Genomic DNA, 110,841 nt, shown 5'->3' with positions numbered 1-110,841 from the left:
CGGCGACGTCCGGCCCTTTTTCATGGTTTTCGCCTCTGCAATTGGTCGAAACCCGGCCCCATATGGGGTCCAGCGGTTGACCCGTGCGGGGTCGGCGCTAGTGTCCGCGCGCCTTTCCCCGCGCGCCAGAAGACCAGAGGATACCATGGCCGAAGCCACCGCCGCCTACGACGTCGTCATCATCGGCGGAGGCCCTGGCGGCTATAACGCCGCGATCCGGGCGGGCCAGCTGGGCCTGAAGGTCGCCTGTGTTGAGATGCGTTCGACGCTGGGCGGCACCTGCCTGAACGTCGGCTGCATGCCATCCAAGGCCCTGCTGCATGCGTCGGAGCTTTGGAACGCCGCAAACACCGAGTTCGCCAAGATCGGCATCGAGGTCCAGCCCAAGCTGCACCTGGACCAGATGCACAAGGCCAAGGACGACAGCGTCACCGCCCTGACCAAGGGGATCGAGTTCCTGTTCAAGAAGAACAAGGCTGACTGGATCAAGGGCAAGGGCAAGATCGTCGGTAAAGGCAAGGTCGAGGTGACCGCCGCCGACGGCTCGGTCCAGACGCTGGACGCCAAGAACATCGTCATCGCCACCGGCTCGGAGCCGACCCCTCTGCCCGGCGTCGCCTTCGAAGACGGCAAGGTCATCGATTCCACCGGCGCCCTGTCGCTGCCGGCCGTGCCCAAGAAGCTGATCGTGGTTGGCGCCGGGATCATCGGCCTGGAGCTGGGTTCGGTCTGGCGCCGTCTGGGCGCCGAGGTCACGGTGGTCGAGTTCCTGGACCGGATAACGCCCGGCATGGACACCGAGGTCGCCACCGCCTTCCAGCGCACCCTGACCAAACAGGGCATGAGCTTCAAACTGGGCGCCAAGGTCACCGGCGCCAAGTCGGGCAAGGACGGGGTGGAGCTCACCGTCGAGCCGTCGGCCGGCGGCGCCGCCGAGACAATCAAGGGCGACGTGGTGCTGGTCGCCATTGGTCGTCGTCCGTACACGGACGGCCTGGGCCTGGAGAGCGTCGGTGTGACGCCTGACAAGCGCGGCTTCGTCGATCATGATCACTTCAAGGTGGCGGATGGCGTCTGGGTGATCGGCGACGTGACCCACGGTCCGATGCTGGCGCACAAGGCGGAAGAAGACGCGGTCGCCGTGATCGACACCATCGCCGGCAAGTATGGCCACGTCGACTATGCCCTGGTGCCCAGCGTCGTCTACACCTTCCCCGAAGTGGCCTGGGTCGGTCAGACTGAGGACCAGCTGAAGGCGGCCGGCGTTCAGTACAAGAAGGGCAAATTCCCCTTCACCGCCAACAGCCGCGCCAAGATCAATCACGAGACCGACGGTTTCGTGAAGGTGCTGGCCGACGCCGCGACCGACAAGGTGCTGGGCGTCCACATCATGGGCCCGCAGGCCGGCGAGATGATCCACGAGGCCGCCATCACCATGAGCTTCGGCGGCGCGTCGGAAGACATCGCCCGCACCTGCCACGCCCACCCGACCCGTTCGGAAGCCGTCCGTCAGGCGGCCATGGATGTCGAAGGCTGGATGATGCAGGCCTGATCCGAAACGGATCGAGACTCAACCAGGGCCCGGACGGCGACGTCCGGGCCTTCGTTACATCAGGCCAGACCCTTCAGCCGATAGAGCGCCTCCAGCGCCTCGCGCGGGGTCAGGTCGTCGGGGTCGACGTCACGCAGGGCCAGTTCCACGGGCGAGGGGCCGCGCATCGGTTCCGGCTCGGCGACGGCGAACAGGGGCAGGTCGTCCAGTCGGGCGGCGGCGGCCTTTTCGCCTTCCAGCCGGTCCAGCACCGAGCGGGCGCGGGCGACGACGGAGGCGGGGACGCCGGCTAGTTTGGCGACCTGGACGCCATAGGAGCGGTCGGCCGCGCCGGGCGCCGCCTCGTGCAGGAAGACCAGTTCGCCGTTCCACTCGCGCGCGACCATGGACAGGTTGCAGACGTGGTCCAGCCGCGTCTCCAACTGAGCCAGCTCGTGATAGTGGGTGGCGAACAGGGTGCGGGCGCGATTGGTCTCGTGCAGGGCCTCGGCCGTGGCCCAGGCGATGGCCAGACCATCATAGGTGGCGGTGCCGCGCCCGATCTCATCCAGAACGACGAAGCTGTGCGGCGTGGCCTGGGTCAGGATGGCGGCGGTCTCGACCATCTCCATCATGAAGGTGGAGCGGCCGCGCGCCAGGTCATCGCCGGCGCCGACGCGGCTGAACAGCCGGTCCACCACGCCCAGCCGCATCGAGCGGGCAGGCACGAAGGCGCCGGCCTGGGCCAGGATCACCAGAAGCGCATTCTGGCGCAGGAAGGTCGATTTACCCGCCATGTTCGGGCCGGTGACGATGGCCAGGCGCGATCCGTCCTGGCCCGACCCGTCAAGCCGGGCGTTGTTGGGTGTGTAGGGATCGCCGCCCGCCTTGACCGCAGCCTCCACGACGGGGTGGCGACCGGCCTCGACGCAGAAGGTCAGGGTGTCGTCCACGATCGGGCGGGTCGCGCCGACTTCCTGGGCCCATTCGGACAGGGCGGCGTGGGCGTCCAGTTCGGCGAGCGCCTCGGCGACGGCCTGCAGCGGCTGGGCCAGGCGGGCGGCCTCACGTCGCCAGCCCTCGAAGGTTTCGCCCTCGATGGCGAGCGCCCGGTGGCCGGCCTGACTGATCTTGGCGTCCAGCTCCGACAGTTCGACGGTGGTGAAACGGACTTGGGCAGCCAGGGTCTGGCGATGGATGAAGGGGCTGTCGGGCCCGGCGCGGAGTAAGGCTTCGGCGGCCTTGGCGCTGGTTTCGAGGAAATAGCCCAGCACGGCGTTGTGCTTGATCTTGAACGGCACGCCGGACTCGGCGACGGCGCGGGTCTCCAGATCGGCAACGACGCGGCGGCTGTCGTCGCGCAGGGTGCGGGCGGCGTCCAGTTCGGGGCGATAGTCGGGGCGCACATAGCCGCCGTCGCGCGCCAGATGGGACGGCTCGTCCACCAGGCCGTCGATCAGATCGGCCTTCAGCCGCGAGACGTCGGGCGACAGGGTCAAGCGGTCCAGCGCCGAGGCGATGCGGCGCGGCTGACCGGTCAGGGGATCGACCTGACCCACGAACAGACCGGCGACGCCCTCCGCGATCGACAGGCCGGTGCGCACGGCGGCCAGGTCGCGCGGGCCGCCCCGACCCAGCGCCAATCGCCCGACGGCGCGGGCGATGTCGGAGGAAGCCTTCAGCGCGTCGCGCAGGTCACGACGCAGATCACGGCGCTCCAAGAGCCATTCGACGGCGTCGAGCTGCTCGTTGATGGCCAGGGGATCGCGCAGGGGCCGGGCGATGCGTTCGGCCAGGGCCCGGGCGCCGCCCGAGGTGACGGTGCGGTCGATGCAGGCGAGCAGGCTGCCCTCACGCTCGCCGCGCTGGGTGCGATCGATCTCAAGACTGGCGCGGGTCGCAGGGTCGATGGCCAGAAAGCCGCTTTCGCCCAGACGGCGCGGCGGGGCCAGGGCAGGGACCTTGCCGGCTTGGGTCGTCTCCAGATAGGCGGCGATCAGACCCAGCGCCGAGACCTCGGCCTCCTCGAAAGCGCCGAAGCCGTCGAGCGCCGAGACGCCGTACAGGCGTTCGACGCGGGCGCGCGCGGCCTGGGGTTCGGCGATGGCGCCGGCCAGCGCCTGGACCACGCCGCCCGAGCCGTCCAAGGCGTCGCGGGTGGTCTCGTCAGAATACATACGGTCGGTGACCAGGACTTCAGACGGGCGGAAGGCGGCCAGGGCCGCGCCCAGGTCTTCGATAGAACAGGCGACGCTGTCGACCGCGCCGGACGACAGTTCGACCACGGCGACGGCCGCCCGACCTTTACGCACCGCGACCGCCGCCAGACGATTGGCGCCGCGCGCGTCCAGCAGGCTGTCTTCGGTCAGGGTGCCGGGCGTCACGACCCGGACCACGCCGCGATGCACCACCGCCTTGCCGCCCCGCTTCTTGGCCTCGGCGGGGTCTTCCAGCTGTTCGCAGATGGCGACCTTGTGGCCGATGCGGATCAGCCGGGCGAGGTAGCCCTCCATCGCATGGACCGGCACGCCGGCCATCGGAATGTCCTCGCCCTGATGCTTGCCCCGCTTGGTCAGGGTGATGCCGAGCGCCGCCGCCGCGACCTCGGCGTCCTTGAAGAACAGCTCGTAGAAATCGCCCATGCGGAAGAACAGGATGGCGTCCGGCTGGCCCGCCTTGGCCGTCAGATATTGCGCCATGAACGGCGTCGCGCCTTCCAGCGAGGCGGCGATTTCCGGGGGATGGGAGACGGGGGCGTTCATGTGGCCACAGGGTGACGGATCGCGCCCGGCGGCTCAAGGCCGTTGACCGGCTCTTGCACAGGCTTGTCGGCCCTGCGATAGGCCACGTCAGGCGGTTAAGGGAACACGGTGTGACGCCGTGGCTGTGCCCGCAACTGTAGGCGGCGAGAGCGTCGTCCGTCCGGGGTTTCGATCCCGGCGCCACTGGGAAACTGGGAAGGCGAGGACGGCGGTTTACGACCCGCAAGCCAGGAGACCTGGCCGCCGACGTCGCTCGCTCCTGTCCGGGACCAGACAGCAGCGCGGTTTCTCCGTGGAAGCGACCCGACCTTGCGCCGTCCAGACCCATAAGCGGCCTGGCGGGTCGGTTCGCTCATGACGGTCTCTCGCGCGCATTTGCGGGACCGAACACGGGGGTATCGCTCAATGAAGCGTTCCATTCTTCTTTCGACGGCGGCGATTGCGGCCGCCTTCGCCGCGCCTGCCTTTGCCGAGGACGCCACCCAGCTGGACGAGGTGATCGTCACCGCCACCCGCATCCCGGCCATCGTCGCCGACACGCCCGGCGCCCGCGTCATCGACGGCAAGACCATCGAGCAGCGCGGCGCCATCTTCGCCGCCGACATCCTGGCCGATGTGCCGGGTCTGTCGGTGACGCGCTCGGGCGCTTTCGGCGGCGTAGCCCAGGTCCGCATGCGCGGCGCGACGCCCGGCAAGACCCTGGTCCTGGTCGACGGCGCGCCGGTCAACGATGCGGCCGAGCCGAACGGCGCCTATGACTTCTCCAGCTTCGAACTGGCCGATATTGCGCGGATCGAAGTGCTGAGCGGCCCGCAGTCGTCGCTGTGGGGATCCGACGCCATCGGCGGGGTGATTTCCTTCACGACGCAAGAGATCGACGGCCTGCGCGCCGAGGCCGAGGCCGGCAGCTTCGACACCGTGCGCGGCCGCGTGTCGGCCGGGGTCGCCAACGAGACCTACGCCTTCAGCGCCTATGCTTCACGGTTCGACACCGACGGGATTTCGGCGGCCGACGAGGCGGACGGCAACACCGAGGCCGACGGCTTCCGCAGCACGACGCTCGGCGCCAAGGGTCGCTACGTCCTGTCCGATGCAGTCAAGGTCGATGGATCGGTGCGCTGGAACAAATCAAAGGCCGATATCGACGGCTTCCCGGCGCCGAACTATGCGCTGGCCGACACCGCCGACACCCAGGAGAGCGAGCAATGGTCGGGCTTTGGCCGGGTGACGGCCAAGGCGTTCGGCCTGACCCATCAGTTCAGCGTCTCGGCGTCGGATCTGGATCGCAGCTCGGTCAGCGGCGGCTTCGGCTCGACCTTCACCGGCGACCGTCAGGCTTATCGCTGGCAGGCGAACGGCCAGGCGCAGGACATCGACTATGCGTTCGGCGTGGAGCGGAACGAGGCCTCGGCGGCCCTGTCGTCGGGACTGTCGCGCGACCTGTCGATCACCTCGGTGTTCGGCGTGGCCCAATACGATGTCGGCGCGCTGAACCTGACCGGCGGACTGCGGTATGACGACACCGACGATTTCGGTTCCAAGACGACGGGGCGGGTGTCGGCAGCGTACGACTTAGCCGGCGGCTTCATCCTGTCGGGCGCCTACGGCACGGGCTTCAAGTCGCCGACGGTCAGCCAGGCGGTCTGCGACTTCTGCTTTGCGCCGCGGCCCTATCCCGAGCTGAAGCCGGAAACGGCCGACAGCGTCGAGATCGCCTTGGGCTGGGCCTCGGCCGACGGTCGGTTCGACGGGCGGGCGACCCTTTATCGCCTGAACGTCGAGGACCAGATCACCTATTCGGCCGGTCGCTATATCAACGTCGCCAAGACGCGGTCGGACGGGTTCGAACTGGAAGGCCGCGCCCTGCTGGGCGGCGGTTTCGACCTGACGCTGGCCTATGCCTGGACCGACGCGACGGACCGCACAACGGGCGCGCGCCTGCTTCGCGTGCCGGAACACGCCGGTTCAGCGACCCTGGGCTGGACGGGCGATCGTCTGTCCGGCGCGCTGACAGTGCGGGCGGAAGGCGATCAGGACGACTCGGGCGGCTTCTCGACCGTGGCGCGCGACGGCTTCGTCACCGCCAATCTGAACGCGGTCTATGAACTGACCGACCAGGTCACCCTGACGGCGCGGATCGAGAACCTGGGCGACGAACACTATCAACAGGTGTTCGGATACGGCGAGCCGGGACGATCCGGCTACGTCGGGATCAGGCTGCGCTACTGATCCGGGCGCGGGCGTCGGCGGTGAAGGCCGCCGGCGCCTCTAGCGCCAGAGCCGCCCACTCCAGATTGGGACAGGGAGCGTGGGCGGCGGCCAGGATGGCGCGCAGTTCGGCGGCGGAGGCGACGCTGGCCACGACCTTGTCGACGCCGGGCAGGGCCAGGGCGTAACCCAAAGCCGCCTGCATCGGATCGCAACGCTGCTCGGCCAGACGCCGGCGGGTGCGAGACAGCGCCTGGGCATGACTGGCCAGTTCGGCCGGAAGATCGTCGCCGCCCGCGAACAGCAGGCCGCCGGCGAAGACCGAAGACAGATGGACCGAGGCGCCCGTGTCGGCGATGGCCTCGAGCACGCCGTCCTGGGCCGCGCGCTGGTCCAATAGGCTGCAGGGCACCTGGACCACATCGGCTTCCAGACGGCGCGCGAGAAGCGCGGGGCCGTCCTCGATCGTGGCGCAGAAGCCGATGCGGCGGAACAGGCCGCGATCCTTCAGGCTGCGGGCGCGATCCCACAGGGCGCGGCCCTCGGCGCCGGCCAGATCGGCGGCGTTGGAAATCAGCAGAACATCGCCGCGCGGCAGGCCCATCCGCTCCAGCGAACGACGAGCGCGGGCCTCGACCCGGTCCAGACCTTCGCTGAGCGCAACGGTGCGGACCGTAACCTGGAAAGGCGAGGGGAAGGGCCAGGCCTGACCCAGCAGGCGTTCGCCGTCGCCCTCGGGCCGGGTGGCGATCAGCTTGACCCCGGCGTCGGCTCCGGTTTGCAGCAGAAAACGCATGGCTTCTTCGCGGGCGCCGGAAGGCGCGCTCATGAAGGCGCCGGGCGCGCGCTCGGGCTCGGTCACCACGGCGAGGGCCAGGCGATGGATGGGCGACGACGCCGAAGGTGTGGCGGGGGAATACGACACGCCCGACACTATGATCGCCAATGCTTAAGGGACGCTGAGCGAGACCTTAAGCGAACCCTACTTATCCACCGCTGATATACGCACTGAGGCGAAAATCAGGCGTCGGCATCAGGCTGCAAGTCCGGGTGGGCCGAGGCGAAGGCGGGGTGAGCCAAGGCGGTCTGTTCGACCGCCAGCAGACGCGGCCAGGGCGATAGGTCCATGTTGAAGCGCCGCGCCGAATACATCTGCGGAATCAAATAACAATCGACCAGGGTCGGGGCGTCGCCGAAGCTCCAGCCGGCGCCGTGGCGGGCGATCAGAGCCTCCAGCGCGTCGAAGCCCGGCGCGATCCACCGGGCCGCCCAAGCGTCCACGGCGGCCTGATCGGCGTTGAACTCAGACCGGATGGCCTTCAACACGCGCAGATTGTTCAGCGGGTGAATGTCGCAGCCGATCAGCGCGGCCATGGCGCGCACGGTCGCCCGGTCGTTCGCCCCCTTCGGCAGCAGGGCCGGGTCGGGGTGGGTTTCCTCCAGCCATTCCAGAATGGCCGGGCTCTGGGTCAGGACCATATCGCCGTCCTGGAGGGCGGGGACCATGCCCTGCGGGTTCAGCGCCACATAGTCGGGCCTCTTCTGTTCGCCCTTGCGCAGGTCGTGAGCGGCGTTGTCGTAGCCGATCCCCTTGAGATTCAGAGCGATGCGAACGCGGTAGCTGGCGCCCGAGCGCCAGTAGCCGTGCAGGATCACGACTGCACCTCGAAGCTAAGCGTCTCCAGACCGTCGATGGTCACGACCACGCGGTCGCCCGGCTTGACCGGACCGACGCCGGACGGGGTGCCGGTGAAGATCAGGTCGCCGGGTTGCAGCGACCACAGGGCGGCGGCGGCCGCGATGATCCGGTCGGGGTTCAGAATCATGTCGTTCAGGACGCTGTCCTGTTTGGTTTCGCCATTGACGCTCAGACGGATGGCGCCGTCGGGCGAGGGCAGGTCGCCCAAGGTGATGGGGCCGCAGGGCGCGGACTGATCGAACCCCTTGGCGGCGTCCCAGGGGCGACCGGCCTTCTTGGCCTCGGCCTGAAGATCGCGGCGGGTCAGGTCGCAGCCGACGGCCCAGCCGACGATGGCGACGACGCCGTTCTCACCCGGCCCGATCGCGGCGACCAGTTCGGCTTCGTAGTGCAGGTTCGCGGTGGCCGACGGATAGGATGGGTTTGCGCCGTCCGAGACGATGGCGTCGCCCGGCTTGGTGAAGAAGAAGGGCGTCTGCTTATCAGGGTCCGACCCCATTTCGCGCGCATGGGCGGCATAGTTCTGGCCCACGCACAGGATGCGGCGAACGGGGAAGCGCTGGTCCGATCCGACGATCGGCAAGGACGGGGCGGGGCGGGGCGCAAACAGCCATTGGGTCATAACGACCGTTCTAGTGCGGCGAAAAGCCCGTGGCGAGAGGCGCACGCCCGACCCACCTAAAGGAACCTCGTTGCGCATGTGGCGTTGCAACACGGGGTTCTCTATTCTACCGCCAAGCTTTCAACGGAGCGCGCACCATGGCCACCACCAAGGCTCGAGAAGATATCAAGGCCGACCTGAAGACCCTCAAGGAGGATCTGAAGACCGGCGCCCGCGAAGAGACCCAACGCCTGCGCGACAAGGCCGCCGAGGCCGAAGCCAAGCTGCGCGCCAAGAGCGACGAAGTCCGCGAGCAGGCCCGCAGCTATTACGACGAGGCCCGCGTGAAGGGTCGCGAATATTATGACGACGCGGCCGAACGCTTCGATGAGGCGCAACGCTATGTCGTCGAGCGCGTGCAGGAGCGTCCGCTGCAATCGACCGCCGTGGCGCTCGGCGTCGGCGTCATCCTCGGCATGCTGCTGGCCGGCCGCCGTCGCTGATGTTCAAGGGCATCGTCAAAAAACTGGTGGCGACGGCTGTCGTCGCCGCCAGTGCGTTCCTGGCCGTCGTCTTCCTGGGCGTGGCCATCTTCTATGCGCTCAGCCTGACGCTGACGCCGCTCGGCGCGGCGGCCGTGACGTTTGGTCTGTTCGCCTTGGTCGCCCTGATCGTGGCGCTGGTCTTCCTGAAGGGCGACAAGCACGACGACGCCGAAGAGGAAGATGAGCCTGAGGGCCTTTTGGGCAAGGTGATTCACATCGTTCGCGAGCGTCCGATCGTCGGCGCCGTGGGCGGTCTGGGCGCGGCCTTCCTGCTGTTGCGCAACCCGGCCTTGGCGGCGATCGTCGCCAGCATGGTCGCGGATCGCAAGATGGATCAGGGTGGCTATTCGCGTCGTCGCCGTCGATAGGCGATGGAACGGCCAGGCGACCCTGGCGTTGATGATACAGACCGACGAACGGCTCCCGGGTCGCCGACGGCAACATCAACTCAGGAGAGCTAAACCCATGATGCGCTGGGCAATTATCTTCCTCGTCGTGGCCCTTGTCGCGGCCGTTCTCGGCTTCGGCGGCATTGCGAACTTCTCGTTCGAGATCGCCAAGTTCGTCGCCGTCGTGGCCATTATCCTGTTCGTCATCGCTCTGGTGGCCGGCGGACTGCGTGGACGCGGCGCACCGCGACTTTAGGCCGAAGACACCAAGTCGAACGAGGGGCGGAGCCGAAGGCTTCGCCCCTTTTTCATGCACAGCGCGGATCTATAAGAAAGAACTTTACAACACAAAGCAAATGAACGATGCTGTCTCAACGGTTCGAGGAGGAGAGCATCATGACCCGCGAGACCCAAGCCATTCAGGACGACATCGCCTATATGCGCAGCCTGGCGCACGAGGGGCGGCATGCGCCGCTTCTGGCCGGGCCGATCCTTATCGCCGCGGCCGTGGTTTTCGGTGGCGCTAGTCTCGGGCAGTGGGCGATTCAATCGGGCGCCGTTCAAGTGAATCCGTGGGCTCAGTTGTGGTTGTGGATCGGCGCAGGCGTCGTCTTCGCAGTCGCCCTGAGTCTCTTGATCGGGCGTATGAAGGGAAAGCCCGGCATCAACTCAGCGGGAAACAAGGCAGTGGGAGCAGCTTGGTCCGGCGTAGGCTACGGAATCTTCGTAACCTGGCTGGCGCTGGTTGCCCTGTCCGTAAAGACCGGAAACTGGTCGTGGATGGCCGTGATGCCGACGACGGTGCTGGTTGCCTATGGCTCGGCCTGGATGATTGGCGCAGCGATGACCAAAACGCGCTGGATGTCATTCACGGCCCTTGCGGCCTATGCCGGCGCGGTTGCCGTGGCTTGGTTCATCGACAGCCCCATGCTCTATCTGGTCTTCACGATTGTCCTCGTCGCCATCGCGCTGATCCCGGGGATCATCCTGATGCGTCAGGAACCGTCGGAGGTGGTCTGAGCATGGCCGACGACTTCGACATCAGCCGGATCGACGACGTCATTCACGGGCGCATCCGGCTGGGGATCATGGCTTTTCTGTCCGGGGCCGGATCGGCCGACTTCACCACACTGAAGACCCGGTTGCAGACGACGGACGGCAATCTTTCGGTCCATCTGCGAAAGCTGGAAGAGGCGGGGTTCGTCGCCGTCTCCAAGAGTTTCAACGGTCGCAAGCCGCTGACGGAGGCCAGTCTGACCGATCAGGGACGCGACGCCTTCGTCGCCTATCTGGATGCGATGGCGGGCCTGCTGCCAGAGCGGTGAACATAGGCTAGAAGCGCGGTCATGACCGACCGCCTTCACGCCTTCGAGGCCATCGACAACTTTCGCGACTACGGTGACTACGCCACAGCGACCGGGCGGCGCGTAAAGCCCGGCCGTCTGCTGCGCTCCGCCCACCACGCCCGCGCCAGCGAGGCGGATCTTGAGCGGCTTAAGGCGCTGGCCATCGGGGCCGTGGTCGATCTGCGCCGACCCAGCGAGCGCCGCGACCAGCCGTCGCGTCGGCCTGAAGGCTTCAGCGGGCAGATCATCGAAGGCGGCGTGGACGACGGGGCGGAGGCGCCGCACATAACCTTTCTGAAGACCGCCGACCTGACGCCGGACTCCGGGCGGCGCTTCATGACCCAGACCTATCGCAGCCTGCCGTTCGACGCCTCGCATCAGGACGTGTTCGGCCGCTATTTCCAGGCCTTGGCGGATCAGGCCGAAACTTCTCGAAATCGGGCGGTGGTGATCCATTGCGCGGCCGGCAAGGACCGGACGGGTTTTCTCGCCGCCCTGACTCACCACCTGCTGGGCGTGTCGCGCGACGACATGGTCGAGGACTATCTGCTGACCAACACCGCCGTCGACCTGGCGGGTCGGGCGCCCGGTATCGCCAGACAGCTGCACAAGATGACGGGTCGGGTCGCGTCGGACGACGCGATCGTCGCCTTCTTGGGGGTCGAGGCCGCTTATCTGGAAGCCGCCTTCGCCGAGGTCGAGGCGCGGCACGGATCGGTGGACGCCTATCTGAAGGAGGCGCTGGGCGTCGATGCGGCGCGGCGTGATCGGATCGTGCAGCGACTGACCGCGTGAGCGAGGTTTTCAGCCACACCGTCACGCGCGACGCGCCCTGGGTCGATCCGGTCGCGGTGGCGGCGGGTCTGGGCGGCGGCGACGGCGCGTTAGCCCTGCTCTCGGACGGCGGGCCGGGCGGTCGCTGGTCCCACGTCGCCCAGGCGCCGGACGTTGTGCAGGTCGGCCCGGTGGATGACGCCGCGCCCTTCGAGGCGCTGCGTGATCCGGTGTTCGCCGCCGGGGTCGTCGGTCTGGCCGCCTATGACGCAGGCGCCCGGCCGGCCACCGGACCGCGCGAGACGGTCTGGCCCGACCTGATGCTGGCCCGTTATCCCGCCATGCTGAGTTTCGATCATCTTGAGCGCTCAGTGTGCGCCACGGGAAGAGGCGCGACGGCGGAGCAGGCGACAGCGGCGGCCGAGCGGGCTCTGACCTGGCTGGCGACGGCCGCGCCGGTCGTGACGCCCTCCGCGCCGGCCGACCGGTTCGAGGCCGAGGCGCCGGCGAGCGCCTACCGCGACGCGGTCGCGGATGTGGTGCAGCGCATCGGGGCGGGGGAGCTGTTCCAGGCCAATATCGCCCGGGCCTGGTCCGGCGCGCTGAAGCCTGGCCGCGATCCATTCGAGGTCTTCCTGCGGCTGCAAAAGGAGCGGGCGTCACCGTTCGGGGCCTATTGGCGGGTCGGGGATCGGGCGCTGGTGTCGAACTCCCCCGAACTGTTCCTCGCCTTCGATCCCGCCAGCCGCCGCATCGAGGCGCGTCCGATCAAGGGCACCCGACCGCGCGCTGACGAGCCTCGAGAGGATGCGGCCATGGCGGACGAGCTGAGCTTCAGCGCCAAGGATCGCGCCGAGAACCTGATGATCGTGGACCTCATGCGGAACGACCTAGCCCGCGTGTCGCAGCCCGGGTCGGTCAAGGTTGAGGCTCTTTTCGAGGTTGAACACCATCCGACGGTGCATCATCTGGTCTCGACCGTGACGGGGGCGGCCAAGACAGGGGTGGGTCCGGCCGAGTTGCTGGAGGCGACCTTTCCGCCCGGCTCGATCACCGGCGCGCCCAAGCATCAGGCGATGAAAGTGATCGCCGCGCACGAGCCGCCGCGCGGACCCTGGTGCGGATCGTTGTTCCTGATCGGCGACGACGGCGCCCTGACCGCGTCGGTCTTGATCCGAACCGCCGGTTTCGAACGGAAAGACGGCGTCTGGAACTATCGCACCCTCGCCGGCGCCGGCATCGTCGCGGACAGCGATCCGGCCGCCGAAGAGGCGGAAACGGACGTCAAGATTTCAGCGATGCGACAGGCGTTGGTCGGGATGTAAGGATCAGCAACCGCTGCAAGGGATCATTTCAACGGTGCGCGGTCGCAGATAGGCCATGCGGCTGAACTTGGTCACATAGGGCGCGACCCGGTCGAATGGTGATTTGTAATCATAAAAGGCTTCGGCAACGATAACTGACTCGCCGTTGGCGAGCATGTCTGAAGGGACCTTGGCCTGCGCGACCGTCAGTTTCGACGAGATGCCTTTTCCAACGCTCCAGTCCACCTTGTAGGTCGTCGCGTTCACGCGCGTGACGCTGCTGACGCGTTGGGTCAATGAAGACGAAGCAAACGGCGCCATGATCAGGTCGCCGATTGCGAACACATCTGTCAGGTCAGTTTTGCTTGTGCTGTCGCTCTGGGACACCAGGTCCGCCACCATCGCGGCGACGTGGCCAGTTCGTTTCAGCGCCATATAGCCCTGACAGAACTCCACCATGCTGAAATAGAACAAGATCAGGATTGGCGCGAGAAATGCGAATTCAACTGCGGCGATGCCGCGAGTGTCGCGTCCGTATGATCGAACGAATGAGGGGATGCTGAAGCGCGTCATTGCCACGGTTCATTGCGAAAAGCGGTCGTCGCCGTAAGCAAGACTTTGCCTGTTCCGATCCGAGATACCGCCTGGCTTAAAAGAGGCGTAGCGAGAGGATGTGCATACCAGATACGGACCAAAATCAGATCACCAGCCTTGCCGCCGTTGTAGATGGTCTTTTTGTCATCCATGGCGTTATTGGTAATTGGATCCTGGACAGCCGGCGCGCTGAACTTGGGAATAACTCTCACATCCACGGTCATTCGACTGTCGCAGTCGGATTTGAATACGACCATCTTCGAGCAGACTTGGGCTTTGAACTTGGTCTTGTCGAAACCCTGCGCGTGAGCCTGGCCGGTGCGAATGAGACGGCCGCTATCCATGGCCGCCGTTTCAAGTACTGAATCCAGAACAAATACGACGCCTAACTCCAGGATCGAAAAGATCATCAGGAAGAAGGGGATGGCGACCATGGCGAACTCGACCGCAGCCGACCCGTCTCGCTTCCGCCTGAAGGGGCTGAAACGCGGCTTCAATGATCTCCGAGCGCGCATGGTTGAAGTCAGGGGGCTGTGGGCGCAGCAGATGCCGAGGGGGACCGGACGCTGGGCGTGCACGAGGCGCCGCAGGCCATCTCCGTCGCCTGAGCGCCCCGCCAGACCCGAACCGAACCGGTAGAGCCGCCTGTCACGACGATCTCACGCTGGAACAGGGTGCGGCCTACGCCGTCGACAGCGACGACTTCAGTGACGCCATAGCCCTTGCCGACGATGAACATGGTGTTGGCGTCGACCAGCGAGACATCTGCGATCTGGGGGTTGCCGACGATGATGGAAGCGGCGGCGCCGCGAAGCTGAACGCGCGCCGAGCGATCGATCTCAACATTCAGCGCGCCGTCCTGGGCGCTGGCGACGACGGGGACGGCGAACAGGGCGGCGGCGAGCAGTAGGGACGAGATGCGAGACATCGGCGGCTCTTGATAGTGGCGCGTGTGAACGCGGACGCGCGCATGATGCAGCCGTGATCCTCAACAAAGGCTGAAGCAGGGATATGAGAATTTTCTTTGGTAAATCTGCGCGTAACCAAACCTCGTGACTCAGATTTAACGGGCCTCGTGCATTTTGATCCTGCGTTTGGGGGTCAAGCGGGCTACCGGCTCCCCCCGCCAAGTTGCTCGCTAGACCATTTGAAAAAGGAACTACCCATGACCAAGTTCATCTCGCGCTTCGCCAAAGACGAATCGGGCGCCACCGCCATCGAATACGGCCTGATCGCTGCTCTGATCGCCGTCGCCCTGATCACCGTGCTTGGCACCATGAGCGGCAGCCTGAAAGACACCTTCACGAAGGTCAGCACTGAGCTCGACACCGCGAACGCCGGCTAATCGCCAAACGTTCAAAGTCCTGAGAATGGGGCCGGGGCTGAAAAGCTCCGGCCCTTTTCTGTGGTCGAAACCCAACATTAAGTCCTGTCGCACAACATGCCGGTCATGGATATTCTGCTGCTCACCCTGCTCGGCGTCTTTCCGGCCCTGGTCATCGTCGGCGGTCTGCACGACCTGATCACCATGAAGATCCCGAACTGGATCTCGTTGGCCCTGATCGGCGCCTTTTTCCCCATCGCCTTTCTTATCGGTGCCGCGCCGATGGATGTCGCCATCCATGTCGGCATCGGGTTCGCGGCCTTGCTGGTCGGCATGGGCATGTTCGCCGCCGGCTGGATCGGTGGCGGCGACGCCAAGCTGCTGGCCGCCAGCTGTTTATGGATGGGGATGAGCGGCGTCGCGCCCTTTTTGATCTACACCGGCATCGCGGGCGGGGCCTTCTGCCTGCTGCTGATGACCGCGCGTCAATATTTTCCGATGGTCGCCCCGTCGGTGTCGCAAGGCTGGGTCATCAATCTGATGCAGCCCAAGGGCGATATTCCTTACGGCGTCGCCATCGCCATCGGCGCCCTGCTGGCCCTGCCCGAGAGCGGGCTGCTGCTGACCTTCGCCTCGGGTCGCTGACACCCGTTGACCGGCGTTCGCGGCGCTTAGGAAGCGTTAACCCGCAAGGCCCATGATCGTTAACGGTAGGCGTCGGGGGATGAATCCGAAACATTGCGCCTGCTGGAGACATCCTGGATGAAGCCCGCCCGCATCGTCGTCATCTGCATCGCCGCCGTCTCGGCCATTGGCCTGGCCCTCGTGGTCCGGGCCATGGGGTCGTCGTCGAACGAACCCACGACACCGGCCGCCGCCGCTCCCGTTGAAGTCCGCCCGATGGCCAAGGTGTTGGTCGCCGCCAAGGATCTGGAACCGGGCAAGCGTCTGGTGGAGGCCGACCTCGAATGGAAAGATTGGCCCGTCGATGAGGTCAATCCCGTCTTCATCACTGACGGCTCCACCCCGGTTCCCGCCAAGCCCGCTGCGGAAAGCGCAACGGCGAAGGCGACGGACGCCGTGAACCGCGTCGCCAAGGCGGCGACGGAACTGGCCACGACCGGCGCCAAATCCGACTATATCGGCTCGGTGGTCCGCGAACCCATTCTGGCCGGAGAGCCGATCGTGTCGCGCAAGATCGTGCGCGCCGGCGACAGTGGCTATCTGGCCGCCTATCTGGAGCCGGGCATGCGGGCCATGGCCATCGCCGTGACGGTGGAATCCGCCGCCGGCGGGTTCATCCTGCCGGGCGACCGCGTCGATGTGGTGCTGACCGCCGAAACCAATCGCGACGGCGCCGTCGAGGGCGCGACCAAGTCCAAGTTCGCCTCGGGCGTCGTGCTCCAGAACATCAAGGTCCTGGCCATCGACCAGGCGACCCGCGTCGGCGACGACGCCCAGGCCGTGGTGGGCGCCACCGCGACCCTGGAAGTCCGACCGCAAGACTCGGTTCTGCTGGCCCAGGCCAAGTCGGAGGGCGAACTGTCGCTGTCGCTGCGATCCTATGCCGACACCGCCGGACCATCCGGCGCCACGCGCCGCCCATCGGCAGCCGTGTCCCAACCCCAGGCCGTGCGCATCTATCGCGGCGGCGCGCCCGAAGTGGTGGCCGTGCCATGAGGACTCAACCGATGCGCCGACCCACGATGCGCAAGGCCGCCGCCGCCGCAGCCTGCGCCCTGCTCACCACCCTGGCCGCCGCGCCTGCCGGCGTCGCCCAAACCCGCGCCGCCGTATCGACGGGTGCGGCGCAGCGCCTGATCAACCTGCCGCGCGGCACCTCGTTCGCGGTGGATCTGCCGGCCGACGCCCGCGACGTTATCGTCTCCAATCCGCAGGTGGCCGAGGCCATGCTGCACTCGCCGCGGCGCATCACCGTCATCGGCATCGCGCCGGGAGAAACTGACGCCGTGTTTCTGGATGCGGCGGGTCGCACCATACTGAGCTTGCGGGTTCGGGTGGACGCCGGCACCAGCGCGCTTCAGGACACGTTGAGCCGCATCGCTCCCGGTGGGCAAATCCACGCGGAAGCCGTCAATGACAGCGTCATCCTGACGGGCGTTGCAGATAATCCCGCTCAGGCGGCCCAGGCCGCGCGCGTCGCCGCCGCCTTCGTCTCAGCGCCTGAAAAGGTGATCAACATGATCAGCGTGGCCGGTTCCGACCAGGTGACGCTGCGGGTGCGCGTGGTGGAGGTGCAACGCAACGCGCTGAAACAGCTTGGCTTCAGCTCCGACATCTTAAAGGGCGCGGGCATCCATTCGTATGGCTTCAGCCGACCCAATACCTACGGCGTCAACGGATCAGCGGCCGGCGGAACGGGTCTGTGCTACGGTCAAAATGGCGGCCGGACGACTAACGTGTCGAACTCGAACACCACTTCCAGCCAGACCAGTTCCGGCGGGGCGTCGGCCAGTGGTCAACAGGCGACAAGCGGTTCCTTCCCCTCGACCGTCACCGTGACAGATGTCAACGGCAACGTGGTCCAGATTCCTGCGACGGCTATCGGTCAGTCCACTGTGTCATCTGGCTCTAGCAACACGATCACCAGCGCCATCTCCAACATTGCGTCGACCGCCTTCCAAACGTTGACCGGCACGAATGCCAGCGGCTGTCTTGAGGCCTTCGAACGCGTCGGATTGGCTCGGACGCTGGCCGAACCCAACCTGACGTCCGTGAATGGCGAGGCGGCGAACTTCCTGGCCGGCGGCGAGTTTCCGCTGCCCACAGGACGTGACCGGGATGGCAACATCACCGTGATCTACAAGCCCTATGGCGTGGGCCTGGCCTTCCGACCGGTGGTGATGTCCGGCGGTCGCATTTCCTTGCAGGTCAAGGTCGAGGTTTCAGAACTAACGGCTCAAGGCGGTTTCACCATCGGCGCCGGCACGCCCTCGTCCATCACTCTGCCGGGTCTGACGGTCCGGCGCAGTGAAAACACCGTGGAACTGCCATCGGGGGGATCGATGATGATCGCGGGCCTGCTTCAGGAAACTACGCGCCAGACGGTGGACTCTCTGCCGGGGGTGACCAACCTGCCGGTCCTGGGATCGCTGTTCCGATCGCGCGATTATCTGATGGGCGAGACCGAGCTGGTCGTCATCGTCGAGCCCTACATCGTCAGCCCGACGTCGCCTGATCGGATGCAGACGCCGGCGGACGGCCTGCGCATGGCCAGCGACAGTCAGACCATTTTCTTCGGCCAGTTGAACCAGGTGTATGGGCTGCCGAATGCGCCCCCGGCCGGTTCGGTCGGCTATGTGATCGAGTGAGCACATCCATGACTCGCACCCTGATTGCCACACTTCTGACGACCACGGCCCTGGCGCTGGGCGCCTGTGTCGGCGGCCCCGCCAGCCTGGGCGGCGAGCCGCCGCTGACGCCGACCTCGCGCTATCAGCTTCAGGTCGAGCCGGATTTGGACCGGATCGCCCTCGCGGTTCACGACACCGGCTTGTCGCCAGCGCAGAACGGCGCGCTGCAAGAGCTGGTCGGGCGCTATCGCTACGTCGACGCCGTGCCGATGGTCATCGAGGCCCCGGCCGGAAACGACCCGGTGGCCCTGAAGACCGCCTATGACATCCAATCGGCCTTGGCGGCCTACGGCGTCGCGCCGGAGCGCATCACCTTGGTCAGCTACGCCGCGCCGGATCCGCGTGCGCCCGTGGTCGTCGGCTATCAGACGATCCGCGCCGCCGTGCCGCAGTGCGGAACCGCCTGGGGCAATCTGAGCCGGACCGGCGACAATCGGTCGTCATCCAACTTCGGATGCGCCGTGACGGCCAATTTGGCGGCCCAGATCGAGGATCCACGCGACATCCAGCGCCCACGCGCCATGACGCCGGCGGACGCCGGGCGCCGAACTGTCGTGTTCGATGCCTATCGCGGCGGCAAGCCGACATCGGCCGAGCGCGAAGAACTGATCCGGGATACCGCCGTGTCCCGTGCGGTGAACTGATCATGAGCACAGCCCCAGCCCCTCGCGAGTTCGATACCTTCGACGACGCGTTCGATGTCGATATGGAGTTCGCGCCTCCGGTTGACGACGTCGCCGCGCCGCGCAGCCCGCTTCAGTTCACGCCTGCGGCGTCGGCGATGCCGGCCGGGGCGGCGCCTCAGCCCCAATCGCCGCTTCAGGCCGCGTCTATAGCGCCGGTCCCGGCCGCCCCGGCCTATGCGCCCGACGCCGCCGGCTTCAATCCGGTCGGTGACGTGGTCGCCCAGGCCCAGGCCAGCCTGATGGATACGGGGCTGGCTTTCACCGGTCTGGCCCCCGCCAGCAACATCGGCGAAGTGTCGGTGCCGCGCATCGCCATCCATGTCTTCGCCGAGCGCCAGGACACACTCGCCTCGGCCGAGCGTGCGGCCCAGGACCGTCGCCTGTCGCGCGCCACGACCCAGATCCGTGTCGGCGGCGTCGCTGCGGCCGTCGAGACCTATCAGCATGAGCCGACACCGCCGCTGATCATCGTCGAGTGCCTGAAAGACCCCCAGACCCTGCTGTGGGAAGTCGATCAGCTGGCCGAGGTCTGCGACGCCGGCACCAAGGTCGTGGTGATCGGTGCGACGAACGACATCATCCTGTTCCGCGAGCTGATGCGGCGCGGGGTCAGTGAATATCTGGTCGCGCCCTTGCAGCCGCTGCAGCTGATCGCGGCCATCGGCGGCCTGTTCAACGACCCGGCCCAGCCCTTCGTCGGCCGCACCATCGCCTTCGTCGGCGCGCGGGGCGGAGCGGGGGCCTCGGCCGTGGCGCACAACACCGCCTATGCGATTTCCGAGCGGATCGGCGCCAATACGGTGATCGTCGACTATGACCTGCCGTTCGGCACCGCCGGCCTGGACTTCAACCAGGACCCGCTGAACGGCGTCGCCGACGCCCTGGGCCAGCCCGACCGGCTGGATTCGACGCTGCTGGACCGGATGATGGTCCGCTGCACCGACAAGCTGAGCCTGTTTGCGGCGCCCGCCAGTCTGGACACGGACTGGGACATCTCGACCGAGGCGTTCGAGGAGGTCACCAACCAGATCCGCGCCACGGCGCCCTTCGTCGTGCTGGACCTTCCGCATCTGTGGTCGCCGTGGATGCGCCGCACCCTGATCAGCGCCGACGAGGTGGTGGTCGTGGCGACGCCGGACCTGGCGTCCCTGCGCAATGCCAAGAACATGATCGATCTGATCCGCCAGGGCCGCCCCAATGACGCGCCGCCGCGCCTGGTGCTGAACCAGGTCGGGGTGCCGGGACGCCCCGAGATTCCGGCCAAGGACTTCGGCGCGGCGCTCGGCGTTCACCCCAGCCTGATCATTCCGTTCGACGCCAAGACCTTTGGCGCGGCCGCCAACAACGGCCAAATGATTCTGGACGCCGGCGCCAAGACCAAGTCGGCCGAAGCCTTCCAGACCCTGGCCCAGATCGTGTCGCGGCGTGAACTGCCGATGGTGGCGGGACCCAAGGCCAAGCCGGCGAAGGCCGGCAAGGCGGAAAAGACCAAGCCGGCGGACGGGGCGTCGAAATCCCTGTTCGCCAATATGTTCAAGAAGCGCTGACGCATGTTCGGCAAACGCACAGGTCAGCCCGGCGCCGCCCCTGCGCCCCTGCGGCCGGCTCCGGCCCCCGCTGCGGCATCCGCGCCCGGCGGCGAACCTGTGTCCGTGTTCAGCATGCAGGCGGCCGCCGCGCCGATGGCGGCGACTGCCAAGACGCCGGCCTACGCCTTTGCTGACGAGGAACTGGAGCCGGCGGCCGACGCCTTCGACCGCGCGTCTGCCCCGACCCAGCCGGCACCGGCTGATCGTCTGGACGCCCTGGCCTCGCGTCCCAAGCCCAAGCCGGCGCCTGAGGCACCGCGTCCCACCGGCAATGTCGCAGGCACGGGCCCGAAGGCCACGGCGGGTCTTGAACAGCTGAAGAAGGCCCAGGCGGTCGCCGAGATCGTCCGGGAACAGAGCGACTACTATCACGCCACGAAGACGACGATCTCCAACGCGTTGATGAACACCATCGACCTGGCCCAACTGGCGCACCTGGACCAGAAGGCGGCGTCGGAAGAGATCCGCGACATCGTCGCCGAACTGGTGGCGATCAAGAACGTCTCTATGTCGGTCGCCGAGCAGGAGCATCTGGTTCAGGACATCGTCAACGACGTGCTGGGCTATGGTCCGCTGGAGCCGCTGCTGAGCCGCGACGACATCGCCGACATCATGGTCAACGGCGCGGGCCGGGTCTTCATCGAGGTCGCGGGCAAGGTCCAGCTGACCAATGTCCGTTTCCGCGACAACACCCAGCTGATGAACATCTGCCAGCGGATCGTGAGCCAGGTCGGCCGCCGCGTGGACGAAAGCAGCCCCATCTGCGACGCCCGTCTGCCGGACGGCTCGCGCGTCAACGTCATCGCTCCGCCGCTGGCCATCGACGGCCCGACGCTGACGATCCGGAAGTTCAAGAAAGACAAGCTGACGATGAAGAATCTGGTGGAGTACGCCTCCATCAGTCCCGAGGGCGCGCGGGTGCTGGGCGTCATCGGCGCGTCGCGATGCAATCTGGTCATCTCGGGCGGCACCGGCTCGGGCAAGACGACGCTGCTGAACACCCTGACGGCCTTCATCGACCCGACCGAGCGCGTCATCACCTGCGAGGACGCCGCCGAACTGCAACTGCAGCAGCCGCACGTCGTGCGTCTGGAAACTCGCCCGCCGAACCTGGAAGGCCAGGGCACGATCACGATGCGGGATCTGGTCAAGAACTGCCTGCGGATGCGTCCCGAGCGGATCATCGTCGGCGAGGTGCGCGGACCCGAGGCGTTCGACCTGTTGCAGGCCATGAACACGGGCCACGACGGGTCCATGGGCACGCTGCACGCCAACAGCCCGCGCGAAGCCATCAGCCGGATGGAGTCCATGATCACCATGGGCGGCTACGGCCTGCCGTCCAAGACGATCCGTGAGATGATCGTCGGCTCGGTCGATGTCATCATCCAGGCCGCCCGCCTGCGCGACGGTTCGCGCCGCATCACCCACATCACCGAGGTCGTAGGCCTGGAAGGCGATGTGATCGTGACGCAGGACCTGTTCGTCTACGATATCACCGGCGAGGACGAGAACGGCAAGATCATCGGCCGGCACCGCTCGACCGGCATCGCCCGTCCCCGCTTCTGGGATCGCGCCCGATACTACGGGCTGGAGCGCGAACTGGCCGACGCCCTGGACGCGGCGGAGTAGGACGATGCTTCCAATTCTCGCCGCCGTTCTGGCCTTCATCACCATCGGCGGCCTCGGCTGGGTCTTTGTCGGTGGAGACGATTCCTCGGCTCAGGCCGTCAAGCGCGCGCAAAGCCTGGGCGAACCCAAGAAGAGCGCTGCGATCGCCCGCAAGGCGGCCGCCGCCAATACGCCCGAGGCGCGTCGCAAGCAGATCCTGGTTCAGTTGCAGGACGCCGACCGGCGCGAGCGCAAGGCGCGCACGACCCTGGCGTCGCGCCTGAAACAGGCAGGCCTGAGCCTGAGCGTGACAACCTTCTACATCATCTCGGCCGTGGTCGGGCTGGTGACCGGCCTGGGCGCGCTGATCTTCGGATTGCCGATCCTGGTGGTCATCGGCATCGCCCTGATCTTCGGTCTGGGACTGCCGCGCTGGATCGTGGGCTTCCTCGGCAAGTCGCGGATGAAGAAGTTCTCGCTGGAGTTTCCCAACGCCGTCGATGTGATCGTGCGCGGCATCAAATCGGGCCTGCCGGTCCACGAATGTTTCAAGATCATCGCCCGCGAGAGCCCGGCGCCGCTGGGGCCTGAGTTTCAGACGCTGGTCGAGGGCCTGGGCGTCGGCCTGACCCTGGAGCAGGCGTTGGAGAAGATGTACGGCCGGATGCCGACCTCCGAACTGCGCTTCTTCACCATCGTCATCGCCATCCAGCAGAAGACCGGCGGCAACCTGGCCGAGGCGCTGGGTAATCTGTCGGCCGTGCTCCGCGCTCGTCGGATGATGGGCGAAAAGATCAAGGCGTTGTCGTCCGAAGCCCTGGCTTCGGCCGGGATCATCGCCTCTCTGCCGCCTGCGGTCATGACGATGGTCATGTTCACCACCCCCTCTTACATGATGCCGCTGTTCACCGATTTCCGCGGCAACTTCATGCTGCTGATGGCGGCGCTGCTGATGGCGACCGGCATCTTCGTGATGAAACGCATGATCTCGTTCAAGTTCTGAGGCCGGGATCATGGAAAGCTTCATCCGCTTCATCACTGACCCGCAGAACCTGCTCAGCATCGGCGTGGGTGTGCTGGTCTTCGCCACGGTCGTCACCCTTTTGTCGTCGATGACGGGCGGCGTTGCGCTGGACAAGCGAATGAAGGCCGTCGCCGAACGCCGCGACGACCTGAAACGACGGTCTCGCGCGAACATGGCCGGCGGTCAGGGGGCGCTGCGTCACACCGACGACGGGTTCAAGAAGCGGATCGTGGATCGGCTGAACCTCAGCAAGTTGCTGGAAGATCCCAAGGTCGCGGGTCAGATGGTGCAGGCGGGCTATCGCGGGCCGCGTCCGCTGACGACCTTCTACTTCTTCCGCTTCACCTCGCCCTTCATCTTCATGATCGTGGCGGCGTTTTATCTGTTCGTGATCAAGGTCGTGGACTGGCCCACGATGAACAAGGTTACCGCGACGATGGCGGCGGCTGTCGCCGGCTTCTATGCGCCGAATATCTATTTGAAAAATCGGATCGACAAGCGCCGCGCCTCGATCATGCAGGCGTTCCCTGACGCGCTGGACCTTCTGCTGATCTGTGTCGAGGCGGGCATGTCAATCGAGGCGGCGATTGCCAAGGTCAGCCAGGAGATGGGGCCGTCATCGATCGATCTGGCCGAGGAACTGTCGCTGCTGTCGGCGGAGTTGAGCTATCTGCCCGACCGTCGCATAGCCTACGAAAATCTGGGCAAGCGCACCAACCACCCGGGTGTGAAGTCGGTCGCGACCGCCATGACGCAGGCTGAGACCTATGGCACGCCGCTGGCCACCGCTCTGCGCGTCATGGCGAAGGAAAATCGCGATTTGCGGATGTCCGCCGCAGAGAAAAAGGCCTCGGCCCTGCCGGCCAAACTGACCGTGCCGATGATCCTGTTCTTCCTGCCGGTCCTGTTCATCGTCATCCTGGGTCCGGCGATCCTGAACGTCATCGACATGATGAAGGACGGGCGTTAGGCGCGCTCCGCCGCCGCCTTCAGTCCATGGGCGGCGCTTTCCAATGCCGCCTTGATCGCCGGGCGATGCTTGTCATGGAACAGCTCGCCGCGAATGCCCGAGAAGCGGATGCCGATGGCGACGATGCAGTTGCCGGGCGCCAGCTCCTCGATCTGGATGTAGCGCAGGCTCTGGAACAGGAAGCCGCGCCGTTCGGCCCAGACCAGCCGCGCGCGCGGTTGCCATTCCACCACCTGGGCCGCCGCCTGGCGTTCGGCCATGTCGGGCCACGCCTCGGTCATGGTCAGGCGGCCGCCATAGGCGATGGCGCCCTCGACGTCCTTGTCGATCGGGTTCCAGGCGCCCCAGTCGGACAGGTCCGCGACCAGATCCCAGATGCGGTCCGAGGTCGCCTGAACGCCGACGCGTTTTTCGATGCGAGTGTCATCCATGGTTTCGCTCTGACACGGCTGGTCGCCGGAAGAAAGGCGCCGAGCCTCAGTCGGCCCCGTCGATCCGCTTCAACCGCCGTCCGTCGTCCAGCCCCAGCCGCGTCTTGACCTCGAACAGGTCGGCGCCGGCGGGAATGATCAGCAGCTTCTTGGGCTGGGCCGTGTTGACGGCGACGACGGCGCCCTTTGGACAGATGTCGAAACAGTCGGCGCCGACGACCGTCAGCTCGCCCTTGCGACCCTGTTTGCCCTTCTTGAGGTGCAGATATTTTCGCAGCGCCTTTTTTAGCGTCAGATCGCCGCCGGGGCCGAAGCCGCCGTCCAGCTTTTTCGAACATTTGCGGCAGACCAGAACGACGTCGCGCCATTCGGTCTTTGCGCTCTTGAAGGCCTTCTCACCCATGCGGACAGAAATCGGCGTTCGCGACGGCTTGCACAAGCGGGTGCGGCGCCGTCACCTGTCGTCGGGCTGAAAATTTCACGGGACCTTCACATGCGCCGATTGTTCGCCGCCTCCACAATGGCGCTGCTGCTTGCCGCCGGCTCCGCTCAGGCTCAGGTCGATACGGCCGGCGTGGACGCCGCCGTGCAGCGCGTCATGCCAGAGGTTGTGGCCTGGCGGCGCGATTTCCACCAGCACCCCGAACTGGGCTTCGCCGAGACGCGGTCGGCCGGGGTGATCGCCGAGCATCTGCGATCGCTGGGGCTGGAGGTGCGCACCGGGGTCGGCAAGACCGGGGTGATCGGCGTGCTGCGCGGCGCACGGCCGGGTCGGACGGTGGCCCTGCGCGCCGACATGGACGCCCTGCCGGTGCAGGAGGCGACAGGCCTGGCCTTCGCCTCGAGCGCGACCGGGACCTATATGGGCAATACGGTGCCGGTGGCCCACGCCTGCGGCCACGACATGCATATGGCCATGCTGATGGGGGCGGCCGAGGTGCTGGCGGGGATGAAGGACCGGATCGCCGGCACGGTGGTCTTCGTCTTCCAGCCGGCCGAGGAGGGCGCGCCTCCGGGAGAGCCCAAGGGCGGGGCGGCCCTGATGATCGCCGAAGGGGCGCTGAACGATCCCAAGCCCGAGGCCATCTTTGGCCTGGACGTCGTGCCGGGCCGTCCGGGCAGCGTCTTCTATCGGCCGAAAGGGTTCATGGCCGCCTCGGACCGCGTGGATATCCGCCTGAAGGGCAAGCAGACGCACGGCGCCTGGCCCTGGCGCGGGGTCGATGTGATCGCTGTGGCGGGCCAGGTGGTCGAGACGGTCAACACCCTGACGGCGCGCACGGTCGATCCGACCACGACCCCGACCGTCTTCACCATCGCCACGATCAACGCCGGCGTCCGCTACAACATCATCCCCGACAGTGCGACGCTGTCGGGTACGCTGCGCACCTTCGATGTGGCCCAGCGCGACGCCCTGGTCGCCCGCGCCGAGACTGCCATCGACCATGTCGCAGAAGCCTACGGCGCCACCGCCGAGTTCGGCGTCAAACAGAACGCCGCCCTGGTGTTCAACGACCCTGGCCTGTCCGCCTGGCTGGCCCCGGTCCTGACCGAGGCGGCGGGCGAGGGGAGCGTCAACCCCGCCACACCCCCGACCACGGTGGCCGAGGACTTCAGCTATTTCCAGCAGGTCATCCCCGGCGTCTTCTACCATCTGGGCGCCAGTCCCGACGGCGTCGATCCCGCGACCTCCGCGCCCAACCATTCGCCGGAGTTCTCACCGAACGAGAAGATCCTGCCGCTGGGCGTGACGACGCACGTGCTGACGGCATTGCGGTTCTTGGAGCGGAGTTAAGTGCTCTGATGATTGCGCGTAGGTTGTCGATGACGTTCGCTGTCGCGCTGGCGGTATTGAGCTACTCGTTCTTGATATCAGCTTCGGGCGTCGTAGACCCCGAGATCGCCAGCACCATTTATGCGTCTTTCGCACTGGCCCTGACCATCATCTTCGGGCCGATATTTCTGGCGCTGCGTTTTGCTACGGCGGGTTCACGCACCTATTGGAGCTCAGGTTCAGCGACGCAACAGGTTGGCCGGATCGCGCTTCTGATCGCAACGGTGCTCGTGATCCAGCTGTGCGTGGGTTGGTTTTTTGATCTACAGGGGCGCCTTGACGAGACGGCGAGCGTCGTCGGTCTTGCAGCGTGGATTGCAATCCCGACAGCCTTTCTTGCTTCAGGCTTCGTGACCTGGCCTGTGCGTCTACAATCCGGGCCTCCACTCAGGCTGATGACCGTGGGGCTAGCAGCCTTCGGTTTGGCGTCGTTTGTAAGCTACTTGAAGTTTGCCAATGCCCCTCAAGACTACCAGCTTCCGGTTATTGGTCAGCTATGCGTTCAGCTTGCGGCGTTGATCGCTGGCGCTGCGGCAGAAGAAGTCGTGTTTCGGATTTTGCTGCTGACAGCATTGCTAAGTCTGACGCGCTCTCGGTTCAACGCGGTATTTCTGTCGGGCGTGTTCTTCGGACTTACTCATGCGCCGCTTGCTCTCATGCAGCCCGTTGTACGGACCGATTGGTCGATGCTGGAGTACGCAGCCCAAAGCTATTTGCCCCACTTCCTGATGCAGACGCTGTTTGGATTGGTCTTAGGGGTAATCTGGCTGCGAACAGGCTCAATTGGTCTGATTGTCGGAACTCACATCATAATAAATGTGGGTCCGAGTCTGCTGAGCGGCTTTTGATCAACTGTCGATGACGGTGAGTGCCTTACCAGCGGCGCCGTCAGGCCTTTTGCATTCGCTCGAACACCGTCTCGATCACCCGGCGATAGACGGCGGTCAGTGTCTCCAGCTCCGCCGTCGGCACGCGTTCGTCGATCTGGTGCATGGTCTGGCCGACCAGGCCCAGTTCCAGCACCGGGCACAGGGCGCGGATGAAGCGGGCGTCGGAGGTGCCGCCGGTGGTGGAGGCCTCGGGGCGGCGGCCCGCCACGGCCTCGACCGCGTCCTGAACCGCCTCCACGAAGGCGCCCGGCTCGGTCAGGAAGGCCTCGCCCGAGCACAGGTGCTCCAGAGTGATCTGAAATCCGGTCTTGGCCTGCATGGCCCCGGCCTCGCGGTTCAGCCAGTCGATCAGGGCGTCGCCGGTGTGGCTGGGGTTGAAGCGGATGTTCAGCCGCGCCGTCGCCTGCGCCGGGATGATGTTGGTCGCCGGATTGCCGATGTCGATGGTGGTGATTTCGAGGTTCGACGGGGGAAAGTTCTCGTAGCCTTCATCCAGCACATGATCGTTCAGACGAGCCATCAGCTTCGCGATCACCGGGGCCGGGTTGGCGGCGCGCTCGGGATAGGCGACGTGGCCCTGTTTGCCGTGGACGGTGATCCAGGTGTTCAACGAGCCGCGCCGCCCGACCTTGATCATGTCGCCCAGCTGTTGCGACGACGAGGGTTCGCCGACCACGCAGGCGTCGATGACCTCGCCCTCGGCGGCCAGGGCCTCGACCACGCGTTTGGTGCCATGCAGCGCCGGGCCTTCCTCGTCGCCGGTGATCAGGAAGGAGAGGGAGCCGGCGGGTTCACCGTCTGCGATGACCTGGGACACGGCGGCGACCCAGGCGGCGATCCCGCCCTTCATGTCCACCGCGCCGCGACCGTACAGGACGCCGTCCTTGACCTCGGCGTTGAAGGGTCGCGACGACCACTGGTCCGACGGGCCAGTCGGAACCACATCCGTATGGCCGGCGAAACAGAGGTTGGGCGAGGCGGTCCCGCGCCGGGCGTACAGGTTCTCGATCCGCGCATGGACGCCTTCGCCGCCCGGTCCCTCGAAAGCCAGGCGGCGGCAGGTGAAGCCCAGCGCCGTCAGATGCCGTTCAAGCACATCCATCGCCCCTTCGTCGGCGGGCGTGACCGACGGAATGCGGATCAGGTCGCGGGTCAGTTCGACGGGATCGATAACGGGAGTTGATGCGCGGCTCATGCGGCTATGCTTTAGGGATAATCCGCGTCTGCGAGAAGACGGTGCGCCCCTGCTGAAGCCGAGACCTTGACCACAGAATCCATCGCTGCCGGCCCCGCCGCCCCGCCCGTTCCGCCCTCACCGCCAGAAGGCCCGTCCAGCCCGTGGGGCATTCGCGACTTCCGCCTGTTGTGGTTCGGCCGCGTGGTGGCGGTGCTGGCGATCCAGATTCAGTCGTCGGCCCTGTTGTGGCAGGTCTATGAGATCGCCCGGCGCGATCACCCGATCGAGGAGGCCAGCCTGTATCTGGGGCTGGTGGGGCTGTGTCAGTTCCTGCCGCTTCTGGCCTTCACCCTCCCGGCCGGGGCGATGGCGGATCGGCGCGACCGCAAGCGCACGGTGTGGATCTCGATCCTGGTCGAGGCGGCGTGTGCGGGGTCGTTTCTGGCCATGGCCCTGCATGGAAACCCGCCGCTGTGGGGTCTGTTGGCGGTCGCGGCCCTGTTCGGCGCGGCGCGGGCGTTTCTGGCGCCGGCCAGCCAGGCCTTCCTGCCGATGGTCGTGGGGCGCAAGGCCCTGCCGCCCGCCATCGCGGCCCAGTCCATCGCGTTTCAGACCGGCGCCATCGCCGGCCCTGCCCTGGGCGGGGTGATCGTGGGGGTGAACGTGCCCTTGGCCTATGCGGTGTCGCTGGGCATGTTCCTGCTGGCCGTCGCGGCCTTCATCCTGATCCGCACCAGCGGCAAGCCCGCGCCACAGGCCAATCCGCTGTCGCCGATCGACTCGGTCAAAGAGGGGCTGGCCTATGTGTGGAAGACCAAGATCGTGCTGGGCGCCATTTCACTGGACCTGGTCGTGGTACTGCTGGCGGGTGTGGCCCTGCTGACGCCCATCTTCGCGCGCGACATCCTGCATGTCGGGCCGCAAGGGTTCGGCCTGCTGCGGGCGTCATTCGGCGTCGGGGCCATGGTCATGGCCATCTATCTGAGCCGCTATCCGATCCGCCAGAACGGCGGGCGCTGGATGTTTGCGGCGGTGGCGGTGTTCGGCCTGTGCACCATCACCTTCGGCCTGTCGCGCATCGTCTGGCTGTCGGGCCTGGTCCTGTTCATCGGCGGGGCAGCGGACATGATCAGCGTCAATGTGCGCCAGACCCTGATTCAGCTGGCCACGCCCGATCACATGCGCGGGCGGGTGTCGTCGGTGTCCATGCTGTTCATCGGCGCCTCGAACGAACTGGGCGAGGCCTATTCCGGCGTCATGGTCCGGCTGCTGGGCGCGGTCGGGGCGGCCGTGTTCGGCGGCTTCGGCGCCCTGGCCGCGACCGGGGCCTGGGCGACGATGTTCCCGGGGCTGAGGAAGGCGGATCGGCTGACGTGAGTCGTGAGCGGTGAATCGTGACGACTACGCGCCAATCACGATTCACCAGTCACCCATCACGCTTCACCACGCCTTGAAGTGCTTCGACAGCTTCAGGCCCTGGTTCTGATAGTGGCTGCCGCTTTCGCCATACAGGCGGCTGGGGCGTTCGGTCAGGGGTTCATAGACCAGGCGGGCGACGATCTGGCCGTGTTCCAGCAGGAACGGCGTGTCGTGGGTGCGGACTTCCAGCACGCCTTTCGAGCCGGCGCCATGCGCCTCGTCGGTGCCGAAGCCGGGGTCGAAGAAGCCGGCATAGTGGACGCGGAACTCGCCGACCGACGGATCGATGGGCGTCATTTCGGCGGCCTGATCGACCGGGATTTCGACGTCGTCGGACGAGGCCAGGATGTAGAACTCGCCCGGATCCAGCAGCAGTTCGCCACGGCGAAGGCTCAACGGCTCCCAGAAGTCGCGCGGGTCGTGGCCGTCGATGTGGTCCAGATCGACCACGCCCGCATGGCGACGCCCGCGGAAGCCGACGATGTCGCCGCCCTGCAGATCGACGCCGACCGAGCGGGTCTCGAGCTTGGGCGGATCGCCGGCCTTGAGCCGCAACTGGTTCAGGCGCGTGCCGGGACGGACCAGGATGGAGAAGGTCTGGGGCGCGACCTCCATATAGAGCGGGCCGTCATAACCTTCGGCGACGTCGTCGAAACTGGCGCCCTGATCCGTCAGCAGACGCACGAAAACATCGACGCGGCCGGTCGAGCTTTTTGGATTGGCGCGGGCGATCAGGCCCTGGGGCAGTTTCAGCCGCTCCTGAAGGCGCACGATATAGACGCAGCCCTTTTCCAGCACGACGCCCGCCTCGGTGATCTCGATGGCGTGCATGGCCACGTCGGCGATGCGGTCCTCGACCTTGCGCCGGCCGGGCAGGAAGGAGGCGCGCACGCGCCAGGCCTGATCCGACAGCCTCAGGTCCAGGCTGGCCGGCTGGACCTGGTCGTGGTCGAAGGGCGTGTCGGACGTGACGGCGCCTGTGGCGATCAACGTCTCGATGGACTGGGCGGGCAGGATGCCGGGACGGGGCGCTTGGAAGGAGCTCATGGCGTCTGTCTCACACGGTTTTCACGACTTGTCTCCAAGTCGCGCTTGCAGCCCGCGCGCGGCGGGGCGAGCATATAGCCCATGCACGATGGCCCTGCCTATACCGCCGAGACGAACGGCATCCTGATCCGGGTGCGGCCCAGCTATCTGGCGGGCCAGTCCGATCCCGACGAAGGCCGCTGGGTCTGGGCCTACCAGATCGAGATCGTGAACCTGACGGGCTCGACGGTGCAGTTGATGGCGCGTCGCTGGACCATCACCGACGGCCACGGCCATGTCGAAGAGGTGCGCGGCCCCGGCGTGGTCGGCGAACAGCCGGTGATCGAGCCGGGCGGCAGCTACGCCTACGCCTCGGGCTGTCCGCTGGGCACCGACAGCGGTTCGATGGTGGGCGCCTATTATATGACGGATGCGGACGGGCGCAGTTTCGAGGCGCAGATTCCGGCGTTTTCGCTGGATACGCCCGATGCGCGGCGGGTGCTGAACTGAACGCGTCAGTCAATGGGAATGCGACATGAAGCGGACGATGGTCTTGGCGTTTTTAGCAGCCATGTCGTCTGGCGGCTGTTTCTCTACGCGTGAAGGGGTGAGTGAAACGCAAGCATGTGAACTAGCGAAGAGGCGCACGACGGATAGTCATCGTTTTCCGGCGGCTTCAGCGGCGTTCTGCGACCATGTGGCGGCCGAGTTCAATCCCGCTGGCTACTATGTCTTGTCCCTGCACAGCGACCGAGATTGCGATGGAATTTGCAGCACCAATTTAGGGTGGTTCGCCGTGCAACGATCGACTGGCGAAGTGTTCGATTGGGATATGGCGGAGTCCAAGCTGGGATCGCCCGTTACTAGCCGTCAGTGATGCCAGCTTCGTCTTTTGATTAGAGCCGCCCAAGGCGGATGGGGCTGCGTCAACCCGGATGAACCGCAGCCCCGCCCCTGAAGTCTCGCTGGCCGCTTGCGCGAACCGGCGAGGGGGAAGTCGGCTCCCTAGGGAGCATCTTTTTGGCGCTACGTTCGCGACGCGGTCGCTCACGACTTGAGCGCAGTCGTGCGCCCTGCGCGAAGCGCCGCGCTCAAGTCGCGCGAAGCGCGGTAGCGCCCTTAGATATAACGACGCAGGCTGCGGGCCAGGTCGGAGCCGCTTTCCTTGGAGCCGCGACGGACTTGCGGCTGGTAGGCGACGCGGGCGTGTTCGACGCAATAGACGCCTTCCGACGAGCGGCGGCCGCAGAAGCTGAACTCGCGCGACGACGGGTCGCCGATCGGCCATTTGCACATGTGGGCGCCCAGGGTCATCACGGTCGCCGTGCCCGGCAGGTCCGGGATCGGGGCGGGGACAGGCCCGGCGGGTTCGACCGGCTTGGGCTGGACGGCTTCCAGACGGCGCGGAGCCGAAGGTTGCTGCGCCGGAGCGGCCGGCGCCGGGCGCGGACGCGCGGTGCGGAAGGTCGCGGCCACGGTGCGCGCCGGTTGCGACGGGGCGGCCCGGCCCGACAGGCCCAGACGGTGCACCTTACCGATCACGGCGTTGCGGGTGACCCCGCCGCCCAGTTGTTTGGCGATCTGGCTCGCGGACTGGCCCTCAAGCCAGAGCTTCTTTAGCGCGCCTACGCGGTCGTCGGTCCAGCCTGCGGTCATGCCACCCTCCAGCGAGTTTGGATTCAATATCTAGGTCCAGGCTCCCCCTCCGGGGTCTTGACCTACAACTAATCGTAAACCAGCTGTTAAGAGACGCAAGATGTGCGAATCATCCTGTCCACAGAAACCAGATATTGAATCATCGTTAAGGTTAAGGCGGATTGGTGAGCGGTGAATGGTGAGTGGTGAGTGGCGTGGCGTGGCGAGTTGGGTCGTGGAACACGGCTGCGCCCTTCGGAAGTCACGATTCACCATTCACCAGTCACCCGGCCTTGCGCAGCAAGGCTTCAAAGCGCATCTGGCGGGCCATGACCGATACGCCCGATCTGATCTCCACCCGGCCTGCCGGCCTGCCGCAGCCGCGTCGCTATCCGGGGATCAACTGGATCGGGGTGCAGACCCTGTATCTGCGAGAGGTGCGGCGCTTCTGGAAGGTGGGCGCCCAGACGGTGGCGGCGCCGGTAGTCACGACGCTGCTCTATATGCTGGTGTTCGTGGTGGCGCTTCAGAATGCGCGGCCGCCGCTGCACGGCACGCCATTCGCCCTGTTCGTCGCGCCCGGCCTGATCATGATGGCCATGTTGAACAATGCCTTCGCCAACGCCTCGTCCAGCCTGATCCAGGCCAAGATCATGGGTACCGCGACCGACTTCCTGACCCCGCCGCTCAGCCCGCTGGAGCTGACGCTGGGCTTTACGCTGGGCGCCGCGACGCGTGGGCTGGCGGTCGGTCTGGTGACGGCGATCTGCGTGCTGCCGTTTGCGCCGCTGGGCATCGCCAACATCTTCGCCATCGTCTGGTTCGCCCTGGCCGCCTGTTTCATCATGGGCATGACCGGGGTGCTGGCGGGGCTGTGGAGCGAGAAGTTTGACCACCTGTCGGCGGTCCAGAATTTCATCGTCATGCCGATGACCTTCCTGTCGGGGACCTTCTATCTGGTCGAGAACCTGCCCGAGCCGTTCCGGGCGCTGAGCCGCTACAACCCCTTCTTCTATCTGATCGACGGCTTCCGCTACGGCTTCATCGCCCATGCCGAGAGCAATCTGACGGTCGGCGTCATAGGGTCGGCCGTGCTGATGGCCGTCATGGGCGTGGTCTGCTGGCTGGTGTTCCGCTCGGGCTGGCGTCTTAAGAGCTAGATCGCTACCTGTTGCGGATCGCTCCCCCGAGAGGTCCGCTTCATGCTGTTTCGTTCGCTCGTCGCCGCCACGGCCCTGTTCGCCGCCACATCCGCTTTTGGGCCCGCCTCCGCTCAGGAAGCGACGCCCCAGGCCGGCGATCGCCCGGATATCGCCGCCGGCGCCGCCCAGTTCATCAAGCCCACCAACGCCGAGCGGACCCAGGTTCTGGTCGGTTTCCTGACGACGCTGGGCTTCACGCCCGAAATCCAGACCTTCGAAGGCGGCAACCAGGCCACCGGCCCGATGGAAGGCGCCAATGTCGTCGTCACGGTGGGGCAGGGCGACAAGGATATCGTCCTGACCGCCCACTATGACGCGGTGAAGCTGCGCGATGGGACGCTGTCGCAGGGCATCGTCGACAACGTCGGCTCGGTCATGGCGATGATGGAGGCGGCCAAGACGCTGGACATGGCGCTGGAAGGCCAGCCGGTCGCCCACCGCTTCGTCTTCGTTTTCACCGACCAGGAAGAGCTGGGCCTTCTGGGCGCCAAGGCCTTCCTTGAGAAACACGGCAAGGACCGCATCGCCGCCGTCATCAACGCCGATGTCGCCGCCTATGGTCAGACGGTCATGTATGGCGAGAACAATGGGCCGCAGTCGGCCTTCGTGCTGGAGACGCTGCGCGGCCTGTGCGCCGAACGCGGCTTCGACTGCATGCCCTATCCGACCTATCCGCCCAGCGACGACCGCGCCTTCTCGGCCGCGGGCGTGCCGGTGGTTTCGATGGGCACCCAAGATGCGGTCGGCGCCCACCAGATGTGGCTGGCCTTCAATGGCGGCAAGGACAACGGCCTGAAGGAGGGCTTTGTCCCGCCCGTCTTCCAGCGCATCCACTCTACCGAAGATAAGCTGTCGTATCTGAAGGGCGTCGACGTCGCCCGTTTCGGCCTGTTCATCGCCGACCTGGGCCTGGCCCTGGACAAAAAGCTGGTCGAAATCCAGGCCAAGGACGCAGCGGTCGCCGCCGAAACCGCACCGGCGGCCCCGGCGACGACGCCCGGCGGCGAGTGACGGCGGTCATCGAGGTTCGCGGCGTCCAGCCGACGCCGAAGGAAGGTCGGGCGGCCGTCAAGGCGTGGCCCGTCGTCCGGCGCTGGGCGAACCTGCCCGTGTTGTTTCTGGGCGGCGCCATGCTGGCGACCATCGCTGTCTGCCTCGGCCTGCCCCTGGAGCGGACCAGCTGGATCGTCGGCCTGCAGTTGGTTGGGCTGTACGGCTTTATCGGGCTGTCGGTCCTGGCGCATTACAGGGTCATGGCGGCGGCGCGCCGGTCGCCGATCGCGCAGAGGCCAACCGACTGGCGCATCGATGACAGCGGTCTGGCGCTGTCGGGAGCGGATTTCGACACCCGCATCGGCTGGCGCAATCTGGTCGCGGTGGTGGAGGAGAGGGATCGCCTGATCTTCGCAGCCTCGCCCAACACCAACTTCATCCTGCCCTTGCGCGTGCTGGAGACGGATCAACGGCAGGCGTTGCGCGTCTTGATCGCCGATGTGCGAGCGCGGGGCGTCCTTGGCGCCGGTGTTGACTAAGACCCTCGCGCGTCCGACAACGCCTGACCGTATTGATCCGGCTCCGTCGCGCTCGCGCCGGGGCCGTCTCGCTTTTGGAGGTCTTGGTCCCGTGTCCACTGAACATCTGATGGGTGTCTACAATCGCGCGCCGCTGGAAGTGGAACGCGGCCGAGGCGCGCGTCTGTGGGCGACCGACGGGACCGAATATCTCGACTGCGTCGCCGGCATCTCGACCAACGGCCTGGGCCACGCCCACCCCGAACTGGTCCAGGCGGTCAAGGATCAAGCCGAGAAGCTGTGGCACGTCTCCAACATCTTTCGCATCCCGGGTCAGGAAGCGCTGGCTGACGCCCTGTGCGAATCCAGCTTCGCCGACGTGGTGTTCTTCACCAACTCGGGCACCGAAGCCGTCGAATGCGCGCTGAAGACGGCGCGCAAGTACCATTCGGCCAATGGCGCGCCTGAGCGGATCGACATCTACGGCTTCGACGGCTCGTTCCACGGTCGGACCTATGGCGCGATCAACGCCGCCGCCAACCCCAGCTATACCGAGGGCTTCGGCCCGCCGATGCAGGGCTTCCACCAGCTGAAGTGGGGCGACCACGAGGCGATCAAGGCCGCCATCGCCAACCCCACGACCGCCGCCATCATCGTCGAGCCCGTGCAGGGCGAGGGCGGCTGCCGCGCCATGCCCGAACAATGCCTGCGGGGGCTGCGCGACCTGTGCGACGAACACGGCGTCCTGATCATCTTCGATGAGGTCCAGTGCGGCATGGGCCGGACCGGCAAGCTGTGGGCCCATGAATGGGCGGGCATGGCGCCGGATATCATGGCTGTGGCCAAGGCCCTGGGCGGGGGCTTCCCCATCGGCGCCTGCCTGGCCTCGGCCAAGGCGGCCAAGGGGATGACGGTCGGCGTTCACGGCTCGACCTTCGGCGGCAATCCTCTGGCCATGGCCGTGGGTCAGAAGGCGCTGAGCCTGATCAACAGCCCCGAGACGCTGAACAACGTCAACGAGGTCGCCGGCTATCTGAAGCAGCAGTTCGCCGGCCTTCAGGAACGCTTCCCCGATGTGATCGCCGACGTCCGCGGCAAGGGCCTTCTGATCGGCATCAAGATGGTGCCGAACAATCGCGAGTTCATGGCCCTGGCGCGCGACACGCAGCAGTTGCTGATCGCCGGCGGCGGCGACAACTGCGTGCGACTGCTGCCGCCGTTGAACCTGACGCTGGACGAGGCCCGCGAAGCCGTGGCCCGTTTCGAAGCGGCCTGCGAGGTCGCCCGCGAAAAGCTGGCGGCCTGAGCCCGACATCCGCTCATCCCCGCGAAAGCGGGGACCCACTTCTTTCGAGAACGCGGGATCGACGGATGAAACACCCGACGGGCGGCTGTCGCCCACAGCACTAGGTCCCCGCTTCGCGGGGATGAGCGGAGCTAGACATATGGTCCGGCACTTCCTCGACATCCACCGGCTAGACGCGGCGGATCTGCGCGCCATCCTGGACGACGCCCATGCCCGCAAGGCCGCCCGCAAGGGCTGGCCCCAGGGGCGCGCCGACGCCGATGCGCCGGGCCAGGATCGCGTTCTGGCGATGATCTTCGAGAAGAACTCGACCCGCACCCGGTTCAGCTTCGACGCGGCCATCCGCCAGCTGGGCGGCTCGGCGATCATCGCCACGGCCGCAGACATGCAGTTGGGCCGCGGCGAGCCGGTGGAGGACACCGCCCGCGTGCTGTCGCGCATGGTCGATGCCGTGATGATCCGCGCCAACGATCACGAGGATGTCGAGCGGTTCGCCCGCGTCTCGACCGTGCCCGTGGTCAACGGCCTGACCGACCGTTCGCACCCGTGCCAGATCCTGGCCGATCTGCAGACGATCGAAGAGCATCGCGGGCCGATCGCCGGCAAGACGATCGCCTGGATCGGCGACGGCAACAACGTCTGCCACAGCTTCATGCACGCGGCGCCCAAGTTCGGCTTTCATCTGAACGTCGCCTGCCCGGCGGAATACCACCCGGACCTGCGCGATCTGGCCAAGGGCGGCGACGCCGTCACCCTGACCAGCGATCCGCGCGAGGCGGTCAAGGGCGCCGACGTCGTCGTCACCGACACCTGGGTCTCCATGGGGGATCAGGACTATGAGGCGCGGCTCGCGGCGTTCGAACATTACGGCGTCGATGAAGCCCTGATGGATCTCGCCGATCCCGAAGCGGTCTTCCTGCATTGCCTTCCCGCCCACCGTGGCGAGGAAGTCACCGACGCCGTCATCGACGGGCCGCGCTCTCTGGTCTGGGACGAGGCCGAAAACCGCATCCATGCCCAGAAGGCCGTTCTGGCTTGGTGCTTTGGCGGCTGAACGAAAAAAAGGGCGGACCCGCTCGGGTCCGCCCCTTCTAGTTTTTGAAGAGTCGAAGCCTAGAGTTTGACGTCCGACACGCCGCCGACATCCGGGACGCTCTTGGTCAGGTTGGCCTTCAGGACTTCGTAGCCGAAGCCCAGCGCGCCCTTGTCGGACACCCACACGCGGCCGTCGTCGGCGTCGAAACGGACCAGGGTCAGGTGGGCGTCGTCCTTGCCGTCCGGATACCAGGCGGCGACGACGGGGTTCCAGTATTTCTCGATGCGGCTGCGGTCCTGATCGATGGCCAGGCGGCCGTGGATGCAAGCCTGAACCTTGCCGTCCTTGGCCTGGTAGCAGAACATGCCGTTCTGGCCACCGCCGGCGACGTCACGGGCGAAATCGGTGTCGTCGCGGGTGAAGAACCAGATGGTCCCCGTCTCGTCCTCGCCGAAACCGGTCATGGGTTGGTGGTGATAGCCGGGGCGATCGATGCCCAGCATGCCGGTGTTGGACTCCTTCAGGCTCTTCCAGAATTCCTTCTCGGCCTCGGCGGGGGTCAGTTTGTCGGACACGCGGTCTCTCCTTGAGTGGTTCGCAAGGTTCAACCGACCGGCCGTGATCGGGTTCCCGCCTCTAGGCGCCGGGTATCCAGGGCGCACGCTCGGCGCCGAACAGCGTCGCCAGGTGGATCAGCAGCAGCAAGGCGATCGCCGCCGCGCCGACCATCAGGAACCGCCACGGCATCAGGCGCGGTCCCTTGAACGGATCCGGCGGCCGGGCGCCGCGCCATCCGCAAAAGACCATAACGGCGAGGGCGACGCCAAGCAGGACGAGGGTGGTGGTCAGGCTCATGCGCCGCAGGTGGCGAAAGCCGCGCCGCTTGGCAAGCGAACCCTTGCCGGGAGGTTAATCTTCATGCCGCGTTAACCGAGATGATTCACAAATCCGGCTGTCTGGTGCGATGTCCACAGGATCGGGATATCGCTGCTAGATATTGCGGTTAACCATCAGTTTACACCCTCGATATTGACGGTATAGCCTTCGTCGCATGGGCTGGGAGACGAATCAGTGAGCGCTGCAGCGCCGTGGAGCGTTAAGGGAATCGATCCCAAAGCACGCGAGGTCGCCAAGGATCTGGCGCGCCGGTCCGGCATGACGCTGGGCGAATGGCTCAACTCCATGATCATGGAAGACGAGGAGGAGGGCTACGCCACCCTGCCGCGTCGCTCCCAGGCCGCCGAATATGAACGCCGCAACCGCAGCCGTCGTCTGGACGACGCCTATGAGGTCGAAGACAGCCAGCAGCGGATCAGCGCCTCCATCGATGTGATCGCCGCACGGCTGGAAGCCGCCGAACGTCGCTCGACCGTCGCCATTCAGGGCGTGGACCAGGCCGTCGCAGGGCTGATGCGCCGGCTGGACGGCCAGGAGGCCGAGGCTCAGGGCGCCGCCCGCCGCATCGACGACATCGCCGAGGAGCTGCGCGAAGGGCATCGCCGCCTGCGCGCCTTCGAACGCGACACCGGCCCGTCGACCCAGGAAGCCTTCGGCAAGATCGAGACCTCCCTGGGCGCGCTGACCGGGCGCCTGTACGACATCGAGGAACGCCAGCGTCTGGGCGTCAGCGATCTGCGCGAGCGGATGGAGGCGGTCGAGAAGGCCGCCGGCCCCGGCGTCGGCACGGAAATGCTGGCTCAGGTCAGCGCGCGTCTGGACGAGGCCCAGAACCGCACGACCGAAGCCCTGAAGACGCTGGAACGCTCGTTCGCCGCGCTGGACCAGCGGATGCGGACGGCCGAAAGCCGCGTCGAGCCGGAAGGCGCGCGCGACCTGGCCCGTTTCGAGAAGCTGGCCGAAAGCTTGTCGCGTCAGATCGACAACAATCGCGCCGAAATGATGCAGCGTCTGGACGCCGCCGAAACCGGCGCGCGCATCGACCGTATCGAACGCGCCGTCCAGGCCGTCGGCGATCAGTTGAAGGCGTCCGAAGAGAAGGGCGCCATCGGTCTTGAAGCCATGGGCCGCGAGGTCCTGCGCATCGCCCGCAACCTGAACGCGCGGGTCAAGAAGGTCGAGACGGACAACGACGGTCGCACCGACGCTGTCGCCCGCGCCGCCGCCGACGTCGTCAGCCAGACTATCGAAACCGAGGTCGCCCGCCGCGCCGCGCGTCTGGATCAGGAGTTCGCCCGCCACGTCGACCGCGTCGACCAACGCCTGACCGCCAGCGACGATCGCCACGCCATCGCCCTGGAGAAGCTGGGCGGCGAAATCACCCGCATCTCGGACCAACTGAGCGATCGCATCGCCCAGTCCGAGCGCCGCTCGCAGCAGGCGCTGGAAGACATCGGCCGACGCCTGTCGGAAAGCTCGGACAAGATCGAGCAGCGCTACGACCGCGCGTCCGGCGAACTGGCCGAGCGGATGCGTCTCAGCGAGGAGCGCACCGCCCGTCTGCTGGCCGAGGCCCGCGAAAGCATCGACGCCCGCGCGCCGACGCCGATCCGCGACAAGCCGCTGGACAATGAGCCCGCATGGACCCCGGCGCGACAGGTGCTGGAACGCGCCGCCTCGGCGACCATACAGGCCCCGATCCAGTCCGCATCCATCGAAGGCGACTGGCGCGCCGCCGCCTTCCCCGATGAGACCTTCACCGACCAGGACGCCTGGTCCAGCGATCCGGTGACGCCCGAAGTCGCGACCGCTGCGCCCTTCCCGTCGGCGCCCGTCGTCCAGACCGAGGCCGAGCCCGTCGAGGCGCTGGCCGACGACATGCCGATGCGCCAGGTCGATCCCGACGGCGTCGAACCCATCATCCAGCCCTTCAGCGGTTTCGGCGGCGCCGATGTCGAGGACGCGCTGGAGGCGACGTCGCCGGGCTTCTCGACCGCACCGGCCGAAAAGCGTGACGCCGCGGTCCTGGACGCCGACGACGACGATTTCGGCGGCGAGACCGAGTTCGTGGATCCGCGCCGGCTGCGCTCCAGCATGGAAGCCGCCGCCGCCGCCGGCCGCGCCGCCTCGACCCGCAGCACCATCGACGCCGCTCGTGCTGCAATCACCGCGCCGGCCGAGCCGGAACCTGCGCCCCGGTCAGGCTTCGGCCTGAAGCGCGGCGGCAAGTCCAAGCTGCAGGAACGGCTGGACCGGCAGGCGTCCAAGGACGGATCGACGGTCAAGAAGGCCTTTCTGGCTTCGGTTACGGCGGTCGCCCTGACCGGCGGCGTATATGGCTATCTGTCCCTGACCGACGGCGGCGCCCCGGACTTCGAGATGCCCAGCTTCGGCGGCGGCTCGACGACAAACGGCGCCATGCCGCTGGCCGCGTCGGCGGTGACGCCGACCGGTCCGAAAGCGACCTTCGACATCGGCGGCCCCGGCGCGGCGGACTATGAGGCGGCGATCGGCAAGCTGGAGGCCGGCGACAACTCTGGCTTGGACGGCATGAAGCGCGCCGCCAACCTGGGTTACGCCCCCGCCCAGACCTATCTGGGTCAGCTGTATCTGGACGGCGCCAACGGCGTGCCCGCCGACCCCGCTCAAAGCCGTCAGTGGGGCCGTCGCGCGGCCGAGGGCGGCGATCCGCGCGGGATGCATCTTTACGGGATGCAGCTCTATGAAGGCGACGGCGGCGCGACCAATCAGGCCGAGGCCCTGACCTGGCTGCTGAACGCGGCTGAGCGCGGCCTGCCGGACAGCCAGTACAATGTCGCGCGCATCTATGAGACCGGCGCCGACGGGGTGGCCAAGAATCCGACCGAAGCGCTGAAGTGGTACATGATCGCCGCGCGCGGCGGGGATGTGGAGGCTCAGGCCGCCGTGACGCGCCTGCGCCCGACGGCCAGCGCCACGGCCCAGCGCGCTGCCCGCACCGCCGCCGACGCCTTCGTGGCCCAGTCGCAGGGTCAGTCGCAGGCCCAAGCCCAGGCGACAGGCTAGATTCCTAGGCGCCGGGCGGCTATCGGTCGCCCGGTCGTCCCCGACCTCGCCCGCCTGACGGCGATTCTTGTGTCCGCTCCAGCCGAAGGCGCGTCCTTTGGACATCTATCTGCCGATCGCCGAGGTTTCGGTGAACTGGCCGACCTTGGTGATCCTGGGGGCGGTGGTCGGATTCGTGTCCGGCCTGTTCGGCATCGGCGGCGGCTTCCTGATGGCGCCGATCCTGGTTTTCCTGGGCATTCCACCGACCGTCGCCGTCGCCAGCCAGGCCAGCCATGTCGTGGCCTCCTCGACGTCGGGCGTCATCCGCTATGCCGGGGCGGGTTCGGTCGATTTCAAGATGGGATCGGTGATGGCGGCCGGCGGCGCGGCCGGCGCCCTGGCGGGCGTCGAGCTGTTTCGCTACCTGCGCCTGTTGGGCCAGGCCGATCTGGTCGTGGCCCTGTCCTATCTCGTCTTCCTGGGCGCGATCGGCATTCTGATGCTCAACGAGAGCCTGACCGAGATCCTGCGCCGCCGCCGAGGGCTGCCCGCGCCGCACAAGCAGCGTCGGCGGCCGATGTGGCTCTATGGTCTGCCGCTGAAAATGAAGTTCCCCAAGTCGGGCCTCTATATCAGCGCCTTGCCGCCGTTCGGCCTGGGCGTCTTCGCGGGCGTCCTGTCGGCCATCATGGGGGTGGGCGGCGGCTTCATCCTGGTGCCGGCCATGCTCTATATCCTGCGCATGAGGGCGGGCGCGGTGGTGGGCACCAGCCTGTTCCAGATCATCATCACCACCGCCATCACCACCATCCTTCAGGCTGGGCGTAACCAGACGGTCGACATCGTGCTGTCCACCATTCTCCTGCTCGGCGGCGTCGTCGGCGCCCAGATCGGCGCACGCTTCGCCGGGCGGTTCCGCGCCGAGGAACTGCGGGCGGCGCTAGGACTGATCGTGCTGCTGGTCGGGATCCAGATGGGCCTGGATCTGTTCGTGAGGCCCAACGACATCTTCATGATCGCGCCGGGGATCGCCGACTGATGCAGGCGCTTCCTCCTCCTCCGCCCCCCGTCGCAGCCCCGCCGCTCGATCGGTCCGAAGCAACGACCGGCGACCTGCGCGTCGCCGCCGCCCTGACCGACGCCCAGGTCCGGGTCGACAGCAGTTTTCGGGGGGCGTCCATCGTCCTTTACGGCGCCGTATTCAATCCGACGCCTGAACCAGCGGACGTCGTGGTGGTGGTGCGGGGGCCGGACGCGCCGATCCGCCTGGTCAAGAAGACGCGCACGTCCGGTGTCTGGCTGAACAGCCGGCCCGTGCTGTTCGAGGGTGCGCCCGGCTTCTACATGACCGCCTCGACGCGCCCGCTCAGTGATATCGCGGACTTCGGTCAGCTGCGCCGCCTCGGCGTCGGCGTCGATCACCTGCGCATCGACGCGCCCGAGGAAAGCCGCACCGTCACCCGCTATGGCGTGCGCGACGTGGTCGTCAGCCGTCTGGGCGACGACTATCTGGATTGGCGCCGCGCGGTGATCCGGCTGAAGGAGGCCGCCGCCCTCTACGACACCGATTCCGAAGGGGTGGAGTTCGTGGACCGGGGCCTGTTCCGCGCCGAGGTCAAACTGCCGACCGTGGCGCCCACCGGCAAATACTACGCCGAGGTCTGGCTGTTTCAGGACGGCGAGCCGCAGTCGGTGTCGAACCTGACCCTGACGGTCGAGAAGGTCGGGCTGGAGCGCGACATCTATGAGTTCGCCCACCGTCGGCCGTGGCTGTACGGCGTGCTGTGCGTCGTGCTGGCCGCCCTGACTGGCTACGGCGCCTCGCGCATCTTCAGCCGGCGGAGCTGAAGCCCAGCTCGGCGCGCAGGCCCTCGGCCGTCAATCCGCCGGCCCTCAGCTCGGCCAGGGTGATCGAGCGATCGCGCTTGGCGTAGCGCCGCCCGTCCGGCCCTGTCAGCAAGGCATGATGACGATAGGTCGGCGCCGGCCAGCCCATCAGGGTCTGGATCAGCCGCTGCACGTGCGTGGCCTCGAACAGGTCCTGGCCCCGGATGACATGGGTGATGCCCTGCAAGGCGTCGTCATGCGTCACGGCCAGATGATAGGCGACGCCCGTATCCTTGCGCGCCAGGACGACATCGCCCGCCGCCTCGGGATCGACGGTGACGACGCCGGTTTCGCCGTTCGGACCCTCGCCCTCCTCGACGAAGTTCAGGTCGTTCCAGGTCGCCTCGCCCAAGGCCTTCCGCGCCCGATCCAGCGACAGCCGCCAGGCGAATGGCGCGCCCGAGGCCAGCAGATGCGCCTCCTCGTCCGCTGAATGCGGACCGGGCCTCGCTGCCTCCATCGTCCCGTGAGGCGCCTCACCGATGGCGTTCAGGATCTCTTTGCGCGTTCGGAAACACCGATAGAGCAGGCCTCGCGCCCGCAGAATCTCGATCGCGGCGGCATACTCGGCCAGATGATCGGACTGGCGCCGGACCGGCGTCTCCCAATCCAGACCCAGCCAAGCCAGGTCCTCCAGAATGCCCGCCTCATATTCCGGCCGGCATCGCGTCGGATCGATATCCTCAATGCGCAGCACGAACCGCCCGCCCGCCGCCTTCGCCGCCGTCCAGGCGGTCAGAGCCGAAAAGGCGTGGCCTTTGTGCAGGCGGCCGGTAGGCGAGGGTGCGAAGCGGGTGGCGAACATCACGACGCTCCTTAGCGGTTTGCGGCCCTCAACGGCGCCCCCGCTCTTTCCGACAAGCGCGACGGGCCGTAAGCATGGCGTATGCCGCTCGCACCCACGCCCGATGACATCGCCGCCGCGCGCCAGGCGCTGGTCGCCGCCGATCCGGCGCTCGTGCGCGTGGACGCCCAGACGCCGCCGCTGGAGTGGCGGTTGAGAGTTGGCGGGTTCGAAGGCTTGTTCCGCATGATCGTGGAGCAGCAGGTCTCGGTGGCCTCGGCCGCTTCGGTCTGGGCGCGGCTGCGCGAAGGCATGGGCGGCATCACGCCCGAGCTGTTGCTGGCGCACGATCTGGATCAGCTGCGCGGCATGAGTCTGTCGCGGCAGAAGGCGACCTATGGTCAGGGGATCGCGCGGGCGCAGATCGCGGGCGAGATCGATCTGGAGCATCTGGCCAACCTGGATGACGAGGCCGCGATCGCCTCTCTGACGGCGCTGAAGGGCGTGGGCCTGTGGACGGCCGAGGCCTATCTGATGATGTGCGAGGGGCGGCTGGATGTCTTTCCCGGCGGCGACGTGGCCTTGCAGGAGGCGATCCGCTGGGCGGACGGCGCAGAGGTGCGGCCCGATCAAAAGGGCGCCTATGCCCGCGCCGAGATCTGGCGGCCCTATCGTGCGGTCGCCACCCACCTGCTGTGGGCCTGGTACACGGGCGTGAAGCGCGGCGAGATCGCTCTGGATGCGCCGGCATGACCCCGCTCGATCCGGCTCTGACCGAACCGTTGCGCAATCCGCAGACCGTGCTGACCGCGCTGGATTTCGCCGGCGTGGCGGTTTTCGCCGCCACCGGCGCCCTGGCCGCCGCGCGCGAGAAGCACGACGTCGTCACCTTCGCCTTCTTCGGCGCCATCACCGGCGTGGGCGGCGGGACGCTGCGTGACCTGTTGCTGGGCCTTCCGGTCTTCTGGGTGCAGGACTGGCGCTATCTGGCGGTCTGCCTGTTCGCCTCGACGGCCCTGTGGCTGGTGGGGCAGCGCGACTGGCGGTTTCGCGCCCTGCTGTGGCTGGATGCGGTGGGTCTTGCGGCCTATGGCGTGATGGGGGCGGCCAAGGCCGAGGCAGCCGGGGCGCCGGCCCTGATCTGCATCGTCATGGGCACGCTGACGGCCTGTTTCGGCGGGGTGGTGCGCGACACCCTGGCGGGTCAGCCGTCGATCCTGCTGCGGCGAGAGATCAACGTCACGGCCGCGATCCTGGCGGCGACGGTCTATATGGTGCTGAGGGCGCCGGGCGTCGGCGTCTGGCCCGCCGCCATCGTCGCGGCGCTGTCGGGCTTCCTACTGCGCGCGGCCGCCTTGCGCTGGGGCTGGACCCTGCCGGGGTTTCCGACCCACGCGCGCGGGGTCTGAGGCAGGACGTCACGAAAACGCTGCACACTGGTCATGGCGATGAGCGGGAATCAGGGGTAGGCTGATCTCACAAGACTAGGGAAGGAGACGTGTCCTCACCTCTGTCGCCTCAAAATCCCCCCGTCCGCGCGGGAGGGCCTGATGCAGGTTCTCCATCGACCGCCCTCCGGTTTTCCCGCGTTGGTGCTGAACGCCGACTTCCGGCCGCTGTCGTACTATCCGCTGTCGCTGTGGCCGTGGGAGGAGGCGGTCAAGGCGGTCTATCAGGACCGCGTGGACGTGGTGTCCCTGTATGACAAGGTCGTCCGCTCCCCGTCGATGGAGATGCAGCTTCCCAGCGTGATCGCGCTGCGCAGCTATGTGGATCAGGACCGCAGCCCCGCCTTCACCCGCTTCAACGTCTTTCTGCGCGACGGCTTCGCCTGTCAGTACTGCGGTCAGTCGGCTGAATTGACCTTCGACCACGTCATCCCGCGCTCACAGGGCGGACGCACGACCTGGGACAATATCGTTGCGGCCTGCAGCCCCTGCAATCTGGCCAAGGGCGGACGAACGCCGCGCCAGGCCATGATGCCGATCCGCCGCGAACCCTATCGCCCCAACGCCTGGCAGCTTCAGGACGCCGGCCGGCGCTTCCCTCCGCACTATCTGCACCAGAGCTGGCTGGACTATCTCTACTGGGACATAGAGCTCGAACCCTAGGGGCGCAGGACGGCGACGCCCGGCCGGGCGGTTTCCGCGCGGCGACGGCGCAGGCGGCGATCCAGACGGTCGATCTCGGCCAAGGTCATATCCGGGTGGCGGCGGAAGGCTTGGCGCAACTGTTCGATCCGGCCGGGCGCCCAGGCGGCGGCGACGCCGGCCGCGCCCGCCAGGAAATCGATGACGGAGACGCTGCGGCCGGTCAGGGCCTGAAGTAATTCAGCCCCGAAGGCAGCGGCGATGACATACAGCGCCAGGTCGTCGCGGCGCTGGTTCGGCGCGATCAGGAACAGGCCGCTGGCCACGCCATAGAAGGCGATGACGTGGGCGGCCTTGTCGTTCAGGCCGAAGACCTGTTCCAGACCTTGGAACGGTCCCAACATCAGGATGGCCATGCCCAGCGCCGCCAGGGCGAAGCCGAGGCGGGCGGCCATGACGATGCGGCGAGGCGTGAGCATGAGGCGGGTGTCCGTGACCTGATCCGCCGTTATCCTGCATCGACGTCCGCCAAGATGCGGTGAAGCGACGTGCTGAACGCTTTACAAACAGACTATCGCAGGATCGCCCAATCCAGGGCGTGGACACGGTCGCGTCCCAGGGCGGCGGCCATGGGCGGGGCGGCGAACAGGTTGGCGATGGCGGGATCGAGCACGTTCAGCCCGCCGGTGAAGGCGCCGAAGGCGGGCAGGACTATGCGTGATCCGTCGGTGACGAAGCAAGGACGGCGCACGCCGCGTCCATAGGCGGCGACCTTGGCGGCGGGGTGCAGGTGGCCCGCGACCTCGCCACGACGGTCGTCGTCGGCGCTCAGCGCCTCCGGTTCGTGGGTCAAGCGCAGCGCGCCCAAGGCCATATCGCCGACGATCCGGCCGGGCAGGCGGGATGCCGTGTCCGCATCGCGAGCGAGCGCCTCGCGGTCGTGATTGCCTTCCAGCCACAGCCAGTCGCGCCCCGCCGCCAGCCGGTCCAGCCGCGCCCGGTCGTCGGCCGCCATGCGGGGAATGGCCTTGGTGTCATGGAAGCTGTCGCCCAGCAGCACGACCATGGCCGGGTCCAGTTCGACGATCTCGGCTTCCAGTCTGTCCAGCGTGGCGCGGCTGTCATAGGGCGGCAGAAGTTGGCCGCGCACGGCGAAGGCCGAGCCCTTTTCCAGATGCAGATCCGCGACGATCAGGGCGCCGTAGGCCGGAACCCACATCGCTCCGGAACAGCGCAGCACGCAGGCCTCTCCCGCGATCCGCACGCTCAGCGAACCGCAAATCTTGCGGGCCGGGGACAGGGTCTGGCGCAGGGCGGCGTTCATGCGGCGGCTTCTGGCTCGGCGTCGTCCATGACCTCGGCGATCAGCAGGTCGGCGCTTTCGTCCAGAATCATTTCGGCGGCGTCTCCACTAACTCGCTCGCGTCCGATCTGGACCAGCACGGGCACGCAGAAGGGCGAGGCGCGGCTCAGGTGTTGGTGACGAATACGTCCCTCGATCCGCGCCAGCATCTGGCCCAGTCGCGCCACGTCCAGCAGGCCGGAGGCGGCGTCGGCGCGGGCGGTCTTGAGCAGCAGATGGTCAGGTTGGTGGCGGCGCAGCACGTCGTAGATCAGGTCGGTGGAGAAGGTCACCTGCCGGCCGGTCTTTTCGGCGCCGGGCTGGCGGCGTTCGATCAAGCCCGAGATCAGGGCGCAATTGCGGAAGGACCGCTTCATCATGAAGCTTTCCTCCAGCCAGGCTTCCAGGTCGTCGCCCAGCATGTCCGGCTGGAACAGGGCGTCCAGATCGATCGTGTCCATCGGCTTGATCGACCAGATCGCCAGCGAATAGTCGGTGACGACAAAGCCCAGCGGCCCGACGCCCATTCGGTCCAGCCGCCGGGTCAGCAGCATGCACAGGGTGGTGTGGGCCAGATTGCCCTCGAACGGATAGGCCACCAGGAAATGCCGGCTGCCGCGCGGAAAGGTTTCGACAAGCATGGATTCGGCGTCGGGAATGACGGACCGGGCTTCCTGCAACTCCAGCCATTCCTGCACGTCGGGCGGCAGGACGCGCCAGTGGTCGCGGTCGTGGATCATCGTCCGCACCCGGTCCGCCAGCGACGTGGACAGCGGGAACTTCGAGCCGCCCCATGACGGAATCTTGGGGTCGCTGTCATTGGCGTGGGTGACCAGAGCGTCGGTCCCGGTGATGCCCTGAAACGCCCAGGTCTGGCCGGCGAACTGGAAGGTGTCGCCGGGCGTCAGCTGTTCGAAATACCACTCCTCGGCCTCGCCCACCTTGCGGCCGCCGATCAGCTGGCGCGAGGCGCCGCCGCGACGGCTGGCGACGCGAACGTTCAGCGTTCCGGCCGAGACGATGGCGCCGACGTTCATGCGGTGCCGCTGGGCGATATGCTGGTTGCGGACCTTCCAGCGGCCATCCGGCGTGCGCACGATCCGGGCGAACCGGTCGTAGGTCCGCAGCGCATAGCCGCCGGTGGCGACGAAATCGACCACCTCCTCGAACTGCTCCCACGTCAGGGCGCGAAAGGGGCCGCAGCCGGTGATCTCGTCATACAAGACCTGCATGTCGAACGGCTCGGAACAGGCGACGCCCATGACGTGCTGGGCCAGGGTGTCCAGCGTGCCGATATGGACCGGCTCCCAGTCGAAGGCGTTGTCGGCGACGGCCTCGCGCGCCGCCTGACACTCCAGCATCTCGAACCGGCTGGCGGGCACCAGAAGCGCGCGCGACGGCTCGTCCAGCCGGTGGTTGGCGCGGCCGATGCGCTGCACCAGCCGGCTGGAGCCCTTGGGCGCCGCCATCTGGATGACCAGATCCACGTCGCCCCAGTCGATGCCCAGATCCAGCGTCGAGGTACAGACCACGGCCCTGAGGTCGCCGCGCGCCATGGCCGCCTCGATCTTGCGCCGCTGCTCGGCGGCGAGCGAGCCGTGATGCAGACCGATGGGCAGGTTCTCGTCGTTGATGGCCCACAGCTGCTGGAACACAAACTCCGACTGCCAGCGGGTGTTGACGAAGATCAGCGCCAGGGTCGAACGCTGGATGGCGGCGTAGACCTCCGGGATCGCGTGCTGGCCGGTGTGGCCGGCCCAAGGCACCTTGCCCTCGGAGATCAGCACGTCGATGACCGCCGGCGCGCCGGGGTCGCCGCGGACCAAGGCCACGTCCGCGACGCCGGGCGAGGGACTGAGCCATCCCCGGATCAGATCGGGGTCCTCGATAGTCGCGCTCAGTCCCACCCGGCGCATATCGGGGGCGAAGCTCTGCAACCGACCCAGCCCGAGCGACAACAGGTCCCCGCGCTTGCCGCTCCAGATCGCATGCACCTCGTCCAGAACCACGCATTTCAGATCGGCGAAATAAGAACGGGCGCCTTCCCAGGCGCAGAACAGGGCCAACTGCTCGGGCGTGGTCAGCAGGATATCAGGCGGAAAGTCGCGTTGTCGCTGGCGTTTGGACTGTTTGGTGTCGCCGGTGCGCGTCTCGACATGGATGTTCAGCCCGATCTCGCGGATCGGGGTCATCAGATTGCGCTCGACGTCCGTCGTCAGGGCCTTCAGCGGCGACAAATAAAGCGTATGCACCCCCGACCCCGCCCCGGTCGCCGGCTTCGGTCCGCGCTCGGCCAGGTCGATCAGGCTGGGCAGAAACCCCGCCAGCGTCTTGCCCCCGCCGGTCGGCGCGACCAGCAGGGCGTGGCGGCCGGCCTCCCCCGCCGCGACCATCTCCAGCTGATGTCGCCGGGGCGACCAGCCGCGCGACGCGAACCAGTCGGCGAACAGGGGCGGAAGCGTTGCGGGAGCGGCGGCGGTCGTCACGGACGGGATATAGCATGTTCCCGTTCCGTTTCAGCCCCAGGCTCGCTATCTATCGGACGTGTCCGACGAATCCGTCATTTCCGAAACCCGCCTGACCGGCGCCCAGCCGTGGGCGGACTTGCCGCCAGCGCTTGCCACGCCGCCGGGCGCAGGGGCGGTTTGCGACGAGGCGGGGGCCAGGAAGATCGGGCGAGGGGCGGCCGAGGGGTTCTTCAGCACCGGCCCGGTGATGGCGGCGCATGCGTCGCTGACGGCGCGCCGGCTGGGGCTGACCCCGCCGCCGCGATCAGCTGATCTGATGGATGTGCTGGAACTTTACGCCTTCGTGCGGCCGGCGCGGTTCTGTGCGCCGTCGCCGACGGGGCTGGCGCTGTCGCTGGGGCTGGCCGAGCCGAAGTCGGCGGAGGAACAGGCGGCGGCCCTGCGTGAGGCGGCGGGGCTGCTGCTGCGCGAACTGGCTGATCCGGCCTACCCGGAGCGCGAGGCGGCCTATGTCCTGGCGCTGACGATGCAGCGGGCGGGCTGGGCCTGGGGCGAGCGGGTGGTTCAGGCGCTGGAGGCCGGCGGCGTACGGGCGCGCCAGCATCGCGGGTCCGGGATGGATGTCTGGTCGCGGCTGACCGAATGGGAGGACGAGGCGCCGCGCGGCGAGGCGGGATCGGCGCCGGTCGACAGCGAGAGCGCCCGCATCCGGCTGGAGAAGCTGCTTCAGGCCTCAGGCCTGGACGAAACGCGGCCGACCCAATCGGACTACGCCGCCGAAGCCGCCTTCGCTTTTTCGCCGAGGAACGAGGAGGGTCGGCCCCGCATGCTGCTGGCCGAGGCGGGAACCGGCACGGGCAAGACCCTGGGCTATCTGGCGCCCGCCTCCCTGTGGGCCGAGCGGAACCAGGGAGCGGCGTGGATCTCGACCTATACCCGCGCGCTGCAACGCCAGATCGACCGCGAGAGCCATTCGCTGTGGCCCGATCCGGCCGAGCGCAAGAAGAAGGCGGTGATCCGCAAGGGGCGCGAGAACTATCTCTGCGTCCTCAATCTGCAGGACATGGTCCAGGCGGCCCAACTGGGGAATGGCGACCTGATCGGCCTGGCGCTGGCTGGGCGCTGGGCGCTGCATACGCGCGACGGCGACATGACGGGCGGGGACTTTCCCGGCTGGCTGCCCGGCCTGTTCGCCATGCCGGCGGCCCATGCGGCGGGAGCGGCCAATCTGGTGGATCGGCGCGGCGAATGCGTCCACGCCGCCTGTCCCCACTACCGCACCTGTTTCGTCGAAAAGACGATCCGCGCCAGCCGCCGCGCGGACTTGGTCATCGCCAACCACGCCCTGGTCCTGACCCAGGCGGCGTTCGACGGCGCGCGCTCGGCGCGGGGCCAGAAGCAGGACGGTGAGACGGCGGCGCTGAAGCGGATCGTCTTCGACGAGGGGCACCACCTGTTCGACGCCGCCGACAGCGCCTTTTCCGCCTGTCTGTCGGGCCAGGAGGCGGCCGAGCTGCGCCGCTGGATCCGCGGGCCGGAGGGGCGGGGGCGTCGCGGTCGGGGGCTGGAACAGCGGCTGGGCGACATGGTCAACGACAATGAGGCGGCGATGAAGGCGCTGCAGGACGCCATCCGCGCCTCCGCCGCGCTGCCGGGGGAAGGCGTGTCGGGCCGCGTCGCGCCGGCCTCGGGCGAGGTCAATCCGATCGGCCCGATCGAGGCGTTCCTGGCCGCCGCGCTGGATCAGCTTCGGGCGCGCACCGCCGAGACCAACACCTATGGCGGTCCCGAGTTCGGCATGGAGTGCGCGCTGAAGCCGGTGACTGATCCCGTCGCCGAAACGGCGCGCGCGGCCGCCCAGGCCCTGGCCGCCATCGAGGCGCCGCTGCTGGCCCTGTCGCGACATCTGGAAGACATACTGGACGACGAGGCGGCCGAGCTGGACGGGTCGCAGCGGTCGCGCATCGAAGGGGCTCTGCGCGGGCTGGATCGGCGCGCGCGCATGACCTTGCCGGGGTGGCGGTCGATGCTGGCGGCGCTTGAGGACGGGGGCGATCAGCCCGATCCTGATTTCGTCGATTGGCTGTCGGCCGAGACGGCGTTCGGCCGCATCCACGACGTGGCCCTGCGTCGCCACTGGATCGACCCGACCGTCCCGCTGGAGGCCGCCGTGATCGTGCCGTCGCACGGGGTGCTGGTGACATCGGCCACCCTGTCCGATCCCTTGCAGGAAGACCCGTTCGACCTGGCGCGGATGCGGACCGGCTCGGCACGTCTGATCGAGCCCCCCCGCACTTTGAAGGTTGAAAGCCCGTTCGATTATGCGGCCAACAGCCGGGTCATCGTCGTCAACGACCTGGTCAAGGACGATCCGCGCCAGACGGCGGCGGCGATGCGCGAACTGTTCCTGGCGGCGGGCGGCGGGGGGCTGGGCCTGTTCACCGCCATTCGCCGATTGAAGGCGGTCTATGAGCGGCTGGGGCCGGATCTGGCGAAGTCGGGCGTGCCGCTCTATGCTCAGCACGTCGATCCGCTGGAGGTCGGGGCGCTGGTGGACATGTTCCGGGTCGAGGAGAATTCCTGCCTGTTGGGCACCGACGCGGTGCGCGACGGGGTGGACGTGCCGGGACGGTCGCTTCGGGTGCTCGCCTTCGACCGTGTGCCGTGGCCGCGCCCGGATTTGCTGCACAAGGCGCGGCGCGAACGGCTGGGAGGGAAGGGTTATGACGATGCCCTCGCCCGCGCCCGCATCGCCCAGGCCTTCGGCCGGCTGATCCGGCGCGGCGACGACAAGGGGGTGTTCCTGATGCTGGACGCCGCCACCCCCACCCGCCTGTTCGCCAGCCTGCCGCCCGGTACCGAGGTTCAGCGCATGGGCCTGGCCGATGCGGTCGAACTGACCCGCAGTTTCCTGAACCCCGAGACGACTTAGGATGTCGAAAACCACGCCCGCGACCGTCGCCCTGACCAAGGCCGGCGTCGCCTTCGCTCTGTTTCCCTACGACTATGATCCCGACGCGCCGCGCGTGGGATTGCAGGCCGCCGAGGCGTTGGGCATGGCTCCGGAACAGGTGTTCAAGACGCTGATGGTTCTGGTCGACGGCGCTCCGGCTTGCGTCATCGTGCCGTCCGACTGCGAGGTCAGCATGAAGAAGCTGGCGGCGGTGCTTGGGGCTAAGTCGGCTCAGATGATGAAGCCCGCCGACGCCGAACGGCTGACCGGCTACAAGGTCGGCGGGGTCAGCCCGTTCGGCCAGCGAAAGGCCGTGCCGACCGCGATAGACGAAACCGCCATCCTGTTCGATCAGATCCTGATCAACGGCGGTCAGCGGGGGCTTCTGCTGGGCTTGGCGCCGGAGGATGCGCGGCGGGCGGCGAAGGCGGTGCTGGCCGACCTGACCGCCTAGAAGCGCCAAGTGCGGCGCGCTATAGGTCCGGCATGACCGAAGCCTCGACGACCAAGCGACACAGCCGCAAGGGCCTGTATGCGCCCTTCATCCTGGTGCTGATCGCGCTGGCGGCCTGGACGGGATGGTGGGTCTTCCTGACGCGCCAGATCGACACGCGGCTGGAGGCCCAGGTCCAGACCCTGCGTCAGGACGGTTGGGACATCCGCTTCGCCGACAAATCCATCAAGGGCTGGCCGTTTCGCACCCATGTGGCCTTGACGAACCTGGTCGTTCAGGCGCCGTCGGGCCATGCGATCAAGGCGACCGAACTGACCGCGGAGGCCAACGCCTATCAGCCGACCAAATGGGTGGTGGTGGCTCCGCAAGGCCTGATGCTGACCCGCGCCGGCAAGGGCGAGGTCGCGGTCAAGGGCGACGCCATCCGCATGAGCGCCAGCGGCATCGATCAGCGTTGGCCCAATCTGGCGCTGGAGATGGTCAATCCGGTCTTCACGGCTCAGACCGGCGCCGAACCCTTCCCCATCGCCCGCGCCGCGCGGATCGAATTCTATGCTCGGCCGCATCTGGAGGGCTCGACCGCGCCGACCGACGACGTCGATGTCATGTTTCGTCTGGTGGACGGGCAGGGGAGGGCGGACGGCCCAGTCGAAGGCTTCGCCCAGGACGGCCGCCTGACGACCCAGCTGGAGGCCGAGATCGGCCAGGCGAGCCTGCTGAAGACCGGCGGCGATGCGGCGGGTGTCTTCTCCGCCTGGACAAAGGCGGGCGGGACGTTCCGCAATGTGCGCGGCGATCTGCAGGCGGGCGACAGCCGTGCGACCCTCTCCAGCGACGTGTTGAGAGCCGATGCGAACGGCCGGCTGACCGGTCAGGTCCAGCTTCAGGCGCAAAAGCCTCTGCCCGCCCTGGCCGGCCTGATGGCGACGCGTCAGGGGCCGGTCAACCGGATCGGCGCGGCCGGGGCCGCCGCAGCAGCGGGCGCGGCCGAGGCCACGGGCCAGGAGCAGTTGCCTCTGACGCTGGTTTTCCGCGACGGCCGCACCTGGCTTGGCCCCTTCCCGCTGGCCCCGGCGCCCAAGCTGTTCTGATGGCCCTGCTGGACGAACCCGAAGCCGACGACGCCCTGCTGGCGCTGGATCGCGCCCTGGTCGAGGCGGTGCGGGCGCGGGTCGCCGCCGGTCCGCGCGACCGGGCCGACGCTTCGGCCATCGCCCTGCGTCAACTGCTGGACGGCGCCTCGGCCGATGAGGCTGCGGCGGTCAAGGCGGTGTGGGGCCGGATTGAGGTGGCGACCGGACCTGCGCTGGTCGTCTGTGGCGGCGTGGCCCAGGCCCTGGCGACAGACCGCTACGGCCTGCGGTCGCGGCCCCTGTCCGCCGACGAGGCGTTGAAGGCGGCCGAGGCGGGCTCGCGCGCCGTGATCGACCTGTCGCCCGACCGGCCGTGGTGGGGCCGCCTGCTGGCGCGACCCGAACTGAAGATCGTCGCCGCCCTGCCGGACGACCGGCGCGGCCGGCCCCAGGCCTTCGTCGTGTCCAAGGAGATGTCCGGCCCCACGGGCGACGACCGCAGCTTCTGGGTCACCGACAGCGGCTGGTCCGAGACCAAGATCGTGGATGCCCTGGGCGACGCGGGGCTGGTCGCCGATCCGCTGGCGGCGGCGGGCGGGTTGAAGCTGTTCATGCTGACGGGCTATGTGCAGGTCGACGACGGGCGGCTGAAGAGCGCGCCCGGGCGAATGAGCGGCGTGATCGGCGCCGCCCCCATCTTCTGATATCAAGGCTTTCCATGACCGACGCGACCGCGCCACACGGCCCTGCCCCCAAGCCCGGCATCCTCGACATCGCACCCTATGTCGGCGGCAAGTCGTCCATTGCCGGCGTCGCCGAGCCGATGAAGCTGTCCTCCAACGAGAACATGCTGGGCGCGGGCGAAAAGGCGCTTGCGGCCTATGAGGCGGCGATCAAAAATATCCACATCTATCCCGACGGCCGAGCGACCAAGCTGCGGAACGCGGTGTCGGAACAGCACGGGTTGGAGCCCGAGCGGCTGATCTTCGGCAACGGCTCGGACGAGGTCTTCGCCCTGTTGAACCAGACCTATCTGACGGCGGGCGACAACATCGTCTGCGGCCAGTACGGCTTTCTCGCCTACCGCATCAGCGCCCTGGGTTGCGAAGCCCAGGTCAAGCTGGCGCCCGAGCCGAACTTCAAGGCCGAGGTCGATGCGCTACTGGCCCAGGTCGATGACCGCACCAAGATCGTCTATGTCTCCAATCCGTCGAACCCGACCGGCAGCTACAATACGGGCGAGGAAATCCGCCGCCTACACGCCGCCCTGCCGGCCCACATCATCCTGGTCGTGGACGAGGCCTATGCTGAATATGTGACCGAGGCCGACTGGGAAACCGCCTTCCCGCTGGCCAAGGACGCCGAGAACATCGTCGTCACCCGCACCTTCTCCAAGATCCACGGCCTGGGCGGTTTGCGCATCGGTTTCGGCTATGCGCCGCTGAAGGTCGCCGAGGCCATCGACCGTATCCGCCTGCCGTTCAATGTCTCGGTGCCGGGGCTTGAGGCCGCGACTGCCGCCCTGTCGGACGAGGCGCACCAGACGGCGTCGCGCGATCTGATCTCGAACTGGAAGCCGCGCCTGACCCAGGCCCTGCGCGGCTTTGGGCTGAACGTCCTGCCCAGCGCCGGCAACTTCGTGCTGGTTCTGTTCGACGGCGCCGAGCGCGCCGCCGCCGCCAACGACTATCTGAACACCAAGGGCATCATCGTCCGCCCTGTCGGCGGCTATGGCCTGCCTCAGGCCCTGCGCATCACCATCGGCACTGAAGACCAGAACCGCGCCGTCATCGACGCGCTCAGCGAGTTCGCGGCTACCTGATCAAAGGGGAAAAAGCGGCGGCCGCATTCGCAGCCGCCGCCCTGCTATCAGCCGCCGAAGCGACGGGCGATGAAGACGCCGGTGCGGACGGCGTCGTCGCTTTGCGACAGGGGGCTGTCGGCCACGTCGCCCAGGCGGCGTTCGTAGTTGAGCAAGGCTCCGGCGCCCCATTTGTCGCCGATCGGGACCAGCAGGACCAGGCTGGCGCCCGCGCCCTGCAGACCGCCGCCGGGGGAATAGGCGCTGATGCCGTTGGCGGCCGCCTCGGCGGTGCTGACCCCATAGTAGGCGTCCGCCAGTTTGGAATCGCCGCCGCGCACATAGGCCGAGGCGTTCAGAAGGCCGACCGACGTCACGCGCTGATGACCGACGGAGGCATAGTATTCCGTGCCCTCGCTGACGTCGGACACGTCGCGGCTGATCCGACCGCCGACCACCACATTGCCGGGCAGACGCTTGTAGGCATAGGCGGCCAGGTCGGCGCCGAAGCCCGGACGATCCAGCGTCAGGCCTTCGATATCATCGGCCGAGAAGCGCGGGCGCAGTTGAAGGCCGGCGCGGAAGTCGTCTGTCTTGATCGCGTTCCAGCCCAGGCCGTCGATCGGGTTCAGATAAACCAGGTCGCGATAGTTGGCCGAAACCCACGGGGCGACCGTCGTCTTGGAGCCCGTGTCACCGTTGGAGTCGTTGCGATAAAGGACGCCCGCGCCGAGATCGACGGTCCAGTTCTGGGGGGCGGGCCTGATCTGCTCGTACGGTTGCGACTGGGCCAGAGCGGAGCCGGCGAAGCCGGCGAAGGCGACGGAGAGCAGAAGGGGACGAAGCATCGGGCGTTTCCATGAATGGCGCCCGAGCGGGGAGATCAGGCCGGTTCAGAATGCGCAAGCTGGGCCTTTGGCTCCAGCAGCGCCAACGACGCCGTCTCTATGCGACTTTCCAGCAACGCCATCATGGCCCCGCGCTTCAGCTGGGCCGGGATCGGCTCAAGAAATTCGAACACGACCGTGCCGGGATAGCGGCGGAAGCCGTGCGCCGGCCAGTGGACGCCGGAGTTGGTGGCGACGGGCCAGCAGGGGCCTTCCAGATCGCGATAGATGGCGGCGACGCCGGGCTTGTAGTCGCCAGGCACGCCCGGATCGTTGCGTGTGCCCTCAGGGAAGATGACGATCTGGCGGCCCTCGGACAGGCGGTCGCGCGCCTGTCGCGTCATATCCTTCAGCGCCTTGGCGTGGCCCGCGCGATCCACGGCGATCATCTTCGACTTCCAGGCGAACCAGCCGAAGAAGGGCAGGGGCATCAGCTCCTTCTTCATCACGAAACAGGCGTCGGGCAGGACGGCCAGCAGGGCCACGATGTCCAGCATCCCCTGGTGTTTGGACGCGATCAGGGCGGCGCCGGACGGGGCGTGCTCCAGCCCGCGCACCTCGACCTTGACCCCCGCGATCCAGCGCAGGCCGAACAGGACGATCTTCGCCCACAGCTTGCACACGCCCTGCACATAGCGGTGCGGCAGCAGCAGGACCGGCGACAGGCCGATTGCGATGATCGGCATCGACAGATAGAGCCAGGCGGTGAAGATCAGGGAACGCAGGGTGTTCACTTAGGACGCGGCCTTTTCGTCAGGGGCGGTTTCGGTCTCGGCCGTGACGGCGGCGGGCCGGTCGCGGGTGATGCGGCGCACGCCCTCACGACCCAGGACGGCGAGGTATTTCATATATTCCAGCGTCATCCGACGCGCGGTTACCGCGGCCCGCCACCAGCGCGCATTGTCCAGCGACGGGGTGGAGATGGCGTAGGGCGTCAGTTTCACGCCCGGCAGTTGGCCCCGGATTTCGACCAGCGATCGCGGCATATGATAGTCGGAGGTCACGACGATCAGGCTGCGATAACCCTTGGCGCGGGTCCAGGCGGCGATTTCCTGGGCGTTGCCGACGGTGTCCTCGGCCTCGAAACCCAGATCGACGCAGCAGTTGAACAGGCGGCTGGAGCCGGGGGTCAGCTCGCGCAGCTCCTGACGGCGCACCTCGCGATTGACGCCGGAGATCAGCACCCGTTCGCCCTTGCCCTGTTCCAACAGGCGGATGGCGGTGTTGACCCGCTCGGACGACGGACCGGTCAGGGCCACGATGGCGTCGGCGCGCGCGGGATCGTCGGCCGGCGTCAGCTCGCGCACCCGGTGCGCAAAGGCGAACAGGCCGACCAGCCAGATCAGACCGGCGATGAAGATGACGCTCAGCAGTCTCATGCGCCCCCTCCCTCTGTCGGCCGTCCTGAAGCCAGCATTCGCATGGCGGCGAATCTCGCCGCGAGAACGGCAACCGTAGCCGCGAGCAGCGGGCAAGGCGAGAGCAACGCCAGGTCGCTCCAACTGATCGGCAGGGCCGCCGTCAGGCCGCCCGATCCGCCGATGAACCGCAGGAGGATCAGAAGGACCGCCGCCACCCCCGCGCCGATCGCGCCCGCGCCGGCCGCCATCAGGCCGAACCGCCGCTGGAACAGCCAGGCGATGGCCCCGTCGGTCGCGCCGTTCAGGCTCAGGGTCTCGATCACGCCCTGACCGGCCGCCAGGCCCGCGCGGGTCGCATAGGCGATGGCGGCGGCCGCTGCGAAGGCGACGGCCAGGAAGGCGGCGCCGGCCAGGACCGTGATCATGCCGGCGGACCGCTCGACCTCGCCGCGCCACAGGCTGTGGTCGTCCACCGTGGCGTCGAGTCCGGCCTCGGCCAGGGCGCGGCTCAGGGTGACGGCGCTGGCGGGCGCCTGTGCGTTCAGTCGGACCGTCACCAGATGGGGCAGGGGCAGGTCGGGCAGGACCGCGTCGCCCAGCCAGGGGCGCAGCAAATCCTCGGCCGCCTTGCGGCTCAGGGCGGCGGCCTCCTCCACCCCATCGACGCCGGACAGGGTCTCGGCTGCGCGGGCGGCGGCGGTGTCGCCGGTTTCGCCGACGCGGGGACGGACCTGCACGGTGGCCTCGGCGCCCAGCTGTCGGGCCCAGCCGTGCGCGGCGCGGTCGGCGGCCGAGGCGGCGACGGCGGCGAGGCAGGCCAAAAAGCACAGGACGGCGATGACGGTCATCAGCCACGGCTCGCCGGCCGCGGCGGGCGGAAGCAGGCCGGGCCGGCGGCTGGAGAGGCTGAAGTCAGACAGACGGATCATGCGGCGGCCCGCGAGGGTTCGCTGAGCCGTCCAGCCTCCAACCTTAAGACGCGCGCCCCCGACCGCTGGGCCAGGGCCTCGTCGTGGCTGGCGATCAGGACGGTGGCGCCCAGTTTGTTCAGCGACTGGAACAGCCGCAGCAGCTTGTCGGCCATGACGGCGTCCACGCTGCCGGTCGGTTCGTCGGCCACGATCAGGCCGGGGCGGGTGATGACGGCGCGGGCGATGGCCAGCCGCTGCTTTTCACCGCCGGACAGGGCGGGGGGACGGGCCTCCATCCGGCGACCCAAGCCGACCCATTTCAGCATCTCGCGCACGTCGTCGGCGTACTCGGCCTCGGATAAGCCCGTGAGGCGCAGCGGCAGGGCGACATTGTCGAAGGCTGACAGATGATCCAGCAGGCGGAAATCCTGAAACACCACGCCCATCCGCCGCCGAAAGGCCGGGATGTCGCGACGATCGATGCGCGTGACATCCGATCCGAACAGGCGGAGGGTTCCCGTTCCGGGTTGGTCCGCCAGCGTCAGCAGACGCAGCAACGAGGACTTTCCGGCCCCGGACGGCCCGGTAAGAAAGTGGAAAGAGCCGCGCGGCAAAATGAGGTTAACGTCCCGCAGCACGTCGGGCGCGCCGACATAGCCGAAGCCGACGCCGGACAGGCGAACGGTCTCGGTCATAGCGGCGGGTTCGGCGGGCGAGGACGGCATGGTATGTGTTTCAGGAACAGGGCGCGGCGTCGCGCCTTACGGGAGGGGGCGACAGCCTCGCAGTCAGCCACATGATACTGACCTGCCCCGCCTGCGCCACCAGCTATTTCATTCGTGACGAAGCCATAGGCCCCGAAGGTCGCAAGGTACGCTGCCAATCGTGCGGCGAAGTCTGGCGCGCGACCCCGGATGAGCCGCTCGAACTGACCCTGACGCCCGAGCCGGCGGTCGCCGCCGTCGCGCCCGCAGCCCCGCCCGAACCCGATCCCGCGCCGACGGCGGCCAGCCTGGCCGAAACGCCGGCGCCGGAGCTGCCTCGCGCCTTCCGCGCTCGCGCCGATCGCCAGAAGAAGCTGCGCCGCGCCGCCACACAGGGCGTGATCTGGGCGGGTCTGGCCAGCGTCTTCATCGGCCTGATCGTTTCGGCCTTCCTGTTCCGCGTCGAGATCGTCCAGGCCTTCCCTCGGGCGGCTTCGGCCTACAAATTCTTCGGCGCGCCGGTCAATCCGGTCGGGCTCGACTTCGAAGCCCTGACGGCCAAGGCCGCGCCGAACCATCCCGGCATGGTCGTGGTGTCCGGCGCCATCCGCAATGTGCGCGACGTCGAGATCGTCTCGCCGCCGATTCGCGTGGCCCTGCTGGACGCCGCCGGCGCCGAGGTCGGGTTCAAGATCGTAAAGATCGACGCGGCGCCGGTCCTGCCGGGCAAGGTCCAGGGCTTCGCCGCCCTGATCCCCGATCCGGGCGGCCACGGGGCTGGGATCGGCGTCGACTTCGCGCCGGCCAGCCCGGCGCCTGCCAAACCCCCAGCTGAACACGGCGGACAGGATGCGAAGGCCGCACCCGCGCACGCGACGCAGCCCGCCGCCGAAACCTCTCAAGGACTGCGCTCGGCGACGGCGCCCGGCGCCGAGGCGCCGAACACGGCCGCGCCGATCGACGCGCGACCGGTCGGGGCTGTGGACAAGGGGCATGGTGAGGCGGTATCGGCCTCGCATCATGGCTGATCCCTCCCCGACGCCGACCGTTCTTCTGTCCGAGGCCGAGGTGGCGCGCATCGTCGCCGACCTGGCCCAGCGCATCGCGCCCGTCATCGACGACGACACGGTCGCCGCCGTGCTGCTGACCGGCGGTCTGTGGTTCGCCGCCGACCTGACCCGCGCCCTGTCGCGCGTCGGCCGCAACGTCCGTTTCGACGCCCTGTGGCTGGCCTCCTATGGCGACGAGCAGACCAGCCGGGGCCGGATCGACATCTATGCGCCGTTCCAGCGCCCAATCGCGGGACGCCGCGTCCTGATCCTGGACGACGTGTTCGACACCGGCCTGTCGCTGGCCGAGGCCGTGCGCATCGCCAAGGACGCCGGCGCGTCCGAAGTCCTGACCTGCGTCTTCGCCAGGAAGCCCTGGCCCAAGCCGCGCGCGCCCGAGCCGGACTTCGTCGGCTGGGAGGCGCCGAACCGCTTTCTGGTCGGCTATGGCCTGGACCACGCCGGGACGCTGAGGGGTCTGCCGGACATCTGCGCCCTCGACTGAGTTCAAGGCGCGGCGACCGCGGGATAATCTGTCCGGGGCTGAATTTCCGCCCGGTTCGGCGTTGACTCTCCGACACCCTTCCGTATATGTCGCCGCTCTTCGCCGCCGGGGCCCTCTCCGGGGGCGTATCTTTTTTTGCGTTTGCGCTGAGGCTTCAACATGTACGCGGTGATCAAGACCGGCGGCAAGCAGTACCGGGTCCAACCGGGCGACACCATCGTCGTCGAAAAGCTCGACGGCGACGCCGGCGCTGAGCTGAAGTTCGACAGCGTCCTGATGCTGGGCGGCGACAAGGGCGTGACCCTGGGCGCCCCCCTGATCGACGGCGCCTTCGTCGGCGCGACCCTGGTCGAGACCCGCAAGGGTGAGAAGATCAAGATCTTCAAGAAGACCCGTCGCCAGGGCTATCGCCGCACGAACGGCCATCGCCAGATGGAATCGGTCCTGCGCATCACCGGCATCGAAGGCGCCGGCGAGACCGCCAAGTGGGACGGCAAGGTCGATCTGACCACCAAGGCCGAGATCAATCTGCGCGCTCGCAACCTGGCCGCTCGTGACGCCGCCTCCTCGCTGGGTTCGACCGAGACGGTCGTGACCGACGTGGACGGCGCCGAGGTCAAGGGCGTCGTGGTCGAGAGCTCGGCTCCCGCCAAGAAGGCCCCCGCCAAGAAGAAGGCTGCGCCCAAGGCTGAAGCCGCCGGCGACGAAGCCTAAGACATTCACCGGCGCTCACCGCGCCAGACCAGTTAAGAGAGACGTCCTCAAGTAGGCCGAAAGGCCGGTAGGACCCTCAAGAAAGTACGGAGCGGCAAGATGGCTCACAAGAAATCCGGTGGTTCGTCGCGTAACGGTCGCGACTCCGAGTCGAAGCGCCTTGGCGTGAAGAAGTATGGCGGCGAGCGCGTGCTGGCCGGCAACATCATCGTGCGCCAACGCGGCACCACCTTCCACGCCGGTGAGAACATGGGCATGGGCCGCGACCACACCCTGTTCGCCCTGACGAACGGCGCTGTGAAATTCACCACCAAACGTGGCGGCCGTTGTTACGTGTCGATCCTCGCGGCCAATGACGACGCCGCTCAGGCGATGGCCGCCGAGTAACGCAGTCTGGACCTTCCCGGATCGCGTTGCTCCTGCCAGCAGCCGATCCGGACCAGGGATGATAATCCGCGGGGAGTCTGGATCACCAGGCTCCCCATTTGCGTCTCCCCGCCTCGAAGACCGTCCGAGCCCTTCAAGGAGATGGTCGACAATCCGAGGCAACGCCCATGTGCGTCATCGAAACCTCTCCTGTCGTTGAGACCCGGCGCCTGATCCTGCGCGCGCCCGCGCCCCAGGATGCGCCGCGCATCGCCGCCCTGGCCAACGACCTGGACATCGCGCGCATGACCAAGCGGATGCCGCATCCGTTTCAGATGCGCGACGCCGACGACTTCGTGCTGCAGGTCGCCTCGCAGGACCCAAGACGAGCCAACACCTTCGTCATCGACCATGAGGACGTGGGGCCCATCGGCGTCATCGGCCTGTTCGAGGGCGAGGACCGGGTGCCGGAAACCGGCTACTGGATCGGGCGTGAATACTGGGGTCGGGGCTTCGCCACCGAGGCGCTGGACGCCGCCCTAGTCTGGGCCAGCCGCAAGTGGAAGCGCCGGGCCCTGGTCGCCGGGCATTTCGCCGACAATCCGGCCTCTGGCCGCGTGCTGGAAAAGGCGGGCTTTCTCTACACCGGCGAGACGCGTCGGGCGTGGAGCCGGGCGCGTCGGGCCGAGGCCGATACGCGCATGATGGTGTGGCTGGCCTGACGGCCAGCCCGCAATGTCAGCCGCCCGCTAGGGCGGGGCCATAGACGGCCGCGACGGCGACGGCGCCCACCACCAGCATGGCGCCCGCGCCGGCGATGAAGGTGGCGATGGTCTTGGACCGGCGCCGCCGCATGCCGCCTGCCTTGTACTTGCGGATGATGACCGACGGCCCTCGCGTAAAGGCCTCGGATCCTATGATGTTGTGTTGGGACAAGAAAAAAGCTCCCCGAACTCTCGCACAGAAGCAGCGATCAGTCCGGGGCGCTCGTGGTCAGAAGATGGCGATCCGCGTTACCGGGGTCGCATCTTCGTGAGACGGGGCGTGCGGGTCACAGGGTGACGGAGACGACCCGGCTGCCGCGCGTCTGCACCGACTGCATCAGCACCAGGGGTGCATCGCCCGAGGTGACCGGCACGATCAGGAACCAGCCGCCGTCGGGCAGACCGTCGAAGCGGAAACGGCCGTTCTCGCACCGCTCGGAGCGGACATAGTTGCGATAGTCGGCGTTGGCGTCGGCGACGGTGCGGGCGCGGACGACGGCGGCGGGCACGGCCGCACGCTGGGTCGAGCCGTACAGGGTGCGAATGCGCGCGCGCGTATAGGGGGTGTCCGGCGTCAGGCCGACGCTGGCGACGCAATCGAAGGCCTTGCCGTCCCGGGCGAAGGCGATCTGGCCCTGGATGCTGTTGCGGCCCGGCATCTGGGACCAGCCGAAATCCGCCTCGTTGAAGGCGGCCGGACCCCCGTTCGGCAGGCCGCCGCCGGCGGTCGGCGCGCAGGCGGAGAGGGCGGCGGCGGTCAGGGCGAGAGCCAGGCCAGGGGCGGCGAACGAACAGATCGACATGGGGCTTCCTCCGGGATTTCGGGGTCGTGGGGGACGACTTCCCCCACTATCGCACGACAGGCCGGGCGACTTCCACGCTCAAGATTCCCCCTCTGGACCCGGACCCGACAACGCGCGAAACAGGCCCGACAACGCGCCCAGTCGTCGAGGCGCGACAGCTCGGAAACGCCCCGCATGACCGTCACCTTCGCCGATATCCAAGCCGCGCGCACCCGGATCGCGGGCGCGGTCGACCGCACCCCGACCCGCTATTCCAGAAAGCTGTCGCAGCTGACGGGGGCCGAGGTCTGGGTGAAGTTCGACAATCTGCAATTCACCGGCAGCTTCAAGGAGCGCGGCGCCCTGAACCGGCTGCTGATGCTGAGTCCCGAGGAGATGAAGCGCGGCGTGGTGGCCGCCAGCGCCGGCAACCACGCCCAGGCCCTGGCCTATCACGGCGGACGGCTGGGCGTGCCGGTGACCATCGTGATGCCCGAGGGCACGCCCTTCGCCAAGATCAACGGCACCCGCTCGCACGGGGCGACCGTGGTGATCGAGGGGCTGGACTTCACCGGCTCAACCGAGGCGGCCAAGCGGCTGGAAGCGGAGAAAGGCTACGTCTTCGTCTCGGCCTTCGACGACGAAGGCATCGTGGCGGGCCAGGGTGTCTGCGCGATCGAGCTTCTGGAGGATGCGCCCGAGGTCGAGGCCCTGATCATCCCCATCGGCGGCGGCGGGCTGATCGCGGGCTGCGCCATCGCGGCCAAGGCGATGAAGCCGGACATCAAGGTCTTCGGCGTCGAGGCCGCGCGCTATCCCTCCTTCACCGCCAAACGCGCGGGCAAGCCGCCGGTCTGCACCGGCCAGACCATCGCTGAGGGCATCGCCATCAAGGCGGTTGGCGACATCCCCTTCGCCCTGGCCGACCCGCTGGTGGACGAGGTCTTCGTCTGCCAGGAAGCCGAGTTCGAACGGGCCGTCGCCACCTATGTCACCTATGAGAAGACCGTGTCCGAGGGCGCAGGCGCGGGGGGGCTGGCCGCGCTTCTGGCCTATCCCGAGCGGTTCAAGGGGATGAAGGTCGGGCTGGAGCTGTGCGGCGGAAACATCGATGCGCGGATGCTGGCGGTCGTCTTGAACCGCGAGATGGTCCGTGAGCGCAGATTGATCGTCTATCGCATCCTGGGCGACGACCGACCCGGCATGTTGTCGGCCATGGCGGCGGTGATCGGCGGCCTGGGCGGCAACATCATCGACGTGGTCCACAACCGTCTGGCGCTGGACGTGCCGGCCAAAGGCGCCGAGTTCGACATCATGGTCGAAACGCGCGATAGCGCCCACGCCGACGAGATCGGCGAGGCCTTGAAGGAACGCGGCTATGAACTTCGGATGGGGTAAGGCGGCGATCGTCGCGACCTTCTTGCTGGCGGGCTGCGGCCAGGCCGCGCCGGTCGATCCGAACGCCGGCAAGGCCGAGGCGGCCGCCTTCATGGCCAAAAACGCCAAGGAAGAGGGCGTTCAGACCCTGCCCAGCGGCCTGCAATACAAGGTGGTGCAGGCGGGGCCGGCGGGCGGCGTCAGCCCGGACCGCAACGACCTGGTCAAGGTCGATTACGAGGGCAAGCTGGTCGACAACAGCGTGTTCGACAGCTCCTTCGCACGCGGCGCGCCGGCGGTGTTCACGCCCGAGGAGGTGGTCAAGGGCTGGACCGAGGCCCTGCAGAAGATGCGCGTCGGCGACGAATGGCTGCTCTATGTCCCGCCCGAGCTCGGCTATGGCGAGCAGGGCAATCCCAAGATCCCGGCCAACTCGGTGCTGATCTTCCGCCTGAAACTGCTGGACGTGGCCAAGGTGCCGGGCGGCGGATCGGGCGTCGGGATGGCCATGGGGTGACCCTCACGCAATCCGTCGACTCGCTGCGAAGCGGGACCTAGACCTCAAGCGCGCCGCCATTCGCTTAGAACCTGAGGATCGGTCTCGGTCGTCGCCTTGGCCAGGGCCGCGAAGTCGTCGGGCGGCGTGAGTTGCGACAGGGCCCAAACCGCCGCGCTGCGCACCAGGGACGAGGGGTCGGCCAGCAGGGCTTTCGTCGGGGCGATCAGGGAGGCGTCGTCCGAGTTGCCGACGGCGTAGAGGACGTTTCGCAGGAAGCGGTCACGGCCGATCCGTTTGACCGGGCTCTTGGTGAACAGGGCGCGGAAGGCGGCGTCGTCCAGCGCCAGCAGGTCGTGCAGGCGCGGGCTTTCAAAAGCCTCACGCGGCAAAAGCCTGATCTCACGCGCTTCCTGGGCGAACTTGTTCCACGGGCAGACCGCCAGACAGTCATCGCAGCCATAGATGCGCGGTCCGGTCAGGGTGCGGAACTCGACCGGCCAGGGACCGGCGAACTCGATGGTCAGGTAAGACAGGCAGCGCCGGGCGTCGAGCTGGAACGGGGCGGGAAAGGCGTTCGTCGGGCAGGCGTCGAGACAGGCGGTGCAGCGGCCGCAGTGTTCGGTCTCGGCCGCGTCGGGCTCGATCTCGGCGGCGGTCAGTATGGTCCCCAGGAACAGCCAGTTGCCATGGGTGCGGCTGAGCAGATTGGTGTGCTTGCCCTGCCAACCCAGGCCGGCGCGCTGGGCCAACGGCTTTTCCATCAGGGGGGCGGTGTCGACAAAGACCTTGATGTCCGCGCCGTTGCGGGCGGCAATCTGGCCGGCCAGCTGTTTCAGCCGGCCCTTGATGACCTCGTGATAGTCGTCGCCGCGCGCATAGACCGAGATGTAGCCGGCCGAACGGTCAGTCAGCTGATCCAGCGGGTTATTCTCCGGCCCGTAGTTCATGCCCAGGACGATGGCGGTCCTGGCCTCGTCCCACATGGCGTTGGGGTGCTGGCGGCGATCCAGCGTCGTTTCCATCCATTCCATGTCGCCATGCCGACCCTCATCCACGAAACGCCGCAGCCGCTCGCCCGCCGGCCAGGCGTCGGCCGCCGAGGCGAACCGGCAGACATCGAAGCCCAGCTCGGCCGCGCGCTGGCGGATGAAGGTTTTCAGGCGGTCGGACACGGGGCGGGGGATAGCACGTATTTTCTTCACCGCCCGACGCAAAGGGCAAACGCTTTTCCCTCCCCGTCCGGGGAGGGTCGTCGCGCAGCGACGGGGTGGGGGCGGCCCGGCTGGGCCACACGTGCTTGGAATGAAGACATATCGTGGGACGTCGCCTTGCCGCCCCCACCCAACCTCGCTGCGCTCGGCCACCCTCCCCGGACGGGGAGAGAAAAGATTTGCGCTATCGCCTCAAAAATCCAGATCCGCGTACCAGGCCGAGGGCGGCACGCCGACGAAGCGGTCGGCGAGCAGGGGGCGGAAGCAGGGGCGGGATTTGAGCTTGGAGTACCAGGTCTTCAGACCGGGCCAGGTTTTCCACTGGATTTCGCCGAAATAGTCCAGCACCGACAGGTGGGCGGCGGCGATCAGGTCAGCCTGGGACAGGCGGCGGCCGGCCAGCCAGTCGCGCGCGGCGACCAGGTCTTCCAGCATGGCGAGGTGAGATTTCAGGGCGTCGCGCCCGTCGCGCAGAGCGCGGGCTTCGGGCGGGCCCAGCTTGAGCAGCGGTTTTTCCATCCGCTCGTGCAGCAGGACGGCGTCGACCTCGTCCATGAAGCGGCGCTCGAACCAGCCGGTCAGGCGACGCGCCTCGGCCCGTTCGGCGAGATCGGCGGGCAGCAGCAGCGGCCCCTTCTGCTGATCCTCAATCCAGCCCAGGATGGCGGGCAGTTCGCACAGCACCAGCGGACGGCCGCGATCCATCGTCTGGATCACCGGCGGCAGGCCGGACGGATTGAAGTCATTGACCGGGCAATCGTCCTCCCACGGACGAACCGGGGTGTCGGTCCATTCGATCCGCGCCTCTCCCAGCGCCAGTCGCGCGGCGCGCGAGGCGGGCTGGAAGGCGAAGTGGAAGAGAACGCAAGGGTCGGCCATCTAGGGGTGATGCGCCCGGACCCGTTAAATCGGCGTTTACCGCATCAGGACCACGGCCCCTTGGGCGCGGGGCCGGTCGGGGCGGGGGCGGCTTGCGGCTCGGCGGGTGCGGCAGCCGGGGTCGCGGGCAGCGGACGGGCGTGGCCGCGCGGGTCGGCGTGGATCAGGATGTCGGCGGCGGGATACTGGGCCAGCACCCGGTTCTCGGCGGCGACGACGATGGCGTGGGCCGCGTCCAGCGTCTGGTGCGCGTCCAGGTCGACATGCATCTGGATCATCATCACCTGACCAGACATGCGGGTGCGCAGCTGGTGCACGCCGAAGACCTGGGGGTCGGCCAGGACGGCCTTGGTGATGGCGGCGCGGTCGGCCTCGGGCACGGCGCGGTCCAGCAGGTGATCGGCGGCGGCCTTCAACATGCCCGTCGCGCCCCAGAACAGCCAGACGGCGACGACGATGCCCGCCGCTGCATCCAGCCCTGGCGCGCCCAGGAAGGCGCCCGAAATCACCCCGATCAGCACAACGACGTTTGCGGCCAGGTCGGCGGCGTAATGGGCGCGGTCGCCGGCGACGGCGACGGAGCCGGTCTTCTGCAGCGTCTGGGTCTGCATCCACACCAGCCAGGCCGTGATGACGATGGTGGCGACCACGATCCCGCTCGCCCACCCGCCGGCGGTAACGGGGCGGGGATCGAAGATGCGCTGAACCCCCTCCCAGGCGATGAAGATGGCCGAGGCGAAGACCAGCCCGGCCTGGACCAGGGCGGACAGCGCCTCACCCTTGCCATGGCCATAGCGATGGTCCTCGTCAGCCGGCGCGGCGGCCCAGCGCACGGCGAAGAAGGTGGTCAGGGACGCCGCCAGATCCAGAACCGAATCCGCCAGGGTCGCCAGGATGGAGACCGATCCTGAGGCGCCCAGCGCAAAGGCCTTCATCGCGATCAGCACCACCGCGACCCCGACCGACAGGCGGGTGATGCGGCGCGTGGCCAGATGGGCGTCGTCGAGCGAGGCGGGGGCGGGGGCGGGCGTCGTCATTGTCGGCTTCTTCTCGCGCAATCGTGGCTGAAAGCCAACCGCTGGCCCAAACGGGTCGTTCCGTCAGAAACGATCATGCTCTAGGGGGAAGGCATCCGGGCGCAGCGCGTTCCGGGCGCATTGGTTTTCGAGGGTCTCATGTCGGACTGGCTTGCCGCCATCATTCTGGGTCTGGTCGAGGGGCTGACCGAGTTTATTCCGGTCTCGTCCACCGGCCATATGCTGCTGCTAGGCCATTTCATGGGCTTCGAGAGCGCGGGCAAGACCTTCGAGATCGTGATCCAGCTGGGCGCATTGCTGGCCATCGTCAGTGTCTACTTCAAGAAACTCTGGACCCTGGCGACGCGCTGGCCCTTCGACGCTGAGGCGCGCCGGTTCCTGATCGGGCTGCTGGTCGCCTTCGCGCCGGCCGTCGTCATCGGTTTCCTGGCCTATGACTTCATCAAGACCGTGCTGTTCGAGACGCCCCAGGTGGTGTGCATCGCCCTGATCGTCGGCGGGGTGATCCTGCTGTTGCTGGACCGGATGGACAAGAAGCCCCGCTGGCTGGACGCCGAGGCCTATCCGATGCGGATCTATTTCCTGATCGGCCTGTTCCAGTGCCTGGCCATGATCCCCGGCGTGTCGCGGTCCGGCGCCACCATCGCCGGCGGGCTGCTGCTGAAGACCGACAAGCGGTCGGCGGCCGAGTTCAGCTTCTTTCTGGCCCTGCCCACCATGGGGGCGGCGGTGGCCTATGACCTGTTGAAGAACCACAAGACGCTGGATTTCAGCGACATCGGCCTGATCGTCGTGGGTTTTGTCGTGGCCTTCATCTCGGCCCTGGCGGTGGTGCGGTTCCTGCTGGATTTCGTGTCCAGGCGCGGCTTCGGCGTCTTCGCCTGGTGGCGCATCGTGGTCGGGGTCGTGGGATTGGTGCTGTTGCAGGCGGGGTTCTGAGACCATGACCACGCTTCTGTACGGCCGCCCGCCGGTCGTCTTCGATCCGCCCGGCGACACGACCCAGACCTCGCCCCTGATCCCGGACTCAGCTGCGCTTGAGGCGCAGGACCCCGGCTCGGCTGACAGCGTCATGATCTACGCCCCCCCCGGCGTGCTGGAGCGGCGCTACGTGCTGGCCCTGGCGCTGAAGGCGCTAAAGGTCGGCGGACGGCTGGACGTCATGGCGCCCAAGGACAAGGGCGGCTCGCGCCTGGGCAAGGAGCTGAAGACGTTCGGCCTCGACGTCGCCGAGACCGCCAAGGCGCACCATCGCCGCTGCATCGTCATTCGACCCGAAACGGTCGAGGGGCTGGACGAGGCCATCGCCGCGGGCGGGCCGCAGATCGTGCCGGGACTGGAAGCCTGGTCCCAGCCCGGCATATTCGCCTGGGACCGGATCGATCCGGGCTCGGCGCTGCTGGCCGAACATCTGCCGGCGATGAAGGGTGAGGGGATCGACCTGGGCTGCGGCTATGGCGCGCTGTCGATCGTGGTGCTGCGCTCGCCCGCCGTGAGCAAACTGAAGATGGTCGATCTGGATCGCCGCGCCATCCAGGCCGCTCGCCGCAATATCGAGGACGACCGCGCCAAGGTCTGGTGGTCGGACGCCCGCACCCTGAAGGCCAAGGGCGACAAGGATTTCGTCGTCAGCAATCCGCCCTTCCACGACGGCGGGGCCGAGGACCGGCGGCTGGGTCAGGCCTTTATCCGGAAGGCATCCGAACTGCTGAAAAAGGGCGGCGTCGCCTGGGTCGTGGCCAACCGGCACCTGCCGTATGAGGGCGAGTTGAACGCGGCGTTCAAGCGGGTGCGGCTGGTCGCCGAGGCGGGCGGCTACAAGCTGTTCGAGGCGGTAAAGTGACCGCGCTCAAGCAGTCCGAAGGGCGGTAGCGCATGAAGAAAGTCCCGACGTCGAGGGTCGATCGTCTGCTGGGCTCGATGGGCTATGGTTCACGCGCCGAAATGGCGCGGATGGCCAAGGCGGGCGGCATCGTGCTGGACGGGGCGGACCTGACGGACGTGTCCAAACGCATTGCGGTGACGCCGGACCTGCCCACGCGAATGGAGATCGACGGCGAGCCGCTGGATCCCGTGCAGGGTCTGGGGATCCTGCTGAACAAGCCGCTGGGCATGACCTGTTCGCACAAGGAAGAGGGGGCGCTGGTCTATGACATCCTGCCGGGACGGTGGCGGGCGCGCGACCCCGCCATCTCGACCATCGGACGGCTGGACAAGCAGACGACGGGCCTGCTGCTGCTGACCGACGACGGCGATCTGCTGCACCGGGTGATTTCTCCCAAACGCCATGTGGCCAAGGTCTATCGGGCGGGTCTGGCGCGGCCTCTGACGGGCACGGAAGGCGCGCTGTTCGCCTCGGGCGAGCTGGTGCTGGAGGGCGAGGACAAGCCCTTGGCGCCGGCGGTGCTGGAGGTGGTGTCGCCGACCGAGGCCCTGCTGACGGTGACGGAGGGGCGCTATCATCAGGTGCGCCGGATGTTCGCCGCCGCCGGCAACCATGTCGAGACCCTGCATCGCGAACGGCTGGGCGGGCTGGTCCTACCCGCCGATCTGGCGCCCGGTCAGTGGCGCCTCGCGACGGCGGACGAGGTCGCCTCGATCTTCACGACACCCGAGAGCCTGAGTTGAAGCTCTTGACGCCTTCGGGATCGGACGCGCAGGTCGAGGCATGACGACCAAGATCAAGATCTGCGGCCTGACCACGCGGGACACGCTGGACGCTGCCCTGGAGGGCGGGGCGGACTTCGTGGGGGCGGTGGTGTTTCCCAAAAGCCCGCGTCATCTGGAGTCCGAAGCCGCCGCCGCCCTTTTCGAGCTGGCGCGGGGGCGGGCGAAGATCGTGGCGGTGACGGTCGATCCCGATGACGCCTTGCTGCAGCAGATCGCCCGGACGCTGAGGCCCGACTTCATCCAGTTGCATGGGTTTGAGGCGCCGGCACGGGCCGAGCGCGTGCGGGCCTTGACCGGCGCTGGGGTGATCAAGGCCCTGCCCATCCGGCAGGCAGACGACTTCGCCGCCGCCGATGCCTGGAGTGATGAGGTCGATCATCTGATGTTCGACGCCAAGCCGCCGGAGGGTTCGGCGCTGCCCGGCGGGGTTGGGCACAGTTTCGACTGGACCCTGCTGGCGGACCGGGCGTTTCGCCATCCGTGGTTCCTGGCGGGCGGTCTCAACCCGGACAATGTGGCCGAGGCGCTGAGGATTACGGGCGCGCCCATGGTCGATGTGTCCTCTGGCGTGGAAAGCGCGCCGGGTGTTAAGGACGCCCACCGGATCGCGACCTTCATCCAAAACGCGCGCCGGTCGTAATTGCGACGCCTCTCCGCGTGAAAGTCGAAACCGTGAACGCCCAGACCCCCATCGTGGCCCCCATCCAAGCCGCCGATTCCACACAGCCGCTGTCGAACGCCTACGCCTGGCCGGACGCGCAGGGTCGCTTCGGTCCGTACGGCGGTCAGTTCGTGGCCGAGACCCTGATGCCGCTGATCCACGAGCTGGACGCGGCTTACAAGGCGGCCAAGGCGGACCCGAGCTTCCAGGCCGAGCTGGACAGCTTTCTGACCCACTACGTCGGGCGCGAGAGCCCGCTGTATTTCGCCGAACGTCTGACCGAACATTTCGGCGGCGCCAACATCTGGCTGAAGCGCGAGGACCTGAACCACACGGGCGCGCACAAAATCAACAACTGCATGGGCCAGATCCTGCTGGCCCGTCGCATGGGCAAGACCCGCATCATCGCCGAGACCGGCGCGGGTCAGCATGGTGTGGCGTCGGCGACCGTGTCGGCGCGCTTTGGCCTGCCCTGCACCGTCTATATGGGCGCGGTGGACGTGGAGCGGCAGCAGCCGAACGTTTTCCGCATGCGTCTGCTGGGTTCGGAAGTCTTCTCGGTCACGGCCGGCGCCGCGACCCTAAAGGACGCGATGAACGAGGCGATGCGCGACTGGGTCACCAACGTCTCGGACACCTATTACATCATCGGCACGGCGGCGGGTCCGCACCCCTATCCGGCCATGGTGCGCGATTTCCAGTCGGTGATCGGCAAGGAGATCAAAAGCCAGTCGATGGCTCGGATGGGCAAGCTGCCCGAAGCGGTGGTCGCTTGCATCGGCGGCGGGTCGAACGCTATCGGCGCCTTCCACCCCTTCATCGAGGACGAGGGCGTGCGCCTGATCGGCGTCGAAGCGGCAGGCCATGGGCTGGATACGCCGGATCACGCGGCGTCGCTGAAGGGCGGGCGGTCGGGCGTGCTGCACGGCAACCGGACGTACCTGTTGCAGGACGAGGACGGCAACATCGTCGAGGGGCACTCGATCTCTGCAGGGCTCGACTATCCGGGCATCGGGCCGGAACACGCCTGGCTGCACGACATCGGGCGGGCCGAATACCGCTCGGCGACGGACAATGAGGCGCTGGAAGCGTTCCAGCTATGCTCGAAGCTGGAAGGCATCATTCCGGCGTTGGAACCGGCCCACGCCCTGGCGCGGACCGGCGAAGTGGCGCGCGAAGTCGGCAAGGGCGGCGACGTCGTCCTGCTGATGTCGGGGCGCGGCGACAAGGACATCTTCCAGGTCGCCAAACATCTGGGAGTGAACCTGTGATCCGTAGTCTGTTGGCGGCGACCGCCGTGATGAGTTTGTCCGCTGCGGCCGTGCAGGCCCAGACGCCTACCCCGACGCCGGCCCCCGCTGCGCCGCAAGGCGGTCCGGCCGACGTCGGCCTGCTGCCGGGCGCGGAGCTGTCGCCCGATTGCGGAGGGCTGAACAATCTGACGGGGCGGGCCTATTGCGTGACCGCGCAGCTGGGCCAGATCGGCGCTCTGGCCGACGCCTATATCGCCGATCTGGAAACCAAGAACTGGCTGGCCGCCGGCGGCGACGACAACCGCGTCGTCTTCATCAAGCGCCGTGAGGCCGGCGGCTGCGACGGCATGCAGATGGTCGCCTTCTACGACACCACCAAGACCGCCGTCGCCGAGTCGCCCGGCTATCTGGGCTTCGCCACCATTCCGGGCGACGTGTGCGCGGCTGCCGCGGCCGCCGCGGCCGCGACACCGCCTGCCGCCGCCGGATCGCCGCAACAATGACCACCGCCCGTATCGACGCGCGCTTCAAGGCGCTGAAGGCCGAGGGCCGTGCGGCCTTCATTCCCTATGTGATGGGCGGCGATCCGTCGCGCGAAGAGGCGCGGGCGATCCTGAACGGCCTGCCGGCTGCGGGCGCGGACATCATCGAACTGGGCTTTCCGTTCAGCGATCCGATGGCCGAGGGGCCTCCGATCCAGCGGGCGGCCATCCGCGGCATGGCGGCGGGTTTCGGCCTGCGCTCGACCATGGATCTGGCCAAGGAATTCCGTAAGGGCGACGACGCCACGCCCATCGTGCTGATGGGCTATCTGAACCCGATCGAGAGCCTGGGCTATGACGCCTTCGCCGCCTATGCGGCCGACTGCGGCATCGATGGGCTGATCGTGGTGGACTGCCCGCCGGAAGAGGCCGGGCCGCTCATCGAGGCGCTGGACAAGGTGTCGATCTCGCTGATCCGCCTGGCGACGCCGACCTCGGACGACGACCGGCTGAAGATCGTGGTCCAGGGCACGTCGGGCTTCGTCTATTATGTCGCCGTCGCGGGCGTGACGGGCGTCAAGGAAGCGAACGCGGATGTGGTGGCGCCGGCCGTCGAGCGGGTGCGCAAGGCCTCGGGCCTGCCGGTCGCGGTCGGCTTCGGGGTCAAGACGCCGGAACGGGCCGCGGAGATCGCGCGCGTCGCCGATGCGGTGGTCGTGGGCTCGGCCCTGGTGGACGAGGTGGCGGCGGCGCTGGAGGCGAACGAACCCGTTGCGCCGCGCGTTCTGGCCCGCGTGAAGGCGCTGGGCGATGCAGTTCGATCCGTCGCCGCTAGTGCTTCCGTGGCGGAAACCGTCTAAGAGCGCGCGGATGAACGACAAGACCAAGCCTCAGGAAAAGCGCGGCGGCTGGCTGAGCCGCTTTGCGCCCGGCGTCCGCAAGATCGTGTCGCGCCGCGACACCCCGGACAATCTCTGGGTCAAGGATCCCGACAGCGGCGAGATGCTGTATCGCTCAGATCTGGAGGCCGCCCTTTGGGTGACGCCGTCGGGCCGGCATATGCGCATCGATGCGCCGACCCGCCTGAAGGTCACCTTCGACGGCGGCGTCTTCCAGGCCATCGACACGCCGGACGTGCCGGAAGATCCGCTGAAATTCTCGGACGGCAAATCCTACAAGGATCGCCTGAACGCCGCGCGCAAGGCCGCGGGCCGCAAGGACACCATGGCCATCGGCTATGGTTCGGTCGGCGGTCAGGACGCGGTTGTGATCGTCCAGGACTTCACCTTCATGGGTGGGTCGTTGGGCATGGCGGCGGGCGAGGCCTTCATCAAGGCGGCGCGCGAGGCGGTGAGCCGCAAGGTTCCGCTGATCTGTTTCACCGCCGCCGGCGGCGCGCGGATGCAGGAGGGCGCCCTGTCGCTGATGCAGATGGCGCGAACCACCCTGGCCATCGAAGAACTGAAGGACGCCAGACTGCCCTACGCCGTGGTCCTGACGGACCCGACCACGGGCGGGGTGACGGCCTCCTACGCCATGCTGGGCGATGTGCATCTGGCCGAGCCGGGCGCCCTGATCGGCTTCGCCGGACCGCGGGTGATCGAGGCGACCATCCGCGAGAAGCTGCCGCCCGGCTTCCAGCGCGCCGAATATCTCCAGGAAAAGGGCATGGTGGACCGGGTCGTGACCCGCGCTGATCTGCCGCGCACCCTGGGTCAGATCCTGTCCATGCTGATGGGCGAAACCCGCGCCGCCGCCTGAGACCGTCTGAAGGGCCAGTCGATCGCGGTCGAGGCCCACAGGCACCACCACACGATGACCGGCTGAAACAGCAGGCGCGGGCCGTGATAGGCCCAGCCGACACCTGCGCCTGACGTCATAAAATTGAGCGCATGCTGGATGTTGGCCGGATAGACGCAGACGGCGTAGGCGGCCAGCGCCCATCCGGCGGCGACGCGCAGGCGCGGGATCGTCAGACCCGCCGCGCCCAGCAGTTCGGCGATCCCCGTCAGGGCCACGACCAGGGCCGGCTGCGGAACCCACGCCGGCGTGATCCGCACAAACGGGCCGGGGACCATCAGATGCAGCACGCCTGCGCCCAGGAAGACGGCCACGAGGACGAGGCGCGCCGCTGTTCTGATCTGCGGCCTGGATGTCATGTCGCGGTTCTCGAAATCAGGGGGTAAAGGAGGCGGATGGATCCCGTCTCCGAACGACTACGCGCGCGCCACCCCCAGCGGATCGACCTTTCGCTGGAAAGAATGCGCGTGCTGTGCGCGGCCCTTGGTGATCCGCAGCACAAGCTTCCGCCGGTGATCCATGTGGCGGGCACCAACGGCAAGGGATCGACCGTCGCCCTGATCCGCGCCATCGCCGAGGCGGCGGGGCTGAAGGTGCACGCCTATACCTCGCCTCACCTGGTGCGTTTCAACGAGCGGATCCGATTGGCCGGCAAGCTGATCGAGGACGACCATCTGAACGCGATCCTGGACCGGATCGAGGCGGTCATGGCCGAGACGGACAGCGAGGCCACGGTGTTCGAAAGCACCACCGCCGCCGCCTTCCTGGCCATGTCCGAGACGCCCGCCGATCTGGCCATCATCGAAGTGGGTCTGGGCGGGGTGCTGGACGCCACAAACGTCATCGAGCGGCCGCTGCTCAGCGTCATCGCTCCGGTCGATTACGACCATGCGGAGTTCCTGGGCACGGATCTGGCCGCCATCGCCTCGGAAAAGGCGGGGGTGCTGAAGGCCGGAGCGCCGGCCGTGATCGCGCGCCAGAAGGAAGAGGCGATGGCCGCCATCGAACGGCGCGCCGCCGACGTCCATGCGCGGCTGACCGTGCTGGGCGTCGACTTCGACGCCTGGGCCGAGCGGGGCGGTCTGGCGTTCCAGACGGCCGAACTGTTCATGGACCTGCCGGCGCCGGCCCTGGCAGGCGCGCACCAGATCGACAATGCGGCCCTGGCCGTGGCGGCGGCGGTCGAACTGGACCTGCCCGAGGCTGCGATCGCCGAAGCGCTGAAGCGTGTGCGCTGGCCCGCGCGGCTGCAACGGATTTCAGGCGGCCCCTATGGCGCTGCGGCCAAGGCGGCGGAGGCGGAGTTGTGGCTGGACGGGGGGCACAATCCCCATGCAGCGCGGGCGCTGGCGGCGTTTCTGGCCGAGCGGCAGGCGCGGGCGCCGCGTCCCCTGGCCCTGATCTGCGGCATGCTGAACAACAAGGACGCGGGCGGTTTCTTCGCTGCGCTGAAGGACAGCCAGGCCACCGTCTTCACCGTCGGCTTCGACGGTGCGGCGGCCGAGCCGACGGCCCTGGCGGCCGTGGCGCGCGGGCATGGGCTGGCGGCGACCCCGGCGGGATCGGTTTCCGAGGCGCTGGACCTGGCGCTGCGCCTGGGCGCGGGCCGGGTCGCCATCTGCGGATCGCTGTATCTGGCCGGCGAGGTCCTGGGCGCCAGCGAGGAGACCTGGCCGGTCTGAGCCTGATCGGTTGAGATGGAATCGCTGCGCGATTTCATCGATGCCGTGAATCAGGCTCCAGAGTCATGCTGGACCGAAATCTGGGTTCGGATGGATGCGTCCAACCGAACCGATTTCGGTCTAGCGCGTCATCCAAGGCTTGGACTTGCCGGCGGCGATGCGGGCGGCCTGTTCGCGCTGGAAGCGACCGCCGCGCGGCGGCTTGGCGCGCGCATCCAGCTTGGCGGTCTTCAGGCGCAGAGCCTTCTGGACCGGGGTCTCGCCGGGGATGTCGTCAGCCGGGTTCGGGGTGTCTTCGTCGCTCATGACGCCATCCTAGCATGAAAAACGCCCGCCGGTCGGACCGGCGGGCGCTTGATCTGACAGGGTCGAAAAGGCTCAGGCCTTGACGCCGGCCTCGGCCAGCCATTCGACGATCTTGCCCTTGGGCATGGCGCCGACCTTCATCGAAGCCATCTGGCCGTCCTTGAACAGCATCAGGGTCGGAATACCCTTCACGCCCAGCTTCGACGGGGTCATGGGGCTGTCGTCGATGTTGATCTTGGCCACGGTGACCTGACCGCCCAGCTCGTCGGCGATCTGTTCCAGCGCCGGGCCGATCTGTTTGCAGGGGCCGCACCATTCGGCCCAGAAATCGACCAGGACCGGGGTCGAAGATTTCAGGACGTCGGCGTCAAAGCTTTCGTCGGTGACTTTCACTGTCGCCATAAATGGCTCCTTGGGCGCTATCGCTCGGCGCGCGGCGCCTCGCTACTTGAGCGCAGGTTGATGTTGGCCGGAGCGTCCGGGTTCAGCCGCAGATGTGGGAGCGAATCGCGGGCAATTCAACTGCCCGCGAGCGCCGCCGCCAGCAGGGTCTCGGGAATGGGCATCAGCTTGGGTCCGTCGGTCCAGACCAGCGCGGCCTCGACCGGGCGGTCGGGATAGAGGCGTTTCAGCACGGCGACATAGACGGCGGCCTGCAGCACATAGGCGGGATCGACCGCCTCGACGGCGTCTGGCGCAGGGCGGTTGGTCTTGTAATCGACGACCAGAACCTTCTCAGGCGTGACCACCAGCCGGTCGATGCGGCCGTTGATGGCGACGCCGGGCGGCAGGTCGGGCGCAGATCCCGTCAGGGCGACCTCGGCGCGGGAGCCGGGACCGAAGACCGGGGCGAAGCGGGCGTCGTTCAGCACAGAGAAGGCGGCGGCGATCATCTCGGCGCGCTGGACCTCGTCCAGATCGGTCTCGCGGGCCAGCAGGCGCCGGGCGGCGTCGGGGCGGTCGGTGGTCGCGATCTCGGGCAGGCGTTCCAGCAAACGGTGGATCAGGTCGCCGCGCCGGAATCGGCCCAGCGATGCCCCGCCTGCCGCGCTGCGGGCCAGGGGCGAAGGGGCGGGGATCCGGATCGCGCCGCCCTCCATCCGCGACGGCGAGGCGAAGCGGGCGGCGGCGTCCGCCGGCGGCGGCGAGGCGGCCCAAGTTGGCAGGACGGCGACGGACCGCACTTCATCGGTGGCGACCGGGCGACACTCGGGATCGACGCCATAGCGACGCACGCCGTTGTCGACTTCGCGCACCTGATCGCCCAGGCGATCGAAGGTTTCCGAGAGGATCGACCACCAGCTGCCGGCTTCGGCGCCTCGGCTTGAGGCGCGACCCATGACGATGACGCGGTCCCGCGCGCGGGTCAGGGCGACATAGAGCAGGCGCAGGGTCTCGTCGTCGGTGCGGGCCTGGCGCGCGGCGCGGGCGTCGGCCGAGGCCGGACAGTCGTCCTTCGCCGAGCTGGGGGCCATCAGCCAGGCCTCGCCTTCGCCCTCCGGCGTGACCGCAGGCATCAGGGACGGACCTTGCGCCTTCGCCTTCATGGTCGTGTCGGGCAGGATGACGATGGGCGCCTCCAGACCCTTGGCGCCATGGACGGTCATGACGCGAACCTCGCCGCGCGCGCCTTCCAGTTCGCGCTTCACCTCGACGTCGGCGGCCTCCAGCTGCACCAGACAGGTTTCCAGATCGATCGCACCCCGGTTCTCAGCCGCCAGCACCTGGTTCAGGGTCTCGTCGATGGCTTCTTCCGCCTCGCGACCCAGCCGGGCCAAGATGCGGGCGCGGCCGGAACGGCCGGTGTCGTCCACCCGGTTCAGGGCCTGGGAGAAGAAGGCGAAGGGATCGCCGCCGCGCGCGCCGATGGCGGCTTGCAGCGCGTCGCGGGCGCGGCTCCATTCGGGGCGTTCGTGCGCCCGGTCGCGCAGGTCGCGCCACAGCTGGCCGGCCTTACGCTCTTCGCGCCCGGCCAGCGCATAAAGTCCGTCCTCGTCCACATCGCACAGCGGGCTGCGCAGCACCTCTGCCAAGGACAGGTCGTCGTCGGGGAAGAGGGCGAAACGCGCCAGCGAGATCAGGTCGTCGAAAACGATATGGCTGGACAATTTCAGCCGGTCCGCCCCGGCGACTGGCACACCTTCGGTCTTCAGCGCGCGGATGATCTCTTCGAAGGTCGCGTCGCGACGTCGGACCAGGACGATGTAGTCGCCATAGCCGGCGGGGCGCAGGTCGCGTGTGCTGCGATCGAAGACGGCGACGCCGCTCTCGACCTGACGGCGGATCTCGCGGGCCAGGTCGCGGGCCAGGCGCTTGCGAGCGCTGCCGGCGCTCTCCTGATCAACCGGATCATCCCAGGCGTCGGTTTCGGGCGCGGGCTCGTCCAGGAACAGGGGCCACAGGTCGATGGCGCCGTGCTGGCCGATGCGGGCGGGCAGGTGTCGGGCGATGTCGCCTTGCGGGCCGGTCAGGGCGCGGGTGCGGTCCGGGTCGGCGAAGACGGCGTCGACGAAGGCCAGCACCTCTTCGGTCGAGCGGTAGGAGGTGTTCAGTTCCGGCCCGGCGAAGGGTTCGCCGGCGCCCTCGGCCAAGGCAAGGAAGGTGCCGCGTTCCTGACGCAGCCGTTCGGGGCGGGCGCCCTGGAAGGAATAGATCGACTGTTTCTCGTCGCCGACGGCGAAGACGGTGCGGCCGGACTTTTCGCCAGAGTAGAACTCGCCGGTCAGGGCGCGGACGATGGCCCATTGTTCGGGGGCGGTGTCCTGGGCTTCATCGATCAGAACGTGATCGACCCCGCCGTCCAGCTTGTAAAGCACCCAGGCGGCGGCCCCGCTTTCGGTCAGTAGGGCGGCGGCGCGCGCGACCAAGTCGGGAAAGTCCAACGCCCCGCGCTGGGCCTTGGCGGCTTCGTAGAAGGCGGCATGAGCGCGGGCCAGGGTCAGGACCTTGACCGTATCGTCGGCGACCTTGGCCTTGCGCAGGGCCTCGCGCGTGGCGAGGAATTTCGTCTGGAGGTCCAGCAGCCAGCCGACCGCGCCCTGGGGCGCCGACTTGGTGCCCATGCTCTTTCGCGGTTCGCCCGCCTGGGTGCAGAAGACCCCGGCCAGGGCCGCGAACCCGGCGTAAGGCGGGGCGGCGACGCTCATGGCGTCGGCGATCTTCTTGTCATTGGCCGAGCCGGTTTCCATGGCCTCGGCCATGCGGTTCCATTCGCCGGGATCGATGAAGGCGACGAAGTCTCGCTCCAGATCCTCCGGGCTGCGGTCGCGCTCGGCGCCGGTCAGGGCCCAGGGATCGGGCGCGGTTCCGGCCTCGGCGCGGTCGATATAGTCCAGCAGATCGGCGCGTTTCGCCTCGATCATCGACAGCAGGGCCTGGAACCGCTGCCAGTCAAGCTCGACGGCGAAATGGCTGTAGGCCTGGCCGATGGGGCCGTCCGGATCGGCGACGGCGGCGCGGGCCAAATCCTCGCGCGCGGCATGGCTGAGGGCGGTCGCGGCCTGGTCTTCCAGCACGGTGAAGCGGGGCGAGACCCCGGCCTCCAGCGGGAACCGGCGCAGCAGCTTTTCGCAGAAGGCGTGGATGGTCTGGATCTTCAGGCCGCCCGGCGTCTCCAGCGCGCGGGCGAACAGCTTGCGCGCGCGGGAAAGCGCGGCGTGATCCATCGCCTGCGGGTCGCCGTCGTCCAGCCGGGCCAGTTCGCGCGACAGGGCGGCGTCGTCCAGCACGGCCCAGCCGCCCAACTGGTCGAACAGCCGGGCCTGCATCTCGGCGGCGGCGGCCTTGGTGTAGGTGACGCACAGGATGGCGCCGGGATCGACCTGGTCCAGCAGCAGCCGCGCCACCCGGTTGACCAGGGTGGTTGTCTTGCCCGAACCGGCGTTGGCGGTGACGAAGACGGTCAGGCGCGGGTCGGCGGCGACGATCTGGGGGGCGATGCTCATTCTTCGTCCCCATCGCCGATCACAGACCATTCCCAGACGCGGGCCAGATGATCGTAGTTGCCGCCTTGGTTGCCCATAAACTGAGGCGCGGCCCAGGAGACGTAAGGCGTGTTCTCGTTGTCGAACCGGGCGACGCGGCGCTTCAGGCCGTCAAGCGCAGCCTGCGCTAAATCGGCGGCCTCAGAGCCCGAAGCGCGGGTGACGACTTCGCCCGCCGTCTTTCGCCCGACCACGCGGACATAGGTCAGTTCGTCGGGCGTGACCGGGCCGTTGGTGTCCTTGAACCCGCCGTCGGCCAGGATGGCGGCGGTCAGGGTGAGCTGCGGCGCGAAGCCGGACTTGACCTGTTTGGCGGACGGCGCCGCCCCGGTCTTGAAGTCCATGACCGCCGCGCCGTCGGACGCCAGCTCGATCCGGTCGGCGAAAGCCTTGACGGTGAAGGGGCCGGCGGGGGCGTCGAAGGTCATGGTCCCCTGCTGTTCGACCAGGATGTCGACGCCGCGCGCGCGGCGTCGGCGCTCGAACTCTGTCAGCCAGCGGGCGCAGTTGCGGGCCAGCGGCGCCTCGCGGGCCATGGCCGCATCCTCGAACCCGCGCGCGCCCAGTTCGCGCAGCAGATGGTCGTGCAGGATGGCCTCGCAGTCGTCAGGCAGGTCGTTCGGCCAGTCCAGCGTCAGCCGTTCGATGGCGGCGTGGACGGCGTTGCCCCGAGCCAGCGCTTCGGCAGACGCGCCGGGCCGCTCCATCGCCTCCAGCCCCAGCACCCACAGGGCGTAGATGGCGTAGGGGTCGCGCACCCAGCGTTCGATGCGGGTGACGAACAGGCTGCGCGGACGGCGATGCACCGGCGGGCGCGGCTCTGGGCGTTTGGCGAACTGCGGCGGGCCGGGCGGCGGCGCATCCAGGGCGCGGGTCCAGTCGATGACGGCCGCCGGGCGGGCGATGGCGACGGGCGTTTCGACAGCGTTCGCGCCGCGCGTCAGCATCTCAAGCCGCCACAGCCAGCGCGAGCGGACGGCGGGCTGGCCGCCGCGCCGCTCGCTGTGGATCAGGATGACTTCATCGGCGCAGGCGGCCTGGACAAAGTCCTGCGCCGTCTGGCCCAGGCGGCGCTCGGGCGGGGGCAGGCCCAGCGCCTTTCGCATCGGGCGCGACAGGAAGGGATCGGTCGGGGCCGCCTGAGGCCAGACGCCTTCCTCCAGCCCGGCCAGGATCATCCGGTCCGCCCTGACCAGACGCGCCTCGATGGCGCCGAGAATCCGCAGCGACGGATGGGTGGCCCCGCCGGTCCGCACGACGTTTTCCTTGACCAGGGACGTGACCAGTTCGGCCAGTTCTCCGCGGCGGATGCGGCCGAGCGACGCCCCGCCCTCGATCAAGCCAGACAACAGGGCGGCGGCCGCCTCGCCGTCAGGACCGGCCCAGGCGTTCTGGCCGGCCAAGGTTTCGATCAGCCGGGTCAGAGCCGAGGCGGCGACGTTCAGATCCGCGTCGGGCGTGAACATGGCGGCCGCGGCCTCGATGGCGGCCTGAAGCTGATCGACCAGGCGGGTCGCGGCCGACAGCCGCGCCTGTTTCCATTCCGGCGGCGCCTTGCCGCGCCGGTCGGGCTGGACCGCTTCCAGCAGACGGCGATGGATGGCGGCGAAGTCGCGCGGGCGGGGACCGCGCAGGGCGTGTTCCTCCAGCGCGGCGACGGCGGCCGCTTGAGAGGCGTCGCCCAGGTCGAACCGGAACAGCGGATGTTTGAAGACGGCGAGCAGCAGATGAGGCTGTACCGGATCGGCGATCCAGCGGGCGCACAGATCGACCAGGGCGCCGGCGCGCAGGCGCGACAGGGGGGCGCCGGCGGACGAATCGGGGATGACCCCCCAACGCTCCAGCCGGGCGGCGACGCGGCGGCCCAGGGCCTGATCCGGCGTGACCAGGGCGCACGTCTTGCCGGGCGTTTCCAACGTCTCGCGCATCATCAGGGCGATGGCGGCGGCGGCCTCTTCCTCGGCGCGGACGGTCAATAGGGACAGGCCCTGAAGCCCTTCGGCGATGGGGTCGCGCGCCTCGCTGCGCGCGGCGGCGGCCGAGCGGATGTCGCGGATGGCGCGGCGCCAGTCGTCGGTAGCCTCGGCGGGACGCAGGGCCTCGTTGACCAACCGCTGGCGCGCCAGTCCGCGCGCCTCGACGGCGGTGGGAATGGCGGGACGGAACCAGGGGCGGACGGTTTCGCGCGCGATCTCGCAGCGGTCCAGCAGCCGCTTCATCGCACTTTGCGGATGCTGTTCGTCCAGCCGGTCCCAGACGCCGGCGTCTAGATCGAGGTCGAGGCCGGGCAAGACGACGCAGCCCAGCGGCGCCCTCGCCACGGCCTTCAGGACGTCGCCGGCGGCGGGGACGGTGCCGGTCGAACCGGCGGCGATGACGGGCTGGCGCGGCGGCTCGCGGTCCCACAGGTCGGCGAGGCGGCGCAGCAGGGTCGCGCGACGCCAGGCCGGATCGACCAGACCCAGTTCGGCCAGACGCTTCGGCCAGGCCTCGACCGCCAAGCCCAGGAACTCGGCCGACCGTTCCCAGTGTTCGGCCATTTCGCCGTCGACCAGTGTGGCGATCCGCTCAGGGTTCTGAATCTCTTCCAGTTGGCAGGAATCGAGGAAGCCGCCCAAGGCATCGGCCAGGTCCAACGCCCGCATCGGGCTCAGGGACGCATCGAACTGTTCGACGATCATCCGCGCCATCTCGAACCGGCGGGTCAGGGCGGGGATGGCGGGCGGCAGGTCCAGACCCAGGGCGCCGGGCGTAAAGGGCGGCTCGTCCTCTTCCAGATCGCCCAGCGGCCGGACCTGGGGCAGCAGGATGGGGCGACCCTGCGACAGCTTGGACAGGGCACCGGTGAAGGCGCGCGCGGCCCGGCGGTTGGGCAACAGGATGGTCGCGTCCGACAGGGTTTCGGGCGGCAGATCGCCCAGCCAGGCCAGCACCCCGGCGGCCAAATCCTCAAGGAACGGCCGGTGCGCGGGGATGGCGTACCAGCGCGGCGTGTCGCCGAGGAAGGGATCGAAGACGCTCACGCGTCTCCCGCCAGTTTCGCCTCGGCTTCGTCCCGCGCCTGCGGGTCGCCGACGTGCATCCAGTCGCCGTCCAGGACGCACCCGAACAGACGTCCCTCGGCGGCGGACTTGCGCCAAAGGGGGCTGAGGGAGAAGGGGCCGTCGGGGCCGTTGTCGGCGTATCCGGGCCGGGTGATGTGCACGCCCATATAGGCGAACGGAGCGGACGGGGCGTCGCCGCGGAAGGTCAGCGTCCCGTCGCAGGCCATGAAGAAATCGCCGTCGCCCTCAAAGCCGATGGAGCCTTCGCGGCGGGCCAGCAGCAGGGCGGCGTCCATCGTCTCTGGGTTCCACAGACGGACCAGATCGGCCAACGCACCGCCTCGGTCGATCCAGACGCTGTCGATATTGGCGACGAAGACGGGCTCCTCGCCCAGCAGGGGATGGGCCTTCTTCAGCCCGCCGCCGGTCTCCAGCAGTTCGGCGCGTTCGTCGGAGATGACGATCTCGGGGCCCCAGTTTTTAGGATTTTGGCCGCGCGCCGCCAGATGGGCTTCCAGTCGGTCGGCGAACCAGTGGACATTGACCACGGCGGTTTCGACCCCGGCGTCCGCCAGTCGGTCCAGCACATGGTCAATCAGGGCGCGACCCTGGACCTCGACCAAGGCCTTGGGTCGGTCGTCGGTCAGGGGGCGCATGCGCGTGCCCAGGCCGGCGGCGAGGACCATTGCGGTCTTGGGGGCCGTCTTGGGGGCGGTCATGCGCGCACCTCGGCAGGAACGTGACGGTCGAACCAGCGGGCGACGGGCGCCAGGGCCGGCTGTTCCAGATTGGCGTTCAGGTGTCGCCACATGCGCGGCAGGAACTGGCGGTATCGCGGTTTGCCGTCGCGCGCGATCAGGCGCGCGAAGATGCCGATGATTCGCGCCTCGTTCAGGGCGGCAAGGCCGGCGTAGTCAGCCATGAAGGCGGCGCGGTCGACCCGGGGCCGCAGGGCGAAATAGCGGTCCAGCGCCTCGGCCTCCAGCGCCGGCGACACGTCTCGACGGGCGTCCTGCAGCAGGGAGTGCAGGTCCCACGACGGGTGGGCGCGCACCGCGTCCTGGAAGTCGATCATGCCGACGCGGGCTGGGCCGTCGCGCTGGGGCAGCCAGATCAGGTTTTCCGCATGATAATCGCGGTGGGCCATGACCGAGGCCCCGGCCGCGCCGGAGGCGACAATGGGAGCCCAGGAAGCGCGCCAGTCGGCGATGGCGGCGGCGTCGAAGCTGACCCGATCGTCGAGCTTCGGCAACCATTCGACGAACAGATCGGCCCCGCCCTGAAGCGCCGTCTCGTCATAGGTCAGCAGGGGCCAATCGCCGCCGGGACCGTGCAGGGTTTCGGGCGGAGCGCCGGCCTCGTGCAGAACGGCCATGGCCTCGATGGCGGCCAGATAAAGCGGCGTCTCGTCGGCGCCGTCTTCGATCACGCGGGCGAACAGGTCGTCGCCGAAATCCTCCAGCACGGCCAGGCCGTTGGCGGCGTCCAGCGACGGGATTTCGGGGGCGGACAGGCCCAAGGACTTCAGATGGGCGGCGACGGCGGCGAAGGCCTCGATCCGGCCAGCGGACAGGCGGGCGACGGCGTTCCAGCCGGCGGCGTGACGCTGCTCGGGCGTCCAGCGCGGATCGCACGGCTGGCTTTCGGCGGCGGGCGCCTGATCCATCAGCATCAAGGTCGGACCGGTCGTCGGCGTCAGCCGCTCATACCGCCGCGTCGAGGCGTCGCCGGGCAGGGGCGCGCGCACGGCGTCGGCCAGGCCGGCGGCCTTCAGGAAGTCGAGACGGAGGGTTTCGCGGTCAGACATGCAGTTCCTTCAGCCCCGTTTCCCATCGGCCTACGCCGGAAACGGTCGCAAGGCGGCCGTCGCCCTGTTCGGAGATTTCGATAACCAGCTGATCCGGCCCCAGGAACCGGCCGGGATCGTCACCAAGACGCTCGGGCCATTCGATGACGGCGCACCCCTCGTCCAGAGCCTCGTCCAGGCCGATCTCGAACGCCTCTTCCGGTCGGGTCAGGCGATAGAGGTCGAAATGGGCGACCGGCGGGTCGCTTTCGTAGAACTGGACCAGGGTGAAGGTCGGGCTGGGCACGTCCTCGTCCGGCGTGGTCAGGGCGCGGATCAGACCGCGCGCCAGGGTCGACTTGCCCATGCCCAGCGGACCGTAGAGCAGCAGACTGTCGCCCGCCGCCAGCAGGGGGGCGATGGCCTGGCCCAGGGCGGTGGTGGCCTCGGCGTCAGGTAGGGCGATCTTCATGGAAACACCGCGTCAGGATCGGCGGCCAGGGTGCGTTCGGTGAAGGTCTTCAGCGCTTCGGTGGCCTTGGCGGCGTCCAGGTCCAGCCGGTCGGCGGGAATGGGCAGGCCGACATCGACGCCGAACGGCTTGCCTTCCTTATTCAGCAACTCATGGAACAGGGTCACGTCGCGCAGCTCCTGCGACACCTTGTCGAACAGGTGAAACAGCCGGCTGTAGGGGCCGGTGACATGCATGGGCACGACCGGCGCATCGTATTTGCGCGCCATCGAGGCGGCGGTCGGGGCCCATTCGGGATCGGTCAGGACGCCGTTCTTCTCGCGCGCCAGACGACCGGCGGGGAACATGACGACGCAGCGTTCGGCCTCGAACGCGTCCCTGGCGGCGTTCAGGGTCGCGCGGGTCTTTTCGCGGGTGCGTTTGTCGTGGACCCACTCGACGGGGATGATGGTCTCGTCCAATCGCGGCGAGACGCGGATGGCGTCGGCGTTGGCGAAGAAGATCATGTCTGTGCGCCGCTGTTTGATCGCGTCGAACACGGCGACCCCGTCGGCGATGCCGGTGGGGTGGTTGCAGACGACGACGCAGCGGCCGGTCGCCGGCAGGCGCTCCAGATTCGTCGTCGTCACCTTCAGCCTCAGCAGGTCCGAGACGTAGTCGAAGGTCTCGGTTCCCGACAGGTCGCGGATGGCGTCGGCCATTCGCACCGCCGCCCCATAGCCCAGCACGCCGTAAAGCGCCGGCCGTACGACCGGCCACAGCGGCGAGGCGGTCAGGCGCGGCGCGCGTTCGGCGATCAGCACATCGACGATGTGGGGCTGACGGCGGGCAGGAAGGGTGGCGGCGGTCATGAAAGATCGCTTGTCGCCGGTTCGGTCGGAGGGGGCAAGATGCGCGGCGTCGTGGACGCTTGGCGATCGGACGGGCGGCCCCTATCACTGGAGAAAAGCTGTGGGGAATGAAGACATGACGCGTTCACGCTGGATGGCGGCGGTCGCCTTTGGAAGCCTGATCCTGGCCGCCGCGCCCAGCCTGGCGCAGCAGGCCTCGTCCGCGCCGGCCGCCGCCCCCGCCGTCCAGGCGCCCGCATCGCGCGGCCTGTCGCTGAAAGATCTGGCGATTATGGAGCGGGTCAGCGAGCCGCGCGTCTCGCCGGACGGCCGCCAAATTCTCTACGCCGTGCGCACCACCGACTGGGACGGCAACAAGGGCGTCAACGGGCTGTGGCTGGCGGACGTGTCGGGTGGCGAGCCGCGCAAGTTGGCGATCTCGGAAGGCGGGGCCTCGGGCGCGCGCTGGGCGCCGGAAGGCGGGGCGATCTACTTCCTGTCGTCGCGGGGCGGATCGAATCAGGTCTGGCGCACGGATGCGGCCGGGATGGCGGCGGCCCAAGTGACGACCCTGCCTTTCGACGTGTCGGGCTTCCGCATCGCGCCGGACGGCAAGTCGCTGGTCCTGGCCGTCTCGGTATTCGTCGATTGCGACACCCTGGCCTGCACCAAGACACGGCTGGATGCGCGGGCCAAGTCGACGCTCCAGACCTATAACCGTCTGCCGCTGCGCGATTTCGATCACTGGGTCGATACGCGCCGCACCCATCTGTTCGTCCAGCCGCTGAACGGGTCGGGTTTGAGTGGCGGCGAACCGCGCGATCTGATGGCGGGCCTGGATGCCGATGTCTCGGCCGGCGATTCCAGCTTCGACATTTCGCCGGACGGCCGCACCTTGGTTTACGGCACGCAGACGCAAGGCGCGGGCGAGGCCTTCACCAGCAATAGCGACATCTTCCGCGTGGCGCTCGACGGCGGGACGCCGGTCAATCTGACGGAAGGCAACAAGGGATCGGACGGCAATCCGGTCTTCTCTCCGAACGGTCGCCAGCTGGCCTGGCTGTCGGCGCCGCGCGAAAACGTCGGCGGGGATCAGGCGGCGGTCTGGGTGGCTGACGCCGACGGCTCCGGCGCGAGGAAACTGACCGACTGGGATCGCGGCGCGGGCGGCCTGCAATGGCGCACCGACGGGCGGTCGCTGCTGGTCTCGGCGGCGGACGAAGGCCAGAACCGGCTGTTCTCGGTCGACGCCCGCACCGGCCGGATCACGGCCCTGACCGGCAACGGCACGGTCGGCGCCTATGAGGAGAAGGCCGGTGTTCTGGCCTACGCCCACGAAAGCTTCGTCGCCCCGACCCAGATCTTCGTGCAGACGCGCGGCGAACCCCGCCAGATCAGCCGGCAGAACGCCGAGGTGCTGGCGCAGCTGGACCTGCCGAAAGGCGAGGCCTTCGCCTTCGCCGGCTGGAACAATGAGCCGGTGCAGGGCTGGGTGTTCAAGCCGGCGGGCGCGGTCGAGGGACGGCGCTATCCGGCGGTCTATCTGATCCACGGCGGGCCGAAATCGCCCTGGACCGAGAACTGGTCCTACCGTTGGAACCCGCAGGTCTATACGGCGGCGGGCTATGCGGTGGTGATGATCAATTTCCACGGCTCGCCCGGTTACGGCCAGGCCTTCACCGACGCCATCAACGATCACTGGGGCGACCGGCCGCTGGAGGATCTGCAGAAGGGCTGGGCGGCGGCGCTATCGAACAATCCGTGGATCGACGGCGACCGGGCCTGTGCGCTGGGCGCCTCCTACGGCGGCTATATGGTCAATATGATCGCCGGCAAGTGGAACGGGCCTTGGCGCTGCCTGGTCAACCACGCCGGGGTGTTCGACGTGCCGCAGCTGATGAACGCCATGGATATCGGCAACTTCATCTGGGAGTTCGGCGGTCCGAGCTGGGAGCGCAAGGCCGTCTATGACGCCTTCAACCCTGAGACCTATGCCGGTGACTGGAACAAGCCGATGCTGGTGCTGCATGGCTCCAAGGACTTCCGCGTACCGATGGAGCAGGGACTGGCGACCTTCTCGGCGCTTCAGCGTCAGGGCGTGCCCAGCCGCTTCGTCCATGTGCCGGACGAGAACCACTGGGTGCTGAAACCCCGCACCTGGGTCGATTGGCAGCAGGAAATCCTGGATTGGGTGGGTCGCTATACGGCGCCGGCGGGCTGAGCGACCCATTGACGCGCCTTGGCAGGGTGCTACGCCTCGCGGCCAGAAAGCTTCGCGAGGAAGATCTTGATGCGTCACCGTTCCCTTCTGTCCGCCGCCTGCGCGGCTGTTGCGCTGATGAGCGCCGCGCCTGCCCTGGCCCAGGTGCCGCCCGCGCCGGTTCCAGCCGCGCCCGCGACGCCGGACGCCTTCACCTATCAGGACATGATCTCGGCCAACCGGCTGGGCGATCCGCAGGTGTCGCCGGACGGCCGCTATGTCGTCTATTCGGTCACGACCACCGATGTTCAGGCCAACAGCCGCGCCGGCAGCCTGTGGATCCTGGACCTGAACGCGCCGGACACGGCCCCGCGCCGCCTGGCCATCTCGGATCAGGGCGCCAACACCGCGCGCTGGGGCGGGGACGGCAATCTGTACTTCCTGTCGGGCAAGTCGGGCGCGAGCCAGGTCTGGCGCGTGGCCTCGCCGACGTCGGCGCCGGTTCAGGTGACGAACCTGCCCACCGACGTGAACGCCTATCGGATCAGCCCGTCGGGCGACAAGGTGGCGGTGTCGCTGGCCGTTTATCCGAACGCGGCCGACCTGAACGCCTCGGTCCAACAGGGCAAGGCCATCGCCGAGCAGAAGACGACAGGCCAGGTCTATGACCGCATGTTCGTGCGTCACTGGGACACCTGGAACGACCACACCCAGAACCACCTGTTCGTCCAGTCGATCGGCCGCGACGGCAAGGCCACGGGCACGCCGACCTGGATCACCAAGGGCTTTGACGGCGACACGCCCTCCAAGCCCTTCGGCGACGAGAGCGAGTTCGTCTTCACGCCGGCGGGCGATGCCGTGGTCTTCTCCGCGCGTCTCGCCGGTCAGACCGAGCCGTGGAGCACCAACTTCGACCTGTGGAAGACCAACGGCCTGTCGGGCGACGGCACCTTCACCAACCTGACCGACGGCAATGACGCCTGGGACACCGGCCCCGTCTTCTCGCCGGACGGACGGACACTGGCCTATCGCGCCATGGCGCGGCCGGGCTTCGAGGCCGATCGCTATCAGATCGTGCTGATGGACGTCGAAACGGGCCAGAAGCGCGAGATCGCCTCGAACTGGGATCGCTCGGCCGACACGCTGCAATGGTCGCGCGACGGCCAGACGCTGTACACGACGGCAGGCGATGTCGGTTCGACCAAGCTGTTTTCGGTGGATACGCGCAACGGCGTGGTCACGCCGATCACGGGCGCGGGCCACGTCTCGGCCTTCCAACAGACGCCCTCGGGCTTCGTCTTCGCCCAGGACAGCCTGCGCGAGCCGGGCGACCTGTATTTCAAGACCTATCTGGGTCGCGAAATGCCGCGTCGTCTGACGCAGTCCAACCCCGCCTTCGCCGCCAAACAGTTCGGGGAGTATGAGCAATTCAGCTTCGCCGGCTGGAACAACGAGACGGTCCACGGCTATGTCATCAAGCCGGCTGCCTATGTCGAGGGCCGCAAATATCCGGTCGCCTTCCTGATCCACGGCGGGCCGCAGGGTTCGTTCGGGGATGGCTGGTCCTATCGCTGGAACCCCGAGACCTATGCGGGCGCGGGCTATGCGGTGGTGATGATCGATTTCCACGGCTCGACCGGCTACGGCCAGGCCTTCACCGACGCGATCAGCCAACACTGGGGCGACCGCCCGCTGGAAGACCTGCAGAAGGGCTGGGCGGCGGCTCAGGCGAAATACAGCTTCCTGGACGGCGACAACGCCTGTGCGCTGGGCGCCTCCTACGGCGGCTATATGATCAACTGGATCGCCGGCAACTGGTCGAACGAATTCAAGTGCCTGGTCAACCACGACGGCGTCTTCGACACCTTCGGCATGGGCTATTCGACCGAGGAGCTGTGGTTCACCGAGTGGGAATACGGCGGCACGCCGTGGGACAAGCCGGAGGGCTATCAGAAGTTCAACCCGGCCAACCATGTCGATAACTGGAAGACGCCGATGCTGGTGGTTCAGGGCGACCGCGACTTCCGCATCCCGACCGCCCAGGGCCTGGCGACCTTCACCGCCCTGCAACGTCGCGGCATCGACAGCCGCCTGATCGTCTTCCCCAACGAGAACCACTGGGTGCTGAAGCCGGCCAACAGCCTGCAATGGCACAATGAAGTGTTCGGCTGGCTGAACAAATATCTGACGCCGACGCAGTAAGAGGCGTCCGCCCAGACGACAAAAAGGGGCGCGGTCCGACGACCGCGCCCCTTCTTCATGCGCGTTTGGTCGGGATCAGAGCGCGGCGCGCTGGATCGGCGCGCCGGCCAGGCGGTCATATTGATGCGCCGTCATGCAGCGCGGCGCGGCCCAGCGCTGGCCCGACTGATAGGCGGCGACCGCTTGCTGGGCGGTGACGAAGCTCGGCGTCGCGCCATGGTCGCGTTGATAGGCCGTGCGTGAGGCCACGTCGGTTCCGCAAACCTTGACGGTTTGCAGCACGGCCGCGCGCTCGGCGGGGCGCAGACTTTGCGCCAGCGCCGGCGTCGTTGCGGCCGCCAAAGCTGCAGCGATCAGGGCGGGGGTCAGGAAACGGGTCATCGGCAGTCCTCCACGGCCTGAATTAAGATCAGGACTCTGACGAATTATGCGCCGATCCTGGAGTTTGTAAAGGTTATGCGACAACTTCGCGTCAAATCGACGACAAGCTGACCCCGCGGCGCCAAACCGGGGCTGGTGCGTTTCCTTTGGCTGACGGAGACGAGCGATTGTCGAACCCACGGAATTGGCGCACTTTTCGGGCCGACCTGAACCAGCGGGCGTGGGCTCCGGCCGGGGTGCGTTTGCGCACCTGGCGCGACTGGGTGCGCGACAATGATCCCGTCTATGCGGCGGCTCGACGACCGGGGATGGCGGAAAAATGGGCGGCGGGCGTGGTGGTGGTCGTCGTGGCGGCCATCGTTCTTTTCCTGGCCCTGTTCGATTGGAACATGCTGCGCGGACCTATCGGCCGCTGGGCCTCGGTCAAATACGATCGCGAAATCGCCCTGACCGGCGATCTGGACGTCAATCTGTTCAGCTGGACGCCGTCCGCCGTGGTGCGGGGGCTTAAGATCGGCGGTCCCGACTGGGCGCGCGATCGCGACACGGCCGACGTCGATGAGGTCCAGGCCTCGGTGCGCCTTCGAAAGCTGCTGGCCGGTCAGGTCGAGATGCCCCTGCTGAGCTTCACCCGGCCCCGGGTCGTGCTGATCTCCACCAAGGACGGCCGCAAGAGCTGGCAGTTGAATCCCAACAAACCTGACAATGGCGAAGGGCTGAACCTGCCGGTCATCCAGCAACTGGTCATCAAGGACGGGCAGCTGACCTTTGAGGAACAGCGGCGCGGACTGACGCTGGAGGCGGCGGTCAATGCGCGCGAGGCGTCCAGCGGCCAGGCCGGATTTGTGCTGGACGGTCGCGGCGATGTCCGCGGCGCGCCCATGACCGTCAGGATCGAGGGCGGTCCCTTCATCAACATCCGGCGCGAACGTCCCTATCGGTTCGAGGCCGATGTGACCGGCGCGGACTCGTCCCTGGTCGCCAAGGGGGCGATCACTCGACCTTTCGATTTGGGGCGGTTCGATGCGACCATGACGATCCAGGGACGCAACATGTCGGACCTCTATCTGCTGACCGGCGTCGCCCTGCCCAATACGCCGCCCTACCGGCTGTCGGGCGCGCTGAATCGCGATCGGCGGATCTGGACCTTCAGGGATTTCGACGGACGCGTCGGGGCCTCCGATCTGTCGGGCGAGGTGAAGGTCCAGTCGGGCCAGCGGCTGCGCGTCGACGCTGACCTGACCTCACGTCGTCTGGACATCGACGATTTGGCCGCTGTGCTGGGCGCGCGGACCCGGACCAATGCGGCGGGCACCGACACCGAGGCGCCGGTCGTGGTCGGCGGCAAGCTGCTGCCGGACGCCAAGCTGCAGACGGAACGGCTGCAGACCATGGACGGTAGCCTGTCCTATCGGGCCGGATCGGTGAAGGCGAACGCCTTTGATGTGCGTCAGGTGAACCTGGGCGCCGACCTGAAGGACGGCATCCTGAAGCTGGATCCGATCAGCTTCGACTTCAACCGGGGCGCACTGAACGGCACGGCGCGGATCGATGCGACCAAGGACACCCCCTACAGCACGGTCGATCTGCGTTTGGCCGGCTATCCGCTGGAGTCCATCATCCCGGCCCGCAACGGCTCGGCGCCCGTCACCGGCAGGGCGCTGGGCCGGGCGAAGCTGGAGGGGCCGGGCGCCTCGATCCACAATTTCGCCGCCGCGTCGAAAGGCTCGCTCAGCCTTGTGGTGCCGAATGGCAAGATGCGGGCGGCCTTCGCCGAACTGCTGGGCATCAACGCCAGCGCCGGGCTACTGAAGCTGTTGAGCGGAGACAGGTCCGAAAGCCAGATACGCTGCGCCGTCGCCGACTTCAACGTCAGCGGCGGCACGGCGACCGCCCGCACCTTCGTCATCGACACCGATGTGGTCCTGGCTCAGGGTAAAGGCAGCATCAACCTGGGCGCCGAGACGATGAACCTGCGGATCGAGGGCGAATCCAAGAAGCCGCGACTGTTGCGCCTGTGGGCGCCGATCACCGTCTCCGGCCCCCTGACCGCGCCCAAGGTCGGGGTCGATGTCGGTTCGGTCGTGTCGCAGGGCGGTCTGGCGGGCCTGCTGGGCGCGGTAGTGGCGCCGGTGACGGCCCTGTTCGCCTTCGTCGATCCTGGGCTGGCCGACGACGCCGACTGCGGCCGGCTGATCGCCAATGCCCGCTGATCGTAGATGACGACCGATCCGGCGATCCGAGCGTATTGTGGGTGATGGAGCCTTCTGCATGACACGCCGTGGACTGTTCGCGCCTGCCCTTGGGCTTCTCGCCGCCGCCTGCTCGCCGCTGAGCCTGCTGAACACCCTGGGACCGAGGGACGGCGGCGTGCGACGCGTCGCGCGCGACGTCCCCTATGGCGACGATCCGCGCCAGCAGATGGATCTCTATGCGCCGACCGCGCCTGGCCCCTATCCGACGCTGGTCTTCTTCTATGGCGGCGGCTGGGATTCGGGCTCGCGCAGCCAGTATGGCTGGGCGGCGCAAGCCTTGGCGGCGCGCGGGTTTGTGGTCGCCCTGCCGGACTACCGCGTCGTGCCCCAGGTCGTCTTCCCGGCCTTCATAGAGGACGCCGCCGCCGCCACGGCCAAGGCGGCCGAGGTGGTCGGTCAATATGGCGGCGATCCCGCGCGGCTTAGCGTGCTGGGCCATTCGGCGGGCGCGCATCTGGCGATGATGATCGCCCTGGACCGACGCTATATGGCCGCCGTCGGCCGGCCCGATCTGATCAAGGCGGCCGCAGGTCTCGCGGGCCCTTACGACTTCCTGCCGTTCGACGTGGCGGCGTCGCAGAACGCCTTCGGTCGTGCGCCCGACCCGACCCTGACCCAGCCCGTGACCTTCGTGCGTCGTGACGCCCCGCCGATCTGGCTGGGCCACGGCACGGCTGACACGGTGGTCCACGACGAGGACACGGTCATTCTGGACGAACGGATGCGCGCGGTGGGCGGGCGCTCGGAAGCCAAGCTCTATCCGGGCCTGGACCACGCCGACCTGATCGCGACCTTCTCGCCCCTGTTCCGCAAAAAGGCGACGGTGCTGGCTGACGTGACGGAGTTCTTCCACCGGCAGCTGGGCTGAACCGACGAAGAATGGTGCGGGCGGCCGGGGTCGAACCGGCACTCCTTTCGGAACTGGATTTTGAGTCCAGCGCGTCTACCAATTCCACCACGCCCGCAGCGGAAGGACCGCCTCATGCCACAGAGGCGAAGGCCGCGTCCAGCCCGAAGCGTTAGGCCGCGACCTCCACATGGCTGTCCATGCCGCCGGACTGGATGCGGCGGGCGCGGATGTACATTTCGACGCGCTGCATGACGATCAGGCCCATGGCGAAGACCAGGAAGGCGTCGGTGACCGCCAAGGCGTTCAGATGCCAGGCGGCGGCGTGGCTTTCGATCAGGTCGCGCAGCAGCGACCGGCCGGCGAACAACACGACCAGGAGGATCAGCCCCAGCGGCGAGGCCTGGGCCATCAGGGAACCGTCCGGCTCCTTTTCGATGGTGACGGTCTTGCCGCGATACCAACCGGCGACGCCGCCCAGGAGGCCGCCTATGGCCAGAACCGCCCAGGCGTCAGGGCCGAACGGCGCATGGGCCATGTTCGGGTTCTGCGCCGATCCCCAGATGCCCAGCCCGATCAACGGCAGGACGATGGCCGGCATGACCCACAGCAGTTGCGGCTTCAGCACGCGCTTCCTGCGGTTCTTCAGCAGCACGACCACCAGCATGATCGGGATCATGAGCAGCGGGATCAGTTTTTCAGGCGGCACGTCGTCTCTCCCCAAAGACAGGATGCGGCCTCCCCCGAGGCCGCTGTCAGCACCCTAGCGGCGTCAGTCCGCGCTGGATAGCGGCGCGACGGTCTGTTCGATGGCGCCGAAGATCGAATGATGACGTGCGTCCAGCATTTCGATCCGCACCGTGTCGCCGTGTTTCAGGAAGGGCGTCTCGGCCGCGCCGCGCAGGATCGTCTCGACCGTGCGGACCTCGGCGATGCAGGAGTAGCCCAGGCCGCCTTCCGAGACCGGCTTGCCGGGGCCGCCGTCGGCGTCCTTGTTCGACACCGTGCCCGAACCGATGATGGTCCCGGCGCCCAGCGAGCGGGTCTTGGCCAGGTGGGCGATCAGGGTTCCGAAGTCGAAGGTCATGTCGACGCCGGCGTCGGCCTTGCCGAAGTCTTGGCCATTCAGCTGAACGTTCAGGGCGCCGTGCAGCTTGCCGTCCTTCCATCGGTCGCCCAGCGCCTTGGGCGTGACCAGAACGGGCGACAGGGCGCTGGCGGGCTTGGACTGGACGAAGCCGAAGCCCTTGGCCAGTTCGGCTGGGATCAGGTTGCGCAGGCTCACGTCGTTGACCAGGCCGACCAGGCGAATGGCGTCGAGCGCCTGTTCGCGCGTCGCGCCCTGCGGCACGTCGCCTACGACCACCACGATCTCGGCCTCCAGGTCGCAGCCCCAGGCCTCGTCGGCCAGCGGGATCGGATCGCGCGGCGACAGGAAGCTGTCGGAGCCGCCCTGGTACATCAGCGGGTCGGTCCAGAAGCTCTCGGGCATTTCGGCGCCGCGCGCCTTCCGCACCAGTTCGACGTGGTTCACATAGGCCGAGCCGTCCGCCCACTGATAGGCGCGGGGCAGGGGGGAGGCGGCGTCGCGCTCATGGAAGCGCCCGCGCGGCACGGCCTCATGCTCCAGGCTTTCGGCCAAGGCCTCCAGGCGAGGACCGCAGCGGTCCCAGTCGTCCAGCGCCGCCTGCAGCGTCGGGGCGATCAGGAAGGCGTCGGTGAACCAGTTCAGGTCCTGAGAGACGACAACGAGGCGGCCGTCGCGGCCGTGCTTGAGCGAGGCGAGTTTCATGACCAAGGCCTAGACCGGATTTGCGATGTTGGGAACGGCGGAATCAGTCGGCGGCCGTCAGCAGGGCGCGGGCCTCGGCGCCGGTGCGCGCGGCGCGGTCGCGGACCTCGACCTCGACGATGACGCCGCCCTCGGGCTCGACGGCCCACAGGTAGCGACGCTCGACCTCGACGGTGCGGCCGGACGGGGCGAAGCCTTCATAACTGTCGCCCCACGGGGTGATCTTCCTGACCTCGACGAAGGGCATGGCGCAGGCGGCGTCCAGCTCCTCGTTGGCCATCACGGTCAGTTCGTCATCGGATGCGGGCATGGGTCTCGGTCTTGGAAAAAGAGAGTCTAATTCGTCTAATTGGTCTGAACGGGCGCTCAGGGTTCGTCGGCGTAGATGGCGACGCGGACGGGGTCGGTCGAGGAGACCGCGCCGCGATACATTCCCGATGTGGACATGGCGAAGGCCGGGCGGCCATCCAGGCCCATGACGATGACGCCGCCCTTGCCGCCCAGACGATCGGCGTCGGCGATCTCCGCCTGACCGGCGGCTTGCGTCGTCGCGCCTTCCGCAATCCGGGCGCAGATGTCGCGGGCGACGGTGGCGCGGATGAAATATTCGCCGTCGCCGGTGGCGGACACCGCGCAGCCGTCGGCGTTGGAGGCATAGGTGCCGGCGCCGATGATCGGCACGTCCCCGACCCGCCCCCAGCGTTTTGCGGTCATGCCGCCGGTCGAGGTGGCGGCGGCGAGACGACCCTGGTTGTCCAGCGCCACGGCGCCGACCGTGCCGAACTTCTTCTCGTTCAGGGGCGGGGCGATTTCGGCCTGAGCGCCCGGTAGAGGCGCGCCGACGGGGCGTTCGGGGATCGGCTGTCCGGCCTCGGTCAGGGCCTTGACCAGCCCCTGCCAGCGCCGCTCGGTGAAGAAGAAGGCCGGAGCGACCTGCTCCAGCCCGACCGAGGCGGCGAAGGCGTCGGCGCCGGGGCCGATCAGCATGACGTGGGGCGACCGCTCCATAACCGCGCGGGCGGCGGCGACGGGGTGACGGGTGGTGGTCAGGCCGGCGACGGACCCGGCGGTAAGGTCCGATCCGTTCATGACGGCGGCGTCCAGCTCGTTACGGCCGGCCTCAGTGAAGACCGCCCCGCGCCCGGCGTTGAACAGAGGATCGTCCTCCATGACCTGAACGGCGGCCTGGACCGCATCCAACGCGGTGCCGCCGCTGTTCAGCACGGCCGAACCGGCGTCCAGCGCGCCTTGCAGCGCCGCGCGATAGGCCGCGTCCTGCTCGGGCGTCAGGCTGGACCGCTCGATCACGCCGGCCCCGCCGTGGATCGCCAGCGACCATTGCGGCGCGGCGTCCTCGGCGTGCGCCGAGGAAAAACACAGTGCAAAGAGTGCAACTAGTCCCGAACAGGCGATACGCATCATGAACCTCCTCCAAGCCGAAAAACGAGTGCAATCGGTGCACTTTCCCCAATGACGCCGGTCGGTCGCAGTGTAACGCCGCCTTCGGGCATGTCAGGTCAATGGGTCTAATAAGCTCGGAAGGTCTAAATGTTAGATAGCTGATGGCTAGCAAGACGCGTCTACGGCCTGAGATGTAGCCGCGAGTCAGGAGAAGGCCGACATCAGAATGATCACAGCAAAAAAACCGCTGAGTTCGAAGTCGTTGTCCTAAACTTGTTTTCGCCACCCAAACCATTCTGTAGCCGAACGGACACGGGGATTATTAAGCGCGTCTAGTCAGTGACGGCAATAAGCATAGGCGTGTAGCCGCTCAAAGACATGCCCCAATTGATGTCCGTTGGAACAACTAAAATGTTTTCAAATTGCACAGTTTGAATGCCAGCGAGCGACTCGACATCGGGCATCTCCAGGATTTTCACCTCGCCGCCATCCGAAACAAACAGCTTATCTTGTGTGACAGCAACCCAGCCACGCGGGGTCGCCGCGAGACCAAATAGGGGCCATGTGCTGTGTGAGAATGCTTCGATCGATCCAGGAAGAGCATCCAGTTCTCGGCTGAAGACTAAGGTTGCTTCATCGCCGCATACACGCATGACGCGGCCGTGTGACAGCATGTGGGATAGACCAATCGAGGCCAGTAGACATCCGGCATGATCAATGTCTGGCGCCAAACCTGTGACCGGATCACATTCAGACGCAAGTGGACCGTGACAGGGATCATCATCGACCTTGCGGATTTCAACCAACCTTGAGGAGCCTGGAGCAATCCGCCAAAGTCCGCCGCCCCATTCGCCTTGATTGAAACCAATATATATCGACCCGTCAGGCGTAGAGGCCAAAGTCATGACGCCGAAGTGGCGCCCGAAGCCTTCGAACGGCTGGCGGCGCCACTCACCGCCATCGCTGCGGTAGAGGGCGTCTTTCGTAATGACGATCCAGTCCAAGCCTTCACGCAGAAAACCGAGAGCGTCGGCCTGGAGCGGCGGTGTTAAGGATCGGCCTGTTTCTGGTTCTTGGACAGAAAAACGTCTTGGAGTTCCGCCATCTGACTGAAGAACAAGGGTTCGCCCAGCGTCGCGCAGCAAATCCGCAGCGCCTTCTTCGACAATAATGCGCCGGTTGGCGTCGGCCCGATCGAAAACGACCACCGCTCCGGCTTCGTTTCTAAGCCAGAGTTGATCCGCCGTGGCGACACCCTCGACAAGCCGAGCGCCGAGCACGGGATCGTTCGGAGCCGATGAGCCAATTTGAGCTATTGCTGGGCTGGCGCTGAAACAGATCGCAAGCAGAACGGCAAAGGTGCACATTGTGCGACCTTAGCGCGAGAATAGAGCGGCGTCCTGACCCAATTTCAGTCTCGTTCGCTTGGTGTCAGTCAAGCGACACCATGTGCAGATTCAACTTCCCAAAATCGGGCATCTGGCAAAAGCCAATCGGCCGCCCTCACCCCCTATGGTGCAGCCGCTTCCACACCTGATAGCCGATGATGGGGGCGAAGCCGCAGAGGAGGGCGGCGATCAGGACCATCCAGAAGCCGCCGCCCAGCCAGACTTCGCCGGCCAGGGCCCCGGCGCCGGCCGCCAGGACCGGGCCGAGCCAGGGCAGCCAGGTCGGCGGCCGCATCGTCATTCAGGCGTGGACCTTGATGACGCCGCGACGGATCTGGTCCAGTTCGATGGAGTCGAACAGGGCCTGGAAGTTACCGTTACCGAAGCCTTCGTTGCCCTTGCGCTGAATGATCTCGAAGAAGATCGGGCCGAAGGTGTCCTGGGTGAAGATTTGCAGCAGCAGGCCTTCCTCGTCCGAACCGTCGATCAGGATGCGGTTCTTGCGCATCCGCTCCACGTCCTCGCCATGGTTGGGCAGGCGTTTGTCGATCAGCTCGAAATAGGTCTCGATCGTGTCCTGGAAGGCGACGCCGCGTTCCTTCATCGCCTCGACCGTCTCGAAGATGTTCTCGGTCGTCAGGGCGATGTGCTGGATGCCCTCGCCGTTGTAGCGACGGATGAACTCCTCGATCTGAGAGTTCTCGTCCTGGCTTTCGTTCAGCGGGATGCGGATGGCGCGGTCGGGCGCGATCATGGCCTGGGAGAACAGGCCCGTCGCCTTGCCCTTGATGTCGAAATACTTCTGCTCTTCGAAGTTGAAGATCGAGTTGTAGAAGCCCGACCATGTGCGCATCTGGCCGCGACGAACGTTGTGGGTCAGGTGGTCCAGGATCTCCAGGCCCATCGAGTTCTTGCGCTCGGCCTCTTCCCAGCCCTCGATCTCGTCCCACGCGTCATAGAGCGAGCCGGAGTCGCCGTACTGATCGATGACATACAGCAGCGATCCGCCGATGCCTTGCAGGATGTAGGGATAGTCGTCGCCCAAAGCCCCGCCGGCGGCGTCCGTCGCGGCGACGGCGCCGCGAGCCAGCGCGCCCTCATAGGCGGCCTTGGCGTCGGTGGTGCGGAAAGCCATGCCGTTGGCGGACGGGCCGTGATCCCTGGCGAAGTCGGCGGCCTGGCCCTTGGGCGAGCGTTGCACCAGGAAGCTGATATCGCCCTGCTTCAGGCGCACCACGTCCGTCTTGGGGTTCACGTGCGTCTGGGTGAAGCCCATCAGCTCCAGGCGCGAAATCATCGCCTCGGGCTCGGGGCCGGTGAATTCGACGAACTCGAACCCGTCGACGCCGAGGGGGTTTTCGAGGTCGATCTGTTCCGCCGTGGCCTGATCTTGGGCCTGGGTCATGTCGTTCATGGCGCGTCTCCCGCGTGATCTTGAGGGCGGTCTGGCCGCCGATTGGCGCGGAACCTAGTCACAGAAGACGACGGAGCCAAGACGAAGCCACGGGGTCGTGATGACGGGCGGCCCCCAGCGCGTTCCGCTCAGCGCAGGACAGGCTCGGGATCGACCAGCCGGACGTCGTGCATCTGATCCAGATAGGCCTCGTAGTAGCCCTTGTGCGAGGCGCCGACGATGGTCAGCATTCGCGTGCCTGGATAGCGGCCCAAAACATCGCGCATATTGGCGACCATGCGCAGGTTTCGCGTCTCCCAATAGCCGAGGTAGCGCCGGCCGAAGGCCTGAGGCGACGGCTCGACCAGGGTGGCGCCGAAGTCGGATTGATAGGTCAGGGTCGGATTCGTCGGCGCATTGTAGACGCGATACATGCGTAGCACGCCGTCCGGCTGATCGAGGGCGGCGCCAAGTTCCGCGTCCTGCGTTCGACGGGTCTGGCTGGCGAGATTGTTCCACGCGCCCATGATGGCGTCGGCATAGGCCTTGTTCTCGACGGGATCAGTCGGGTCGGGCGTGTCGGCGGAGTGGTCGTCGACGCTCCACAGCCGTTCCAGTCCCAGGCGTGCGGCGAGCGGCGCGGAGATGAGATAGGTCTCATTGGCCCTGTACTTGATGCGGTTCAGAACGGCGACCAGGGCGTCGTTCAGGCCGTCCCTCGCGGTGCGGTCCTCGGGCGCCAAGCGAAGCCACTGGACCAGGGCCGATCCCCGCTCGCCGGCCGCCAAGAAGACCGCCGCCAGATGGCGCCGCTGGGCCGCCGTGGGCTGGGCGGGCCATTCGGCCAGCAGCCGCTCGGCCTCGGCGTTGGCGGCCGGGACGTCCAGGCCGGTCGCCAGGGCGGCGGGGGCGGGATCCCAGCAATAGGTCTTGACCGTCTCGGCATAGCGCGACGGATAGCGACGCAGGCTGTCGCATTGCAGGCCCGACAGGTCCTCGGTCGCGATGGCAGTGGGCTTCCACGCCGCCAGCCGATCCAGCAGCGGCGACAGGCTTTCGGCGTTGAAGCCCTCGCCCAGGTTCGACAGGTGCGGCGTGCCCAGGACCAGCACCTCGTTCAGCGCCCCGGCTGGCGGTCCCTTCAGCTGATCGGGATGGAAGGACTGGCGATAGTCCTGGGCGGCTGCGGGCAGGGCGGCGACCAGCAACGCACCGACAGCGACGAACAGGATGCGGGAGGAACGAAGAGGCAAAGCCATGACAAGCCATGAAAGAAGATTGGAAATGATCGACCGCCGGTCGACCATTTCACCTTTCACTGGATACCGGCTAGGCGCCCGTTAAATCTTGGACATCTAGGGCAGCGCATGCGCCGTCAGGTGCGTCGCGCCCTGAGGTCCGGCATCGCATCCACGGCCCAGAGATCGGGGGCTTTAAGCGGGGCCTTGCAGACCGCCTCGACCGTCTTGCCGTCCGCCAGGGTGTAGCGGATGGGCAGGTTTTCGGCGCAACGGGCCTGGACGGCCTGGAAGACGCCCTGACCGTTCGACATCGGGTCCAGATCTTCGATCGCGACGACGACGGGATCGCCGGACAGGGCGCCGCATCGGTCGCCGGAGTCCAGCTTGATCCGGCCGTTGTCTGTAGAGAAGCCGCCCTCGCCGCCGCAGTTCTGATCGACCATGTGGAACAGAGCGGCCTGGCGAAGGTCACGCGGACTGGGCCGATTGACCAGGGTGACGCCCAGCGCGGAGAGGCGGGTCTGTATGCCGGTCCAGCGTTCCGGACCCGGACCGTCCAGCAGGACGGCGACAGCAGTGTCTGGCGTCAGGCGACTGCGGAAGTCCGCCACGCCGTAGCCGTCCCCCGCGCGACCGGACTGAAGCATGGTCTTCCAGATGTCGAAGATGTCCTTGCGGCCGTCGGAGGCGCGGCGGCTCTCCAGGTCCGCGATCCACTGCACGACGACGCCGCAGTGGTAGATGGCGTTTCCGGTGCGCAGGCGCTGTTCCGCGTCAGGGCGGTCGCCCAGGGCGGCGCGACAACCGTTAAGCCGTCGCGCCAGCGAGGTCTTTAACTGGGCCTCGTCGATCGTTGCCGTGGACAGGGCGGCGACCAATGCGCCGTATTCGGCCCCGCCCTCATGCAGCCAAGGCGCGCTGACGCCGTCCTTGGTCGTCACCGCATGGCTGTTCCACATGTGCAACGTCTCGTGCCAGACGAAGGTGGACAGCTGTTCGGTCACATCGGGCGGGGGCGCGGACCAGTCCGAGCCATGAAAGCGCAGGGAGATGACGCCATTGTCGGTCACATCGCCCCGATATGTCGTCGGGCCTGGGCTGTCGGTGGTGACGATCAGGGTCGGCGTATAGGGCAGGTCGCGGCCGAGACGAGCGCTATAGAATCCCTGGGCCGCCAGAAAGCCCTCGATCATCGCGGTGCGCAGGGATGCGGGAACGGTGTCCCCGACGACGACCACGCCACCGTCATCCTGCGTCACGGCCGAGGTCGGTCCGACATAGACGTAGCTCTTGATCGCGTCGGATTGAGGCGTGGCGGTTTCACCTGGGGCCGCCTTGACGGTCAGTTCGGCGTCCATGTCCTTCAGCGCCAGCGCGGGTCCATAAAGGCTCTGGCCCGACCCCACCCGCACCAGGCCGATATAGACGCGGTCCACCTCGGCCGCGTTAGGCGCGATCAGAATTTCGAAGGCGTCGAACGGCTGGTCGGACTTCACGACGCCATCCGAAAGGGACAGGCCGGGGGTCTTCACCGTCCAGAGGGTGCGAATAATGTCCTGGTCCACAAAGGCGACCTCGGTGGTCGGCTGGGCCAGCTTCCAGGTCACCAGAACGCCGCCCGGCGCGGTGCGCGCCTCGATCGTCGCGGCCTGTTGAGCCGAGGCAGGGGCGGCGGCTGCGAAAGCGAGGCCAAGTGCGGCGACGAGGCCGATCAGTTTCGAGGTCAAATCTTCGGGCTCCCACCACCAAGCGTGAGCATACGGACTAAAACAACTGAGGCGATTTGACGACTAATAACTGAAGGTTGCATCAGCCCGGCAGCCAGCGGGTCGCCCATTCGGCGCCCATCAGAAGGCCGGTCCCGAGCGCGCCCAGGAGGGTCAGCCAGACGGTGGTGACGGCGCAGCCGGCGAGGACGAACAGGCCGTCGCGCTGGATCAGGCCAACCGACAGCAGGGCCAGGGCGATCGACGGGATGGTGTTGGTCAGAGGCATGACGATGGTGACGGTCGCCAGAATCATGAAGACGGCGGCCAGCTTCTCGCCCGGTCCATCGGCGAAGCGACGCAGGCGGGGGCGAGACAGCCGGTCGATCCAGCCCAGTTTGGTTTCGGCGAAATCGGCCATGGCCTTCAGCCAGGATCCCTTGCTCCGCAGGTTCAGAAGCCAGCGCGGCAGCCAAGGCTCCTCGCGCCCGACCAGCATCTGGCCAGCCAGCAGGATGACGATCAGCCCGACCACCTGCGGCACGCCATAAAGGCCCGGCACGAGGCACGGGATGGAGAGCAGCAGGATCAACAGCCCATAGGCGCGCTCGTCCAGCCGGTCGCGGATTTCGTGCAGGGTCAGGCCGGCGTCGCCGCCGTCGTCGGCCAGCCGCCGCAGCAGACGGGTGACGTTATGGCTGACGTCGTCCTGCTGGACCGTGGACGGGGAAGAGGCGGGGGTCGTCATTCAGGCGCTCTAGCAGGTGGACGTGACGGCCGAGGATGACGCAACGCCGCAGGGGTGCTAACGCGCCGTGCCGCCTTAAGGATCGCCATGCTGCGCAAACTCTATGACCGCGTCTTCGACCTGGCGCGCAGCCGCCATGCGACCAAGGCCCTGGCGGTCGTCTCCTTCGCCGAGAGTTCGTTCTTTCCGATCCCGCCCGACGTGATGCTGGCGCCCATGATCCTGGCGCGGCCGCAGAAGGCGTATTTCTACGCCGCCGTCTGCACCGTGGCGTCGGTTCTGGGCGGGATTCTCGGTTATGCGATCGGCTATTTCCTGACCGACCTGGGCCTGGCGATCATGCGGGTGCTGGGCCATTCGGACGGGCTGGAGCAGTTCCGCGCCTGGTTCGATCAGTGGGGCCTGTGGGTCATTCTGATCAAGGGGCTGACGCCCATTCCCTACAAGCTGGTGACCATCGCCTCGGGCCTGGCGGCGTTCAGCTTTCCGGTCTTCATCGCGGCGTCGGTCGTGACGCGGGGCGGACGGTTCTTCTTGGAGGCGTGGATCCTGAAGCGCTGGGGGCCGGCCATGCTGGCGCAGGTCGAAAAGCGGCTGGCGATGTGGAGCGTGATCGGCCTGGTCGCGCTGGTCGCCTTGATCGTCGTCCTGAAGCTTCTGTAAGTCGACGCGGCCGCAGGGGCGGGGTAAGACCGTTTCAAGATGATCGATGTCTATCGCCTTCTGACCCGTTGGTGGACCGCCTTCGCCCTGGCCGCGTCGCTGGCCATGCTGGGCGCGGCCCATGCGTTCGAACGGTTCGGCGGCCTTGCGCCCTGCAACCTGTGTCTGAAGCAGCGCGAGGTCTATTGGGGGGCGGTCGTCGTCGCGGTGCTGGCCACGGGCTGGACCCTGTTCAGCGGCGGACGCCGGGGCACGCCGCGCATCGCCGCCTTCCTGCTGGCGGCCGTGTTCGCCACAGGCGCCATCACGGCCATCTTCCACATGGGCGGCGAATACAAATGGTGGGCGCTGCCTGCGACCTGTTCGTCGGTCGGCGGCTCGGTCGATATGGACAGCCTGACGGCCTTGGCCATGGGCACGGGGCCGGTGACCAAGGTGATCGGCTGCGGCGATGTAGCCTGGAGCTGGCTGGGTCTGTCGATGGCAGGATGGAACGCGATCATCGCCTCGGCGCTTGCGGTGTTCAGCCTGTTGGCGGCGAAACGTCCCAAGGACGCCCGCGCGCCCCGGATCGAAAAGGCCTGATGCGATGAGCCATTCCATTCCCCTCCCTCGTCCTGGCCAAGGCGCCGACAAGGCGCGGATGGACGAAATCCTGCGCGTCGATCACGCCGGGGAATATGCGGCCGTCCTGATCTATCGCGCCCAGAAGGCGGTGTTCGAAGGGCGCAAGGGGCGTGACGGCATCACCCACGACCTGTCGGAGATGCAGGACCAGGAGGCGGTGCATCTGGCGCGCTTCGAGCGGCTGCTGAACGAGCGGCGGGTGCGACCCACGGTCATGACGCCCCTGTGGCGCATCGCCGCCTCGGCCCTGGGCGCCGGCACGGCCCTGATGGGTGAAAAGGCCGCGCACGCCTGCACCGAGGCGGTCGAGAGCGTGATCGAAAAACACTATGCCGACCAGATCGCCGAGATCGGCGACCGCGACCCGGCCCTTGCCGCCGAGCTGAAACAGTTCCGCGACGAGGAACTGGCCCACCACGACCACGCCATCAAACACGGCAGCCGCGAAGCGCCGGCGTATCGTCTGCTGTCTGGCGTGATCAAGGTCGGCTGCAAGGCGGCGATCAAGATCAGCGAGCGGATCTAAATCATCTCCTCCCTGCGGAGCGGGGAGGGGGACCGCGAAGCGGTGGAGGGGCTATTGAAGTCCCATAGACGTTTGCGATGCGGCGAAGAGCCCCTCCGTCTCTCCGCTTCGCTACGAGCCACCTCCCCATGAAATGGGGAGGAGACAATTGGTTTCTCTCAATAGATTTCGAACAACCCGGCCGCGCCCATGCCGCCGCCGATGCACATGGTGACAACGCCGTATTTGGCGCCGCGACGCTTGCCTTCGATCAGGACGTGGCCGGTCATGCGGGCGCCGGACATGCCGTAGGGGTGGCCGATCGAGATGGCGCCGCCCGAGACGTTCAGGCGGTCGTCGGGAATGCCCAGCGTGTCTTGGCAATACAGAACCTGGGCGGCGAAGGCCTCGTTCAGCTCCCAGATCCCGATGTCGTCGATGGTCAGGCCGTGGCGCTTCAGCAGTTTGGGCACGGCATAGACAGGGCCGATGCCCATTTCGTCCGGCTCGCAGCCGGCGACCGCCATGCCGCGATAGGCGCCGAGCGGTTGCAGATTGCGCTTCACCGCCTCGCCGGCCTCCATGACGACGCAGGCCGAGGCGCCGTCAGACAGTTGCGAGGCGTTTCCGGCGGTGATGAACTCGCCCGTCTCGATCTCCTCGCCGCCGCCGAAGACGGGTTTCAGCGCCTTCAGGCCTTCCAGCGTCGTGTCGGGACGGTTGCCCTCGTCCTTGGACAGGGTGACCTCTTTCGATGAGGTCTGGCCGGTGGCCTTGTCCATGACCAGCATGGTGGTGGTCATGGGCACGATCTCGGCGTCGAAGCGACCGGCGTCCTGGGCGGCGGCGGTGCGATGCTGGGATTTCAGCGCATAGTCGTCCTGGCGGTCGCGGCTGACGCCGTAGCGGCGCGACACCACCTCGGCCGTCTCCAGCATCGACATATAGATGTGGGGCGACAGCTTCAGCAGCGCCTCGTCCTTCATCCGGTACAGGTTCATATTCTGGTTCTGGACCAGGGAGATGCTTTCGAGCCCGCCGCCGACCGCCATCTTCTGCTGATCGAAGACGACCTGTTTCGCCGCCGTGGCGATGCCCATCAGGCCCGACGCGCACTGACGATCCAGGCTCATGCCCGGAACGGAAGAGGGCAGGCCGGCGGCGAGCGCGATCTGGCGCGCGACGTTGGTGCCGGTCGAACCCTGCTGCAGGGCCGCGCCCATGATCACGTCCTCGATCTCGGCCGGATCGACCCCGGCGCGCTGGACCGCGTGCTTGACCGCATGGGCGCCGAGCTGCTGCGCCTGGGTGTCGTTGAAGGCGCCGCGATAGGCGCGCCCGATGGGGGTGCGGGCGGTGGAGACGATGACGGCTTCGCGCATGGGCTTTCCTCCTGGGGCTATCGCCCTTCGGGCTACTTGAGCCCATTCTTGTTTGGCCTACGCGCGTTCGCGCTGCTTGAGGCCGGTTTCCTCTGACGCGAAGTTAGGCGCCTCACGTCGCGTCAACGCAAGGCGCCTTGTTGTTCAACCGCCGTGGGCTTTCTGGGCTTTCGTCAGTTCGATCATGCCCTGGGCGGCGCCCATGTCCGGCACGATCTCGCCGCTGCGGTCCGAGATGGCGTCGAAGCGGGCGGCGACCTGTTCGGGCGCATCGTCGCCAGTGACGAAGTCGCCTTGCGTCAGGGTGACATAGGCCCGTTCGAAGCCGCCGGCGCCGGCGGCCAGGATGGCGCGGCTCGGCGCCTCCTGGCTGACCAGGTAAAGCAGGCCGGGCGTGACCAGGGCCGGGGCCAGCGCCTCCAGCGGCAGGGCGGCGCCCAGATCCTCGGTCATGCGGGTGTGTGCGGTGGGCGCCAGGCAGTTGACGCGGATGTCGTTCTTGGCTCCCTCGATCGACAGGGTCTGCATCAGGCCGACCAGGGCCATCTTAGCCGCGCCATAGTTCGACTGGCCGAAGTTGCCATACAGGCCCGACGACGAGGTCGTCATCACGATCCGGCCGTAGTTCTGCCCGCGCATGATCTCCCACACCGCCTTTGTGCAGTTGACCGCCCCCATCAGGTGGACGTCGACGACGAAGCGGAAGTCCTCGATCTCCATCTTGGCGAAGGTCTTGTCACGCAGGACGCCGGCGTTGTTCACCAGGATGTCGATCCGGCCCCATTTTGCCATGGCCTGATCGACCATGGCCTGGACTGCGGCAAAGTCCGTCACCGAGGCCGCATTGGCGATGGCCTCGCCGCCGGCCGCCTCGATTTCGGCGACGACCGATTCCGCCGCCGTCGCCGAACCGCCGGAACCGTCGCGGGCGCCGCCCAGGTCATTGACCACCACCTTGGCCCCGCGCGCCGCGAGAGCGAGCGCGTGTTCGCGCCCCAAGCCGCCGCCGGCCCCCGTTACGATCGCCACCTGTCCGTCAAACCGCATCGCCATATTCGTTTCCTTTCGCAGGCGCCCAATGTGTTGAAACGGCGCCACAGTCGACACAATCGTAGCTCAAGCGCGGAACCGTGCGCCAGCCACGCCGTTCGGTCGGGTGAATGCTGTGCTATTGCGCAGCTTCGCGCATTCACACAGTGAGGAAGCTATGAAGCTCAAACTTCTCGCCTCCGTTGCCGCCGCCGGACTGTTCGCAGCCGGCGCCGCATCGGCGGAACCCAATGGTTGGTACGGCGCCATCGACGCCGGCTACCACATGATCGACGATATCAACGCTGAATCGTCCACGACCGGCGCCAACTGGAACTGGGAAGTGAACGACGGCTGGGCGGCGTTCGCTCGCCTCGGCTACCGCTTCAACCCGAACTGGCGCGTTGAACTGGAAGGCGGCTACCGCTCGGGCGACATCGGCACCGTGCGCGCCGTCTCGGGCACGCAAGGCCTGTGCAATCTGACCCCGGCGAC

At 67.5% G+C, this 110,841-nt stretch carries 113 protein-coding genes, 1 tRNA gene and 1 riboswitch; of the genes, 63 read left to right on the top strand and 51 right to left on the bottom strand.

Translation table 11 applies throughout. The annotated features are described in order from the left end of the window. Window positions 1-145 precede the first annotated feature (145 nt). Window positions 146-1,552, top strand: a complete 1,407-nt coding sequence (lpdA, locus tag BLR19_RS10790) for a dihydrolipoyl dehydrogenase (RefSeq protein WP_091750748.1) — start codon at window positions 146-148, stop codon at window positions 1,550-1,552. 59 nt (window positions 1,553-1,611) lie between these two features. Here lpdA and mutS read toward each other — a convergent pair whose 3' ends face one another. After that, window positions 1,612-4,293 carry a DNA mismatch repair protein MutS gene (gene mutS / locus BLR19_RS10785; RefSeq protein ID WP_091750745.1) on the bottom strand — a complete coding sequence of 894 codons (2,682 nt, stop codon included), beginning with the start codon at window positions 4,291-4,293 and terminating at the stop codon, window positions 1,612-1,614. A 50-nt stretch (window positions 4,294-4,343) separates the two neighbouring features. Continuing rightward, window positions 4,344-4,553, top strand: a riboswitch (cobalamin riboswitch). Between the two features lie 145 nt (window positions 4,554-4,698). Between mutS and BLR19_RS10780 the strand changes: the two genes are divergently transcribed. Further along, window positions 4,699-6,522 carry a TonB-dependent receptor plug domain-containing protein gene (locus BLR19_RS10780; protein WP_091750742.1) on the top strand — a complete coding sequence of 608 codons (1,824 nt, stop codon included), beginning with the start codon at window positions 4,699-4,701 and terminating at the stop codon, window positions 6,520-6,522. Here BLR19_RS10780 and BLR19_RS10775 read toward each other — a convergent pair. The 3 genes from BLR19_RS10775 to BLR19_RS10765 form a co-directional block, all read right to left on the bottom strand. Next, window positions 6,506-7,426, bottom strand: a complete 921-nt coding sequence (locus tag BLR19_RS10775) for an aldo/keto reductase (RefSeq protein WP_218119397.1) — start codon at window positions 7,424-7,426, stop codon at window positions 6,506-6,508. The two genes, BLR19_RS10780 and BLR19_RS10775, sit on opposite strands and share 17 nt — an antisense overlap. Window positions 7,427-7,521: 95 nt before the next feature. Then, on the bottom strand, window positions 7,522-8,157 hold the full coding sequence (gene maiA, locus BLR19_RS10770; protein ID WP_091750739.1) for a maleylacetoacetate isomerase: 636 nt from the start codon (window positions 8,155-8,157) through the stop codon (window positions 7,522-7,524). Further along, complete coding sequence (locus BLR19_RS10765) at window positions 8,154-8,822, bottom strand: fumarylacetoacetate hydrolase family protein (RefSeq protein ID WP_091750737.1); 669 nt, start codon at window positions 8,820-8,822, stop codon at window positions 8,154-8,156. Before BLR19_RS10765 ends, maiA begins: the two co-directional genes overlap by 4 nt. Window positions 8,823-8,959: 137 nt before the next feature. Between BLR19_RS10765 and BLR19_RS10760 the strand changes: the two genes are divergently transcribed. The 7 genes from BLR19_RS10760 (at window position 8,960) to BLR19_RS10730 (ending at window position 13,180) form a co-directional block, all read left to right on the top strand. Continuing rightward, window positions 8,960-9,304 (top strand): ElaB/YgaM/YqjD family protein, encoded by a 345-nt coding sequence (locus tag BLR19_RS10760; protein ID WP_017506144.1) that lies wholly within the window; start codon window positions 8,960-8,962, stop codon window positions 9,302-9,304. Further along, the gene (locus BLR19_RS10755; RefSeq protein WP_091750734.1) at window positions 9,304-9,714 is read left to right on the top strand and encodes a hypothetical protein; all 411 of its coding nucleotides are present in this window, start codon (window positions 9,304-9,306) and stop codon (window positions 9,712-9,714) included. The genes BLR19_RS10760 and BLR19_RS10755 overlap by 1 nt, the downstream gene beginning before the upstream one ends. Before the next feature lie 97 nt (window positions 9,715-9,811). Beyond that, window positions 9,812-9,991, top strand: a complete 180-nt coding sequence (locus tag BLR19_RS10750; RefSeq protein WP_039243970.1) for a DUF1328 domain-containing protein — start codon at window positions 9,812-9,814, stop codon at window positions 9,989-9,991. A gap of 140 nt (window positions 9,992-10,131) precedes the next feature. Then, window positions 10,132-10,755 (top strand): hypothetical protein, encoded by a 624-nt coding sequence (locus BLR19_RS10745; protein WP_255366602.1) that lies wholly within the window; start codon window positions 10,132-10,134, stop codon window positions 10,753-10,755. Between the two features lie 2 nt (window positions 10,756-10,757). Next, complete coding sequence (locus BLR19_RS10740) at window positions 10,758-11,060, top strand: winged helix-turn-helix domain-containing protein (RefSeq protein WP_066552877.1); 303 nt, start codon at window positions 10,758-10,760, stop codon at window positions 11,058-11,060. 21 nt (window positions 11,061-11,081) lie between these two features. Beyond that, on the top strand, window positions 11,082-11,876 hold the full coding sequence (locus BLR19_RS10735) for a tyrosine-protein phosphatase (protein WP_091750728.1): 795 nt from the start codon (window positions 11,082-11,084) through the stop codon (window positions 11,874-11,876). After that, complete coding sequence (locus BLR19_RS10730; protein ID WP_091750726.1) at window positions 11,873-13,180, top strand: anthranilate synthase component I family protein; 1,308 nt, start codon at window positions 11,873-11,875, stop codon at window positions 13,178-13,180. The genes BLR19_RS10735 and BLR19_RS10730 overlap by 4 nt, the downstream gene beginning before the upstream one ends. A gap of 3 nt (window positions 13,181-13,183) precedes the next feature. On the opposite strand, the gene BLR19_RS10725 is transcribed toward BLR19_RS10730, so the two are convergent. From BLR19_RS10725 to BLR19_RS10715, 3 genes are read right to left on the bottom strand one after another with little or no spacing between them, the layout of a single operon-like run. Beyond that, window positions 13,184-13,732 (bottom strand): TadE/TadG family type IV pilus assembly protein, encoded by a 549-nt coding sequence (locus tag BLR19_RS10725; RefSeq protein ID WP_091750723.1) that lies wholly within the window; start codon window positions 13,730-13,732, stop codon window positions 13,184-13,186. Next, complete coding sequence (locus tag BLR19_RS10720) at window positions 13,729-14,268, bottom strand: TadE/TadG family type IV pilus assembly protein (protein ID WP_091750721.1); 540 nt, start codon at window positions 14,266-14,268, stop codon at window positions 13,729-13,731. Before BLR19_RS10720 ends, BLR19_RS10725 begins: the two co-directional genes overlap by 4 nt. 8 nt (window positions 14,269-14,276) lie before the next feature. Beyond that, window positions 14,277-14,681 carry a pilus assembly protein N-terminal domain-containing protein gene (locus tag BLR19_RS10715; RefSeq protein WP_091750718.1) on the bottom strand — a complete coding sequence of 135 codons (405 nt, stop codon included), beginning with the start codon at window positions 14,679-14,681 and terminating at the stop codon, window positions 14,277-14,279. Between the two features lie 237 nt (window positions 14,682-14,918). On the opposite strand from BLR19_RS10715, the gene BLR19_RS10710 reads away from it, so the two are divergent. The 9 genes from BLR19_RS10710 to BLR19_RS10670 all read left to right on the top strand — a co-directional run bounded on the left by BLR19_RS10710 (window position 14,919) and on the right by BLR19_RS10670 (window position 24,328). Then, window positions 14,919-15,098: a Flp family type IVb pilin gene (locus BLR19_RS10710; RefSeq protein WP_091750715.1), complete on the top strand. Its 180-nt coding sequence runs from the start codon at window positions 14,919-14,921 to the stop codon at window positions 15,096-15,098. A 105-nt stretch (window positions 15,099-15,203) separates the two neighbouring features. Next, on the top strand, window positions 15,204-15,722 hold the full coding sequence (locus BLR19_RS10705) for an A24 family peptidase (RefSeq protein ID WP_039244111.1): 519 nt from the start codon (window positions 15,204-15,206) through the stop codon (window positions 15,720-15,722). A gap of 117 nt (window positions 15,723-15,839) precedes the next feature. Then, window positions 15,840-16,757 (top strand): Flp pilus assembly protein CpaB, encoded by a 918-nt coding sequence (gene cpaB / locus BLR19_RS10700; RefSeq protein ID WP_091750970.1) that lies wholly within the window; start codon window positions 15,840-15,842, stop codon window positions 16,755-16,757. 11 nt (window positions 16,758-16,768) lie between these two features. Continuing rightward, the gene (locus BLR19_RS10695; protein WP_091750709.1) at window positions 16,769-18,409 is read left to right on the top strand and encodes a type II and III secretion system protein family protein; all 1,641 of its coding nucleotides are present in this window, start codon (window positions 16,769-16,771) and stop codon (window positions 18,407-18,409) included. 8 nt (window positions 18,410-18,417) lie between these two features. Continuing rightward, a complete protein-coding gene (locus BLR19_RS10690; RefSeq protein ID WP_091750707.1) occupies window positions 18,418-19,095 on the top strand; it encodes a CpaD family pilus assembly protein in 678 nt (225 codons plus the stop codon). Between the two features lie 2 nt (window positions 19,096-19,097). Then, window positions 19,098-20,684, top strand: a complete 1,587-nt coding sequence (locus BLR19_RS10685) for an AAA family ATPase (protein WP_091750704.1) — start codon at window positions 19,098-19,100, stop codon at window positions 20,682-20,684. Between the two features lie 3 nt (window positions 20,685-20,687). After that, window positions 20,688-22,355 carry a CpaF family protein gene (locus BLR19_RS10680; RefSeq protein ID WP_255366600.1) on the top strand — a complete coding sequence of 556 codons (1,668 nt, stop codon included), beginning with the start codon at window positions 20,688-20,690 and terminating at the stop codon, window positions 22,353-22,355. Window positions 22,356-22,359: 4 nt separating this feature from the next. Beyond that, window positions 22,360-23,337: a type II secretion system F family protein gene (locus BLR19_RS10675; protein ID WP_091750703.1), complete on the top strand. Its 978-nt coding sequence runs from the start codon at window positions 22,360-22,362 to the stop codon at window positions 23,335-23,337. Between the two features lie 10 nt (window positions 23,338-23,347). Further along, window positions 23,348-24,328 (top strand): type II secretion system F family protein, encoded by a 981-nt coding sequence (locus BLR19_RS10670; RefSeq protein WP_091750700.1) that lies wholly within the window; start codon window positions 23,348-23,350, stop codon window positions 24,326-24,328. On the opposite strand, the gene BLR19_RS10665 is transcribed toward BLR19_RS10670, so the two are convergent. Beyond that, complete coding sequence (locus tag BLR19_RS10665) at window positions 24,325-24,759, bottom strand: SRPBCC domain-containing protein (protein WP_091750697.1); 435 nt, start codon at window positions 24,757-24,759, stop codon at window positions 24,325-24,327. The genes BLR19_RS10670 and BLR19_RS10665 overlap by 4 nt on opposite strands. Before the next feature lie 46 nt (window positions 24,760-24,805). Next, window positions 24,806-25,162 (bottom strand): hypothetical protein, encoded by a 357-nt coding sequence (locus tag BLR19_RS10660; protein WP_091750694.1) that lies wholly within the window; start codon window positions 25,160-25,162, stop codon window positions 24,806-24,808. A 90-nt stretch (window positions 25,163-25,252) separates the two neighbouring features. On the opposite strand from BLR19_RS10660, the gene BLR19_RS10655 reads away from it, so the two are divergent. Both BLR19_RS10655 and BLR19_RS10650 read left to right on the top strand, forming a co-directional pair. Beyond that, window positions 25,253-26,554, top strand: a complete 1,302-nt coding sequence (locus tag BLR19_RS10655; protein WP_218119396.1) for an amidohydrolase — start codon at window positions 25,253-25,255, stop codon at window positions 26,552-26,554. 29 nt (window positions 26,555-26,583) lie between these two features. Continuing rightward, on the top strand, window positions 26,584-27,441 hold the full coding sequence (locus BLR19_RS10650) for a CPBP family glutamic-type intramembrane protease (protein ID WP_176758330.1): 858 nt from the start codon (window positions 26,584-26,586) through the stop codon (window positions 27,439-27,441). A gap of 40 nt (window positions 27,442-27,481) precedes the next feature. Here BLR19_RS10650 and dapE read toward each other — a convergent pair whose 3' ends face one another. Further along, window positions 27,482-28,678: a succinyl-diaminopimelate desuccinylase gene (gene dapE, locus BLR19_RS10645; protein ID WP_091750685.1), complete on the bottom strand. Its 1,197-nt coding sequence runs from the start codon at window positions 28,676-28,678 to the stop codon at window positions 27,482-27,484. 66 nt (window positions 28,679-28,744) lie between these two features. Between dapE and BLR19_RS10640 the strand changes: the two genes are divergently transcribed. Beyond that, window positions 28,745-30,037: an MFS transporter gene (locus tag BLR19_RS10640; protein ID WP_255366598.1), complete on the top strand. Its 1,293-nt coding sequence runs from the start codon at window positions 28,745-28,747 to the stop codon at window positions 30,035-30,037. 63 nt (window positions 30,038-30,100) lie between these two features. Here BLR19_RS10640 and BLR19_RS10635 read toward each other — a convergent pair whose 3' ends face one another. Continuing rightward, window positions 30,101-31,126, bottom strand: coding sequence for a 2'-deoxycytidine 5'-triphosphate deaminase (locus BLR19_RS10635; protein WP_091750682.1), 1,026 nt, complete (start codon window positions 31,124-31,126; stop codon window positions 30,101-30,103). 81 nt (window positions 31,127-31,207) lie between these two features. Between BLR19_RS10635 and apaG the strand changes: the two genes are divergently transcribed. Together apaG and BLR19_RS14690 are read left to right on the top strand one after the other, a co-directional pair. After that, window positions 31,208-31,615, top strand: coding sequence for a Co2+/Mg2+ efflux protein ApaG (gene apaG / locus BLR19_RS10630; RefSeq protein ID WP_017506618.1), 408 nt, complete (start codon window positions 31,208-31,210; stop codon window positions 31,613-31,615). Window positions 31,616-31,640: 25 nt separating this feature from the next. Beyond that, on the top strand, window positions 31,641-31,982 hold the full coding sequence (locus BLR19_RS14690) for a hypothetical protein (protein WP_143007368.1): 342 nt from the start codon (window positions 31,641-31,643) through the stop codon (window positions 31,980-31,982). Window positions 31,983-32,224: 242 nt separating this feature from the next. On the opposite strand, the gene BLR19_RS10625 is transcribed toward BLR19_RS14690, so the two are convergent. Continuing rightward, window positions 32,225-32,761 carry a cell cycle sigma 70 cofactor GcrA gene (locus BLR19_RS10625; protein ID WP_091750679.1) on the bottom strand — a complete coding sequence of 179 codons (537 nt, stop codon included), beginning with the start codon at window positions 32,759-32,761 and terminating at the stop codon, window positions 32,225-32,227. A gap of 308 nt (window positions 32,762-33,069) precedes the next feature. Here BLR19_RS10625 and BLR19_RS10620 point away from each other — a divergent pair, with 308 nt between their 5' ends. From BLR19_RS10620 to argF, 5 genes are all read left to right on the top strand, one after another. After that, window positions 33,070-33,900, top strand: coding sequence for an ABC transporter permease (locus BLR19_RS10620; protein WP_091750961.1), 831 nt, complete (start codon window positions 33,070-33,072; stop codon window positions 33,898-33,900). A 42-nt stretch (window positions 33,901-33,942) separates the two neighbouring features. Next, window positions 33,943-34,953 carry a M28 family metallopeptidase gene (locus BLR19_RS10615; protein WP_091750676.1) on the top strand — a complete coding sequence of 337 codons (1,011 nt, stop codon included), beginning with the start codon at window positions 33,943-33,945 and terminating at the stop codon, window positions 34,951-34,953. Continuing rightward, entirely contained in the window at window positions 34,950-35,474 is a 525-nt protein-coding gene (locus tag BLR19_RS10610; protein ID WP_091750673.1) for a YcxB family protein, read from the top strand. The genes BLR19_RS10615 and BLR19_RS10610 overlap by 4 nt, the downstream gene beginning before the upstream one ends. A gap of 91 nt (window positions 35,475-35,565) precedes the next feature. Further along, on the top strand, window positions 35,566-36,759 hold the full coding sequence (locus BLR19_RS10605) for an aspartate aminotransferase family protein (protein WP_255353562.1): 1,194 nt from the start codon (window positions 35,566-35,568) through the stop codon (window positions 36,757-36,759). Between the two features lie 139 nt (window positions 36,760-36,898). Then, entirely contained in the window at window positions 36,899-37,813 is a 915-nt protein-coding gene (gene argF / locus BLR19_RS10600) for an ornithine carbamoyltransferase (RefSeq protein WP_091750669.1), read from the top strand. A 59-nt stretch (window positions 37,814-37,872) separates the two neighbouring features. Here the strand turns inward: argF and BLR19_RS10595 are convergent, their stop codons facing one another. Both BLR19_RS10595 and BLR19_RS10590 read right to left on the bottom strand, forming a co-directional pair. Then, window positions 37,873-38,370 (bottom strand): pyridoxamine 5'-phosphate oxidase family protein, encoded by a 498-nt coding sequence (locus BLR19_RS10595; protein WP_091750666.1) that lies wholly within the window; start codon window positions 38,368-38,370, stop codon window positions 37,873-37,875. Between the two features lie 61 nt (window positions 38,371-38,431). After that, on the bottom strand, window positions 38,432-38,650 hold the full coding sequence (locus BLR19_RS10590; protein WP_091750663.1) for a hypothetical protein: 219 nt from the start codon (window positions 38,648-38,650) through the stop codon (window positions 38,432-38,434). Between the two features lie 216 nt (window positions 38,651-38,866). Here BLR19_RS10590 and BLR19_RS10585 point away from each other — a divergent pair, with 216 nt between their 5' ends. The 3 genes from BLR19_RS10585 to BLR19_RS10575 all read left to right on the top strand — a co-directional run bounded on the left by BLR19_RS10585 (window position 38,867) and on the right by BLR19_RS10575 (window position 43,567). Beyond that, complete coding sequence (locus BLR19_RS10585; protein ID WP_255366595.1) at window positions 38,867-41,737, top strand: SEL1-like repeat protein; 2,871 nt, start codon at window positions 38,867-38,869, stop codon at window positions 41,735-41,737. Between the two features lie 97 nt (window positions 41,738-41,834). Continuing rightward, window positions 41,835-42,758, top strand: a complete 924-nt coding sequence (locus tag BLR19_RS10580; RefSeq protein WP_017506607.1) for a sulfite exporter TauE/SafE family protein — start codon at window positions 41,835-41,837, stop codon at window positions 42,756-42,758. Next, complete coding sequence (locus tag BLR19_RS10575) at window positions 42,758-43,567, top strand: TIGR02186 family protein (protein WP_091750657.1); 810 nt, start codon at window positions 42,758-42,760, stop codon at window positions 43,565-43,567. The genes BLR19_RS10580 and BLR19_RS10575 overlap by 1 nt, the downstream gene beginning before the upstream one ends. Here BLR19_RS10575 and gluQRS read toward each other — a convergent pair. After that, complete coding sequence (gene gluQRS, locus BLR19_RS10570; protein ID WP_218119395.1) at window positions 43,551-44,414, bottom strand: tRNA glutamyl-Q(34) synthetase GluQRS; 864 nt, start codon at window positions 44,412-44,414, stop codon at window positions 43,551-43,553. The two genes, BLR19_RS10575 and gluQRS, sit on opposite strands and share 17 nt — an antisense overlap. A gap of 78 nt (window positions 44,415-44,492) precedes the next feature. Between gluQRS and BLR19_RS10565 the strand changes: the two genes are divergently transcribed. The 3 genes from BLR19_RS10565 to BLR19_RS10555 all read left to right on the top strand — a co-directional run bounded on the left by BLR19_RS10565 (window position 44,493) and on the right by BLR19_RS10555 (window position 46,501). After that, window positions 44,493-45,143, top strand: coding sequence for a DNA-3-methyladenine glycosylase family protein (locus tag BLR19_RS10565; RefSeq protein ID WP_091750651.1), 651 nt, complete (start codon window positions 44,493-44,495; stop codon window positions 45,141-45,143). After that, complete coding sequence (locus BLR19_RS10560; RefSeq protein ID WP_039244011.1) at window positions 45,140-45,799, top strand: trimeric intracellular cation channel family protein; 660 nt, start codon at window positions 45,140-45,142, stop codon at window positions 45,797-45,799. The genes BLR19_RS10565 and BLR19_RS10560 overlap by 4 nt, the downstream gene beginning before the upstream one ends. Before the next feature lie 141 nt (window positions 45,800-45,940). After that, window positions 45,941-46,501: an HNH endonuclease gene (locus BLR19_RS10555; RefSeq protein WP_026108602.1), complete on the top strand. Its 561-nt coding sequence runs from the start codon at window positions 45,941-45,943 to the stop codon at window positions 46,499-46,501. Here BLR19_RS10555 and BLR19_RS10550 read toward each other — a convergent pair. The 3 genes from BLR19_RS10550 to BLR19_RS10540 form a co-directional block, all read right to left on the bottom strand. Further along, on the bottom strand, window positions 46,498-46,959 hold the full coding sequence (locus BLR19_RS10550; protein ID WP_091750648.1) for a VanZ family protein: 462 nt from the start codon (window positions 46,957-46,959) through the stop codon (window positions 46,498-46,500). The two genes, BLR19_RS10555 and BLR19_RS10550, sit on opposite strands and share 4 nt — an antisense overlap. Window positions 46,960-47,051: 92 nt before the next feature. Then, window positions 47,052-47,804, bottom strand: a complete 753-nt coding sequence (pdeM, locus tag BLR19_RS10545) for a ligase-associated DNA damage response endonuclease PdeM (protein WP_091750645.1) — start codon at window positions 47,802-47,804, stop codon at window positions 47,052-47,054. Then, entirely contained in the window at window positions 47,801-50,308 is a 2,508-nt protein-coding gene (locus BLR19_RS10540; protein ID WP_091750642.1) for a ligase-associated DNA damage response DEXH box helicase, read from the bottom strand. Before BLR19_RS10540 ends, pdeM begins: the two co-directional genes overlap by 4 nt. Window positions 50,309-50,366: 58 nt before the next feature. Here BLR19_RS10540 and BLR19_RS10535 point away from each other — a divergent pair, with 58 nt between their 5' ends. The 5 genes from BLR19_RS10535 to hisC are packed head-to-tail and all read left to right on the top strand — an operon-like array spanning window position 50,367 to window position 56,592. Then, window positions 50,367-53,222: an ATP-dependent DNA helicase gene (locus BLR19_RS10535; RefSeq protein ID WP_091750639.1), complete on the top strand. Its 2,856-nt coding sequence runs from the start codon at window positions 50,367-50,369 to the stop codon at window positions 53,220-53,222. 1 nt (window position 53,223) lies between these two features. Continuing rightward, a complete protein-coding gene (ybaK, locus tag BLR19_RS10530) occupies window positions 53,224-53,697 on the top strand; it encodes a Cys-tRNA(Pro) deacylase (protein WP_091750636.1) in 474 nt (157 codons plus the stop codon). A 32-nt stretch (window positions 53,698-53,729) separates the two neighbouring features. Then, on the top strand, window positions 53,730-54,788 hold the full coding sequence (locus BLR19_RS10525; RefSeq protein ID WP_091750633.1) for a DUF2125 domain-containing protein: 1,059 nt from the start codon (window positions 53,730-53,732) through the stop codon (window positions 54,786-54,788). Then, window positions 54,788-55,474, top strand: a complete 687-nt coding sequence (locus BLR19_RS10520; RefSeq protein ID WP_091750630.1) for a hypothetical protein — start codon at window positions 54,788-54,790, stop codon at window positions 55,472-55,474. The genes BLR19_RS10525 and BLR19_RS10520 overlap by 1 nt, the downstream gene beginning before the upstream one ends. Window positions 55,475-55,488: 14 nt before the next feature. Next, a complete protein-coding gene (hisC, locus tag BLR19_RS10515) occupies window positions 55,489-56,592 on the top strand; it encodes a histidinol-phosphate transaminase (RefSeq protein ID WP_091750627.1) in 1,104 nt (367 codons plus the stop codon). 47 nt (window positions 56,593-56,639) lie between these two features. On the opposite strand, the gene BLR19_RS10510 is transcribed toward hisC, so the two are convergent. From BLR19_RS10510 to BLR19_RS10490, 5 genes are read right to left on the bottom strand one after another with little or no spacing between them, the layout of a single operon-like run. Continuing rightward, window positions 56,640-57,419 (bottom strand): MipA/OmpV family protein, encoded by a 780-nt coding sequence (locus BLR19_RS10510; RefSeq protein ID WP_091750624.1) that lies wholly within the window; start codon window positions 57,417-57,419, stop codon window positions 56,640-56,642. A gap of 35 nt (window positions 57,420-57,454) precedes the next feature. Beyond that, window positions 57,455-58,192 (bottom strand): lysophospholipid acyltransferase family protein, encoded by a 738-nt coding sequence (locus BLR19_RS10505; RefSeq protein WP_091750622.1) that lies wholly within the window; start codon window positions 58,190-58,192, stop codon window positions 57,455-57,457. Further along, window positions 58,193-58,837 (bottom strand): YdcF family protein, encoded by a 645-nt coding sequence (locus BLR19_RS10500; protein ID WP_039244024.1) that lies wholly within the window; start codon window positions 58,835-58,837, stop codon window positions 58,193-58,195. After that, the gene (locus BLR19_RS10495) at window positions 58,834-59,748 is read right to left on the bottom strand and encodes a cell division protein FtsX (protein ID WP_091750618.1); all 915 of its coding nucleotides are present in this window, start codon (window positions 59,746-59,748) and stop codon (window positions 58,834-58,836) included. The genes BLR19_RS10500 and BLR19_RS10495 overlap by 4 nt, the downstream gene beginning before the upstream one ends. Further along, a complete protein-coding gene (locus tag BLR19_RS10490; protein WP_091750615.1) occupies window positions 59,745-60,455 on the bottom strand; it encodes a cell division ATP-binding protein FtsE in 711 nt (236 codons plus the stop codon). The genes BLR19_RS10495 and BLR19_RS10490 overlap by 4 nt, the downstream gene beginning before the upstream one ends. Window positions 60,456-60,526: 71 nt before the next feature. On the opposite strand from BLR19_RS10490, the gene BLR19_RS10485 reads away from it, so the two are divergent. From BLR19_RS10485 to BLR19_RS10465, 5 genes are all read left to right on the top strand, one after another. After that, a complete protein-coding gene (locus BLR19_RS10485; RefSeq protein WP_091750612.1) occupies window positions 60,527-61,462 on the top strand; it encodes an MJ0042-type zinc finger domain-containing protein in 936 nt (311 codons plus the stop codon). Next, complete coding sequence (locus tag BLR19_RS10480) at window positions 61,455-61,988, top strand: phosphoribosyltransferase (RefSeq protein ID WP_091750609.1); 534 nt, start codon at window positions 61,455-61,457, stop codon at window positions 61,986-61,988. The genes BLR19_RS10485 and BLR19_RS10480 overlap by 8 nt, the downstream gene beginning before the upstream one ends. Window positions 61,989-62,147: 159 nt before the next feature. Next, the gene (gene rplU, locus BLR19_RS10475; protein WP_091750606.1) at window positions 62,148-62,702 is read left to right on the top strand and encodes a 50S ribosomal protein L21; all 555 of its coding nucleotides are present in this window, start codon (window positions 62,148-62,150) and stop codon (window positions 62,700-62,702) included. A 99-nt stretch (window positions 62,703-62,801) separates the two neighbouring features. Then, a complete protein-coding gene (gene rpmA / locus BLR19_RS10470) occupies window positions 62,802-63,089 on the top strand; it encodes a 50S ribosomal protein L27 (RefSeq protein WP_039244031.1) in 288 nt (95 codons plus the stop codon). A gap of 167 nt (window positions 63,090-63,256) precedes the next feature. Continuing rightward, window positions 63,257-63,790, top strand: coding sequence for a GNAT family N-acetyltransferase (locus BLR19_RS10465; RefSeq protein WP_045810625.1), 534 nt, complete (start codon window positions 63,257-63,259; stop codon window positions 63,788-63,790). Window positions 63,791-63,806: 16 nt separating this feature from the next. On the opposite strand, the gene BLR19_RS10460 is transcribed toward BLR19_RS10465, so the two are convergent. Next, window positions 63,807-64,004: a hypothetical protein gene (locus tag BLR19_RS10460; RefSeq protein ID WP_039244035.1), complete on the bottom strand. Its 198-nt coding sequence runs from the start codon at window positions 64,002-64,004 to the stop codon at window positions 63,807-63,809. 115 nt (window positions 64,005-64,119) lie between these two features. Beyond that, entirely contained in the window at window positions 64,120-64,635 is a 516-nt protein-coding gene (locus tag BLR19_RS10455; protein ID WP_091750603.1) for a hypothetical protein, read from the bottom strand. Between the two features lie 174 nt (window positions 64,636-64,809). Here BLR19_RS10455 and BLR19_RS10450 point away from each other — a divergent pair, with 174 nt between their 5' ends. Beyond that, complete coding sequence (locus BLR19_RS10450) at window positions 64,810-66,012, top strand: threonine ammonia-lyase (RefSeq protein WP_091750599.1); 1,203 nt, start codon at window positions 64,810-64,812, stop codon at window positions 66,010-66,012. Continuing rightward, the gene (locus tag BLR19_RS10445) at window positions 65,993-66,508 is read left to right on the top strand and encodes an FKBP-type peptidyl-prolyl cis-trans isomerase (RefSeq protein WP_091750596.1); all 516 of its coding nucleotides are present in this window, start codon (window positions 65,993-65,995) and stop codon (window positions 66,506-66,508) included. Before BLR19_RS10450 ends, BLR19_RS10445 begins: the two co-directional genes overlap by 20 nt. Before the next feature lie 44 nt (window positions 66,509-66,552). Here BLR19_RS10445 and queG read toward each other — a convergent pair whose 3' ends face one another. The 3 genes from queG to BLR19_RS10430 all read right to left on the bottom strand — a co-directional run bounded on the left by queG (window position 66,553) and on the right by BLR19_RS10430 (window position 69,617). Next, window positions 66,553-67,662, bottom strand: coding sequence for a tRNA epoxyqueuosine(34) reductase QueG (queG, locus tag BLR19_RS10440; RefSeq protein ID WP_091750593.1), 1,110 nt, complete (start codon window positions 67,660-67,662; stop codon window positions 66,553-66,555). A 231-nt stretch (window positions 67,663-67,893) separates the two neighbouring features. Beyond that, window positions 67,894-68,580 (bottom strand): FtsZ-binding protein FzlA, encoded by a 687-nt coding sequence (locus BLR19_RS10435; RefSeq protein WP_055807760.1) that lies wholly within the window; start codon window positions 68,578-68,580, stop codon window positions 67,894-67,896. 44 nt (window positions 68,581-68,624) lie between these two features. After that, a complete protein-coding gene (locus BLR19_RS10430; protein WP_091750958.1) occupies window positions 68,625-69,617 on the bottom strand; it encodes a cation diffusion facilitator family transporter in 993 nt (330 codons plus the stop codon). 138 nt (window positions 69,618-69,755) lie between these two features. Here BLR19_RS10430 and BLR19_RS10425 point away from each other — a divergent pair, with 138 nt between their 5' ends. The 8 genes from BLR19_RS10425 (at window position 69,756) to accD (ending at window position 76,444) form a co-directional block, all read left to right on the top strand. Further along, on the top strand, window positions 69,756-70,556 hold the full coding sequence (locus tag BLR19_RS10425; protein WP_091750590.1) for an undecaprenyl-diphosphate phosphatase: 801 nt from the start codon (window positions 69,756-69,758) through the stop codon (window positions 70,554-70,556). A 4-nt stretch (window positions 70,557-70,560) separates the two neighbouring features. Next, on the top strand, window positions 70,561-71,460 hold the full coding sequence (locus BLR19_RS10420; protein WP_091750587.1) for a class I SAM-dependent methyltransferase: 900 nt from the start codon (window positions 70,561-70,563) through the stop codon (window positions 71,458-71,460). 32 nt (window positions 71,461-71,492) lie between these two features. After that, window positions 71,493-72,245 carry a pseudouridine synthase gene (locus BLR19_RS10415; protein WP_091750583.1) on the top strand — a complete coding sequence of 251 codons (753 nt, stop codon included), beginning with the start codon at window positions 71,493-71,495 and terminating at the stop codon, window positions 72,243-72,245. A gap of 40 nt (window positions 72,246-72,285) precedes the next feature. Next, window positions 72,286-72,927, top strand: coding sequence for a phosphoribosylanthranilate isomerase (locus BLR19_RS10410; RefSeq protein WP_091750580.1), 642 nt, complete (start codon window positions 72,286-72,288; stop codon window positions 72,925-72,927). A gap of 89 nt (window positions 72,928-73,016) precedes the next feature. Continuing rightward, on the top strand, window positions 73,017-74,219 hold the full coding sequence (trpB, locus tag BLR19_RS10405) for a tryptophan synthase subunit beta (RefSeq protein ID WP_153924874.1): 1,203 nt from the start codon (window positions 73,017-73,019) through the stop codon (window positions 74,217-74,219). Then, entirely contained in the window at window positions 74,216-74,704 is a 489-nt protein-coding gene (locus BLR19_RS10400; RefSeq protein WP_091750577.1) for a hypothetical protein, read from the top strand. Before trpB ends, BLR19_RS10400 begins: the two co-directional genes overlap by 4 nt. After that, window positions 74,701-75,543, top strand: coding sequence for a tryptophan synthase subunit alpha (gene trpA / locus BLR19_RS10395; protein WP_091750574.1), 843 nt, complete (start codon window positions 74,701-74,703; stop codon window positions 75,541-75,543). The genes BLR19_RS10400 and trpA overlap by 4 nt, the downstream gene beginning before the upstream one ends. A 10-nt stretch (window positions 75,544-75,553) precedes the next feature. Further along, complete coding sequence (gene accD / locus BLR19_RS10390; protein WP_091750571.1) at window positions 75,554-76,444, top strand: acetyl-CoA carboxylase, carboxyltransferase subunit beta; 891 nt, start codon at window positions 75,554-75,556, stop codon at window positions 76,442-76,444. Here accD and BLR19_RS10385 read toward each other — a convergent pair. Then, window positions 76,399-76,842 carry a DoxX family protein gene (locus BLR19_RS10385; RefSeq protein ID WP_091750569.1) on the bottom strand — a complete coding sequence of 148 codons (444 nt, stop codon included), beginning with the start codon at window positions 76,840-76,842 and terminating at the stop codon, window positions 76,399-76,401. The two genes, accD and BLR19_RS10385, sit on opposite strands and share 46 nt — an antisense overlap. Before the next feature lie 36 nt (window positions 76,843-76,878). Between BLR19_RS10385 and BLR19_RS10380 the strand changes: the two genes are divergently transcribed. Next, a complete protein-coding gene (locus BLR19_RS10380) occupies window positions 76,879-78,165 on the top strand; it encodes a bifunctional folylpolyglutamate synthase/dihydrofolate synthase (protein WP_091750566.1) in 1,287 nt (428 codons plus the stop codon). Window positions 78,166-78,285: 120 nt separating this feature from the next. Here the strand turns inward: BLR19_RS10380 and BLR19_RS10375 are convergent, their stop codons facing one another. From BLR19_RS10375 to BLR19_RS10340, 8 genes are all read right to left on the bottom strand, one after another. After that, window positions 78,286-78,471, bottom strand: a complete 186-nt coding sequence (locus tag BLR19_RS10375; protein ID WP_017506225.1) for a hypothetical protein — start codon at window positions 78,469-78,471, stop codon at window positions 78,286-78,288. Window positions 78,472-78,543: 72 nt separating this feature from the next. After that, entirely contained in the window at window positions 78,544-78,873 is a 330-nt protein-coding gene (gene trxA, locus BLR19_RS10370; protein WP_017506226.1) for a thioredoxin, read from the bottom strand. Between the two features lie 116 nt (window positions 78,874-78,989). Further along, window positions 78,990-82,415, bottom strand: coding sequence for a double-strand break repair helicase AddA (addA, locus tag BLR19_RS10365; protein ID WP_091750564.1), 3,426 nt, complete (start codon window positions 82,413-82,415; stop codon window positions 78,990-78,992). Continuing rightward, a complete protein-coding gene (gene addB, locus BLR19_RS10360) occupies window positions 82,412-85,477 on the bottom strand; it encodes a double-strand break repair protein AddB (RefSeq protein ID WP_091750561.1) in 3,066 nt (1,021 codons plus the stop codon). Before addB ends, addA begins: the two co-directional genes overlap by 4 nt. Next, entirely contained in the window at window positions 85,474-86,184 is a 711-nt protein-coding gene (gene murU / locus BLR19_RS10355) for an N-acetylmuramate alpha-1-phosphate uridylyltransferase MurU (RefSeq protein ID WP_091750952.1), read from the bottom strand. Before murU ends, addB begins: the two co-directional genes overlap by 4 nt. A gap of 29 nt (window positions 86,185-86,213) precedes the next feature. Further along, a complete protein-coding gene (gene amgK / locus BLR19_RS10350) occupies window positions 86,214-87,305 on the bottom strand; it encodes an N-acetylmuramate/N-acetylglucosamine kinase AmgK (RefSeq protein WP_091750559.1) in 1,092 nt (363 codons plus the stop codon). Next, window positions 87,298-87,756: a tRNA (adenosine(37)-N6)-threonylcarbamoyltransferase complex ATPase subunit type 1 TsaE gene (tsaE, locus tag BLR19_RS10345; RefSeq protein ID WP_066552678.1), complete on the bottom strand. Its 459-nt coding sequence runs from the start codon at window positions 87,754-87,756 to the stop codon at window positions 87,298-87,300. The genes amgK and tsaE overlap by 8 nt, the downstream gene beginning before the upstream one ends. After that, on the bottom strand, window positions 87,753-88,607 hold the full coding sequence (locus BLR19_RS10340) for a GNAT family N-acetyltransferase (protein WP_091750557.1): 855 nt from the start codon (window positions 88,605-88,607) through the stop codon (window positions 87,753-87,755). The genes tsaE and BLR19_RS10340 overlap by 4 nt, the downstream gene beginning before the upstream one ends. Window positions 88,608-88,722: 115 nt before the next feature. On the opposite strand from BLR19_RS10340, the gene BLR19_RS10335 reads away from it, so the two are divergent. Further along, window positions 88,723-90,807 (top strand): S9 family peptidase, encoded by a 2,085-nt coding sequence (locus tag BLR19_RS10335; protein ID WP_091750554.1) that lies wholly within the window; start codon window positions 88,723-88,725, stop codon window positions 90,805-90,807. A 69-nt stretch (window positions 90,808-90,876) separates the two neighbouring features. After that, complete coding sequence (locus BLR19_RS10330; RefSeq protein WP_091750551.1) at window positions 90,877-92,988, top strand: S9 family peptidase; 2,112 nt, start codon at window positions 90,877-90,879, stop codon at window positions 92,986-92,988. A 75-nt stretch (window positions 92,989-93,063) separates the two neighbouring features. On the opposite strand, the gene BLR19_RS10325 is transcribed toward BLR19_RS10330, so the two are convergent. Beyond that, entirely contained in the window at window positions 93,064-93,369 is a 306-nt protein-coding gene (locus BLR19_RS10325; protein ID WP_091750549.1) for a hypothetical protein, read from the bottom strand. Between the two features lie 236 nt (window positions 93,370-93,605). On the opposite strand from BLR19_RS10325, the gene BLR19_RS10320 reads away from it, so the two are divergent. Beyond that, entirely contained in the window at window positions 93,606-95,582 is a 1,977-nt protein-coding gene (locus BLR19_RS10320; RefSeq protein WP_255366591.1) for an AsmA family protein, read from the top strand. A gap of 58 nt (window positions 95,583-95,640) precedes the next feature. Continuing rightward, window positions 95,641-96,492, top strand: coding sequence for an alpha/beta hydrolase (locus BLR19_RS10315; protein WP_091750544.1), 852 nt, complete (start codon window positions 95,641-95,643; stop codon window positions 96,490-96,492). A gap of 12 nt (window positions 96,493-96,504) precedes the next feature. On the opposite strand, the gene BLR19_RS10310 is transcribed toward BLR19_RS10315, so the two are convergent. From BLR19_RS10310 to BLR19_RS10260, 11 genes are all read right to left on the bottom strand, one after another. Beyond that, window positions 96,505-96,589: transfer RNA gene (locus tag BLR19_RS10310), tRNA-Leu, on the bottom strand. A gap of 54 nt (window positions 96,590-96,643) precedes the next feature. Further along, on the bottom strand, window positions 96,644-97,180 hold the full coding sequence (locus BLR19_RS10305) for a CcdC protein domain-containing protein (RefSeq protein WP_091750542.1): 537 nt from the start codon (window positions 97,178-97,180) through the stop codon (window positions 96,644-96,646). 63 nt (window positions 97,181-97,243) lie between these two features. Next, window positions 97,244-98,263, bottom strand: a complete 1,020-nt coding sequence (locus BLR19_RS10300) for a fumarylacetoacetate hydrolase family protein (RefSeq protein WP_091750540.1) — start codon at window positions 98,261-98,263, stop codon at window positions 97,244-97,246. A 43-nt stretch (window positions 98,264-98,306) separates the two neighbouring features. Then, a complete protein-coding gene (locus BLR19_RS10295; RefSeq protein ID WP_017506239.1) occupies window positions 98,307-98,573 on the bottom strand; it encodes a hypothetical protein in 267 nt (88 codons plus the stop codon). 56 nt (window positions 98,574-98,629) lie between these two features. Beyond that, on the bottom strand, window positions 98,630-99,685 hold the full coding sequence (locus BLR19_RS10290; RefSeq protein WP_091750537.1) for an isoaspartyl peptidase/L-asparaginase family protein: 1,056 nt from the start codon (window positions 99,683-99,685) through the stop codon (window positions 98,630-98,632). A 311-nt stretch (window positions 99,686-99,996) separates the two neighbouring features. Continuing rightward, window positions 99,997-101,031, bottom strand: coding sequence for a hypothetical protein (locus BLR19_RS14685; RefSeq protein ID WP_143007367.1), 1,035 nt, complete (start codon window positions 101,029-101,031; stop codon window positions 99,997-99,999). Between the two features lie 136 nt (window positions 101,032-101,167). Continuing rightward, window positions 101,168-101,353, bottom strand: a complete 186-nt coding sequence (locus BLR19_RS10280) for a hypothetical protein (protein WP_091750532.1) — start codon at window positions 101,351-101,353, stop codon at window positions 101,168-101,170. Continuing rightward, window positions 101,354-102,466, bottom strand: coding sequence for a 4-hydroxyphenylpyruvate dioxygenase (gene hppD, locus BLR19_RS10275; protein WP_091750530.1), 1,113 nt, complete (start codon window positions 102,464-102,466; stop codon window positions 101,354-101,356). A 128-nt stretch (window positions 102,467-102,594) separates the two neighbouring features. Further along, window positions 102,595-103,704 carry a DUF5694 domain-containing protein gene (locus BLR19_RS10270; protein ID WP_091750949.1) on the bottom strand — a complete coding sequence of 370 codons (1,110 nt, stop codon included), beginning with the start codon at window positions 103,702-103,704 and terminating at the stop codon, window positions 102,595-102,597. 116 nt (window positions 103,705-103,820) lie between these two features. Beyond that, on the bottom strand, window positions 103,821-105,413 hold the full coding sequence (locus tag BLR19_RS10265; protein WP_091750527.1) for a hypothetical protein: 1,593 nt from the start codon (window positions 105,411-105,413) through the stop codon (window positions 103,821-103,823). 82 nt (window positions 105,414-105,495) lie between these two features. Next, on the bottom strand, window positions 105,496-106,140 hold the full coding sequence (locus BLR19_RS10260) for an exopolysaccharide biosynthesis protein (protein ID WP_091750525.1): 645 nt from the start codon (window positions 106,138-106,140) through the stop codon (window positions 105,496-105,498). 87 nt (window positions 106,141-106,227) lie between these two features. On the opposite strand from BLR19_RS10260, the gene BLR19_RS10255 reads away from it, so the two are divergent. From BLR19_RS10255 to BLR19_RS10245, 3 genes are read left to right on the top strand one after another with little or no spacing between them, the layout of a single operon-like run. After that, window positions 106,228-106,803: a YqaA family protein gene (locus BLR19_RS10255; RefSeq protein ID WP_091750523.1), complete on the top strand. Its 576-nt coding sequence runs from the start codon at window positions 106,228-106,230 to the stop codon at window positions 106,801-106,803. A gap of 39 nt (window positions 106,804-106,842) precedes the next feature. After that, entirely contained in the window at window positions 106,843-107,388 is a 546-nt protein-coding gene (locus tag BLR19_RS10250) for a disulfide bond formation protein B (protein WP_039246047.1), read from the top strand. Between the two features lie 4 nt (window positions 107,389-107,392). Then, window positions 107,393-107,956, top strand: a complete 564-nt coding sequence (locus tag BLR19_RS10245) for a demethoxyubiquinone hydroxylase family protein (protein WP_091750520.1) — start codon at window positions 107,393-107,395, stop codon at window positions 107,954-107,956. 158 nt (window positions 107,957-108,114) lie between these two features. Here the strand turns inward: BLR19_RS10245 and BLR19_RS10240 are convergent, their stop codons facing one another. Both BLR19_RS10240 and BLR19_RS10235 read right to left on the bottom strand, forming a co-directional pair. Further along, window positions 108,115-109,317, bottom strand: a complete 1,203-nt coding sequence (locus tag BLR19_RS10240; RefSeq protein ID WP_091750517.1) for an acetyl-CoA C-acyltransferase — start codon at window positions 109,315-109,317, stop codon at window positions 108,115-108,117. 144 nt (window positions 109,318-109,461) lie between these two features. Continuing rightward, entirely contained in the window at window positions 109,462-110,370 is a 909-nt protein-coding gene (locus BLR19_RS10235; protein WP_091750514.1) for an SDR family NAD(P)-dependent oxidoreductase, read from the bottom strand. A 154-nt stretch (window positions 110,371-110,524) separates the two neighbouring features. Here BLR19_RS10235 and BLR19_RS10230 point away from each other — a divergent pair. Then, a partial coding sequence (locus tag BLR19_RS10230; RefSeq protein ID WP_143007366.1) for an outer membrane beta-barrel protein occupies window positions 110,525-110,841 on the top strand: 317 nt, incomplete at its 3' end.

Source organism: Brevundimonas sp. 374 (genome assembly GCF_900102995.1).
GTDB classification, from domain to species: Bacteria; Pseudomonadota; Alphaproteobacteria; order Caulobacterales; family Caulobacteraceae; genus Brevundimonas; species Brevundimonas vesicularis_C.
Note: the sequence above shows the minus strand (reverse complement) of the source record. Positions and strands in the feature narration are given on the sequence as shown.

Excerpts from the sequence above, each read along its gene's own strand:
- lpdA (WP_091750748.1), top strand. The coding sequence starts at position 146 with ATGGCCGAAGCCACCGCCGCCTACGACGTCGTCATCATCGGCGGAGGC.
- mutS (WP_091750745.1), bottom strand. The coding sequence starts at position 4,293 with ATGAACGCCCCCGTCTCCCATCCCCCGGAAATCGCCGCCTCGCTGGAA.
- BLR19_RS10780 (WP_091750742.1), top strand. The coding sequence starts at position 4,699 with ATGAAGCGTTCCATTCTTCTTTCGACGGCGGCGATTGCGGCCGCCTTC.
- BLR19_RS10765 (WP_091750737.1), bottom strand. The coding sequence starts at position 8,822 with ATGACCCAATGGCTGTTTGCGCCCCGCCCCGCCCCGTCCTTGCCGATC.
- BLR19_RS10760 (WP_017506144.1), top strand. The coding sequence starts at position 8,960 with ATGGCCACCACCAAGGCTCGAGAAGATATCAAGGCCGACCTGAAGACC.
- BLR19_RS10755 (WP_091750734.1), top strand. The coding sequence starts at position 9,304 with ATGTTCAAGGGCATCGTCAAAAAACTGGTGGCGACGGCTGTCGTCGCC.
- BLR19_RS10750 (WP_039243970.1), top strand. The coding sequence starts at position 9,812 with ATGATGCGCTGGGCAATTATCTTCCTCGTCGTGGCCCTTGTCGCGGCC.
- BLR19_RS10745 (WP_255366602.1), top strand. The coding sequence starts at position 10,132 with ATGACCCGCGAGACCCAAGCCATTCAGGACGACATCGCCTATATGCGC.
- BLR19_RS10740 (WP_066552877.1), top strand. The coding sequence starts at position 10,758 with ATGGCCGACGACTTCGACATCAGCCGGATCGACGACGTCATTCACGGG.
- BLR19_RS10735 (WP_091750728.1), top strand. The coding sequence starts at position 11,082 with ATGACCGACCGCCTTCACGCCTTCGAGGCCATCGACAACTTTCGCGAC.
- BLR19_RS10725 (WP_091750723.1), bottom strand. The coding sequence starts at position 13,732 with ATGACGCGCTTCAGCATCCCCTCATTCGTTCGATCATACGGACGCGAC.
- BLR19_RS10720 (WP_091750721.1), bottom strand. The coding sequence starts at position 14,268 with ATGCGCGCTCGGAGATCATTGAAGCCGCGTTTCAGCCCCTTCAGGCGG.
- BLR19_RS10715 (WP_091750718.1), bottom strand. The coding sequence starts at position 14,681 with ATGTCTCGCATCTCGTCCCTACTGCTCGCCGCCGCCCTGTTCGCCGTC.
- BLR19_RS10710 (WP_091750715.1), top strand. The coding sequence starts at position 14,919 with ATGACCAAGTTCATCTCGCGCTTCGCCAAAGACGAATCGGGCGCCACC.
- BLR19_RS10705 (WP_039244111.1), top strand. The coding sequence starts at position 15,204 with ATGGATATTCTGCTGCTCACCCTGCTCGGCGTCTTTCCGGCCCTGGTC.
- cpaB (WP_091750970.1), top strand. The coding sequence starts at position 15,840 with ATGAAGCCCGCCCGCATCGTCGTCATCTGCATCGCCGCCGTCTCGGCC.
- BLR19_RS10695 (WP_091750709.1), top strand. The coding sequence starts at position 16,769 with ATGCGCCGACCCACGATGCGCAAGGCCGCCGCCGCCGCAGCCTGCGCC.
- BLR19_RS10690 (WP_091750707.1), top strand. The coding sequence starts at position 18,418 with ATGACTCGCACCCTGATTGCCACACTTCTGACGACCACGGCCCTGGCG.
- BLR19_RS10685 (WP_091750704.1), top strand. The coding sequence starts at position 19,098 with ATGAGCACAGCCCCAGCCCCTCGCGAGTTCGATACCTTCGACGACGCG.
- BLR19_RS10680 (WP_255366600.1), top strand. The coding sequence starts at position 20,688 with ATGTTCGGCAAACGCACAGGTCAGCCCGGCGCCGCCCCTGCGCCCCTG.
- BLR19_RS10675 (WP_091750703.1), top strand. The coding sequence starts at position 22,360 with ATGCTTCCAATTCTCGCCGCCGTTCTGGCCTTCATCACCATCGGCGGC.
- BLR19_RS10670 (WP_091750700.1), top strand. The coding sequence starts at position 23,348 with ATGGAAAGCTTCATCCGCTTCATCACTGACCCGCAGAACCTGCTCAGC.
- BLR19_RS10665 (WP_091750697.1), bottom strand. The coding sequence starts at position 24,759 with ATGGATGACACTCGCATCGAAAAACGCGTCGGCGTTCAGGCGACCTCG.
- BLR19_RS10660 (WP_091750694.1), bottom strand. The coding sequence starts at position 25,162 with ATGGGTGAGAAGGCCTTCAAGAGCGCAAAGACCGAATGGCGCGACGTC.
- BLR19_RS10655 (WP_218119396.1), top strand. The coding sequence starts at position 25,253 with ATGCGCCGATTGTTCGCCGCCTCCACAATGGCGCTGCTGCTTGCCGCC.
- BLR19_RS10650 (WP_176758330.1), top strand. The coding sequence starts at position 26,584 with ATGACGTTCGCTGTCGCGCTGGCGGTATTGAGCTACTCGTTCTTGATA.
- dapE (WP_091750685.1), bottom strand. The coding sequence starts at position 28,678 with ATGAGCCGCGCATCAACTCCCGTTATCGATCCCGTCGAACTGACCCGC.
- BLR19_RS10635 (WP_091750682.1), bottom strand. The coding sequence starts at position 31,126 with ATGAGCTCCTTCCAAGCGCCCCGTCCCGGCATCCTGCCCGCCCAGTCC.
- apaG (WP_017506618.1), top strand. The coding sequence starts at position 31,208 with ATGCACGATGGCCCTGCCTATACCGCCGAGACGAACGGCATCCTGATC.
- BLR19_RS14690 (WP_143007368.1), top strand. The coding sequence starts at position 31,641 with ATGAAGCGGACGATGGTCTTGGCGTTTTTAGCAGCCATGTCGTCTGGC.
- BLR19_RS10625 (WP_091750679.1), bottom strand. The coding sequence starts at position 32,761 with ATGACCGCAGGCTGGACCGACGACCGCGTAGGCGCGCTAAAGAAGCTC.
- BLR19_RS10620 (WP_091750961.1), top strand. The coding sequence starts at position 33,070 with ATGACCGATACGCCCGATCTGATCTCCACCCGGCCTGCCGGCCTGCCG.
- BLR19_RS10615 (WP_091750676.1), top strand. The coding sequence starts at position 33,943 with ATGCTGTTTCGTTCGCTCGTCGCCGCCACGGCCCTGTTCGCCGCCACA.
- argF (WP_091750669.1), top strand. The coding sequence starts at position 36,899 with ATGGTCCGGCACTTCCTCGACATCCACCGGCTAGACGCGGCGGATCTG.
- BLR19_RS10590 (WP_091750663.1), bottom strand. The coding sequence starts at position 38,650 with ATGAGCCTGACCACCACCCTCGTCCTGCTTGGCGTCGCCCTCGCCGTT.
- BLR19_RS10575 (WP_091750657.1), top strand. The coding sequence starts at position 42,758 with ATGCAGGCGCTTCCTCCTCCTCCGCCCCCCGTCGCAGCCCCGCCGCTC.
- BLR19_RS10565 (WP_091750651.1), top strand. The coding sequence starts at position 44,493 with ATGCCGCTCGCACCCACGCCCGATGACATCGCCGCCGCGCGCCAGGCG.
- BLR19_RS10560 (WP_039244011.1), top strand. The coding sequence starts at position 45,140 with ATGACCCCGCTCGATCCGGCTCTGACCGAACCGTTGCGCAATCCGCAG.
- BLR19_RS10555 (WP_026108602.1), top strand. The coding sequence starts at position 45,941 with ATGCAGGTTCTCCATCGACCGCCCTCCGGTTTTCCCGCGTTGGTGCTG.
- BLR19_RS10550 (WP_091750648.1), bottom strand. The coding sequence starts at position 46,959 with ATGCTCACGCCTCGCCGCATCGTCATGGCCGCCCGCCTCGGCTTCGCC.
- pdeM (WP_091750645.1), bottom strand. The coding sequence starts at position 47,804 with ATGAACGCCGCCCTGCGCCAGACCCTGTCCCCGGCCCGCAAGATTTGC.
- ybaK (WP_091750636.1), top strand. The coding sequence starts at position 53,224 with ATGTCGAAAACCACGCCCGCGACCGTCGCCCTGACCAAGGCCGGCGTC.
- BLR19_RS10525 (WP_091750633.1), top strand. The coding sequence starts at position 53,730 with ATGACCGAAGCCTCGACGACCAAGCGACACAGCCGCAAGGGCCTGTAT.
- BLR19_RS10520 (WP_091750630.1), top strand. The coding sequence starts at position 54,788 with ATGGCCCTGCTGGACGAACCCGAAGCCGACGACGCCCTGCTGGCGCTG.
- hisC (WP_091750627.1), top strand. The coding sequence starts at position 55,489 with ATGACCGACGCGACCGCGCCACACGGCCCTGCCCCCAAGCCCGGCATC.
- BLR19_RS10510 (WP_091750624.1), bottom strand. The coding sequence starts at position 57,419 with ATGCTTCGTCCCCTTCTGCTCTCCGTCGCCTTCGCCGGCTTCGCCGGC.
- BLR19_RS10500 (WP_039244024.1), bottom strand. The coding sequence starts at position 58,837 with ATGAGACTGCTGAGCGTCATCTTCATCGCCGGTCTGATCTGGCTGGTC.
- BLR19_RS10495 (WP_091750618.1), bottom strand. The coding sequence starts at position 59,748 with ATGATCCGTCTGTCTGACTTCAGCCTCTCCAGCCGCCGGCCCGGCCTG.
- BLR19_RS10490 (WP_091750615.1), bottom strand. The coding sequence starts at position 60,455 with ATGCCGTCCTCGCCCGCCGAACCCGCCGCTATGACCGAGACCGTTCGC.
- BLR19_RS10485 (WP_091750612.1), top strand. The coding sequence starts at position 60,527 with ATGATACTGACCTGCCCCGCCTGCGCCACCAGCTATTTCATTCGTGAC.
- BLR19_RS10480 (WP_091750609.1), top strand. The coding sequence starts at position 61,455 with ATGGCTGATCCCTCCCCGACGCCGACCGTTCTTCTGTCCGAGGCCGAG.
- rplU (WP_091750606.1), top strand. The coding sequence starts at position 62,148 with ATGTACGCGGTGATCAAGACCGGCGGCAAGCAGTACCGGGTCCAACCG.
- rpmA (WP_039244031.1), top strand. The coding sequence starts at position 62,802 with ATGGCTCACAAGAAATCCGGTGGTTCGTCGCGTAACGGTCGCGACTCC.
- BLR19_RS10465 (WP_045810625.1), top strand. The coding sequence starts at position 63,257 with ATGTGCGTCATCGAAACCTCTCCTGTCGTTGAGACCCGGCGCCTGATC.
- BLR19_RS10455 (WP_091750603.1), bottom strand. The coding sequence starts at position 64,635 with ATGTCGATCTGTTCGTTCGCCGCCCCTGGCCTGGCTCTCGCCCTGACC.
- BLR19_RS10450 (WP_091750599.1), top strand. The coding sequence starts at position 64,810 with ATGACCGTCACCTTCGCCGATATCCAAGCCGCGCGCACCCGGATCGCG.
- BLR19_RS10445 (WP_091750596.1), top strand. The coding sequence starts at position 65,993 with ATGAACTTCGGATGGGGTAAGGCGGCGATCGTCGCGACCTTCTTGCTG.
- BLR19_RS10435 (WP_055807760.1), bottom strand. The coding sequence starts at position 68,580 with ATGGCCGACCCTTGCGTTCTCTTCCACTTCGCCTTCCAGCCCGCCTCG.
- BLR19_RS10430 (WP_091750958.1), bottom strand. The coding sequence starts at position 69,617 with ATGACGACGCCCGCCCCCGCCCCCGCCTCGCTCGACGACGCCCATCTG.
- BLR19_RS10425 (WP_091750590.1), top strand. The coding sequence starts at position 69,756 with ATGTCGGACTGGCTTGCCGCCATCATTCTGGGTCTGGTCGAGGGGCTG.
- BLR19_RS10420 (WP_091750587.1), top strand. The coding sequence starts at position 70,561 with ATGACCACGCTTCTGTACGGCCGCCCGCCGGTCGTCTTCGATCCGCCC.
- BLR19_RS10415 (WP_091750583.1), top strand. The coding sequence starts at position 71,493 with ATGAAGAAAGTCCCGACGTCGAGGGTCGATCGTCTGCTGGGCTCGATG.
- BLR19_RS10410 (WP_091750580.1), top strand. The coding sequence starts at position 72,286 with ATGACGACCAAGATCAAGATCTGCGGCCTGACCACGCGGGACACGCTG.
- trpA (WP_091750574.1), top strand. The coding sequence starts at position 74,701 with ATGACCACCGCCCGTATCGACGCGCGCTTCAAGGCGCTGAAGGCCGAG.
- accD (WP_091750571.1), top strand. The coding sequence starts at position 75,554 with ATGAACGACAAGACCAAGCCTCAGGAAAAGCGCGGCGGCTGGCTGAGC.
- BLR19_RS10385 (WP_091750569.1), bottom strand. The coding sequence starts at position 76,842 with ATGACATCCAGGCCGCAGATCAGAACAGCGGCGCGCCTCGTCCTCGTG.
- BLR19_RS10380 (WP_091750566.1), top strand. The coding sequence starts at position 76,879 with ATGGATCCCGTCTCCGAACGACTACGCGCGCGCCACCCCCAGCGGATC.
- BLR19_RS10375 (WP_017506225.1), bottom strand. The coding sequence starts at position 78,471 with ATGAGCGACGAAGACACCCCGAACCCGGCTGACGACATCCCCGGCGAG.
- trxA (WP_017506226.1), bottom strand. The coding sequence starts at position 78,873 with ATGGCGACAGTGAAAGTCACCGACGAAAGCTTTGACGCCGACGTCCTG.
- addA (WP_091750564.1), bottom strand. The coding sequence starts at position 82,415 with ATGAGCATCGCCCCCCAGATCGTCGCCGCCGACCCGCGCCTGACCGTC.
- murU (WP_091750952.1), bottom strand. The coding sequence starts at position 86,184 with ATGGTCCTCGCCGCCGGCCTGGGCACGCGCATGCGCCCCCTGACCGAC.
- amgK (WP_091750559.1), bottom strand. The coding sequence starts at position 87,305 with ATGTCTGACCGCGAAACCCTCCGTCTCGACTTCCTGAAGGCCGCCGGC.
- tsaE (WP_066552678.1), bottom strand. The coding sequence starts at position 87,756 with ATGAAGATCGCCCTACCTGACGCCGAGGCCACCACCGCCCTGGGCCAG.
- BLR19_RS10340 (WP_091750557.1), bottom strand. The coding sequence starts at position 88,607 with ATGACCGCCGCCACCCTTCCTGCCCGCCGTCAGCCCCACATCGTCGAT.
- BLR19_RS10335 (WP_091750554.1), top strand. The coding sequence starts at position 88,723 with ATGACGCGTTCACGCTGGATGGCGGCGGTCGCCTTTGGAAGCCTGATC.
- BLR19_RS10330 (WP_091750551.1), top strand. The coding sequence starts at position 90,877 with ATGCGTCACCGTTCCCTTCTGTCCGCCGCCTGCGCGGCTGTTGCGCTG.
- BLR19_RS10325 (WP_091750549.1), bottom strand. The coding sequence starts at position 93,369 with ATGACCCGTTTCCTGACCCCCGCCCTGATCGCTGCAGCTTTGGCGGCC.
- BLR19_RS10315 (WP_091750544.1), top strand. The coding sequence starts at position 95,641 with ATGACACGCCGTGGACTGTTCGCGCCTGCCCTTGGGCTTCTCGCCGCC.
- BLR19_RS10300 (WP_091750540.1), bottom strand. The coding sequence starts at position 98,263 with ATGAAACTCGCCTCGCTCAAGCACGGCCGCGACGGCCGCCTCGTTGTC.
- BLR19_RS10295 (WP_017506239.1), bottom strand. The coding sequence starts at position 98,573 with ATGCCCGCATCCGATGACGAACTGACCGTGATGGCCAACGAGGAGCTG.
- BLR19_RS10290 (WP_091750537.1), bottom strand. The coding sequence starts at position 99,685 with ATGATGCGTATCGCCTGTTCGGGACTAGTTGCACTCTTTGCACTGTGT.
- BLR19_RS14685 (WP_143007367.1), bottom strand. The coding sequence starts at position 101,031 with ATGTGCACCTTTGCCGTTCTGCTTGCGATCTGTTTCAGCGCCAGCCCA.
- BLR19_RS10280 (WP_091750532.1), bottom strand. The coding sequence starts at position 101,353 with ATGACGATGCGGCCGCCGACCTGGCTGCCCTGGCTCGGCCCGGTCCTG.
- hppD (WP_091750530.1), bottom strand. The coding sequence starts at position 102,466 with ATGAACGACATGACCCAGGCCCAAGATCAGGCCACGGCGGAACAGATC.
- BLR19_RS10270 (WP_091750949.1), bottom strand. The coding sequence starts at position 103,704 with ATGGCTTTGCCTCTTCGTTCCTCCCGCATCCTGTTCGTCGCTGTCGGT.
- BLR19_RS10260 (WP_091750525.1), bottom strand. The coding sequence starts at position 106,140 with ATGACGACCCCCGCCTCTTCCCCGTCCACGGTCCAGCAGGACGACGTC.
- BLR19_RS10255 (WP_091750523.1), top strand. The coding sequence starts at position 106,228 with ATGCTGCGCAAACTCTATGACCGCGTCTTCGACCTGGCGCGCAGCCGC.
- BLR19_RS10250 (WP_039246047.1), top strand. The coding sequence starts at position 106,843 with ATGATCGATGTCTATCGCCTTCTGACCCGTTGGTGGACCGCCTTCGCC.
- BLR19_RS10245 (WP_091750520.1), top strand. The coding sequence starts at position 107,393 with ATGAGCCATTCCATTCCCCTCCCTCGTCCTGGCCAAGGCGCCGACAAG.
- BLR19_RS10240 (WP_091750517.1), bottom strand. The coding sequence starts at position 109,317 with ATGCGCGAAGCCGTCATCGTCTCCACCGCCCGCACCCCCATCGGGCGC.
- BLR19_RS10235 (WP_091750514.1), bottom strand. The coding sequence starts at position 110,370 with ATGGCGATGCGGTTTGACGGACAGGTGGCGATCGTAACGGGGGCCGGC.